Source organism: Providencia sp. wls1916, from assembly GCF_009706585.1.
GTDB lineage: Bacteria > Pseudomonadota > Gammaproteobacteria > Enterobacterales > Enterobacteriaceae > Providencia > Providencia lanzhouensis.
In genome coordinates this window covers 1-115,343 of the sequence record NZ_WLUL01000020.1, presented here as the reverse complement: position 1 = coordinate 115,343, position 115,343 = coordinate 1, and the positions used below count along the sequence as shown (strand labels likewise).

Genomic DNA, 115,343 nt, shown 5'->3' with positions numbered 1-115,343 from the left:
TGCTGAATTAACGTTAATGCTAATTAACAGCACCAATAAATGAGAAATGAAAAATAATGCACCTGTTTTCTTAAACATTTTTGAAAGTATTCCGTTATTTTTATTATTAATAGATTTATCACTCAATAAACGGCTCAATAAGCTAAAACGGTAAACATCATGGTGGCTTTAAATGTGCCTAATTGAATTTTCTGAATGTTTTGACAATTTCCACATGAAAGTGCCGTGACCACTGTAATTTGACTTCCTTGATTGCTGGTCGTAGACAAATCCCAAACTGAATCTCCACTGACCTTATTTTTTCCATCTGCTTTTAATCGAATCCCCACACCGCCTGAAGAGCCACTTTCCTTAAACAGGGCTTCCCCGTTCATGACTTGACTAGGACCAGTCACAATGACTTTGCTACCATTTAATGTTCCCAGTCCTGAGCAGTTAGCTAAGGTTAAAATAACATTACGATTCAGAGCGGTACTGGTACCTAAGTCATTATCAACAATGGTTTGAGGTTTCACTTTTCCATAAGCCACCACACTTTCGGAGAGGTTTACATCGCACGTTCTGCGATATAAATGCGCATCAAAGTTAATACTCACCGAATTTGAGGCAGCAAACATTTCCCCTGTAAAAACGAATAATGAAGCCATAAGAAAATATGAATACTTGTTCATATCACCTCCATTTATGGCATCACAACAGTGAATAAAATGGCCGCTTTCACAGCACCTGCAGTGACGGTGTTATTACCGACTTGGCGAATAAACCCTACCGTAAAAGGTTTTTCTCCATCATTATCCCCTACGGGTAGAAGCACAGAATCACCATTAACGACTGTTTTTCCTGCATTGTAATAACCAGAAAGCTCCTTCACCGCGCCATCTTTCAGCATAAAACCAACGCCTTTGGCGCCTTTTGGATCAGCTGTTAAAAACAAATTGGTATCGGCAGCTGTATTCCCTGTCACTTTTATTTCAGGGCGAGCATTGGTTTCATAGCCCGTACATTTATACGACAAGCTTAATAGCTGGATATCTACCGCATCATTCGCCGCAAATTCGCCCACAGAAGGACGTCGTTTGAATTCAATCAATGAAGGGCTAACCGCAATATCGCACTCTCCTGCATTGTCAATTTCTGCGGTCAACTCTAGGGTATTCGCTGCATTCACTTCAGGTATCGCCACAATGGAAAATATCCCAGCGAAAAGCGCCCATCGATACTGTCCCAGTTTAAGGTTGTGAATACTCACTTCGTCCCCCAAGATCATTGATGACAGCCCAGACTTTTTTGCCTTTTTTCACCGGGGTTGGGTAATCCATACTGCTAAAAGGCGCTATCATGGTGTTATTCATTTCAGGGTTTAACGTCACCGCTTTTTCCCCCACACTCAATGATGACAATGTGATGTAATACGGCGATGGATTAATCACTTTGATTCCGCTCGCTGTCTCTTCAAATGTCAGGCTACCTTGAGCTTGCTCTACCGTTAACGTTAGGTTTTTAGGGCGATAAAAAACTTTAATCACACTCTCTAATGCAATTTTCACTTCACCTTTCATTGCTGCATTCTGCTGCCCAGCATTCTTTTCACTTGCCGCAATGGCTCTAGCATGAAAATAAAAAACTGATTCCCTATCTTTCGGTAATACAGATGCTCCTGCGCCTTCCACTAAACGAACATCGCGCTGCTGGCTTGATGCCAGATAGAACATAGGAGGAAGCACATCTAAAGTTTGGTCTTGCGCCGCACCTTTGGCGGTTTTTGTCAGATAAACCTGAACCAAATATTCTTCCTTCTCTGTACTATTGCGCAGAGTGACAGGGACTGACTGATTTCCTTGGTTGAAAATAACTCGAGTGGCATTGATACCGACTCCAGCCGCAGATGTCGTTCCTATTTGAATAAAAAACAGAGTTGCAAAAATAGGGAGCGTACGGAGTAAAGTGAATAATTTCATGTTTTACCTTCTCGTGATGCGTTACAAAGTGAAATGGCAGAAACCTGCCATTTCACAACAAACTTACTCGTAGCTTACAGAGAAAGTAATCGGCGCTTCGATACGTTGTGAAGCGGGTTTGCTCACAGTTGAGTTCAATGCCACATTCATTGGGATCACAGCAGAACCGCCTTCAGCCAGAGACTTAATGCTGCTTAATTGAACGTTTGTATTTGGCTTTACTTCTTTACCGTCAGCAGTCACTGCCACACCAACAGTTCCTTTTTCAACATTGTTAAATAAAGAAGTATTCGCTGCTAAAGCAGTACCTTTCGCGTACATTTGTACGAACTTACCACTTTCACCATCAAACTCTTGGCTGCAGTTGGATAAGCTCATATCAAAATTATGAGTACTACCAGCTATAGTTCCAACCGTTTGAATATCTGAAGAGATAAACGTTCCTAAATCGATATTGGTATTTGTGACGCTTAAATCACATGTCGCAGCAGCAATATTTCCAGTTACTGTCACTTGTGCGTTCGTTGCTGACATTGCTGCACCTGAAAAGCCTAAGCCAGCAGCGATAGATAATACGATCAGATTTTTTTTATTAATTAACATAGTAAACCCTTATTAATAGGCAATATAAAATTGAAATAAATATATTTTTATCAAAACAAAACCGATATGACTTTATTAAAAAATAACAAGCCAAATAAAAATTTAATTTTTCTAAAAAATAAATTAAGGCGTGTTTTATAAAAACTAATTCATGCTTGTTATTTCCCAAGCATACTACTTGAATATTCTTACTCGGTATACGCACCTCAAGAGTCATATCAGTAACAATCTGTAAATTGCCATTTCATAATAAAACCCCAAAAGTACACCCATGATTAGTAAATTCAATTAAAAACCTTAACTTTAATCAACTTTTGATTACATTAAATTAACAAAAACAACCTAAATAAATCATACTTGTGATTTTCGCATTTAAATAAATGAAAATCATTCTCACTTAAATAATAAAATAAATATACCAAACATCACGTATACGTTAATTTGACTAAGTTATTTTTTTCTCATAACAGAAAAATAAAAAATAAAATAACCACCCATATTTCGAGTTAATATTGATTCTTTGTTTTTTACATTTTTTAATAAATAGGAAACTATGATGAAAGCATAATTATAGTGAAATTAATTTTTACAAATAACGAATTTTTTATTTTTCATAATAAAAATAAATTTAACTTTATTCATAAAAAATAGAAGTAAAAATAAAAAGTAATTTAGGATAAGAACAAAGCCCTAGTATTTAACTAGGACTTTATTTATCTAAAAAAGATATTTTATCTTTGAAGGAGGGAATTAACTCAAATCAAAAAGGCATCACCTGATAATGCACTAATAGCCAAATTGTCACATAGGCAAATATGGCAGCAATAATGTCATCAATCATAATGCCAAACCCGCCACTGACTCGGCGGTCAAAGATACGGATAGGCCAAGGTTTCCACATGTCGTAAACACGGAAAATCAAAAAGCCGGTGAGAACCCACTGGATACTCACCACAGGGATGGCCATTAACGTGATCCACATTCCAATAAACTCATCCCAAACAATACTGCCATGGTCATGGATCCTCATATCATCGGAAGTGCGTTGGCATATCCAACACCCAAACCAGAATCCAACGACGATAATAACCCAGAGGCTCCATACAGGGAGTTTGTCCATTAGCAACCAAAATGGAATGGCGGCTAATGAGCCCATTGTACCGGGAACAATTGGCGATAAACCACTTCCGAACCCCGTCGCTAGCAGGTGCCACGGATTACGCATATTCAATCGTTTTTTTGCTGCTGCTTTTTCTTGAGCGGTTGCCATGGACATTTTCCTAAACAAAATGATCGAAGCCCTTGAGGTCAACCTCAACAGCTTGGTTATCACAAAAATAACTGATCCCTTCAGATTGAGGCTTGATTTGGCCAATACAGGTAAAACCTGACCCCGTATGAGCAAGCGCTACTTCTAAGGCTCCCCGATTCATTTCAGGTACTGTAAAGCATAGCTCATAGTCTTCACCACCACTTAACGACCAAACTCTTGCTTGCTCCACAGAACAGTTCTGCTTCAACGCATCGGACTGTGGTAGCGCATCGAGATTGATCCTCGCCCCACAACCGCTCGCTTTTAATATATGGTTGAGATCAGAAACTAACCCATCTGAAATATCTATCGCAGATGAAGCCAAATTGCGTAAAGCCTGCCCCTGCAAAATACGCGGTTGTGGGCGTAAATGACGCTCAATCAACCACTCCTTATGCTCAGGGCTTTCAGGCTGTAACCTGTTTTGCAGTATCGCAAGTCCCGCAGCACTATCTCCCAAAGTACCCGTCACATAAATCCAATCACCATTACGTGCACCAGAGCGAGATAACGCTTTGCCAATTGGCACAAGACCATGAACGGTATAGGTTAAACTCATTGGTCCACGGGTCGTATCTCCCCCAATCAGCTGCATTCCATAGTAATTCAGTTGTTCAAACAACATATCGCTAAAAGATTGCAACCATTCATGGTTTACGCTCGGTAGGGTAATAGCTAAAGAGACCCAAGCTGGATCCGCTCCCATCGCAGCAAGATCACTTAAATTTGAAGCTAGGGATTTATAGGCAAGGTCAGCGGGAGAGATATCGGGTAGAAAATGAATACCGGAAACTAGGGTGTCCGTACTCACAGCAAGTTGCTGTTTCTCAGGGATAGTCATTAGCGCACAATCATCGCCAATACCGATGTTAACATCACGTCGGTTTACAGGTTGGCGATTAAAAAAACGTGCGATGAGGTCAAATTCGCCATATGACATGGTAGATTTTCCATTTTCGCTATGCCTAGCTCGTCAATAAACTGAAAAGCCAGACATAAGTACTAGGATAGACTGGAACCCAGCCTACCCATTATGACTTACGTATTACAGGAGGGAACCTGATTATGTTTATTTCTTACGACGTACCGCAGGTGCTGCTTTATCTAACACACCGTTGACAAATTTATGGCTATCTTCAGCACCAAAAACTTTAGCTAATTCAATACCTTCGTTGATAGCAACTTTGAAAGGTACATCTTCTCTATAGCTTAGTTCATACATTGCTACACGTAAAATCGCTTTCTCAACTTGACCTAACTCTTCTAACTGACGAGATAAGTAAGGTGACATTAATTGATCCAGCTTCGTAGCATTGTTTGCAATACCAGAAATCAGCTCACGGAAATAGGTTACGTCAACGTCAGACATGTCCTGTTCAGCAATAAACTCATATTCTACGTCGGCAATAGGATTACCGGATAATTGCCATGAATAGATGGCCTGTACAGCACACTCACGAGCGCGGCGACGAGCAGCAGGTTTCACAAGATTCCCCTTAAATAAAAAAAACTACACAGCATATCTCGAACTCACAGAGCCCGAGATATGGCGCGTATTATTTGCCTTTTACAGCTTTAATCACATTAATCATTTCGAGAGCGGTCAGTGCAGCTTCTGCACCTTTGTTACCTGCTTTAGTACCAGCACGCTCAATGGCTTGCTCGATATTTTCAGTGGTTAATACACCGAAAGTCACAGGAACTTCGCTATTTAATGCAACATGAGACAGACCTGAGCTGCACTCACCCGCAACAAATTCAAAGTGGGCAGTACCGCCACGAATAACAGTACCTAATGCGATAACTGCATCATATTTTTTGGTTTCAACCAATGCTTTCACGGTCAGTGGTAATTCATAAGCACCTGGCACCCAAACAACGGTGATGTTATCTTGAGCAACTTGGCCAATACGCTCTAACGCGTCAACAGCACCGTCCAGCAGGCTATCATTAATAAAGTTGTTAAAACGAGCGATAGCGATAGCAACACGCGCTTTTGGCGCAGCAACAACACCTTTGATTACGTTCATAATCTTCCTCAAATATTAATTACAACCCGCGGGGCGCGGATTTTATCACATTCTTTAGGTAACCGTACGAGTGAATTTCAGCAAACCGCTAAAAAAACACATTTACCATACAGGCCGTAACCTGACGCGAAGGTCATTTCCGACTTTCTCAACGTCAGTAAATTCAAATTGAAGCGCATCTGATAATGCGCTTAATTCAGGGAGACTCACTAACCCACGCGCAGTATCCCCAAGTAATTTAGGGGCGATATAGACGATCAGTTCGTCGACTAAACCGAGTTTTAATAACGAACCTGCAAGCTTAGCACCCGCCTCTACCCAAATACTGTTCACATTACGTTTCGCTAATTGCATCATCAAAATCACTAAGTCGATGCCATTATCATCAGCAGGAATAGCAAGCTGTTCGACATTTCCCTGCCATGTTTCTGTGGTATCCGGCGTTGGACGAATTAGCCAGCATTCACCGTCTAACTGCGTCACTTTGTGTTCAGGTTTCACGCGATTGTGTCTATCTAACACGATACGAATAGGTTGGCGCAGCTTTTCTTCTGGGTATTGAGCTTGAACATCCGCAGGTAATTCGTTCCAGCGCACCGTTAATGCAGGGTCATCAGCAAGCACGGTATTACTGGTACTTAAAATAGCGCTGGCTTGAGCACGTAGAACTTGAACATCTTTACGCGACGCAGGGCTAGTAATCCACTTGCTTTCCCCATTCGCTAATGCGGTTTTGCCATCTAATGATGCAGCAAGTTTTAATTGAATATAAGGAAATGCGGTACGCATACGTTTTAAAAAGCCACGGTTTATTGCTTCGGCTTCTTCCAACAAAATATTACTAGCAGTTTCTATTCCCGCTTGGGATAGCATAAATAAGCCGCGGCCAGCCACTTGAGGGTTAGGGTCTTGCATTGCAGCGACTACGCGGGAGATCCCCGCATTGATTAATGCTTCCGCACAAGGTGGGGTGCGACCGTGATGGCTACAAGGCTCAAGAGTCACGTAAGCTGTCGCGCCTTTCGCTTTATCACCCGCCATTCGAAGCGCATGGACTTCCGCATGCGGCTCTCCTGCTTTTTGATGATAACCTTCGCCGACAATTTCACCTTCGCGCACAATCACGCAACCCACATTGGGGTTCGGCGATGTAGTAAAACGCCCTTTTTTTGCCAATTCAAAGGCCCGGGCCATGTAGATACGGTCTTGTTCAAGCATCGGTATTAGTCCTGTAACTTGGCAATTTCTTCGCCAAATTCACGTACATCTTCAAAACTACGATAGACCGAGGCAAAGCGAATGTAAGCCACTTTATCGAGTTTTTTGAGTTCATCCATCACCAAATTACCAATTAACTTCGAGGGAACTTCGCGTTCGCCAGTCGCTCGTAGGTGGGATTTAATAGAAATTATGGCTTGATCGATAGCATCAGAACTGACAGGGCGTTTTTCTAGGGCTTTCAACATGCCTCTGTTGAGCTTTTCTTCATCGAAAGGCTCGCGAATGTCATCACTTTTAATTACCCGAGGCATAACAAGTTCCGCCACTTCAAATGTAGTGAAGCGTTCATGGCAAACCAAACACTGGCGGCGCCTGCGCACTTGTGAGCCTTCACCAACCAGACGCGAGTCAATCACTTTCGTATCTACAGCTGAGCAAAATGGGCAATGCATAGGAATTCCTGATTCTATTTTTGTAGGGTAGATAGTGTAACTCAGACCTGAAATGAAAAACACCCTGAGGATTATTTATCCGCAGGGTGTTTATGATACACGAGTGTCTGTATTCGTTATGGTAATAAAGACTCTTGATCTGCGCCTTCTTTCTCGACTTTCGCCTGAATTAAGTGCTCACGCTTCATACCCATCTTCAGTGCTAATGCAGAAGCCACATAGATAGATGAAATCGTACCAATCGTCACACCGATTAACATAACCAGTGAGAAGCCTTCTAACATCGCGCCACCAAACAGATACAGCATCAGAACCACTAATAATGTCGTTGCTGATGTCATGATGGTACGGCTCAATGTTTGGGTCAAAGAGACGTTCATGATTTCGTACGGTGTACCGCGACGGATCTTACGGAAGTTCTCACGAATACGGTCAGATACCACGATACTATCGTTAAGGGAGTAACCGATAACCGACATCAATGACGCCACGATAGTCATATCAATCTCAATGTGGAATAGAGACAGAATACCTAAAGTGATCACCACGTCATGAGCCAATGCCAATACGGCACCTGCCGCTAAACGCCATTCAAAACGGAAGCCAACGTAAATCAGGATACAGATAAGCGCTGTTAATAACGCTAATGCCCCTGTTTGTGCTAACTCAGCACCTACGCTTGGTCCCACGAATTCAATACGCTTAACCGTCGCTTGCTCATCAACGTTTTTATTGATGATAGTAATGATCTCTTTACCAACCTCTTGACCCGCTATGCCTTCAACCGGCGGTAAACGGATCATGATGTCTCGGCTACTACCAAAGTTCTGAATTAATGGATCTTTATGGTTCGAGTTAGACAGGCTATCACGAATTTTATCCAAATCAGCAGGCTGACTAAGGTTGATTTCAATGACGGTACCGCCCGTAAAATCGAGTCCCCAGTTAAAACCTTTAACACCGATAATCACACAAGAAGCGATCAGTAAAATGATAGAAATGCTAAAGGCAACGTTGTCCCAGCGCATAAAGTCATAGACTTTACGACCATAGTTCAATTGTTCAACAGTATAATCCTGTGCCACAACGTGCTCCTTAAATTGACAGCTTGTTAATACGTTTACCGCCGTATAGCAGGTTCACGATTGCACGTGTACCAACAATAGCTGTAAACATAGAGGTTGCGACACCAATCGCTGTCGTAATCGCAAAGCCTTTAATCGAACCAGTACCCACTGCATACAGAATTATTGCGGTGATTAAGGTCGTTAAGTTTGCATCGGTAATACTTGAGAAGGCGCCTTTATACCCTTCGTGGATCGCTTGTTGCACTGAGCGTCCGTTACGAAGTTCTTCTTTAATACGTTCGTTTATGAGAACGTTGGCATCGACGGCAACCGCAAGGGTTAGGACGATACCGGCAATACCTGGCATAGTCAGTGTCGCCCCTGGTAACAGAGACATCACACCCACGATTAAGACCAAGTTAGCCATCAGAGCACTACTCGCGATCAGACCAAATTTACGATAGTAAATAATCATAAACAGGATAGAGGCCAACAGACCCGCGATACACGCTTTCAGACCTTGCTCGATGTTTTGCATACCCAATGTTGGACCGATAGTACGTTCTTCAACAATTTGGATTGGCGCAATCAGAGCACCAGCACGCAACAGTAAAGATAATTGACGCGCTTCGTTCGCGTTATCAATTCCCGTAATACGGAATTTGCTACCGAAACGAGCTTGAATACGCGCGGCGTTAATCACTTTTTCATCTTTAACTAAAATCGCACGGCCTGCGGCATCTTTTTTACCACTGTCTTTGTATTCAACAAACAGGGTTGCCATCAGCTTGTCTTGGTTGTCACGAGTAAAGTCAGACATGATTGAGCCACCGGCACTATCAAGGCTAATACTGACTTGCGGATAACCATTTTCATCAGTTTCAGATGTAGAATCAGTAATATGGTCGCCCGTTAAGACAACACGCTTATACAGAACATAAGGCACGCCATTACGATCAGACTTAAGCTCTGAGTCACCCGGAATTCGTCCACTTTCTGCCGCTGCGCTATCTACACCAGTATTCACTAAGCGGAATTCTAAGGTTGCAGTTGCGCCTAAGATTTCTTTTGCGCGCGCAGTATCTTGGATACCCGGTAATTCAACAACAATGCGATCCGCACCTTGGCGTTGAACAAGTGGTTCAGCAACACCTAATTGGTTAACACGGTTACGAATGATCGTGATGTTTTGAGAGACGGCATAGTTACGCGCTTCACGTAAGCGCTCATCAGTCATAACAGCAATCATGGTGTTATCGCTGCCGTCAGAAAATACTAAATCTGGGTATTTACGCGCCAGTGTTTTCTCAGCAAGACTGCGATCGTCAGCGTTACGGAAGCGAACTTCAACGCTGTAATCACTGCCTTTACGAATAGAAGAGTACGCAATACCTGCTTGGCGCAAGTCATTACGCAAACCATCCATGTTTTGTTCCTGCAATTTACCTAATGCAGTGTCCATATCAACTTCCATCAGGAAGTGAACCCCACCACGTAAGTCCAGACCCAGCTTCATCAGTTCACCACCGAGAGCTTCAAGCCATTTTGGTGTAGCAGGTGCAAGGTTTAATGCAACAACATACTGGTCACCCAGTGCATTCATGATGACTTCACGAGCACGTAACTGAACGTCAGAGTTGTTGAAACGGGCTAAAATTGCCCCATTTTCGAGAGCAACAGATTTGCTCTGAATTTTGTCTGTTTCTAAAGCTTTTTGGACTTGGATCAGCGTTTGTTCATTGGCGGCGGTTCCCCGCACGCCAGTGATCTGAACAGCCGGATCCTCACCATATAGGTTTGGAAGTGCATACAGCAAACCGATGAGGATCGCAGTGATCAACATCAGATACTTCCATAAAGGATAACGGTTTAGCACGGCAGTTCCCTTCGGGAAAATTCAGAATTAGATTGCTTTCATTGTGCCTTTAGGTAGAACAGCAGCAACGAAATCACGTTTGATAGTTACTTCAGTGTTCTCACTCAGTTCAAGAACAACATAACCTGTTTCAGACACTTTAGTCACACGACCGATTAAACCACCAGTGGTTAAAACTTCGTCACCCTTAGCGATTGATTCCATCAGTTTACGGTGATCTTTAGCACGTTTTTGCTGTGGACGCAGGATCATGAAATAGAAAATCAGCGCGAAAACAACCAGCATAATAATCAGAGAGTACGGGCTACCTTGAGCGGGTGCGCCTGCTGATGCCGCTGCTTCAGAAATAAAAAAACTCATTCAACTTTCCTCATTGTTATTGAAAGCAATTTCAAACTTACACTTTAACTAGTTCAAGTTACATAAAATACATCAAACCATCATGTAACTAGAACCAAAAACTATAATTTGCACTAAATAATTCTTTTGGCTGATGCCAATAACCACAATCAGCTGCAAGAACGAAGGGTACAGCCCGATATGCTACACAGTTCGGGCTAACTTCGCACTTTAAATTCACTCTCTATTTAATGAAGGCTGGGCTTTGCCAATCTTCTGATAGAAATCCGCAGCAAACTGCTCAAAATTACCCGCTTCAATCGCTTGGCGAATACCCGCCATCAAGCGTTGATAGTAACGTAAATTATGGATGGTATTGAGTCGTGCACCCAAAATTTCATTACAACGGTCAAGATGATGCAAATACGCGCGGCTGTAATGACGACAAGTATAGCAGTCACACTCTGCATCGAGAGGTGATGTGTCTGACTTATACTTCGCATTACGGATTTTTACCACGCCACTGGTGACAAATAAATGCCCGTTACGTGCATTTCGTGTCGGCATCACACAGTCAAACATATCGATACCACGACGTACACCTTCCACTAAATCTTCCGGCTTACCAACGCCCATTAGGTAACGTGGTTTTTCTGCCGGAATTTGCGGGCATACATGCTCTAAAATACGGTGCATATCTTCTTTTGGTTCGCCGACTGCTAAGCCGCCTACAGCGTACCCATCAAAGCCAATTTCCACCAGCCCTTTCACTGAGATATCGCGTAAATCTTCGTAAACACTGCCTTGGATAATCCCGAACAACGCATTTTTATTGTTCAATTCATCAAAGCGCTGACGGCTACGCGCAGCCCAACGTAATGACATTTCCATTGATGTCTTTGCGTAATCCCAATCTGCTGGGTACGGCGTACATTCGTCGAAAATCATCACGATATCGGAACCGAGGTCATACTGAATTTCCATCGATTTTTCGGGGCTTAAGAAGACTTTTTCACCATTAATTGGATTACGGAAATGAACGCCTTCTTCTTTAATCTTACGCATTGCGCCAAGGCTAAAGACTTGGAAGCCGCCTGAGTCTGTTAAGATAGGGCCTTGCCATTGCATGAAATCGTGCAAGTCACCATGTAATTTCATGATTTCTTGACCTGGACGCAACCATAAATGGAAGGTATTACCCAGTAAAATTTGAGCTCCGGTTTCTTTCACTTCTTCAGGAGTCATTCCCTTAACCGTGCCGTAAGTTCCTACTGGCATGAACGCCGGAGTTTCTACCACGCCGCGTTCAAAAATCAGGCGACCACGACGCGCATTGCCGTCGGTTGTCTGTAATTCATATTTCACGTTTTATCTCCTAGCATCAGAAAAACAGTCTGGTGCTATTGGTTACTGAATCTAAGCAAGCAGCTACGCCGCCACTTATTCTTGTTCTGCCGAGCCGACTTGCTCAAAACGAGCATTGGCGTTTGGCGTAATAAACATGGCATCACCATAACTAAAGAAACGGTATTTTTGCTCAACAGCTTCTTTATAGGCTTGCATGGTGTTTTGATATCCCGCAAACGCAGAGACCAACATAATTAATGTGGATTCTGGTAAGTGGAAGTTAGTGATCAAGGCATCAATCACTTGATATTCATAACCCGGATAAATAAATATCTGAGTATCATCAAAGAATGGAGCAATTAAAGCGTTTTCGCTGGCTTTCGCGGCACTTTCGAGTGAACGAACTGACGTTGTTCCCACAGCAATCACACGATTTCCACGCGCTTTACACGCCAACACGGCATCGACCACCTCTTGCGGAACCTCTGCATATTCAGAGTGCATAATATGGTCTTCGATGGAATCAACACGCACCGGTTGGAACGTTCCCGCCCCGACATGCAGTGTTACAAATGCCATCTCAACGCCTTTTTGGCGTAATGCTTCTAATAAAGGCTCATCAAAGTGTAAACCCGCTGTTGGTGCAGCAACCGCTCCCGGACGCTGGCTATACACGGTTTGATACAACTCTTTATCAGACTCTTCATCTGGACGGTCGATATACGGAGGTAATGGCATGTGACCAATTTGGTTAAGGATGCTTAATACATCACGTGCATCATCAAAGCGCAGCTCAAACAGTGCGCCGTGACGAGCGACCATTGTCGCATTCACACTTTCATCTTCACCCAGTAGCAGCGCTGTGCCTTCTTTTGGTGCTTTAGAGGCTCTAACATGAGCCAAAACACGATGTTCATCGAGCATACGCTCAATCAAAACCTCAATTTTACCGCCACTCGCTTTACGACCAAACAATCTCGCAGGGATCACGCGAGTGTTGTTGAACACCAGCAAATCCCCTGGCTCCAATTTTTCAAGAATATCGGTAAACACACCATGCGTGAGCTGTCCCGTGGTACCATCAAGACCAAGTAAGCGACATGAGCTACGCTCAGCCTGAGGATAGTGGGCAATAAGTTCTTCTGGTAATTCAAAAGTAAAATCGGATACACGCATTGTATTGACATCAATCTAAAAAAATAAGGCGACTAGTCTAGTGCTGCACTGCCTTTGGCGCAAGAAATAAGCGCCATTTTGTATAAAAAAGAATCAATATTGTACAAATATTTTCTGAAACCGCACGGAATGTGTCGGCTGCCTTTTTTCTTTCAATTTTTCGTTTCTGACATTTTTCGTTTATAGTATCGATATGAACTATCTTGCTCATCTTCATCTTGCCCATCTTGCCAAAAGCTCCCTATTGGGAAACATGATGGCAGACTACGTACGCGGTAATCCTGCGGGAGCTTATTCTCCTGAAATTGTTGCAGGGATCCGTATGCACAGAGCCGTAGATAGAACCACCGATACCCATCCGCTCGTCAAACAAGCTCGTCAGCTATTTCGCGAAGAATACCGCAGAGTCGCACCTATCACCTTGGATTTAGTCTGGGATCATTTTCTTTCTCGGCATTGGGAGCGTCTCGTTCCCTCACATTCACTCTCTGATTTTGTGTATTTTGCCAGGCAAACCATTGAACCAGATTTGTGTCATACTCCTGAAAAATTTCAGGAGTTAAATGAGTATCTTTGGTCTCAACAATGGCTGACGCGATACGCAGAAAAAGCGTACATCGGTAAGTCACTGAATGGCATGGCAAGACGCCGTCCAAAACTCGCGGCTCTAAGTGGCTCATTCGATGATTTTCTACTTAATTATCTAGAGCTTGAACATATTTTCTTTCAGTTTTATCCACAAATGATTGAGACAGCAAAACAGCAACTTTTTGCCCAAGAGCTCACATTACATGCATCCGAATAAATTAAAACTTGCACTTTAATGGAATAAAACTATCTTATTGATATTAATCTGCCAAATTGATACCATTGATAGGTAAAAGCTATCATATCAATTGGTTTTAATGTCTTTATTCTCCAAAGATAAAACCTTATCCTTAGGTTATATTTATCCGCATGCCCCATTTCGATTGCGGAGATAGAAACCCTTAAAACTCATAGGAGTACATTATGGTTCTGGTTACACGTCAAGCCCCTGACTTTACTGCTGCAGCTGTTCTTGGTAATGGTGAAATCGTTGAAAACTTCAACCTGAAAAAACACCTGAACGGTCGCCCAGCTGTGATCTTCTTCTGGCCAATGGACTTCACTTTTGTATGTCCTTCAGAACTGATTGCATTCGATCATCGCTATGAAGAATTCAAAAAACGCGGCGTAGAAATCGTTGGTGTTTCTTTCGACTCAGAATTTGTTCATAACGCATGGCGTAAAACTCCTGTTGATAACGGCGGTATCGGTGAAGTTAAATACCCGATGGTTGCTGATATCAAACGCAACATCATGAAAGCTTACGGCATCGAGCACCCAGAAGCGGGCGTTGCTCTGCGTGGTTCTTTCTTAGTTGACAAAAACGGTGTTGTTCGTCACCAAGTGGTTAACGACCTGCCATTAGGCCGTAACATCGACGAAATGCTGCGTATGGTTGACGCGCTGCAATTCCACGAAGAGCACGGTGATGTTTGCCCAGCTCAGTGGGAAAAAGGTAAAGAAGGCATGAACGCATCTCCAAAAGGCGTTGCTGCTTACCTGACTAAGAACGCAACTGGTCTGTAATTTGACCTGTTAAGTTTTCAAGTGCCGGCTTAATGCCGGCATTTTTGCATCTATCCCTATCTAAAATTTTTTCCTACCGCGTTAACACTTTTTCACTTTTGTTATTCAATCCCTCAAACCATTCATGCTATATCTGGATGATACAAATATTTAACAAATTATTTATTTGTATTACATCTACGCGTTACTTCCTCATTTAATCGGGAGATACCAATGATAAAAAATGCATGGCGCCCTTCTTTACTACTGATTTCGTTACTAACTTCAAGTCAACTTTATGCTGCTTCAGAACCTGCCGTTGAAGCAACAAAAGGCATGGTTGTCTCCTCTCAACACCTTGCTTCACAAATTGGTGCTGACATTTTAAAAGCCGGAGGAAATGCGGTTGATGCGGCAGTTGCAGTGGGTTATGCCCAAGCAGTCGTTAACCCTTGCTGTGGCAATATTGGTGGTGGTGGTTTTATGACACTCCACCTTGCGGATGGTAAAGATATCTTTATTAACTTCCGAGAAACAGCCCCAAAAGCCGCCAGCGCTGATATGTATTTAGATAAAGACGGCAAACTTATCAAAGATGCCAGCCTATATGGCTACCTCGCATCGGGTGTACCGGGTACAGTGAAAGGCTTAGATTATGCCCTTGAAAAATATGGCACCATGAGCCGCCAACAAGTAATGGCGCCCGCGATTAAACCGGCTCGAGAAGGCTTTGTCCTAACCCGTGGTGATACCGATGTGCTCGACACAACGACCGAACGCTTCAAACAAGATCCCGAAGTAGCTCGGATCTTCTTAAAACCGGATGGAAGTGCTTACCAACCGGGAGACTTGCTGGTACAAACCGATTTGGCAAACACGCTGGAAAAAATCGCCAATAAAGGCCCTGTTGCATTCTATGAAGGCGATATTCCTAAAATTGTAGAAGCTGCATCGAAGAAAAATGGCGGGATCCTAACAGCTCAAGACTTTGCTGATTACTCCATTTCAGATACCACTCCCGTTAGCTGCACCTACCGTGGTTACAAATTTATCTCTGCACCACCACCAAGTTCGGGCGGCGTAACTATCTGTGAAACCCTCAATATTTTAGAAGGTTATGATCTCAAAGAGATGGGCTTCAACTCCGCTGAATACATTCATACGCTGACTGAAGCGATGCGCCACGCCTATATGGACCGCAATACATTCTTAGGCGACCCTGCATTTGTAGATAACCCGACAGGTAAGCTACTCAGCAAACAATACGCCGCTGATCTGCGCAAAGAGATTGTGCCAAATAAAGCGACACCATCCACTGAAGTTCAACCGGGAATAGGACCTCACGAAAAACCAGAAACGACCCACTATTCGGTCGTAGATGACAAAGGCAATGCCGTTTCAACCACTTATACAATCAATGGTCGATTTGGCTCTGTAGTGATTCCGCCAGGTACAGGTTTCTTCCTGAATGATGAAATGGATGATTTCACCACCAAAGTGGGTGAGAAAAATCTGTATGGCTTAGTACAAGGGGAAAGAAACTCTATCGCCCCCGGTAAGCGCCCACTATCATCAATGAGTCCGACAATTGTCACTAAAGATGGCAAAGTCTTCTTAGTACTCGGCTCTCCAGGAGGCTCAAGGATCATTTCAATTACCTTACAAACTGCACTAAACATTATTGACCACGGCATGCCACCACAAGAGGCGGTAAATGCCCCTCGCATTCACCATCAATGGCTGCCTGATGAGGTTTATTATGAGCAACGCGGCGTGTCTAAAGACAGTTTAGCGTTACTCGATAAGATGGGTTATAAAATGGTAGAGCAGACCCCATGGGGCGCTGCTGAGCTAATTATGATCGGTATTCCTGACGGTGCGGGTGTGAGTGCGAAATCTTCCGGCAACGACTCTGCCGTTTCTGGCAAAGTCCGTGAAGGCTTTATTTACGGATCTAACGATGTTCGCCGCCCTGCGGGCAGTGCGGTGGGTGTGAATTAGTTAGTCGATAACTAAAATGAAAAATGCCAGTGGATTTATCATCTACTGGCATTTTTTTAGGAATTTACAATATATTATGCGTGCTTATGATGCTGACTTGATGGTGTGATAAGTCTGTCACATAGCGCAGCAACCACTAACACAACCACCGATGGTAATAACCACGCTAAATCTTGCTGATATAATGGAATAGACGTCATCCAGTCTGGGATATAAGTCTTCAAGTTATCAGAGGCTTTCACTGCACCAATCAAACCGACCACAAAGCTTGTTAACATCGTTGGAGCAATCACGATGGTTGGGTTTCGCCACCACTTCAACGTAAAGCTCATTAAAATCAAAACGATACAAGGTGGATAAATCGAAACCAATACCGGCAATGAGAACGCAATCAGCTTACTCAGTCCTAGGTTTGAAATCACCATAGAAAACAAGCCTAAAATCAATACCAATTTACGGTAAGAGATTGGCACATAGCGGCTGAAGAACTCAGCACATGCGCAGGTTAGCCCTACAGCAGTTACCATACAGGCAACAAAAATCAATACCGCTAAGAAGAAGCTACCGTAGTTACCGAACGTGTATTGAACATATTCGTGAAGAATATCAGCGCCATCAGCTGGATTTGGAATCAATGATCCACTATTTTCGCCCAGTTTAAACAACGATAAATAGACCAGAGTTAATAACACACCAGCAATTAATCCTGCCCACATGGTATAGCGAGTTAATAATGATGAGTTTTCAATACCGCGGGAACGCGCCGCATTCACAATGACAATACCAAAAACCATGGCACCTAATGTGTCCATCGTTAAATAGCCATTAATAAAGCCATTGGAAAATGCCATATTTTGGTATTCAGGGGTTGCCAGGATCGGTTCTCCAGCAGGCCACATAACCGCAGCAACGCCTAAAATTGCCAGTGCCAACATTTTGACTGGCGCCAAAATGTGCCCAACACTATCTAGTAATTTACCTGGGTATAACGAAATACCGATTACCAGTACAAAATAGATGGCGCTATAAATCAGCAGTGATATTTCCGATTCACCGCCCAGCAATGGTGCAATACCCACTTTATAAGAAACGGTTGCCGTTCTTGGGGTCGCAAAAAGAGGCCCCACCGATAGATATGCAACGATAGCTAATAGCAGACCGGCAGTTTTACCAATTGGCGTGCTGAGCGCTTCAATACCGCCCCCCACTTTCGCCAATGCAACGACGGTAAGAACAGGAAGACCGACACCTGTGACTAAGAAACCAAGTGCCGCAGTCCAAACTTGTTCACCGGCTTGTAAACCGACCATTGGCGGGAAAATAATATTTCCAGCCCCAACAAACAGCGCAAAGGTCATAAAACCTAAGGCGAGGATATCTCTGGATGATAAACGATGAGCCATATTATGTTAATTTTTAGTAAATTATGAAATAAAAATAGGTCACTTCATCCGTAACCTATTGGAACATATATGACGAAATAGAGTTCTGATCAACATTACATTAACAATACAAAATGCATGTCTTGGTTAGCTTTGCAATACTAAACATCAAAAAACAGTAAAAATCGCCAATAACTGGCGACAAGTAAAACTTTTATAGGGAAAAAAGGCAAGAGCAAACCCGAAAACAAGAACAATGCACCAAACTAAATTTAAGAACCAGTGATTACTGTCAGTAAAATTGCAATATCCCGTATATATTCAGGCTAAAAAATCACCAATAAAACATTTTTTAACCATACCGAAGAAATGTTCACAGAATAAGATGAAGAAAATTGCAGGATAAAATTGAAAATATAGCGTAGGCGTTAGAAATAGCACCAATATAGGATGAAATACAAAACAAAAAACCTTGCTAATATGATGATTTTATTAGCAAGGTTTCGGTTTTCTGATTATTTCGCGCTTAATGTATTCACTTTCTTGTCTGACACAATAAACACTGGCGGTAATGTGAATGAAAACTCACTGCCCTTACCAACCTGACTGGTTACTGAGAGCTGGCTACTATGATGCTGAATCGCATGCTTAACAATCGCTAAGCCCAATCCTGTTCCGCCGCCACCTTGCCTTGAACGCGCTTTATCCACACGATAAAAACGCTCTGTTAAGCGAGGAAGGTGCTCGGCTGGAATTCCCGGACCATTGTCACTCACACTAAACTGGGCACCATTACTGGTTCGCTGCCATTTCACCTTAATTTTCGTACCATCTGGCGTATGGTTTATGGCGTTATACACTAAGTTAGCAACCGCGCTTCGTAGCTGTTCTTCATTTCCATGAACTCGAAGTTTTTCATCAATACTGAATTCAAACTCGTGCCGCCCTTGGCTTAAGCTAATCGCTTCTTGTTCAATCATCTTGAGAATGACCGGCATATTAATCTGTTCGTCTAGATTAATTTGAGGGGCAACCTCTATACGGGATAATTGCAGCAATTGCTTCACTAGGTTATCCATTCGATGAGTCTGTTCTTGCATCACCGACAACGCTTTTTTATTCATCGGTGAAGTGCCTTCTTGGTCATCCATAACTTCAAGATAGCCTTGGATAACGGTCAATGGCGTACGTAACTCATGGCTCACGTTAGCAAAAAAGTCTCTACGTGCTTTTTCTAGACGGCGTTTTTCAGTCACATCTCGAGCCACCATCAAAAGCTGATCACTCGCATATGGTAAGATCCGAAACTCAACAATTTCGCCACTATTAAGCTCAATCGTCAGTGCTTGGTCATAGTTTTTCACGGTGAAATAACGACTAAAATCAGGATAACGTAGCAAGTTAAAAATATGCTGTCCGTTATCCTCAGGCCAGCGAAAGCCTAGAAGCTGTTGAGCGTGGCGGTTACACCAGAAAATATTGCCTTCGGTGGTCATAATTACCACTGCATCAGGCAAGGATTCAGCTCCGCTGCGAAAGCGCTTAATCAACTGACCTAATTCACGGCGACGCTTACGGTTGCGCTGCTGCATCTGATAGATGCCATAAAATATCGGCTCCCATCCCCCCTTGCCATCCGGCGGCAGCATACTTCTATCCAACCAGAGCCAATCTGAAAGTTTTAGCAGGTTATATCCGTGCCAAATGAGTGCTGCGAGCAGTGAAATCACTAATAGCCACGGAAGATGCCCAATAAAAACAGACAGTATCAATGCGGGTAAAATAAATAAAAACAGCCCCCAAATCAGCTGTTTTAAGGATAAGCGTTCAAGCACCCATGTTTCTCCCTAATGGTTTCTCAATAGCGAACAGAGAAGCGGTAGCCAGTACCACGAACCGTTTGCACCATCTTATCATGCCCATCTAACTCTAACGCTTTTCTTAAACGACGAATATGCACATCCACCGTTCTGTCTTCCACATACACGTTTGCGCCCCAAACATAGTTGAGTAACTGTTCGCGGCTATATACTCGCTCTGGATGGGTCATAAAGAAGTGAAGTAACTTGTATTCGGTAGGCCCCATATCAATGGGAATTTCTTTGCTGGTAACGCGATGAGAAGTAGGATCAAGAACTAACCCGTTCATCTCAATAATGTCTTCTGTCGCCATTGGAGAGATACGTCGTAAAATGGCTTTAACTCGAGCTATCAATTCTTTTGGTGAAAATGGTTTGATTAAATAATCATCCGCCCCCACTTCTAATCCTTTCACGCGATCTTCTTCTTCGCCCCTTGCAGTTAGCATCATCACGGGGACATCACGCGTGGCGCTATCACGCTTCATATGTTTAATGACTTGGATACCGGAACCACCGGGGATCATCCAGTCCAACAACACTAAATCAGGAAGTGGATCAACCAATTGCGCTATTGCAGAATCATAATCATCAGCCTCTGTGGGCTGAAAACCATTCTGTTCCAATACAAAACAAACCATTTCTCGGATGGGCGCTTCATCTTCAACGACTAGAATGCGTCTTGCCATGATTGTTCCTGTAAATAAGAAGAGATTTTTAATGTGACCGCATTATGCGTCAGTTTTGTGACAGAATTATGAATATCTCAACCCACAATCAAGATCTATCATTAGATTAACAGTTTAATGTCATGTAAGTGAAATATTAACACCACATCTGGCTATCATTGCGAAGCGCTTCGCAACTCTCTTATTTTTACTGTTTAATTTGCCATACCTTTGCTTTCACTGAACCTATATACAGTATACTGTGACACAGCAAACCAAATGGTTTGAATATTAGTATAAAGCATCAGAATATTAATATAGTAAAAGCGTCATAATTACAGGAACCGCTAGCTCATGCGCATCATCCACACTTCAGACTGGCATTTAGGTCAGTATTTTTTCACTAAAAACCGATCTGCTGAACACCAACACTTTTTGCGTTGGTTAATAGAACAAGTCAAACAGTACCAAGTGGATGCCCTGATTGTGGCTGGTGATGTCTTTGATACTGGCGCTCCGCCAAGTTATGCGCGCGAACTCTACAACCAGTTTATTGTTGATTTGCAAAAAACAGGCTGCCAATTAGTTATTTTGAGCGGTAACCATGATTCTGTCTCTGTTTTGAATGAATCCAGCGCGTTATTACGTTATTTAAATACTCACGTCATCACATCAAACAGCGAGTCCCCAGTCATCACATTGAAAGATAAACAAGGGAACCCTAATGGGCTGGTGTGCGCGATCCCCTTTTTACGACCACGAGATATCCAAGTCAGCATTGCAGGGCAAAGCAGTGAAGAGAAACAACTTTCATTACAAAATGCCATTCATGAACACTACCAAAGCTGTTACCAAAAAGCCGTTGAGCAACGTACTGAACTGAACTTAGATATCCCGATTATTGCCACGGGGCATTTGACCGTTGTTGGTGCAGAGCTGACAGACTCCGTGCGTGAGATTTATATTGGCACATTGGATGCTTTTCCTTCCGGCGCATTCCCACCTGCGGATTATATTGCACTAGGGCACATCCATCGCCCTCAACTGATTGGTGGGCAAGCACATATTCGCTACAGTGGTTCTCCGATTGCACTTAGCTTTGATGAATCACAACAACAAAAAAGTGTCTGCTTAGTGGAATTTAATCAGCACCAATTTGCCAATGTTACTTTACTACCAATACCCGTTTTTCAGCCACTATTGAGTTTAAAAGGCTCTTTGAAAGAACTACAAAAACAATTAATGGCCTTACCTGTCAAAGAAAATGAGCTCCCTATTTGGTTAGATATTGAAGTCGCCACTCAAGATTATCTAGGAGATATCCAACAACGTATTGAAGCTCTTACTCAAGAACTCCCTGTTGAAGTTGTTCGCCTACGCCGAGCGCGGCAGGCGCAGACTGGTCAAAACCTCACTCCACAGAATGAAACATTAAATGAACTGACCGCCGAGGAAGTCTTTACTCGACGACTTACAGAAGAGTCATTGGAAGACAAAGCGTTAGAACAGCGTTTATTGCAGCTGTTCAAGCAATCCTACGCCAACTTGCGCAATGAACAGGGGGAATAACTGTGAAAATCTTAAGCTTACGCCTGAAAAACATTAACTCCCTAAAAGGTGAATGGAAGATTGATTTCACAGAAGAGCCTTTTGCCAGCAATGGGTTATTTGCCATCACAGGCGCAACTGGCGCGGGAAAAACCACGTTATTGGATGCCATCTGCCTTGCACTGTACCACCAAACTCCACGGTTAGGCGCGATATCAAAAAGCAAAAATGAGTTAATGACCCGCCACACGAGTGAATGTTTAGCTGAAGTGGAATTTGAAGTTAAAGGCGTCGCTTATCGCGCATTTTGGAGCCAACGCAGGGCAAACAATAAACCCAATGGTAACCTGCAAGACGCAAAAGCTGAGCTAGCAACCGTCGCTGATGGGCAAATCATTGCAGAAAAAATCAGTGAAGTGCGTGAAAAAATTGTGCAAATCACCGGGCTAGATTTTGGGCGTTTCACTAAATCCATTTTGCTCTCTCAAGGGGATTTTGCCGCCTTTTTAAATGCGACCGAAAAAGAGCGAGCCGATTTACTGGAAGAAATCACTGGCACCGAAATTTACAGCCAGATTTCGGTGTATATTTTTAACCAACATAAACAAGCTAAAACCGATCTCGATATTCTGCGGGCGCAAGCCGGTAGCATTAACTTACTCACTGAAGCTGAACATCAAGAACTCGTTGAAAAACAGCAACAATATTCAGCGCAAGAACAGCAACTGAATCAGAATAAAAACCGCCATCAACAAGCGCTAACATGGCACCAGCAACATCAACAATTGTTACAAAATACCCAGCGATTACAGATTGCACAGCAGCAAGCTCTACAACAATATCAAACCGCCGAACCCCGCTTACATAAGCTGGCACAAAGCGCCCCAGCAGAAGCCTTACGCCCCGATTGGTTGGCAGTACAAAGCTTGCAAACTCAACTCGATGAACAGACCCAAAAACAGCAGCGCACCACATTACTTTTAGAAACCGCTCAAAAGCAGCGCTTACCATTGGTCGCCCAATACACTCACGCTCAGTCGGAGCAAAATCAATATAAAGATTGGGTACAAAAAACCACGGCGATGATTGATAACGAAGTGCGACCACTCGACAATTTACTTACGCAGCTTAACCAGCAAAAAGTCCAATTGGACCTGCAATTAAATCAACTAAATGGAGAATATTTACAGAAAAAATCGAGTGTAGAAAATATTCAGCAGAAAATTCTTCATGCCAATAATGAGTTGAATAAAACCCAGTTATTTCTGCAAGAACACCAAAATGACGCCCAGATTGTCGCGCAACTCGGAAGCTGGCAACAGCAAGGGAAATTTATTTATGAACTCACAGAACGCCTAACCCAAAATCAGCAAAAGCAGAAAGCTATCCACCAAGAATGGCAAACCCTACAACAGGTTCAGCAGCAAAAAGCCAAAGAGTCTCAACAGGCTCAAAGCCATTTAGAAGAGCAGCATTCTCGCTTTAATCAGCTCGAAAAGCAGTTTCAGGAATATAAAGAAAAGCACAATATCGAGGAAATTAAAGCAGCAATTTCACAGCAGCAAGAACCTTTGCAGCATGCGAAAATACTACCTGTTTTACTGACTCAACATGAGGAAAAACAGCTACAGTTACAGTCACAAACGCAGTTGCAAAACCAACTTAGCGAATCTATCAACCAATTGTCGCAACAGATTACCATTACGCAAGATAGACTGACTCAGCTCCAGCCGCAACGGCAAATTTTGGAGCAAAAACTTCAGCTAGAACAAAAGATTGTCAGCTTAGAACATGAACGCCAACAGCTCATTAAAGGGACTCCATGCCCTCTTTGTGGCTCATTGGGCCACCCTGCTTTAGCATCATATCAAGCCGTTATACCCAATGAGACTCAGCAACAACTGGCTATGCTGGTCACTCAAATTGAAACTGAAAAACAAAAATTTACTGAGCTGCAAGCCTTATTGCAAGCAGACAAGCGCCACCAGCAAGATAACGAATTGGCTCAAAAACAGCTACAAGAGCAGTTCAACAACCTGAATCGTCAATGGCTGAAAGCATGTGAGCAAGCACTTACACCTGAACTAGCCAAAAACGCATCTGCAGTAGAACAATTTCTCATTGAATTACAAGAAAAGCTTACCGCTCAGCAAACCATCATCAATGAATTTGCACAATTAGAGCGTCAGTACCAAGATGCTAAAAACCAATATTATGAACAGCAAACCCAAGCTAAACAGCTGTTTTCTGAGTTATCTCTCCTTGATGAGAAACTTAAGCATCACTCCCAGCAATTAGAAGAAAACCAAGCTGAGCAGCAATCTCTGCAACAACGCTTAGAACAACAAGTACAGCAGCTTACGGCCTCACTGGCGCCATTTAATCTCATTCTTCCAAGCCAAGCACAATTTAATACTTGGCTACAAGAGATTGAGCAACGCGGGCAATATTATGAAGCACAAAAAAACACCTTTCTGCAAATCACCAAAAATATTGACGTTGATACGGCTACGCTTGCAGCTGAAACAGCTAATGCTCAGCAATTAACTCAGCAACTTTCTGCTCAACAGCAGCAATTAGAGCAATTAAATCAGCAAATTGAACAAAAAAATATGCAACGCCAGAATCTGTTAGATGGTCAAACAGTTGCTGTTTTTGTCCAAAAAATGCAAGAAAAACAAGCTCAATACACACATCAAGTTGATTCACTTTCAGAGAAAATTAGCGAAATAGATAAAAATATTGCTGTACTCAACGGAAGTGCCCAAGAACTTGATCACCAATTGAAGCAACTAAGCCAACGACAGTTAGCCGCTCACACTCAGTTTGTTGCTGCACTCAGTAGCAGCCCTTTCGATACTCAAGAGCAGTTCCTTAATGCCTTACTGCCGACTGAAGAGAAAATTGAGCTGGAGCAGCTTAAACAGCGAGTCACTCAACAGCGGCTGGAGGCGGAAACTCGCTACCAAGAAAGCCAGTCAGCCATAGCAAATCATGAGCAACAGCGTTTAGTGGAATTCACTGAGTTCTCTGTGGAAAAAATTCAGCAAGCTCTCGAACAACTAGAGAGCCAAATCAAGATATTGAACCAGCAACAAGGGCAAATCATTAACCAGCTTGAGCGTGATCAGCAGCAACGTCACCAGCAGCGTGAGTTATTGAATAAAATTGAACAGAGCCAATTAAGCTACGATGATTGGAGTTATCTCAATACCTTAATCGGCTCCGCCGAAGGGGATAAATTCCGTCGCTATGCTCAAGGGCTAACTCTAGACTGTTTAGTCTCGCTCGCTAACCAACAACTCGATAAATTACATGGTCGTTATTTGCTACAGCGTAGCCATTTAGCCAACCTCGAGTTGCAGGTTATTGATGGTTGGCAAGGGGATAGCATTCGCGATACGAAGACCCTTTCAGGGGGGGAAAGTTTCTTAGTCAGTCTCGCCCTAGCCCTTGCACTCTCTGACATGGTGAGCCATCGAACACAATTAGAGTCACTCTTTTTAGATGAAGGTTTCGGTACGCTAGACGCTGAAACTTTAGACATCGCCCTAGATGCATTAGAGAGCCTAAATGCATCAGGAAAAACCATTGGTGTGATTAGCCATGTAGAAGCGATGAAAGAACGAATTCCTGTACAAATTGCAGTGAAAAAAACTAACGGACTCGGCTTTAGTGAACTTCCAAGTCACTATCGTGTTAGTTAATACAATAGGCTAGAAAATAAAGATAACCAAATGAATTTATTTAATTTTTATAACAACATGCAAAAATTTGAACATTAAGGTTAAATTTTTTTTCTATGATTTGGTTGGGATACCTTTATAGTTGTTCACATCGAAACAATTTACTTCGAAACAAGTTACGGCTTCTGAGGTTGTTCAATAAATTGCCGTGCTCTAAACAAAAGCAAGGGGACACACATGTCTAACGCATTTATCGAAATGATTAAAAATCGTCGCACTATCTATAACTTAGGCGATTCATTACCAATCTCGGAAGAGAAAGTGGCTGGGCTTATCAAAGAAGCGGTTAAGCACTCCCCATCAGCATTTAACTCACAAACGTCACGTATTGTGGTGCTATTTGGTGCAGAACATAAAAAACTGTGGAATATCACCAAAGAAGCGTTACGCGCTATCGTACCAGAAGCAGCATTTGCGGGAACTGAGCAAAAAATTAATAGCTTTGCAGCAGGTGCCGGTACCGTTCTTTTCTTTGAAGATAAAAATGTCGTCACTGGCTTACAAGAACAATTCCCGCTCTATGCAGATAACTTCCCTATCTGGTCAGAACAAGCGAGCGGCATGGCACAGCTGGCAGTATGGACAACATTATCTCAGGAAAATGTGGGCGCATCATTACAGCACTACAACCCATTAATTGACAATCAAGTTCAACAAGAGTGGGATATCCCAGCAAATTGGATCTTACGCGCTCAAATGGTATTTGGTTCAATTGAGCAACCAGCTGGTGATAAAGACTTTATGGACGACGACGTTCGTTTCAAAGTATTCAAATAATTCATCACTGATCGTTATTATCTTTATTGCCTCTGCAAATATTTGCAGAGGCTTTATTTTATTTATTCACCCAAACCATTATATATTTATTTATATAATACATTTGAATTTCATTAAATTATTAACAATATAAAACCCTCAACTATCACAAATTATCCCAATAGAAAAACACCCTCGGAATATTAATCAAAATCAATCACACTTATTCAAAAATAATATTTCATTTTTATATATTGGTCGCAATTTTATAAAAAATAGCATTTTTAATCACTTACATGAAACTGAAAAACAACCTTAATTTGATTGACATCAATATGTTATATCCTCAGGGTAATAGTATTTACTTATAGACTAAACTTTTATTTTTGCATTATCGGCATTTGAACTACACTAAAAATAAGAGCACAGAAGCAGTATTGGATGGTGGTCAGTGTTATTAAGGGGGTGGACTATGAAACGTTTATCTTTATTAACTACTGTAGTGGCAATCTTCATTTCGAGTTGTTCTTTTGCAAATAATATCAACCCATCTTCAGGAGGTACAGTTTCATTTGGTGGTTATATCTATGAGCCTCAGTGTGAAGTCAATATCGTGAATCAAACCCATGCAAATGTGGATTGTTATCGTAATGGTAAAACAGTCACTGCATCAGGTTCATTGAAAAATGGTAAAAAAATCGAATCCGAGTATGTCAAAGTTGAATATGACAAACACAGTAAATTACCTATGTTAAACGTGACTTATGAATAAGTTAATTGAAGATCTAATAAGCATAATATTTCGGGGAGCTGCCATTTACTCTTAAGTTTAAACTCCCCGAACTTTATTTCTATATTAATCCGCTTTTGTTAGCACATAGCCCGTCAGCTATTTTTCTGTTCTTCTATGCACCTTTCCGCCATGATGCTTTCCCTAATCTTTTTTTTCATACGAATGTCATCGAACATACATTTCTATGAAAAAAAGCCTGACACAAGTGACAGGCTTTCGGTTATCAATATTTTATGACTGCTATTACTTAGCGGTTAAATCAACTTGGTAAATAGCAAAACCGATATCGTCAGTACCTACTTTTTTCATTGGATATTGAGCATGTTGCTGAATAAACTCGGCAGCTTTTTCACTTGGTGAAGTTTCAAAGCGTACATCGAGTTTTTTATCGGTTTTAATTGGCGTGAAGGACCAGTTATTATCCGCCTTCGAAACCACTTCGCCTTTTTCTTTAGACACTTTAGCGATATAAGCCGCTAAAATTGCACGGTTTTCATCTGGTGAAGCAAATGCAATATGCGCATCACCAGTACCTGCAAATTTACCGCCGTAACCACGATAGTTATTAGTCGCGATTAAGAATGCCGCTTTAGGATCGATTGGTTTGCCTTGGTAAGTCACATTTTTGATACGATTCGCATCTTTATTGACCACTTGGCAGTCAGTGTCATATTTAGCTGGCTGAGTTAGGTCAATCTGGTAATTCACACCGCTAATGGTGTCAAAGTTATAGGTTCTAAAACCATCCCAGTTGATCAGACTTTGCGGTTTAGTTGATTGAGCATCGATTTGGTTGAACATGCCCGCAGAGCACTCTAACCATTCAACCACATCCGCACCTGTTGCTTTTACTACCACTAAAGTATTTGGATAGAGATATAAGTCCGCCGCATTACGGAAAGTTAAATCCCCTTTCTCCACTTCAACAAACTCAGAAGGCGCATTTTTACGTCCACCGGCTTTGAATGGTGCCGCTGCCGCTAATACTGGTAAGTCTGCTAAGTCTGGGTCGCCTTGGATAAAGTTACGGGTGTAATCCATCTGAGCATCATTCACAATCTGAACCGTTGGATCGCTTTGAACTAATGCCAAGTAGCTGTACATGTTTTCAGAGGCTTTACCAATCAGTTTACCCACGAAATCACGGGTACCTTGATGCTGCTCTTGGATGATTTTCACAAGTGATTCATCGCGCTCAACCAATGCTTTCTTATTGGCTTTATCATAAACAGGGCGGGCATGGGCTTGAGCTTCAACCACTTTCCAATCGCCGCTGTCATTGTTAACCACCAAATCAACCACGCCTAAATGATCACCCCACTGTCCTGGCATAACTGCTGGAATGCCGTTGACTGTGCCTTTGGCAACATCGACACCTTTAATATCAGCAAATTCTTTACTTGGGAACACACCGTGAGAGTGACCAAACATGATAGCGTTAATGCCCGGCACTTCGCTGAGATAGTACACAGAGTTTTCTGCCATCGCTTTGTATGGCTCTTGTGAGAATCCTGAATGAGGAATTGCCACAATCAGGTCAGCGCCCTCTTTCTTCATTTGCGGCACAAACTTTTTAGCAGTTTCAGTGATGTCATTCACCTTCACTTTGCCTTCTAAGTTTGGTTTATCCCAAATCATGATTTGTGGCGGAACAAAGCCGATATAACCGACTTTAATGGTATGTGTTTTACCATCACGGTCTTTTACCGGCGTATCAACAATAATGTACGGTTTGAAGTAGTTTTCACCGGTTTTAGCATCAACGATATTGGCGTTGACGTAAGGGAATTTCGCGCCTGCAATAGCTTGTTTCAGGTAATCTAAACCAAAGTTGAATTCGTGGTTACCAAAGTTACCGACGGTGTAGCCCATGGTGTTCATTAAGCTATGAGCAGGGTGAGATTCTCCCTCTTTTAAGCCTTTGTTCGCCATATAGTCAGCCAGTGGGCTGCCTTGGATTAAATCCCCGTTATCCACGAGGATAGCGTTGGTGGCTTCATTTTTCGCGGCTTTGATTAATGTCGCAGTACGTACTAGGCCAAATTGTTCAGTAGATTTGTCTTTGTAGTAGTCGAAGTCAATGAGGTTGCTGTGTACATCGGATGTTTCCATGACACGCAAGTCAACCGTGGCAGCGTTGGCGTTAAATGCCACCAGCAGTGCCAAAGATGAAAGTTTTAGAGCCTTTTTCACGTTAAATCCCCTTTGTTGCCTTTTGAGAGAATGCCTCTCATAAAGTCCAGATTCATTTCATGGTTATTGGTCAAAAACCCAACCATACCCGAAATTGAGCCTGTCACTGTGTGTTGGATATCAAGTTTTAATGATAATGCCTGCAAACAGTAACCATTTTTTGTGACTAAATCACGGTTTTAGTCCATTTATGAATCCCGACTTTTATATAGCTCACAAAAATAGATTTATCCGATAAAAATCACCGCTATTATTTGAGTTATCGATAAAACCCGCTATTCCCCGAATAACTCACCGACACTCACTTTATCAGTAGTCAAACCCACCAGCTCATTTTCACTTTTGCCCTTCTTTTGCTTTTGCCTTTCTTTTTCCTTTTATTCTTTTATCTTTTTCGCCCTTCCCCTCACCCATTGCTCTAAATAATTCGCGTTGTAGCAAGGCGGCAAGAGAGGCTAATCCCTAGGAGCATACACAAGTATGTGACTAGGGTTAGCGAGCGTAGCCAACACAGCTACGGCGTGAAGTATGACGAGCAAGGCGGCAAGTGAAACTAGTCCCTAGGAGCATACACAAGTATGTGACTAGGGTTAGCGAGCGTAGCCAACGCAGCTACGGAGTGAAGTATGACGAGCATTAACCCTCAGAGCAGAGCCAGGCCGCCCCCGCACCCCACTCGAATCCCCATGCTCCGCCTTCCTGATTGGCGTATCAAACTCCCTACCAAACACCCATTGACGAATTTTTTCTGGCAAATTTTCATAGAGCTCATCGACGTTGCTCATTCCGCCCCCTAACACTATGACGTCTGGATCTAGCATGTTGACGGCTTGTGCTAACGCTTTTGCTAGACGATTTTGGTAATGTTCAAAGGCTTTTATCGCGTGTTTATTGCCGTTTCGCGCCAATTGAATAATTTCGGTGCCTGTTTTGGATTCTCCGGCCAGTTTTTTGTAATCCGCCATAAATCCCGTACCGGAGACAAATTGCTCTGTACAGCCACTCAGCCCGCAATAACATTTCTCGTCAGCCAGAAATAGTCGGTCTTGGTCATCTTGCCATGGCAAAGGGTTGTGTCCCCATTCGCCTGCGACGCCATTTCCACCAGAATGAACTTGCCCATTAATGGCGATCCCTGCGCCACAGCCCGTTCCGATGATAACCGCAAATACCACTTTAGCGCCTGCCCCTGCACCATCTACGGCTTCTGAAACAGCAAGGCAATTAGCATCATTGGCCATTTTCACTGGGCGACCTAAACATTGAGCAAGGTCTTTATCGAATGGTTGTCCGTTTAGCCACGTAGAATTGGCATTTTTCACTTTTCCCGTCACTGGAGAAAGTGTTCCAGGGATCCCTAAACCCACACTTCCAACTTGCCCCGTTGCCGCTTCCGCCTCATCAACTAAATGCTTAATTGCATCGAGAGTGCCTTGATAATCACCTCGTGGCGTTGGCATACGCTGACGAAATAGAATATTGCCACCATCATCCAGCGCGACCACTTCAATTTTTGTACCGCCTAAATCAATCCCTATTCTCATAATGGCACTCACTTATTATCTATTTTTCATTTAATTGCCTGCTTACATTATTAGACGACCTTTATAGAAAGTAAAACACCGCAAAATGGCGGGCATTTTTTTTCGCTTAATAACGGACAATTCGCTATCATGTCCGCCTTGCTAAACATGTTTTTAATGACAAAGGTAGGTTTTTCATGTGGTTCAAGAATATATTGGTCTATCGCCTGAATCGGGATTTGGCACTCTCCGCGGATGATCTGGAAAGACAACTTGCGCCGCTAGCTTATACCCCTTGTGGAAGCCAAGACATGATGAAAACGGGCTGGGTGCCACCAATGCGTGGCGCAGATGCACTCACCCATGCTGCAAATAACCAAATTCTTATTTGTGCCAAAAAAGAAGATAAGATGCTGCCATCCCCCGTGATCAAGCAAGCATTACAAGAGAAAATTGAAAAATTAGAAGCGGACCAAGGTCGCCAACTGAAAAAAACTGAAAAAGCCTCGCTAAAAGACGAAGTGGTTCATGACTTACTTCCGCGCGCATTCAGTAAATTCAGCAAAACCTACATTTGGATTGATACCGTTAATCAGCTAATTATTGTTGATGCCGCTAGTGCTAAGCGTGCCGAAGATAATTTAGCGTTATTACGTAAAAGCTTAGGCTCGCTTCCTGTTGTTCCCCTGACCTTTAAAGACCCAATTGAGTTAACCCTGACTGAATGGGTGCGTTCTGGTGCATTACCTCAAGGTTTTGCCGCTATGGATGAAGCGGAATTAAAAGCGATTTTAGAAGAAGGCGGGATCATCCGTTGCAAGAAACAAGACCTAATTTCTGACGAAATTGCCACCCATATTGAAGCTGGCAAATTAGTCACTAAATTATCGTTAGATTGGGAAGAGCGCGTTCAGTTTATGCTATCTGATGATGGCTCTCTGAAGAAACTGAAATTCAGTGAAAAACTAAAAGAACAAAATGACGATATTCCTAGAGAAGATTTTGCTCAGAAATTTGATGCTGACTATATTCTGATGACAGGCGAACTCAGCGCCTTAATCGCTCGCCTAATTGATGTTCTGGGCGGTGAAGCCGAACATTAATATTATTTAGCTTTTTATCCTGACTTCACGATGGCAACGGGCATTTACGCAAGTTGCCATTTTCTTTTTAGACCCCGCTTGCATAGCCACAATTAAGTCATTGACTGCCTCCTCGATCTCTGGTTGATTAAATTACATCCATGTAACAAATCAGTAGCAATTTTGATTATTCAATAATAACAACACAAGCAGCTTCCTCGTGAAGCTTTGGTCAATATTCGAGCGAAGGAATGGTTATGATAGAGTTCATCGAGCCAGAAGTGGATGAAAATTCCGTTGTCTCCTTGCAGAAGGTAACAGCTGAAAACTTTTCGGAAATCTGTTTGCTGAGCCATACACTCAGTGAAGCACAGCGTAGCATGGTGGCAGATAATGCCTATTCCATGGTTGAGGCGCAATTCTCTGACTGTGCTTGGTATCGAGGCATTTATGCGGATGATATCCCTGTAGGATTCATTATGCTGCATTCTGGGCTAGATGATGATGAGCTTGAATACGATGGCATTATGCTATGGCGATTTATGATAGCCGAGCCTTACCAAAAATTAGGATTTGGTCGTGAGGCGTTAATTCAAGTGATCCGTTACTTGAAAAAGAAAGGTTACCCACGGCTGTATAATAGTTGCGGTGAAGGAGAAGAGAGCCCATTTGAGTTTTATCAGAAACTTGGCTTTATTCCGACAGGTGGCTATATCGATGATGAGTGCGAGCTTGTGCTGGATATTGCGAGCTGGCAGGATGAGTAACCGAACTATCACCTATAACAATCAGTTGTAATTTCACGACTGATAGGTAGCTTTAATATTTTAGGGTATCACTGAAATACGCTAAATAGTTTGTGCTATCGCAAGACGGCAAATGCGTTAGACCCTAGGAGCATACACAAGTATGTGACTAGGGCTAACGAATGAAGCCAACACCGCGACAGTGCAAAATATGACTAATACCAATACGCTAAATAGTTTGTGCTGTCGCAAGGCGGTAAATGCGTTAGACCCTAGGAGCATACACAAGTATGTGACTAGGGCTAACGAATGAAGCCAACACCGCGACAGTGCAAAATATGACTAATACCAATACGCTAAATAGTTTGTGCTGTCGCAAGGCGGTAAATGCGTTAGACCCTAGGAGCATACACAAGTATGTGACTAGGGCTAACGAATGAAGCCAACACCGCGACAGTGCAAAATATGACTAATACCAATACGCTAAATAGTTTGTGCTGTCGCTAGGCGGCAAATGCATTAGACCCTAGGAGCATACACAAGTATGTGACTAGGGCTAACGAATGAAGCCAACACCGCGACAGTGCAAAATATGACTAATACCAATACGCTAAATAGTTTGTGCTGTCGCAAGGCGGTAAATGCGTTAGACCCTAGGAGCATACACAAGTATGTGACTAGGGCTAACGAATGAAGCCAACACCGCGACAGTGCAAAATATGACGCGTATTTGTTATTTTTGGATAAGATAACGAATAGTCGGCCCATCTTGCTGAATATCCAACACCTTATAACCATAATTTTTTGCATCTAAAGGGATATTATTGATAGATTGTGGGCAATCACTTACCACTTCTAATATCTCTCCAGGTTTTAACGATGGCATCGCTTCTAACGTCGCAACCGCAGGGTATGGGCAAGGTTCGCCCACCATATCTAATCGATAATCCGGTACTATTTCTTTATGGCTCATGCGGCCTCCATGGAAGTATTCGCCAGTTTTTGGGCACGTTTACGGAAGAAATATTTTTCCCATACCAGCATCAAAATAAATGCAATGGCTAATAAAGCGTATGTAACGAGCAAGCCGCCTTCCGGACCAAATGTCTCTAGCAAGTTCACTTTGTCAAAGTCTGTAGCCAACCATGGGCCTAAATCATCCCAGTAATACGCTAAGATAGTCGCACCGATAATGTTACCGAAACCAACCCACCAGTAATGAACTTGACCTTCAACGGCACGGTACATCCAGCCAGTTTCACAACCACCCGCTAAGACAATACCAAACCCGAATAGTAATCCACCAATCACAGCATTTGGACCAGCCCACATAATCTTAGGTGTCGCGCCCAATTGCACATAACTGAAAATACCAATCGCACTGACCGCCATACCAATGATAATCGCTTTCGCCATATGAGTACGACCAGTGATCCATAAATCACGAAACGCGGAGGTAAAACAGATTTGAGCACGTTCAATCAGCAAACCAAAACCAATCCCACATAAGATAGCAAAGCCCATGACTGGTGCATCTAGCAGTGTATAAAAGCCCCACGCAAGTGCGACAGCAAAAATAGCCATGCCTAATTTAAAGCGTTTTTTAGCTGTATTCGGATTTTGAGTTAATGGCGATGCTGTTGAGACTTTTTTCAATTTTACCGCAATACGGAACATTGGCAGCAGGGTGAATTTGGCACCAAAGTAAGAGCCGACGGCAGTCGCTACAGCAAAGAACCAAGCGTGTAACGAGAATTGTGGAATCCCCGTAAAGAATGCCGCTAAGTTACATCCCATGGCTAGACGAGCGCCGAATCCAGCAATGATCCCACCGAGGATGGCTTGAAAAATTCGAACCCGATGCTGCGGCATGCGAATTTTGACATTATTTGCCCAAAGTGCCGCGGCAAAACAGCCAGCAAACATACCGATAATCATCACGCCATCAATTCGATCAAGTGGCGAACCTTGAAAACCAATAACTTTGAAATAGCCCCATTCTTCTGGATGCGCACCAAATAGCTGCATGATATGCCCGCCCCAGCGAGTAAATTCACCGGTTACAGCCCAAAAAGTGCCTGTTAAACCAAAATAATAAGTCGATAAGATACCTGCCGCAATCACCGCAGGTAACGGTTTCCAAAAACCGATGAGATAGTGAGATTTAAACTCAGACCAAGTCATTTTTACTTCCAGAATGTTTCAAGCCAGTACCTGGCAAAGAATTTCGCTGTTGTATGATGTGTTGCTACATGATGTATTGCTACATGATGTATAGCTAAATGCCCCACAGCGAAGAGGTGCACATCATACTCTGATACTTTTTATCATTAAATAATAAATTATGAATACTCTCAGAAAGATTGATTTAACCACATGCTTAATCACACCGCATATCACCGATTCTTCACATAAATTCTGAGGGTACAGTTGATGCTTGAAAGATAAATAAACATGCATAAAAAAAACGCCATCTTAATGATGGCGCATGGAAGTATAGTCTTATCTTATTTATAGAGGAGTATAATATGAAATATTTTTATTACATCATTTTGCTGTGTGTCGTCTAAAGTCAGCCCATTTGACTTCAGTAATAACATCCGAACTTACATCTAACAACTGAACATCGTACACTCGAGTATGATTGATTATATTTATTTTTAATATAAAGCCTAATCAAACAGCGACTAGTACTTTATTTATTCCCTAGCATTAGTAAATTGAAAAATAAAAAACTCGAGATGAAAAGTTATTAAAAAGTATTTCTAAATGTTATTGGCTGCATTATAGCGCTCATGAAATGTTGCGCAAGTGTTTTTTTATTTTATTTAAGAAGCATTAGCAAGAAGTCAAAAAAACAATAAATAACAATACATTGAACCCAAAAAACACTAATAAACGTGTCAGCTTTGCATTTATAACAGTAATTACATATTTATATTTCATTGTTCAAGTACATTTAAAATAATTTTATTAATAACACTTATATTAATAAAATTATCCAGCTTATTTACTCGCTTTTTTTATCATTTCAATTAGAGTTAAATGTATTAATAATTTTTATTATTCTCTTTTTTTGTCTGAACTTCATCTAACGGGTTAGCCCTGTTGTTATTTTGAACGATGATATCGCCTTTATTCATGATTATTCTAACAATCAGTAAGTTCCATGGTAATTCACACAAAACACTCTAAAATCGATACTCTTAATTTGGGTATTCAGAGAAATTACTCTGTATGTGAATAATCCCGCACAATATGGATGGTTTATTTTCAATTAACCTTATCAAGCCTTTTTTAAACGTGGTTTTATGTGAGCAGAATTTAAAATTACTCTAACTTAAATAAAATTAGAAGAAATTCCGAATAAAATTAAACCATTTGTTTGCGAAACTATAAAGAGAGAGCATTTTTTTATCAGAAATGTTGCAAGAATATGCAAAAGATATGATGGATGAAAATTGATAGGCATAAAAAAATGCGTTTTATCTCAAAGCATCAACGTGAGAATGACATCCGCGATGCAAAGATAAAACGCATTACTACGTAAAACAACTTAGCTATTTAGCATTAGCCGCTGTTGCTTCCATACCGACTAAACCAATCTTGAGATACCCCGATTGACGCAATGCATTCATTACATCCATCATCGTTTCATAATCCACACTTTTGTCCGCTTGGAAGAAAATTGTGGTTTCTTTATTGGTGTTTGTGGCTTGATCAAGAGTTGAACCTAACTGCTCTTTACTAACCGCTTGCTCGCCGATAAACAGCTGACTATCTGATTTCACAGTTAAGAATACTGGCTTTTCTGGTCGAGGCTGAGGCTTCGCAGTGGAAGCAGGTAAGTCGACTTTAATATCAACGGTAGCCAGTGGCGCTGCAACCATAAAGATAATCAGCAGAACCAACATAACATCGATAAACGGTGTTACGTTGATTTCATGCATTTCACCGCTATCGTCTTGTTCGTCACCTAAACGCATTGCCATAATAATTACCTTGCTTTGCTGTTTGCCAGATCGAGGTCACGCCCCAGTAACAACGCTGCTTGTGCAGCAACATCACCCACTTGACCACGATAGTTGTTGATCATACGAGCAAAAATATTATAGATAACCACCGCAGGAATCGCGGCAATAAGACCGATTGCCGTTGCCAGCAGCGCTTCTGCAATCCCTGGAGCAACAACCGCTAAGTTTGTGGTTTGTGAGTGAGCAATACCTATGAAGCTATTCATGATCCCCCACACTGTGCCAAATAGACCGACAAATGGAGAAATCGCTCCAATTGTTGCTAAATAGCCATTTCCACGCCCCATATAACGGCTGATTGCAGCAACCGCTCTTTCTAAACGGAAACCTGTACGGTCTTTAATACCCGCAAGATCTTGACTGTTTGCCGAAAGCGCTCTTTCCGTTGTCGCTTCAGCTAATAACATGCGCGTAATGCTACCTGCTTTAAACCCTTCCGCGATAGATACCGCTTCATCAAGAGATTTTACTTCTGCAATTGCTTTTGCTTCATCTTTTAAACGACGACGTGCAATTAAAATCTCACTTCCTTTGGATAAGAATAGCGCCCATGTAATCACGGATGCGAGTAACAGACCAATCATCACCGTTTTTACAACAACATCTGCGTTTTGGTACATACCCCAAACCGATAAATCCTGATCAAAACCGCCACCGTGAGCTTCAGTCGCAATCTCAACATTTTCAGTCACTACCGTATTTGTCACGACAGATTCCGGTGTTGCTGCTGGAGTTGTCGTTGCTTGAGTTGCAGTCACTTCCGTTGTGGAAGGAGTATTTGCAGGAGCGGCTGTTGAACCTTGGTTAGCTACTGGTGTAGTAGGTGTGACAGCGGGTGTTGTTTCTGCGGATGCCGTGCCCATTAAGCCGATCGCCAATAGAATAGAAGCTGTTAATTTACGCATCAGTTGGCCTTTACTCTCTTATTTTGTGTTGTATAAAAAAATTTATATCGATGATTGTGCCATTCATCGACTAACCATTAAAAGCGAAATTTGATTCACGCATTCATCTCTTTTCGTCAAGATGTCAGATAATATCAAACACACCACGAATTGATAGTAATTATCATTAGTATTCGCAATTTTTTGTCGCTTATCAACATAACCCTTCGAGAGACGACTCGATTTGCTGCTTGATAATGAAGAAAATTCAGCTAACCACTTTTGTTCTTGCTCTGGTAGACCAAAATCATTTAACGTCAGGTGATAACTTGGCCAATCATTTGATTTTCTATTGGTAAATAAGGGATAACTCAATGGCAAACATAAGACCAGAAACCCAGCTCGTGCATCTTGGTAGAAACCCTAAATTCACTCAAAAAGGGGTAAACCCTGTCATTCAACGTACCTCTTCCGTGATTTTTGATTCGGTAGAAGATAAAAAGCATGCTGTACGCAATCGCGCAAATGGCGTATTAATGTATGGTCGCCGAGGTACACAGACCCATTTTGCTTTCCAAGAAGCGATGACCGAATTGGAATGTGGTGCTGGCTGTGTTCTTTACCCTTCAGGTGCAGCAGCGATCACCAATGCCATTATGTCATTTATCAGCGCGGGGGATCATATTCTGGTCACGGGGTCAGCCTATGACCCGACACAAAACTTCTGCGACAAAATCCTCACTAATTTGAATGTTGAAACGAATTATTTCGACCCATTAACTGGCGCAAAAATTGCCGATTTAATCCGTCCAAATACCAAAATTGTTTTTTTGGAATCGCCAGGTTCTATCACTATGGAAGTCCATGACCTTCCTGCTATTGTAAAAGCCATTCGTCAAAAATCCCCAGAAATCATTATCATGCTCGATAATACATGGGCTGCGGGTGTCTTACTTAAACCTCTTTTATTTGATGTAGATATCTCTATTCAATCCGCGACAAAGTACATTAATGGTCATTCAGATGGCATGTTAGGGGTCGCTGTTGCCAACCAGCGCTGCATCGAAACTTTGCGAGAAAATTCATATTTATTGGGGCAAACTGCCGATCCTGATACTGTTTACATGGCTGGTAGAGGTCTTCACACCTTACCAACCCGCCTCAAGCAGCATGAAGCGAACAGTTTAGCCGTCGCAAACTGGTTAGTAGAGCATCCCGCTGTGGCACATGTTTTTCATCCTGCACTTCCAGGCCACCCTGGGCATGAATTCTTTAAACGGGATTTTAGTGGCTGCAACGGGTTATTTTCATTTCAATTAAATTCGCGGTTATCCCCTAAACAGTTCAGCGATTTTCTCGACCACTTTAGCCATTTTAAAATGGGGTATTCATGGGGCGGGTTTGAATCACTGATTCTTGGTTATCAAACCGAAGATTTACTCAGTATGCGCCAATACAATTATCAACCGGATAGTGGGTCGTTTTTCCGTCTGCATGTCGGCTTAGAACACCCGCAAGATCTCATTGATGATTTACAACGTGCTTTCGCGCGCATTTAAACATCAACATTCTGTCCTTAATTATTAGGCAGTTAATCACTGCCTTTTAGATAATTACCCAAACAAATCAAACTAGGCTGAAATTTTTCCTGTAATATAGAGCCCAATGATTCGCTTTATGCAGATACAGGAACGATTATGGAAGTCATACGCGAAATCGTACTGGCACTTTGGCAACACGATTTTATGAAGCTCGCCAACCCAGAAGTTCTCTGGGTAATTTACACCGTACCCTTTGTGGTGATTGTATTAGAAAATGGCGTGCTCCCCGCCGCATTTTTACCAGGTGATACCCTTTTACTGCTTTCTGGTGCATTGATTGCCAAAGGTGTTTTGCACTTTGTCCCCACAATCTTGCTGCTAGCGACGGCTGCGAGTTTAGGCTGCTGGCTTGGATTTGTTCAAGGGCGTTGGTTAAGCGAAACGAAGATAGTTAAACGCTGGCTTTCTCAACTCCCTGAGGAATATCATAAAAAAGCCAATGATATGTTTAACCGACAAGGTTTGTATGCATTATTGATCGGACGCTTTCTGGCATTCGTGAGAACGCTACTGCCATTGTTAGCGGGATTATCCGATTTAAGCCACCGCCGTTTCCAATTATTCAACTGGCTTAGCGGGTTATTGTGGGTCGGTATTATTGTGACTTTGGGCTATGCCGTTAACCAAATTCCTTTCGTTAAAGAGCATGAACAAGTCGTGATCACCGCACTGATGATCATCCCTGTTGTGCTGTTGGTTAGTGGTTTGATTGGCTCCATTATCGTCTACTGGAAGCACCGTAAAGCTTTGAAAGGCAGCAAAGAAAGCTAAATTGCACGCCTAAATCATCTCACGCGACCAACACAAGTTTCAGTGTTTGGTCGCCGCTACAAAACCATATCTACCTCTCAATATGCGCTCACTTCGTACTAATAAATAACTCAATAAACGCGCTTAATTTCCCTGGAGCCACTATGCACAACACAGCAATACCTACGAATGAACACACGCTTAACGTTCATCTTGTAAACTCATTTACTCGAAATAACACAGGCGGAAATCCTGCCGGAGTCGTGCTCAATCCCCCGAAACTCAGTGATGCACAAAAAATTACGATTGCTCGCCAAGTGGGATTTTCCGAAACGGCGTTTGTCTATTCCGGAGAAAGTGCGGGTGAAGAAACGGATTTTAAAGTGGATTTTTTCACCCCTGAAAGTGAAGTCGACTTTTGTGGACATGCAACATTGGCTGTCTTTTTTACCCTATTTTCACTGAATCAATTAGCCGCTGGCACCTACTCCCAAAAAACCAAAGCAGGTATTTTAAATGTTACGGTCAGTGCTGATGGGGTCACTATGCAACAAACACTCCCCGCTACTCGCCAAGGGCCTGATGTGAATACCGTCGCTGCCGCATTAGGTATCCCAGCTGAGACAATCACAGAAACAGGCTTACCTATTGAAATTATCTCCACTGGATTACCTGATATTTTAGTCCCCGTGCAATCCAATCAATTGGATAATTTAAAACCTAATTATGATGCTATCGCGCAGCTGAGCCGTGAATTTGACTCGATTGGTTTTCATGTTTTTGAGTTAAACCAGTCACCTTCTTTTACTGCTCATTGCCGAAATTTTGCTCCGCTCTACGGAATTAATGAAGAGTCCGCAACCGGTAGCGCCAGTGGTGCTCTTGGCTGCTATCTTGTGAAACATGTCTTCCCCACAGAAACCCATTTTCTGTTAGAGCAAGGGCGAGCAATGGGGTGTTCCTCGCAAATTCAAGTGGAAATCTCTCATCAAGATCAGGCTATCAGTCGAGTTTATGTGGGTGGACAAGCCGCAACAATGGGTGTCCAAACCGTCCATTTTTAATCTCTTAACACACCTAAAACAAAAAAGTCGCGGCATATTCTGTCGCGACTTTGATATCAAGAATGGATTGCTAACTTACGCTGTTATTGCTTCGCCAATAAGAAACTAATGGCGGAAAACAGATACTGCCCAATTTCTGGCGTCATCCATGTTCCTTGAGAAATAACCGGATCTTCGCGATAAATCGTGCGGATTTTTTCCTGTAATAGCGGATCGCCCCCAGTAAATTGGTTAAACATGGTTAACCACATTCCCGCTAGCTTCTGCACATTCGGCGAATCTGGGGCATCCCCCGCTTTCAATGCATTATAAATTCCTGAAATAAATTCAGGCCACACTTTGCCGGATTCAAAATAATGCTGGCTGACAACAGTAAATTGCTCTGCGGTTAAATGGGGTTTAAAACGCGACAGTTGGTACTCACTGAAACCCCGAGCTACAAAATCAATCATCGCTTCGGTGATCCCTGTCGAAAACATTAGCTCGTTGTCGGTTAAGTGAATTTGATTTAAACGCGCAAAGAAATCAGGGTTTCCGCCCGTATCTCTTTCCAAGGCAGTCATCCACTCAACACCAACCGCTTGTACTTCAGCTGATTTCGGTGATTCACCTTTTTCCATTAACGATTTTACTGTGGCGACCCGCTGTTGCCACTCTTGATTTTTCAATGTGTTCGCCGTGTATAGTGGCAATTGCTCAAGCTCTTGAGGGGTAAAATATTTATCAAACATCGACATCATCTCCAATAATGAAAACCAATCAGCCTGAGTGGGGTTATCTCCCTGTTGCATTTGCTGCTGTAACCGCTCGAGGCGTGAACGCAGTTTTTCAATCTGCTTCATCTGCTCGGTTAACAGACTAATACGCTCTTGCAGCAAAAGAGAGATATCGCCACTGTGACCATTAAGTAACTCACCGATGTCTTTCAGTTTGACTCCCACCTGACGCAGCATCTGAATTTGCGTCAAACGTTCAATACATTGCATATTATAGAGTCGATAACCTGCATCGGTTCTGGCAGTCGGCAGTAATAAACCAATCTCTTCATAATGATGAAGGGTACGAATGGTTAATCCTGTTTTCTCTGCAATCTCACCCACTTGAAATAGCATCTTAGCCTCCTGTCCTGAAATGCAGGTTAGTGCCTCACGTTACGTGAGGGTCAATCACTATTGTGCACTATTTTTCATTTATATTAATTTATTCCACTTTTTCGCTACCCATAAAAAAACCCCAGAGGCGATAACACCACTGGGGTTAATAATCAGCGAATCAGTGATTATTTAATTAATGCGTGCATCTCTTGTACAGAAATCACTTTATCCGTTGGGTCTGCGCTCAGGGATAATGCCGTCGCAAAGCCACCGTTGAGGGTTGTATCATAGTGAACTTTGTAACGCAGTGCGCTACCGCGAATGAGTTTTGAATCTTCAATCGCTTGACGACCTGCCGTTGTATTCACGATGTAGTTGTACTCTCCATTCTTAATACGGTCTTGAATGTGTGGACGACCTTCGTGAACTTTGTTCACTAAACGTGGGTTAATACCCGCTTCACCCAAGACAATCGCCGTTCCGTGAGTCGCATCTAACTCAAAACCGTGTTTCAGCAGTTTCGCTGCTAAATCAACAACTTTCGTTTTATCGCCTTCACGAACAGACAGCAGTGCGCGACCGGATTTCTTCATGGTTGAGTTGCTGCCTAACATCGCCTTAGCAAATGCTTCAGCAAATGTGCGATCAACACCCATCACTTCACCCGTTGAGCGCATTTCTGGTCCGAGGATTGGGTCAACACCTTGGAACTTGTTGAATGGCAGAACCACTTCTTTGACTGAGTAGTAAGGTGGAATGACTTCTTCAGTCACGCCTTGCTGAGTCAGTGTTTGACCCGCCATAACACGCGCGGCAACTTTCGCTAGTGGTACGCCTGTTGCTTTAGAAACAAATGGCACCGTTCTTGCTGCACGCGGGTTCACTTCAATCAGGTAAACTTCGTTGTTCTTCACCGCAAACTGGACGTTCATCAGACCGCGAACGCGTAACTCGAATGCCAGACTGCGCACTTGTTCACGCATCACATCCTGAATTTCTTGGCTTAATGTATAAGCTGGCAGTGAACATGCTGAGTCACCAGAGTGAACACCCGCTTGCTCAATGTGCTCCATAATTCCGCCAATCAGCACCATTTCACCGTCGCAGATTGCATCCACGTCAACTTCAATCGCATCATCAAGGAAGCGGTCTAATAGGACTGGCGCATCGTTAGACACACTCACCGCGGTTTGGAAGTAGCGACGCAGGTCAACTTCGTCATAAACGATTTCCATCGCACGACCGCCCAGTACGTAAGATGGACGAACCACCAGTGGATAGCCGATACCCGCTGCTTTTTCAACAGCTTGTTCGATAGTTGCAACAGTGGCGTTTTGTGGCTGTTTCAGGTTTAAGCGATTAACCGCTTGTTGGAAACGCTCACGGTCTTCTGCACGGTCAATCGCATCAGGGCTAGTACCAATAACCGGTACACCCGCGGCTTCTAATGCACGCGCTAATTTCAGTGGAGTTTGACCACCATATTGAACAATCACCCCTTTCGGCTGTTCGATACGGACGATTTCTAATACATCTTCCAGTGTCACTGGCTCGAAATAGAGGCGGTCAGAAGTGTCGTAGTCTGTTGAAACCGTTTCTGGGTTACAGTTGACCATGATAGTTTCATAACCATCTTCACGCAGCGCTAATGAAGCGTGTACACAGCAGTAGTCGAATTCGATACCTTGTCCGATACGGTTTGGACCGCCACCTAATACCATGATTTTTGGCTTGTCGTTGTTCGGATTGGATTCGCATTCATCTTCATAAGTCGAGTACATATAAGCAGTGTCGGTCGCAAACTCTGCCGCACAGGTATCTACACGCTTATAAACTGGATGTAAATCATAACCTTGACGTAACTTACGTAATTCAGCTTCAGACACACCCACTAAACTTGCCAGACGCGCATCCGCAAAACCTTTACGCTTCAGTTGGCGTAAGAAATCTTTAGTCAGACCATTGATTCCTAACTCTGCCACTTCGTTTTCTAAACGCACCAGCTCTTCAATTTGCACTAAGAACCAGCGGTCGATATTGGTCAGATTGAAGATACCATCGATAGATAAGCCTGCGCGGAATGCATCAGCGATGTACCAAATACGGTCGGAGCCCGCATCTTTCAGCTCACGGCGAATGCGAGTTAACGATTCTGGGTCGTCCTGGCTCACTTTCGGGTCGAAGCCTGTTGCGCCCACTTCCAGACCACGCAGCGCTTTTTGCATAGATTCTTGGAATGTGCGGCCGATAGCCATCACCTCACCCACGGATTTCATTTGGGTGGTCAGACGGTCATTGCTTCCTGCGAATTTTTCGAAGTTAAAACGAGGGATTTTGGTCACAACGTAGTCGATAGACGGTTCAAATGACGCAGGAGTACGACCGCCTGTGATGTCATTCATCAGCTCATCGAGAGTGTAACCAACCGCTAATTTTGCAGCGATCTTAGCAATTGGGAAGCCTGTTGCTTTTGACGCTAGTGCGGATGAACGAGAAACACGCGGGTTCATCTCGATAACAATTAAGCGACCATCTTTCGGGTTAACGGCGAACTGAACGTTAGAACCGCCTGTTTCAACGCCGATTTCACGCAGTACTGCCATCGAGGCATCACGCATGATTTGGTATTCTTTATCTGTCAGTGTTTGCGCAGGTGCGACGGTGATGGAGTCACCAGTGTGAATTCCCATTGCGTCGAAGTTTTCAATGGAGCAGACGATAATGCAGTTATCTTTCTTATCGCGAACTACTTCCATTTCATACTCTTTCCAACCAATTAACGATTCATCGATTAATAATTCGTTAGTTGGAGATAAATCTAAACCACGAGTACAGATTTCTTCAAATTCTTCGCGGTTATACGCGATACCACCACCGGACCCCCCCATGGTGAAAGATGGGCGAATGATACACGGGAAACCAACGTCATCAGCGACGGCATTAGCTTCTTCCATTGTGTGTGCGATACCTGAACGCGCTGTGCCTAAACCGATTTTTTTCATCGCTTTATCAAAGCGCTGGCGGTCTTCTGCTTTATCAATCGCGTCCGCAGTCGCACCAATCATGGTCACGCCAAATTCAGCCAATACACCTTGGCGTTCAAGCTCAAGGGCACAGTTCAGCGCGGTTTGTCCACCCATGGTTGGTAATACTGCATCTGGGCGCTCTTTTTCAATGATTTTGCGTACCACTTCCCAGTGAATTGGCTCGATGTAAGTTGCATCCGCCATTTCTGGGTCTGTCATGATAGTCGCTGGGTTCGAGTTCACTAGAATAACGCGGTAGCCTTCTTCTCTAAGAGCTTTACACGCTTGCGCACCTGAATAGTCAAACTCACACGCTTGGCCGATAACAATCGGGCCCGCACCGAGGATCAGAATGCTTTTAATATCTGTACGTTTTGCCATTTTCTTTCTCCCGATTATTTTGCGTTTGAACGTGGTGTGTTTTGACGGTATTCGTTGATTAAATCAATGAAGTGGTCAAAAAGACCTGCGGCATCATGAGGACCAGAACTGGCTTCTGGGTGACCTTGGAAACTAAATGCAGGTTTATCTGTGCGATGGATACCTTGCAAAGTGCCATCAAACAGCGATTTGTGCGTCACACGCAATGTGTCGGGTAGTGTGGATTCATCAACCGCAAAACCGTGGTTTTGAGCCGTGATCATCACCACATCTTTATCTAAATCTTTAACTGGGTGGTTAGCACCGTGGTGACCAAACTTCATCTTCACGGTATTGGCACCACTTGCTAATGCTAGCAATTGGTGACCCAAGCAAATGCCAAATACGGGGATTTCAGTTTTTAAGAATTCTTGGATAGCGTTGATAGCGTAGTCACAAGGGGCTGGGTCGCCAGGGCCGTTTGATAAGAAAATCCCATCTGGGTTCATCGCTAACACCGTTTCTGCTGGTGTTGTTGCCGGAACGACGGTTAAGCGGCACCCACGGTCAACTAACATACGCAGAATATTGCGCTTTGCACCAAAATCGTAAGCAACAACGTGTAATGGCAGCTCATCTTCTTTGCTTGCTGCTGGTTGCCCTTCTTCTAAGTTCCAAGAGCGTTGAGTCCAGCTGTAAATCTCTTTGGTGCAAACTTCTTTTGCTAAATCTAAGCCATTTAAACCTGAGAAGCTGCGTGCTTTTTCTAAAGCCAACGCCGCATCTGGGTTATCCCCTGCGATGATACAACCGTTTTGTGCGCCTTTTTCTCTTAACAGGCGGGTTAATTTGCGCGTGTCGATATCCGCGATAGCCACCACATTGTGGCGTTTCAGATATTCAGACAAGCCTTCCTGACCACGAAAGTTACTGTAAATTAATGGTAAGTCGCGAATGATAAGGCCTTGAGCGTGTACGTTAGGAGATTCTTCGTCATCAGCATTAGTGCCGACATTACCAATATGGGGATAAGTGAGAGTAACAATTTGGCGGGAATAGGAAGGGTCAGTAATTATTTCTTGATATCCGGTCATTGAAGTATTGAAAACGACTTCTCCAATAGCGGCCCCTTCAGCACCAATGGCGCGCCCGTGGAATTGGGTTCCGTCTTCCAGAACCAATATAGCTGACTTAATCAAAACATCCTCCGGAGAATAATCAATCATATTTTTTGCATATTAATTCAGATTTTGCGATCTAAATCAATGCCAAAATGAGTTTTTAAGCAAATTTTTGGCAAATTGCGCGCATTCTAATGATGGGATAGAGTCTTGTCTAGAAAAAAATGCATTTTTTTCACTTTTAGCTTACTTTTTTTGCATTCTTACCTATTTTTTCTATAGAAGGCTAATGAAATAACTATTCATGGGTAAAAACGCAAACGGTTAATAGCGAAGAAAAGTGCAAAATGGATAATAGCGCAGACAAGGAAGGATCTAAAGTGCAATTTTTGAGTAAAAAAGAGAAAAAATGACACAAAGATAATAGAAAACAACGGATTTAATTAAATCAAATAAATAGATTACGATAAATCAGAGACTTCAACCGAAGCCATCTGATTTTAAATGGAAATTTATTTTATAAAAAACTACAAATCATCAAGATTAAGGACATCTTTCATATTGTACAACCCATCTTTCTTGGCATTAACCCAAGATGATGCTCTTATCGCGCCTTTAGCAAAGGTCATACGACTGGAAGCCTTGTGGCTTATCTCTACACGCTCGCCAATATCAGCAAACATTGCAGTGTGCTCACCAACAATATCGCCAGCACGTACAGTAGCAAAACCAATCGTGCCCGGCTCACGCTCTCCGGTATAGCCTTCACGTGCATACACCGCACACTCTTTCAGATCTTTTCCTAATGCATCCGCGATAGATTCCCCCATCGCCAGCGCAGTGCCTGAAGGGGCATCAACTTTATGACGATGATGGGCTTCAATAATTTCAATATCAGTGTAATCTCCCATCACTTTCGCCGCTTTTTCCAGTAATTTCAGCACCAGATTCACACCAACGCTAAAGTTGGCAGCGAAGACAATTGGGATAGATTTTGCGGCTTCAGCAATAGCCAATTTTCCTTGTTCATCAAATCCTGTGGTCCCAATGACCATGCCTTTTTGGTGAGATTGACAGAACGCTAAATATTGTAAGGTACCTTCAGGACGGGTGAAATCAATCAGTACATCAAAATCATTAACGACAGAATCTAAGTGACCAACGACTTTCACACCAATTTGCCCAATTCCCGCCAATTCACCCGCATCAGTGCCTATAAGTGAAGAGCCTTCACGCTCAATGGCTGCGCCAAGTTGAATTCCGTCTTGTTCTTGTGCTGCTTGAATTAATTGGCGCCCCATGCGCCCACCCGCACCGACAATCGCAACGCGTACAGTTGAATCTGCCATTTTTGATCCTTTCGTAAATATTGAGGCGAAAACCAAAATAAAATCTTGGTTATACCTTAAAGAAACTTGAATCGGGACGCCAGCACTAATCTGGAGATATTAATAAAACCGTAGAGAGGGGGATGATTATCAGAAAAAATTGTATTGATATGGAATGGGATGCTAAAAAAATAGAAAATAGCAGCGACCAAATCAGCCGCTACTATAATAAAATCAATGTATTAGTTAATTTCTTTAACGTCCACACGCAGCTCTTTTGGTACTTCAAAAACGATATTTTCTTCTCGCCCTTGCAGCTCAACTACGGAGTCTGCACCCAGCTCTTTCAGTCTATCAATCACTTGACGGACTAAAATATCTGGTGCGGATGCCCCCGCTGTTAATCCGATAATTTTCTTATCTTTTAACCACTCAGTTTGAATATCTTCAGCACCATCAATCAGAAATGCGGCCTTCCCCATTCGAGACGCTAATTCAGCTAAACGGTTTGAGTTGGACGAGTTTTTCGAACCAACAACTAGCACGATATCGGCTTTTTCCGCGAGCTCACGCGCCGCTTCTTGGCGGTTCGTGGTCGCATAGCAAATATCGTCTTTACGCGGTCCAACGATATTAGGGAATCGACGGGTGAGCGCATCAATCACATCGGAGGTATCATCCACTGAAAGCGTCGTTTGCGTCATAAAGCTCAGGTTGTTTTCATCTTTTACCTGTAGCTTCCAAACGTCTTCAGGGCTTTCAACAAGATACATTCCCCCTTCAGGGTTATTGTATTGCCCCATTGTCCCTTCCACTTCAGGGTGTCCTGCGTGACCGATTAAAATCGCTTCTTTGCCTTTACGACTTGCACGAGCCACTTCCATATGCACTTTAGTCACTAATGGGCAGGTCGCATCAAATAACATGGTTAAATCGCGGGAACGGGCTTCTTGGCGAATGGCTTGTGAAACGCCATGAGCTGAGAAAATTAGAATAGAGCCATCCGGAACTTCAGAGATTTCTTCAATGAAGATAGCGCCACGCTGGCGTAAATCGTCAACCACATAGCGGTTATGCACCACTTCATGGCGAACGTAAATCGGTGCGCCATAAATTTCTAAGGCGCGTTCAACAATACTGATTGCACGGTCAACACCCGCACAAAATCCACGAGGATTAGCCATTAATATTTGCATGGTGACTCTCCAATTGTGGGTCTATTTCTAGCACTTCAATTTCAAAGGTAATTTGTTGCTCAGCAAGAGGATGATTAAAATCAACAGTAATTGATTCCCCTTCGATTGCCTTCACGACACCCGGTATTTCGCTTCCATTCATGCCCGTAAACAGCATGATGGTACCAATTTCAGGGATCCCCGTTTCCATAAAATCACGCAATGAAAAGTATTGCACTAAGTCTGGATTATGTTTCCCGAATACCGTATCCCCAGCTAAGGAAAATGTTTTCTTTTCACCTTCAGATAGCCCAATCAGTTGCGCTTCTATTTCTGGCGACAGTGAATCATTTCCAAGAGCAAACAACGCAGGCTTTCCTTGTGCGTGAGAAGAATCTGCCGTGGAGCCATCTTCTAATTTCAGAGTGAAATGCAGTAAAACAGAACTCTGCGCCTGTATTTGAGTAGACATAATCTAAACCTGTTTTTTATCATAAAGTTCAGCCCGACTATCGTCGGGCTGAGATGATTAATATGCAATATTGGGTTTTATCAACCTATCGCACTATCTGTTCTATTTAGCATCTTGCTGTTTGGGTTTATCCGGCAAAAAGCCTTCAAAAATCACCAATGCCGCACCAATACAAATGGCCATATCCGCCAAGTTAAAGGTCGGCCAGTGCCAGTTGCCAACATAAAAATCAATGTAGTCAACCACAAAGCCATGCACTAAACGGTCAAATAAATTACCGATCGCACCACCAATAATTAACGCATAAGCAATATTGCTCAGGCGTTTTTTCACACTTTGGCGATACATCATCACCATTAACGTAATGGAGATGGCAATAGCTATTCCAGCAAAGAACCAGCGCTGCCAGCCGCCTTTATCCGCCAGGAAACTAAATGCCGCACCAAAGTTTTGAGCGTACATAAGGTTAAAGTACGGAATTAAAGGGTGTGGATCGTACAGAGTCAGCTCTTTTAAGACCAATTGCTTAATTGCTAAATCTGCAACGATAATCACAACCGTCAGCCACAGCCAACGCAAACCAGTAGAACAAATAGGTGTCTTCATTAAGCAAACTTACGTAATTCACCGTTTCCGGCTACGTTAGTCACACAGCGACCACAGATTTCAGGTTGTTCTGCCGCTGCACCAATATCACTTGCATAATGCCAGCAACGAGGACATTTTTCCCCAGCCGCTTTACTGAAGGCAATTTTCAGGCCTTTCAGTTCACTGTCTTGTGCATCCGCAGGCGCCGTTGCAATATCAGCCACATTCGCTTGAGATGTTAACAGCGCAAAACGCAGTTCATCGCCTAAGCTATTTAACTTAGCAGCTAATGTGCTATCCGCATATAACGTTACCGAAGCTTCTAACGAACCACCAATGTGCTTGTCTGTACGCGCTTGTTCCAGAACTTTGTTCACTTCGCCACGTACGGCTAACAGTTCAGACCAGAAACCATCATTCATCGCTTCAGATTCGTCTAAACCAAATAAGCCGTTATACCACTCTTCAGTGAGAACGAATTGAGCGCGTTTGCCCGGTAATTCGTTCCAGATTTCATCAGATGTGAAGGACAGAACCGGTGCAATCCAACGAACCAACGCTTCCACAATATGGAACAGTGCAGTTTGGCAGCTACGACGCGCAACGCTATCACTTTTCGCGGTGTACTGGCGGTCTTTGATAATATCCAGATAGAACGAGCCCATCTCGATAGAGCAGAAATGCATTAAGCGTTGGATAACACCTAAGAAATCATACTCATCGTACGCTTTCGTAATCTCTTTCTGTGCTTCTAATGCACGACCAACCGCCCAGCGATCTAACACCACCATATCTTCTGGTTTCACCATATCGGTTTCTGGGTTGAAACCATTTAAGTTTGCCAGTAAGAAGCGCGCGGTATTACGGATACGGCGATAAGAGTCTGCTGCACGTTTTAAAATTTCATCAGATACAGCGATTTCGCCCGTATAGTCAGTTGATGCCACCCACAGACGCAGGATATCAGCGCCCAGCTTGTTCATCACATCTTGCGGACTCACTGTATTACCTAAAGATTTAGACATCTTACGACCTTGACCATCAACGGTAAAACCGTGGGTCAGAACTTGGCGGTAAGGTGCTTTGCCTTTCATCGCAGTAGACAGCATCAGAGAAGACATGAACCAACCACGATGTTGGTCAGAACCTTCCAGATACATATCTGCGGAGTTACCATGGAATTCAGGACGAGCATCAACCACAGCAAAGTGGGTGGATCCTGAATCGAACCAAACGTCTAAAGTGTCTGGTACTTTACGATAAGTTTCAGCATCAGCGCCCAGCAATTCAGCAGGGTCTAAATCCCACCATGCTTGGATACCATCAACTTCAACGCGCTTAGCGACTTCTTCCATCAGCTCTAAAGTACGTGGATGTAGTTCTTCAGTCTCTTTGTGCACGAATAACGACATTGGGGTACCCCAAGTACGTTGACGTGAGATACACCAGTCAGGGCGGTTTTCAACCATTGACTCGATACGTGCACGCCCCCAACCTGGGATCCACTGAACAATGTCGATCTCTTTCAGAGATTGTTCACGCAGACCGTTTTTATCCATGCCGATAAACCATTGTGGTGTCGCACGGAAAATAACTGGGGTTTTATGGCGCCAGCAACATGGATAGCTGTGAGAGATAGCTTTCTTGTACATCAATAAGCCTTTCTCGTTCAGAATTTCCAGCACCACATCATTAGCTTTGAAAATAAATAAACCATCTAAACCTGGGTAAGTATTTGGCAAGAAGCAGCCATCTGGACCCACTGGGTTCGCTGTTTCTAAACCATATTTTTGTCCAACAACATAGTCTTCAGGACCATGACCTGGCGCTGTATGTACCGCACCTGTACCCGCATCTAGCGTAACGTGGTCACCTAAAATTGCAGGCACATCAAAGCCCATAAATGGATGAGCAAAACGAAGTAACTCTAATGCACTACCTTCGCACTCGCCTAATACTGTCCATGACTCAACACCGACAGTCTTCATGACTTCTTCAACTAAGTCAGTTGCTAGAATGACTAAATCACCATTCGCATCCACCAGAGAGTATTTGAACTCTGGGTTCAGAGAGATTGCACGGTTAGCTGGTAACGTCCAAGGCGTTGTCGTCCAGATCACTAAAGATGGCGTTTTATCGCTAGAAACACCAAATTTTTCGCAAACGGCTTTGCTATCTACCGCAGGGAAGCGAACGTAGATAGATGGGGATGTTTTGTCGTAATACTCGACTTCCGCTTCAGCCAATGAGGAACCACATGCTGTACACCAGTGAACGGGTTTTGCCCCTTTCACTAAATGACCATTTGCAACGGTTTTCGCCAGAGCACGGATGATGTTCGCTTCGGTTTTAAAATCCATGGTCAGGTAAGGTTTGTCCCACTCACCCAACACACCTAAGCGGATAAAATCAGCTTTTTGCCCTTCAATTTGCTCTTTGGCATATTCACGGCATTTTGCACGAAATTCAGCGGCGGAAACTTTTTCCCCTGGTTTACCTACGATTTGTTCAACTTTGTGTTCAATAGGTAAGCCATGGCAATCCCAACCAGGGATGTATGGGGAATCAAAGCCCGCCAGCCCTTTGGATTTAATAATAATATCTTTGAGAATTTTGTTTACTGAGTGACCAATATGAATACTGCCGTTAGCATACGGAGGACCATCGTGCAGAATAAAGGTTTTCTTGCCCGATTTTGCTTTACGGATTGCCTGATACAAACCTTCTTTGTACCAGCGCTCTAACATCTGTGGTTCGCGTTTAGCGAGATCGCCACGCATTGGGAACCCTGTTTCTGGTAGATTCAGGGTATTTTTATAGTCACTCATCGATTCTCAGTTCCAATTTTCCGCTAAATTATCTGATTCCAATTGCTGCGAGATATTCTCTGGCTGCAACTACATCATTAGCAATTTGCTCCTTCAGCGCGTCCAACGAAGCAAACCGCTGTTCGTCACGTAATTTTTTACGTAACACAACATCAATATGACGCCCATATAAATCCATATGTGCATCAATCAGATGGACTTCTAACTGGGTACCTTTTCCAGATACCGTTGGACGTGTGCCAATGTTTGCCACGCCCGGTACAGGCTTATCGCCCAGACCATGAACTTCTACAGCATACACGCCAGTCACCGGTGTGACTAAACGTTTTAACGGTAGGTTTGCTGTCGGAAAACCTATCGTACGACCTAGCTGATTACCGTGAACCACACGCCCACTAATGCGATATGTGTGACCTAATAAATTTTCAGCTAATGCCAGATCGTTGTTTTGTATCGCTTTACGGATCGCAGTGCTGCTGACGCGCACACCTGAATCACAAAAGCTTTCGGTGTCTGCGACTTCAAAACCAAACTTTTGACCGGCTTGCTGTAAAAAAGAAAAATCCCCCATCCGATTTTTTCCGAATCGGAAATCATCACCAATGGCGAGATATTTCACACCGAGTTTGTCGACTAATAAGTCAGACACAAAAGCGTCTGGCGTTAATGAGGCAAAATGCTGGTTAAATTCCACACATAATAGATAATCGACCCCGCTATCAGCAAGGTACTTCACTTTATCTCTTAGGCGTGTCAAACGCGCAGGAGCCTTATCACCCGTAAAAAATTCAAGGGGTTGTGGTTCAAATATCATCACAACAGTTGGTAAACCTAACTGTTTACCCTTGAGCTTCAAATTTTGAAGTAATACTTGGTGCCCACGATGAACACCATCAAAATTACCAATAGTCAGTACGCAACCATGATGGTACGACCGGATATTTTGTATACCGCGAATTAGCTCCATAACTGGCTCAATACCGAGGAAATTGCAGGATTATACCTTGTACGACGCATAAGGTTAACCTAAGTTCGTAAAAGCTTTCATTAAACCCTATTTTTTTGATCACTACACTATTTAATCAGATGATTTTACACTGCTAAGCATCTTTCTGCACGACACCGCGCTGCTGAATCTGATCATTGTCCATAGGCAAATCAAAAAAGTTTGGATAACCAATAGATTATCAATACAACAAATTGACGCGGAGATCTCTAAAAATATTTAATTTTTATAGTTTTCTTATCATCCATTTTGTATAACAAACTCAAGTGTACAAAAAACACTCTAGTTATCATTCAATTTCATCTTAATGAACGTTTGATATCACTAAAAAAATTTTTTCTGAAAAATGATTTAAAATATCTTCTATCAATTATGCTTTTTTTCACGCGCAGATCTGTATTCTTCTGATATTTGCTGGTAGAATCTTGCACCATTCACAACGCATTGACATCGAAGTACACGATGTTTATTTGCACAAATCCATTGACAAATGAAGGGCGAAAGGGCATATTCCTTGACCTTTAAATTGTCCTCAATAGAATACATTTGGGAGTTGGACCTTGGCTAATATCAAATCAGCTAAGAAACGTGCCGTTCAATCAGAGAAACGTCGCCAGCACAACGCTAGCCGTCGCTCTATGGTACGTACTTTTATTAAGAAAGTTTACCTTGCTATCGCTGCAGGCGATAAAGAAGCAGCTCAGAAAGCATTCAATGACATGCAACCTCTTGTTGATCGCCACGCTAGCAAAGGCCTGATCCACAAAAACAAAGCAGCACGTCATAAAGCTAACTTAGTTGCTCAAATCAAAGCAATGTAATTTCGCTTCTTGATTATAAAAAACCGGCTTAGGCCGGTTTTTTTGTCTGCTAATTTCTTGCCTCACACTTTCGTGTTCTAAACTTTCTGTTCTAAATTATCGAACGGCGCAGAAAATAACTCAGAAAAATCTTTGTTACAGACACGTTGTACTGCTGGGTGCTGGATCATTCTTTCCGCAAAAATCACGTAATACTCTTCTTTAACACTATCTAAGCGGCCAATTTCCTGCACTTCATTATCAGCAAAAATATCTTTCGCATACAAAGATGGCGCCACGAAAATGGCATTGTGATACATTCCGAATGCTTTCATTAATGCAGCATCATCAAATTCACCAAGTACTTCAACTTGTAGGTTTTTATTGCGGATCCATGTTAATAAATGGCGACCAAGCATCGAACGACGCCCTGGAATTAATAACCTGCGCTCTTCTAGACATTCAGGGAATGGTTTCTTCGGTACTGGCTGACGGCAGAAAAAACTGACGCTGCATTCGCCTAATTTAACAGAGAACAGCCCCTCTTGTTGTGAAGAGTCCACAGGGCAATCCGATAAAATCATATCCAGCTTGTGCTGGCTTAATTGCTCCAGTAACAGCTCATGAGTTGATTCAAAGCAACGTAAATGAATTTGCTCATGTTCTACAACTGCTGTTTCTAGTACACGGCTGACTAAACGTTTCGATAATGCGTCAGCCACGCCCACATCAAACAGTAGGTTAGATTCTCGGCTGTAGTTGACGATATCCAGCATTTCTTGGCTGAGCATAAACATTTTGTCAGCATAACGAAAAATCAGTTGTCCCAGCTCTGAAGGCACTAGCCCCCGACCTTGGCGTTTAAATAATTTTCCACCTAACCGTTCTTCGAGTGCTTTAATTTGCCCAGTAATTGTCTGTGGAGTCAGGTAAAGAGCCTCGGCAGCACCGACAACAGAGCCTTCTTTGCAAACATGCCAGAAATAGTAAAGGTGGTTAAAATTAAGATGTGAAACCCGCATATCGATTCCTTTTGTATCGCCAATAATGACCGCAGTGCATAATGACCATACGCTTTACCCGTACCCCGTAATCGGGAGTTATAAGTTAAAATACCCGCAGTATGCAACTCATACCGCGGGCATATCATAGAAGATTAACTCGAAAATTCTTACTAATAATTACGTCTATTATGTTTATTTTGCATCACTGTGCGAAACTTTTGGTTTCGGTAACACTACCCTTAACATAAAGTACCCTAACAATGCAGCTGTTGTTGAACCGATTAAAATGCCCAGTCTCGAGTAGGTACTATACACTTCATCAAGCCCTTCAAAAGCGAGCCCGGTGATAAAAATAGACATAGTAAAACCGATTCCACAAAGCACAGAAACAGCAAACACTTGCTTCAAGTTAATCGATGCTGGCAATTTAGCCAACCCTACTTTTACCGAAATCCAACTAAATAAGAAAATACCGACTGGTTTGCCCAGTATCAAACCCGCTGCGACACCAAGTGGTAATGGGCTCATTAAACCATCAAAGGTGACGCCATTGAGCTGTACGCCTGAATTTGCAAATGCAAAGATAGGCAATATGAGATAAACAACCCAAGGGTGCAGCACATGCTCTAATTCTTCCGACGGTTTTGTATTATTAGTCCCTCTTAATGGAATTAAGAAACCAACAATCACTCCCGCCAGAGTGGCATGAACACCTGATTTCAGAATACAAACCCACAAGATTAGGCCTATCACCAAATAAGCTGCCGTATTTTCAACTCGTCGCCAGTTCATTAGACACAGTATTGCCACACACAGTGCAGCTAAACTCAATGCGACGACAGAAACTGAGCTGGTATAGAAAAAGGCAATGATCACAATGACACCAAGGTCATCAATGATAGCTAATGCCAATAAAAATACTTTGAGCTCTGTAGGAACACGCTTACCCAATAACGCCATCACACCCAACGCGAATGCAATATCTGTTGCTGCAGGGATAGCCCAACCTTGACGAGTAATATCGTCAGCACCATTGAACGCTAAGTAAACTAACGCTGGTGCAATCATTCCACCCACAGCCGCAATTGCCGGAAATATCGCTTTATCACGTCCCGCCAGGGATCCTTCCAATAACTCGCGCTTTACCTCTAAACCAACAACCAGGAAAAACACAGCCATTAAGAAATCATTAATCCATAGAATCAGAGGTTTATCTAATTCAAATGTTGAGATTTTAATGGCTACCGGAATATCTAAAAATTGCTGATAAGCTCCTTGTAATGGCGTATTAGCCATTATTAAAGCGACAATGGCAGCAATAATTAGGAGTAGCCCTCCTGCTGCTTCTAACTTTAAAAATTTACGAATAATTGCTGTCATATGAATAACCCCAAAAAATACTTTTGAATGTTAATATTATGATAATCATTAATTCGTAAAAAATCGTTTATTTATCCATTAATGATCGTAATTTCCGAGTATTTAACAATCGAGATCACGACGAATGATAATAAATCGTTAATTTAACTATAGGCAACTATTCTAAAAACCAACAATAAATTTACTGAGTAAAGCGCTTTAAATATTCAACTTTTTTAGAGACTAATGAAAAATGACCATTATCGATAGTCCAAAAAATCGTTTATTTTTTTATTTTCGAAGCCCTTCGCAAAAATAAAAGTACCTGCCCTCTCTTCCTTGCGTGCCTCTTCATAAAAAAGACGCTTTATGTGATACTCGAGCCACTCTTAAGCAATCACTATCTCTCTATATTATGTCCCTATACGTACTGCTTTCTGTGCTGTTTGCTGCGTTTTGCCATGCCAGTTGGAATGCTCTGGTTAAATTTGGTAATGACCGCTTCTTTGGTTTGATAATGATTGCCGTTTTTTCTGGAATTTTAACTATTCCAGCTCTCTTTTGGTTTGGGCTGCCATCTCCCGATGCCGTCCCGTGGCTAGCTTTGTCAGTATTATTTCACATCGGTTATATCTATTTTCTCAGCCAAGCTTATAACCATGGTGACCTCAGCCAAATTTACCCTATTTCTCGCGGCTCAGCCCCTTTAATCACCGCGTTATTAAGTATTGTTTTATTCAATGAATCCTTACCATTTATGAGTTTTGTAGGGATTATTTTCATCATTTCAGGCGTGGTAGCCATCGCGTTTGCAGGTCGAAAATTTACGTTGAATATCAAAGGTAAAGCGCTTAGCTTTGCATTGTGCACTGCCTTTTTTACGGCTTGTTATACCCTCTCGGATGGATATGGCGCTAGAGCCAGCCAAGATCCCGTTGTTTATACCCTATGGCTGTTTTTATTAAATGGTGCGGTACTCGCCATCCCCGGAGTGATGAAATACAAAAGTTCATTACTACACGGGTTTAGGCAATATTGGCGCTCAGGGTTGCTTGGCGGGTTAATGCAGCTAATTAGCTACGGCATCGCAATCTGGGCAATGAGCCAAGCCCCCATCGTACTCGTTGCTGCTATTCGTGAAACTAGTGTCCTTTTTGCTATGTTTCTTTCCATTGTATTTCTTAAAGAGAAATTTAATGGAATGCGAGTCCTCGCCTGTATTGTCATCTTACTTGGGGTGTTACTGGCGAAACTATCCAGTTAAGATAGCGGTGCTTAGAAGATAAGTTTTACATCCTATATTTGATGCCCATAATATTTGATACAAATAATTTTTAGCCCTATTTTTCATTGAGTCATGAGGTAAAAATGACATTACTCCGATCTCTCGTTGCCATATCGATGATGGCAGCACCTATCGCGGCACTTGCCACCACTCCAGCGGATTTAATCATTGTTGATGGTACTGTTTTGACAATGGATGCCAATAATCAAGTTATTGAGAATGGGACTGTTGTTATTGATAAAAATAAAATTATCGCTGTTGGCGGCCCTGAGCTTGCCACACAATATACCGCCAAAAAACGGCTAAATGTTGATGGCGATATAGTCATGCCAGGGTTAATCAATACCCATACTCACGCATCAATGACTGTATTTCGTTCCCTTGCCGACGATGTCCCCGACCGTTTGCACCGCTATATCTTCCCATTAGAGAGCAAGATGGTTTCCCGTGAAATGGTGCGAGTAGGCGCTAACTTAGCCAACGTCGAAATGGTCAAAGGTGGCGTTACAACTTACGTGGATATGTACTATTTTGAAGATGAAGTTGCGAAAACTGTCGATAAAATTGGTATGCGAGCGATCCTTGGGGAATCTGTGATCAAATTCCCTGTTGCCGATGCTAAAAATGCTGATGAAGGTATCGCTTATGCGGTGAATTTTATCAACCAATACAAAGACCACCCGCGCATTACGCCAGCTTTTGCTCCTCACGCACCTTATACCAATACCACTGAGCATCTACAGAAAATTGCTAAACTTTCTCAAGAACTTAATGTTCCCGTGATGATCCACTTAGCGGAAACCGATCGAGAACAAGAAGAAGTTGCCAAGCGTACTGGCGGAAAAAGCCCGGTTCAATATATGGCTGATATCGGTGCATTGAATAACAAAGTCATTGCGGCTCATGCCATTATGGTTGATGAAAACGATATCAACCTACTCAAACAGTATGATGTTGGAGTGGCTCATAATGTCAGTGCGAATACCAAATCAGCCAAAGGTGTTGCACCAGTGACCGCGATGTTAGCAAAAGGAGTTCGTGTAGGCTTAGGAACCGATGGTCCGATGTCCAGCAATACCTTAACAACCATGAATGAACTAAATTTAGTAGGTAAAATTCATAAGCTCGAAAATAAAGATAGAGCTGCAATGCCGCCCATTACCGTGGTTGAATTAGCGACCAAAGGCTCCGCAAAAGCCATTCACATGGAAGATAAATTAGGCTCTCTAGAAGCGGGGAAATTGGCAGATATTATCGTTGTCGATACAAAATCACCGAATATGGTTCCGATGTATAGCCCTTATGCCGCACTGGTTTATGGCGCGAATGCTTCCAATGTACGCCATACCATTGTGGATGGAAACCTATTAATGGAAGACCGCAAAGTACTCACAGTTGATGAAAATGCGATTGTGAAAGAGGCTCTACAATTTGCCGATCAAGTTCGTAAAACCGTGGTTGCCAGCGGTGAAACTGTGAAATAAAAAAATGGCTGATTCAGTTTTTCACTGGATCAGCCATGATTCTTAACTTAGCGATTAACCCTTATTTATTGGTTAAATCATCAAAGAATTTTTTCACGCCATCTAAGAAGCGTTTTGAACGTGGGCTATTTTTCTCGCCACCCGTACCGCCTAACGACTCACCAAACTCTCTGAGTAACTCTTTTTGTTTCTCATTCAGTTTGACTGGGGTTTCGACAACAATGTGACACATTAAATCACCTTGCATACCACCACGTACTGACTTCACGCCCTTACCTTTCATACGGAACGTTTTGCCCGTTTGGGTTTCCGCAGGAATTTTCAGTTTAACGCGACCATCAAGGGTTGGGACTTCAATTTCGCCGCCCAGCGCTGCTGCTGCAAAGTTGATTGGCACTTCACAATGTAAGTTATTACCATCACGCTCAAAAATATCGTGAGGTAAAACATGCATTTGAACGAATAAATCCCCTGCTGGTGCACCATTCGCACCGGCTTCACCTTCACCGGATAAACGAACACGGTCACCCGTATCAACCCCTGCAGGGATCTTAACGGATAAGGTTTTGTATTTTTCAACGCGACCTTGGCCATGACATTTGTTGCATGGGTCTTTGATAACTTTCCCGCGACCGTGACAGGTTGGGCAAGGTTGTTGTACTGAGAAGAAACCTTGGCGCATGTGTACTTGGCCCATACCGTGACAGGTTTGGCATGTATCTGCGCTAGTGCCTGGTTTTGCACCGCTACCGTGGCACACGTCACAGCTTTCGAGCGTTGGAATACGGATCTCTTTGGTCACTCCACGGACTGCTTCTTCAAGAGTCAGTTCCATGTTGTATTGCAGATCAGAACCACGGCTTGGGCGCTGTTGACGACGACCGCCACCAAAAATGTCACCGAAGATGTCACCAAAAATATCACTGTTGAAATCGCCGCCACCAAAGCCGCCGAATCCACCTCCGCCACCCATACCGCCTTGTTCAAACGCGGCATGGCCATATTGATCGTAAGCGGCACGTTTTTGCTCATCGGACAGGACTTCGTAAGCTTCTTTTATCTCTTTGAATTTCTCTTCAGATTCATCTTTGTTTTCCTGATTGCGGTCAGGATGGTATTTCATTGCTAAGCGCTTATACGCTCGCTTAATGTCTTTTTCTGAAGCATTTTTTTCGAGGCCTAAAACCTCATAAAAATCTCTTTTCGCCATTTATTTTTCCCTTAACATGCAGACACGGGCGCAGAGTTCCCTCAACGCCCGTGTCCGGTATCAGTCACTATTTAACATTATTGCGATAGTCACTGCGCCCGCTAAGGGCCTTATTTTTTGTCTTTGTCGTTAACTTCTTCGAATTCAGCGTCAACAACATCGTCATCTTTCTTCGCTTCTGCACCTGCACCCGCAGCGCCCGCTTGAGCTTGTTGCTGTGCAATTTCCAGAAGTTTCGCAGATGCCGTTACCAGCGCTTGGATTTTCGCTTCGATTTCAGCTTTATCTTCACCTTTAGAAGCGACTTCTAATTCTGAAGTTGCTTTTTCGATGTTCGCTTTATCTTCAGCTGGTAATTTGTCGCCTGCTTCTTCGATTTGTTTACGAGTACCGTGAATCAGTTGGTCTGCTTGGTTGCGAACCTGCACTAACTCTTCAAATTTACGGTCTGCTTCAGCGTTAGCTTCCGCGTCACGTACCATTTTTTCGATTTCCTCGTCATTCAGACCAGAAGATGCCTTAATGGTGATGTTTTGCTCGCGACCGCTGTTTTTGTCTTTCGCAGAAACATGCAGGATACCGTCCGCATCGATGTCAAAAGTCACTTCGATTTGCGGCATACCGCGTGGCGCTGCTTGAATACCATCTAAGTTAAACTGACCCAGTGATTTGTTATCACTCGCACGTTTACGCTCACCTTGCAGTACGTGAATGGTCACGGCTGCTTGGTTATCTTCTGCAGTAGAGAACACTTGGCTGTGTTTAGTTGGGATTGTGGTGTTCTTCGAAATTAACGAAGTCATCACGCCACCCATGGTTTCGATACCTAAAGACAGTGGAGTTACGTCAAGTAACAGAACGTCTTTAACATCACCCGCTAATACACCACCTTGTACTGCTGCACCCATTGCAACGGCTTCGTCTGGGTTAACGTCTTTACGTGGTTCTTTACCAAAGAAATCAGCAACAACTTTCTGAACCATTGGCATACGAGTCTGACCACCAACTAAGATAACGTCGTTGATGTCACCTACACTTAAACCAGCGTCTTGCAGAGCAACTTTAACTGGCTCCATAGAACGTTTAACTAAATCTTCTACCAGTGACTCCAGTTTTGCACGAGTCACTTTGATGTTCATGTGTTTTGGACCTGTCGCATCTGCTGTGATGTATGGCAGGTTAACGTCAGTTTGTTGAGCAGAAGACAGCTCAATTTTTGCTTTTTCAGCAGACTCTTTCAGACGTTGCATTGCCAGTGGATCGTTACGCAGATCAACACCTTGTTCTTTCTTAAACTCGTCAACTAAATAGTTGATTAAACGAGTATCGAAGTCTTCACCACCTAAGTGAGTGTCACCGTTAGTTGCCAGAACTTCATAGGTTTTTTCGCCATCAACTTCATCGATTTCGATGATTGATAAGTCGAATGTACCACCACCTAAGTCGTAAACCGCGATAGTACGGTTGCCAACTTCTCTATCTAAACCGTAAGCCAGCGCTGCTGCTGTTGGTTCGTTGATGATACGTTTTACTTCTAAACCAGCGATACGACCCGCATCTTTGGTTGCTTGACGCTGAGCATCGTTAAAGTAAGCTGGAACAGTGATAACCGCTTCAGTTACTGGTTCACCCAGATAGTCTTCCGCTGTTTTCTTCATTTTTTTCAGCACTTCAGCAGAAACTTGTGGCGGTGCCATTTTTTGGCCTTTCACATCTAACCACGCATCACCGTTATCAGCCGCTACAATTTTGTATGGCATGATAGACACGTCGCGCTGAACTTCTTCGTCTTGGAAACGACGACCGATCAAACGTTTGATCGCAAATAATGTATTTTCTGGGTTAGTGACAGCCTGACGTTTTGCTGGCTGACCAACTAAAATTTCACCATCTTGTGTATATGCAATGATGGAAGGAGTAGTTCTATCACCCTCGCTGTTCTCAAGAACACGCGCAGTAGTGCCATCCATAATTGCAACGCATGAGTTAGTTACACCTAAATCGATACCAATAATTTTACCCATTTAAAACGCCTCCAAAGGAATTCTTTTCATTTAATTTCGATATCAATCTATATAAGGCTCAATATTTCATTTTCAAGGGAGTTTTTACTTCAACCTTGATTTTTTTTGCAACCTTAATTCTTTTTGCAATTCGCAATAATTTAGATTGATAACTGTTGATGTCTTAAAGATGGGGTCACAAATTCATTCATCAAGGGGCAAAACTAAAAAAGTTTTACATTTAATGCAAAAAAACCCGTCTCTTGATCATTGTTTCGACAATTAAAACTGCGTATTATGCGCCTCCCCGTCCTATGGGGCTACAAAAGTTTATTGTATCTATTTGATTTTTAAATACTTTACCAGAGGTTATATGCAATCTAGTTCGCTTGCCAATCCAGGCCCACTCGGTTTATTGGGCTTTGGTATGACAACAATCCTGCTGAATATTCATAATGCAGGCTTTTTCCCTCTCTCATCTGTGATTTTAAGTATGGGGATTTTCTATGGTGGTATCGCGCAAGTGATTGCTGGGCTTATTGAATATAAGAAAGGTAATACGTTCGGTGCGACTGCATTTACCTCTTACGGCTTCTTTTGGCTTGCGTTAGTTGGTCTGCTGTTTTTACCGACCATGGGATTAGCTGAAGCAACTGACCCTACATTTTTAGGGATGTTCCTTCTCTTATGGGGGATCTTTACTTTCTTTATGTTCTTAGGCACCTTCAAAGCAAATTTTGTGCTGCAATTTATCTTTGGCAGCCTAACCGTACTGTTTGCAATGTTAGCGGTGGGTAATTTGACCAACGATTCCACTCTGCTTCAATATGCGGGCTATGAAGGAATTATCTGTGGAGCGAGCGCATTCTATCTGGCTGTCGCTGAGATCTTAAATGAGCAGTATGGCAAAACCATCCTGCCAATTGGCCAACGCAGCTGAGTCGATAGCCTGTTAAGCTAAATAGACAGAAAGAAAACTGTAACAAGAATTATCAGGCAGACATCACGTTCTGCCTGATTTTTTAGAAGGGATTACTCGGCTGTGCGAATAGCCGACTTTGGTCGGAAAGCTTTAACGATGCTTTCGTCTGTTTCAATGTATGGGCCATCAAGTAGTTGAATGCAGTATGGCACACTCGCAAAAATGCCTGATACCAGCACATTTCCTTCTTTATCTTTCAGCCCTTCTAGGGTTTCAGCAATCGCCTTTGGCTGCCCCGGTAAGTTTAAAATCAGTGACTGATTGCGGATCACGCCAACTTGGCGAGATAAAATCGCCGTCGGCACGAACTTCAGGCTAATTTGGCGCATCTGCTCACCAAAGCCAGGCATTTCGCGATCGGCAACTGCAAGCGTTGCATCTGGGGTGACATCTCGACGAGCAGGACCTGTGCCGCCTGTGGTCAGGACTAAATGACAGGAAAATTCATCCACCAGCTCACACAACGTTTGCTCTATCATGACTTGCTCATCAGGGATCAAACGAGTTTCTAAACGAAAAGGCGTGGTGATGGTTTTCGTTAGCCACTCCTCCAGTGCTGGGATCCCTTTATCTTCGTAGATACCGCCTGAAGCACGATCAGAAACCGACACCAGACCTATGCGCAACTCATTCATACAAACCTCAAAAATTAATCATTTAAATTCGTTCATTTGGCGAGAAAATACTAACTTAATTCATACCAAGCCAATAATGATAAACATGGTGCATCATACCATGAGGTCGAATGCCTGACAGCGTCGTGTTTGTGTCGAAATGTGGAATTGAGAGTTTAATCAATGAAAACGCAGCATAAAAAAACCCAGCCAACTGACTGGGTTTTCTAAGAAAAAGGAAATTACAGCAGAGCTGCGATCATTTTTTCCAGTTTTTCTTGGTCTACAGCAAACTTACGGATACCGTCAGACAGTTTATCAACCGCCATTGGATCTTGATTATGCTGCCAGTAGAACTCAGCTTCAGTCAGTTTAGCGCCTGGCTCTTGAGTTTTACCTTCATCTTTCAGTTTACACACTAATTCGCCTTGTGATTCAGACAGCTCTTTCAGCAGCGCTGGAGAGATAGTCAGGCGGTCACAACCTGCCAGCTCAATGATTTCACCTACGTTACGGAAGCTTGCGCCCATCACGACGGTTTTATAACCATGTGCTTTATAGAAGTTGTAGATTTCAGTCACAGAAACCACGCCTGGATCTTCATGTGCAGCAAACTCTTTTTTATCGGTGTTTGCTTTGTACCAGTCAAGGATACGACCTACGAATGGAGAGATCAGGTAAACACCAGCTTCCGCACAAGCACGCGCTTGAGCAAAAGAGAATAATAAAGTTAAGTTACAGTTGATGCCTTCTTTTTCCAGTTTTTCCGCCGCGCGGATACCCTGCCAAGTAGAGGCTAATTTGATCAAAATGCGATCATTGCTGATACCCGCTTCGTTATACATTTTCATCAGACGGCGAGCTTTAGTAATACACGCTTCTTCATCATAAGAAAGACGCGCATCAACTTCTGTTGAAATACGACCTGGGACTAATTTCAGAATTTCTAAACCGATATTAACAGCCAGTTTGTCACATGCATCGACAACTTGTTGTTCACGGTTATTGCTTTGCTTACGCGCCCACTCTACCGCTTCATCAATTAATTTACGGTACTCAGGAATTTGTGCAGCATTTAAAATCAGCGATGGGTTTGTCGTCGCATCTTGTGGTTTGTACAGCTTCATCGCTTCGATGTCGCCAGTATCGGCAACAACAGTTGTCAGACTACGTAAGGAGGTTAGTTTGTCGGTCATTTCTTTAATCTCGTTGTTATACCCGTCATACTTCAAGTTGTAGGGGTGTTGGCTACATTCACTCACCCTTGCCATCTACCCGCAACTTAAACTACTTTGTGTATTATTAAGGAATTGAGGCTAGCGCCGCACCGTCCCATGATAATATCACGCATCTACGTTGCTGCAAGCGAGGAAATATCCTTGAAAGCAACTATTTGATCAGCAATCGTTTTCGCGGTATCCCTAGGAACTGAATGCATTTAGCTAGGTAGAGTAATCTCATCAGTAAACCAGATAACCACCATAAGCGCGACTTATTACAGCGATTCGCCATTTCATCTGATTTTTTGTTAAAGTAATGGATAAATTTACTATCACAAGGGTTAAGTTATGCTGATTACTATTTCACCTGCCAAGACATTAGACTACGAAAGCCCGCTCGCTATCGACACGTTTACTCAACCCGAGCTCCTCGCTGAGTCTGAAAAACTAATTAAAACATGCCGAAAACTCACGCCAGCGGATATCGCCAGCTTAATGAAAATTAGTGATAAACTTGCAGGGCTGAATGCGGCGCGTTTCGGTGAATGGCAGCCAAACTTTACCCCTGATAATGCACGCCAAGCCATCCTCGCCTTCAAAGGGGACGTGTATACCGGCATGCAAGCCGAAACGTTTTCTCCCGCTGATTTTGAATTTGCTCAGCAACATTTACGTATGTTGTCCGGCCTATATGGTGTGCTGCGTCCATTAGACTTAATGCAGCCTTATCGCTTGGAAATGGGAATTCGCCTTAAAAACAGCCGTGGTAAAGACTTATATGAATTCTGGGGAGATATCATCACTCAGCATTTAAATAAAGCACTGGCAGCGCAAGGAGATAATATCCTTGTTAATTTAGCTTCTGATGAATATTTTAAGTCTGTGAATACCAAAAAATTAGATGCTGAAATTATTAAACCCGTTTTCTTAGATGAGAAAAATGGCAAATATAAAGTCATCAGTTTTTATGCAAAAAAAGCTCGCGGATTAATGAGCCGTTTTATCATTCAAAATAAACTGACTAAATCCGAACAGCTATCTGACTTTAATCTAGAAGGCTACCAATTTGATCAAGCGCAGTCGAAAGGTAATGAATTAGTCTTTACACGACCTGAGCAAGCCTAATCATAGACTCACTACGTTGGCTTATGGGGAATGCATCACACCCTATAAGCCTCATACTCAACATACGATATCTTATTTCAAATCCCCGTCACAATCTGGCGATAAAACAATCACCTCTTAAGCTGTATAGCATTCTTTCACCAGTGAGCTCGACAGAGTTATGCCAAAATTCGAGTAAATCTTTGCCATTTATTTTGGAGGTGAGCCATGCCATATTCTGCTGCGTCACATCGTTACACAGATATGGAATATCGTCAGTGCGGTCGGAGTGGATTAAAGCTCCCCCTTGTCTCTTTAGGACTCTGGCATAATTTTGGTGACAACAAGCCAATTGAGAACTGCCGAGCCATGTTAAGACATGCGTTTGATCATGGGATCACCCATTTTGATCTCGCCAACAATTACGGGCCACCTCCTGGCTCCGCAGAACAACAATTTGGTCGCATTCTACAACAAGATTTTCGTCCTTATCGCGATGAAATGGTGATCTCCTCCAAAGCAGGTTACACCATGTGGGAAGGTCCTTATGGTGATTGGGGCAGTAAAAAATATTTAGTTGCCAGTCTTAACCAAAGTTTAAAAAGAATTGGCGTCGATTATGTGGATATTTTCTATCACCATAGACCCGATCCTCAAACTCCATTAGAAGAGACCATGGCAGCCCTTGATTTGATCGTTCGACAAGGTAAAGCGCTTTATGTGGGAATTTCGAATTACCCAGCAGAAACAGCGCAAGAAGCTATCCGTATTCTCAATCAACTGGGCACCCCCTGCCTTATTCATCAACCTAAATACTCCATGCTAGAACGTACCCCAGAAGAAGGTCTCCTCGATTTGCTCGAAGAGGAAGGTGTCGGCTCGATTGCCTACTCACCACTGGCCGGAGGTATTTTAACGGATCGCTATCTCAATGGTATTCCCGCTGATTCTCGCGCAGCAGGTAATCCATCACTGCCGCCAGAGAGGCTTACATCCGCCATTTTAGCAAAAGTGAAAAAACTCAATGAGTTAGCCTTAAGTCGAGGACAAAAATTGAGCCAAATGTCTTTAGCGTGGTTACTGCGCCACGACCGCATTACTTCCGTGCTTATCGGCGCAAGCCGTATCAGCCAAATCGATGACGCTCTCGGCATGATGGAAAATCGTGATTTTAGCCAAAATGAGTTAAAAGCCATTGAGCTGATCCTCGAAGACTCAATCTAAGCCCTTCCTATCGCTATCTCTTAAAATATATTTAAGGGATAGCTTTCTATTTATTATCTTTAATTTAAATACAAACGAACGAATAACATTCTGGTTTATTATTTTATATTCATACAAAACAAATTTGAGTCATTAATTAATCGATAACATTCTTTAATTATTTAAGTGAGTCATTTAAGCTTTATTTGCAGTTTAATTAATTCACTTTATAACGAGGAATTTATATGCGTAAAATCTCTACTGTCTTAATCACCTTATTATTCCCTTTATCCGCACTTTCCATGACTATATCGACCAACGCCCAACAAACGGATACCGAATATCTGTGGAGCAACGGAGGAAATGGCGGTAACGGTGGGCATGGGGGCAATGGTGGTAACGGTGGAAGCGGTGGTAGTGGCGGGCATGGAGGCAATGGTGGTAACAGTGGTAATGGAAATTAAATAAACCCGATTATTTAATTATTTCCCCCTTCACATACGAAGGGGGATGGAGGATACAATGGTTAATCAATCTCTATTTCAATTTTTCTCTATTTTATTTCTCACTGCAATACCAACATTAAGTCATTCCAATTATATTCAATCAAATAAAAACACTTTATTCCATTTAAATAAAACCATTTTTATCGATAATATTTCTCAGTCTAATTCCTGCATTCCTTTTTATTACCGAAATTATTATTTCCATTTTTCCGAAAATGGCATAAATGGAACTCATGGACAAAATGGCAGTGGAGGAAACGGCGGTAATGGCGGAATCGGTGGTAATGGCGGCAGCGGAGGTAATGGTCAACATGGTGGAAATGGTGGCAACGGTGGCAGTCATGGTCATGGCAACCACGGAGGTCACGCGACGCCCGGCAGTAATGGAAATGGTGGCAACGGCGGAAATGGTGGCGTGAATGGTGGAGACGGCGGACACGGCGGTAACGGAGATGGTCTAGGTAACGGGGGGAACGGTGGAAATGGTTCCGTCAACGGCAATGGCGGCAATGGCGGACACGGAGGAAGCAATGGCGGTCATGGCGGTAATGGAGGGGATGGCTCTGGTAGTGGCGATGGCGGCAATGGAGGAAATGCAGGTATTGGAGGACAAGCGGGCAAAGGTGGTAAAGGAGGACCCGATGGCGGTCAAAATGGCACGGACGGCTCTAATTATTAGCTTTTCCTCAAAAAAACGGAAGCCAATACAGCTTCCGTTATTAAGATCCCCGTCAATCGCAGGTTTCAATTATTGTTTCGGTGCTAACTTCATTAAGAATTCGCGTAATTGAGCAAAATTTGACGGTAAGAAGTGAGAAAGCAGAGGTAAATCTGCACGTTCCGCCAGCTCTTTTGGCAGCGAAATTTGTTTATTTAAGATAGCTTCCACGCTCTCCTTAAATTTCGCAGGATGAGCAGTTCCTAAGAACAGGCCATATTCACCATCTTGCAGCTGATCACGCAGGACTCGATAAGCAACCGCTGCATGAGGCTCCGATAAATACCCTTTCTTATCTAACTCACGTACGGTTTCTTGAGTCACTTCATCACTCACTGCACCGTAACCTAACTCTTTCAATGACCAACCTTTGCGACGGAATAACTCTTCAATACGCGGCCAGTTATTTGGCTGGCTGACATCCATTGCGTTAGATAAAGTCGCAACGGTTTGATGTGGCGCCCATTTACCATCAACTAAATAACGCGGAACCGTGTCATTAACGTTAGTGGCAGCGATAAAACGTTTCACTGGTAATCCCATAGATTTCGCCAGCAAGCCTGCCGTTAAATCCCCAAAGTTACCACTTGGCACAGAGATCACTAGTTGATCGCGTTTTTCTGCTGGGATCTGAGCAACCGCTTCAAAATAATAACAAATCTGCGCTAACAGACGGCTAATATTGATGGAGTTCGCAGAGTTCAAATACAGGGCTTTTTTCAGTTCTTCATCATCAAAAGCGTGTTTGACCATCGCCTGACACGCATCAAAATCATCTTTGATAGCCACAGTATGGATGTTTTTACCCAGCGTACAGAATAGTTTTTCTTGCAGTGGGCTGATTTTGCCTTCTGGGTATAAGATAACCACTTGAACATTATCCAAACCATAGAATGCATGGGCAACAGCAGCGCCGGTATCACCAGATGTCGCGGTTAAGATAGTGACTGGCGCACCACCAGCTACTTGACCTAACGCTTGCGCCATGAAGCGACCGCCAAAGTCTTTAAATGCCAGTGTTGGTCCGTGATACAGCTCTAACGTAGCCACATCATCTTCAACTTTGGAAACAGGTGCAGGAAATGCAAAAGCCGTTTTAACACGCTCAGCGAGCTGCTCAGCTGGAATTTCATCTCCAATAAACGCGTTTAAGATACGGCTACTACGAGTGACAAAATCCAACTTCAGTAATTCATCAATTTCACTGGCGCTAAACTCAGGTAAGTCTTGAGGGAAAAATAGCCCTTGTTGCTTACCTAACCCTTGTTTCACGGCTTGCGCGAAGCTGACTTGTTCGTTGTTATCTTTTAAATTATACAGTTTCATCGTTTACCCTATTGTCCTTGCACCCGCCATATCTAAACGACAGATATGCACAAAGCCCTCATCATTTTGAATGTAATGTTGTTGTAGGTACTGCACCATCTCTTCTGCGATTTTTTTATCATCACAAATGGTAAAAATTGTTGGTCCTGATCCCGAAATACCACATGCCAGAGCACCAATTTGCTTCGCATGTTCTCGTGCCTTCGCAAAACCTGGCAGCAACTGAGTACGGTATGGCTCTGCGACGACGTCTTTGATCATCGTGACCGCTAGCTCAGGCTGATGAGTATGACATGCATGGATAAAGCCTGATAAATAGCGCCCATGATTTACAATATCATGGCGAGAATAGCTATCGGGTAAAATGGCTCGCGCTTCTGCGGTAGAGACTTTAATACCCGGATAGGCCATCACCCAATACCAGTTTTCAAACGCAGGGACGGGCTGAGAAATAATGCCATTTTGCTCGATGATCAGCTGTAAGCCCCCCAAGTAGCATGGCGCGACGTTGTCATAGTGAATACTGCCTGAAATACGCCCTTCTAGCTCGCCCATCATGCCAAGCAGTGCGGTTTGGTCAAATGGCTTATCTGCAAACTCATTGAGTGCCATCAGTGCAGCGACGACGGAGCAAGCACTTGAACCTAAACCCGAACCAATTGGCATATTCTTTTCAAGGGTCATTGCCACGTTCAGTTTTTTACCAAGACGCTCGCAAAACAGTTCCCAGCATTGGTAAACAATGTTGTGTTCCATTTTTTTCGGTAGCTTAGAAACAAATCGACCTTGGTTTTCTAATGAAAATGTCTCTGCCGCTTCAATGCTGACACAGTCACCGAGCAGTGAGCCATCAATCGGAGAGACTGCTGCGCCTAGCACATCAAATCCAACGCTCACATTACCAATTGAAGCGGGTGCATAAACTTTGATCACTTCTTAAACTCCCAATTTCCATGATAGGGTACGCAGCATATCCGCAAATACACCCGCTGCAGTTACATCATTACCAGCACCGTAACCTCTGAGAACTAAAGGAATTGGTTGATAGTAGCGTGTGTAGAATGCCAGTGCGTTTTCGCCATTTTTTACTTTAAACAGTGGGTCATTTCCATCAACGGCAACCATTTTCACCTGACAGCGACCTTCTTCGATAAGACCCACATAGCGTAACACTTTTTCCTCTGCTTCTGCCGCTTTTATCCGCGCAGCAAACTGGGCGTCAAGTTGTGGTAAACGCGCCATAAACTCGGCAACACTGCCTGAACTGTCGAAATCAGCAGGAAGTACAGATTCAATATTGATGTCGCTAAGTTCTAATTCATAACCCGCTTCACGGGCTAAAATCAGTAATTTACGCGCCACATCCATACCGGATAAATCGTCGCGTGGATCTGGCTCGGTGAAGCCTTTTTCCTTCGCTAACGTTGTCGCTTCTGATAAGGACATTCCTTCATCCAATTTACCGAAAATAAATGACAAGGATCCTGACAAGATTCCACTGAAATGAACTAATTCATCCCCTGCGTTCAGTAAGTTTTGTAGGTTTTCGATAACCGGTAAACCCGCCCCTACGTTGGTATCATAAAGGAATTTACGTTTTGAGCTCTCGGCGGCAGCACGAAGTTGATGATAATAATCCATCGACAATGTGTTGGCTTTTTTGTTCGGCGTGACGACGTTAAAGCCATCTTTTAAGAAGCTAGCATATTGCTCTGCGATCTCTTGGTTAGACGTACAGTCGATGATCACCGGGTTTAAAAAATGGTACTCACGCTCTAAACGGATCAGACGGCTGAGGCTAAACGCTTCTTTGGCTTCAGCTAATTCAGCTTTCCAATTATCTAAGTCAATTCCTTGCATATTGATCAGCATCGCTCTTGAGTTCGCTATCCCACAGACACGTAGATCAATATGTTTTTGTTTCAGCCACTGTTGTTGACGGTGGATCTGTTCGATCAACGCATTACCGACGCCGCCCACTCCGACAATAAAGGCTTCAATCACTTGCTCAGCATTGAACAGCATTTGGTGACATAAACGCACCGCTGAAGTGGCAGACTCATTGGCGATCACCGCAGAGATTGAACGCTCGGACGAGCCTTGCGCGATAGCAACGATGTTGATATTGCCGCGGGTTAATGCTGAGAAGAAACGTGCGGAGATGCCTTTTAATGTACGCATACCATCCCCAACAACGGAGATGATGGACAGTTGCTCCATCACATCTAACGGGTCTAATACCCCGTCTTTAAGCTCTAAATAAAACTCTTCTTCTAATGCGCCACGAGCGCGCTGTAGCTCATTTTGCGGCACGCAGAAGCTGATACTGTATTCCGACGATGATTGCGTGATCAGCACCACGGAGATCCCTTTACGGGACATGACCGAGAAAATACGTGCTGCCATACCAACCATGCCTTTCATACCCGGACCTGAGACGTTGATCATCGCCATATTATTCAGGTTAGTGATCCCTTTCACTGGTGTACTAACATCCGTTTGACCATCACCAATCAGCGTACCCGGTGCACTTGGATTAGTGGTGTTTTTGATCAGGCAAGGGATTTGGAATTGTGCAATTGGGGCGATAGTACGAGGGTGTAAGACTTTCGCGCCAAAATAAGAAAGCTCCATCGCTTCTTGGTATGACATCCCTTTGAGTAAACGGGCATCAGGCACTAAACGTGGGTCACAAGTATAAACCCCATCAACATCTGTCCAAATTTCACAGCAATCTGCACGTAAACATGCCGCTAATACCGCAGCCGAATAGTCGGAACCATTACGTCCTAACACCACCAGTTCACCCTTCTCATTTCCAGCCGTAAAGCCTGCCATCAACACGAAATGATCTTTAGGGATGTTCAACTCTGCAATACGTTTAGTGGATTCATTGATATCAACGGTGGATTCAAGATAGTGACCTTTTGCTAGCAAGCTTTTCACCGGATCAATCACGGTGACTTTGTGACCGCGAGCTTTTAATACAGATTCCATGATGGCGATAGAGAGCTTCTCACCACGGCAGATAATAGAGGCGTTGATGCTATCAGGACATTGTCCTAGAAGAGTAATACCATGCAGTACTTGTTTGATTTGCGCGAATTCGTGTTCAGTCAGCTTTTTCAGCTTGTCATATTCAAACCCGGGCTGCTTTTCTTTCAATCCTTTTAAGAGATTAGCAAAAATCATTTCTGCATCACTCACATGCGTGATGACATCCTGACCTGCTGCCGTTTTTTCAATCATCGCCACCAAATGGTTAGTGATTTTCGCGGGTGCAGATAGCACCAACGCGACTTGTCCATCTGCCAATTTGCTTTCCGCGATATCAGCAACATTAAGTACCCGTTCGTCATTTGCGACTGAAGTACCGCCAAATTTAAGCACACGCATGGTATTTCTCTCCTGAATTAGCGCCAAAAAAAAGCCCACATCTTTTTAGGATGCGGGCTTTTTCATTTTTATTTTTTGGATGCGTCAGCCCGCCCCGTTTCCTGTGGTCACGGTGGTGGTGGTAATAATCGTAGTCAGGCTGATGTTACGCATAAAATTTGTTTGTCTCGTAGGGAACATTTCGGTTTCTCCCTATACGGTTAAAGTAATCACACAATAATGTCAAATTTATTTGTATTTATGACCTCAAAAGAAGCGGTAATTCAGCGCGGAGATCCACTGTATTCATCAAAAACATCTTCATAAAAAGAGAGCTAGCCTAGATATTCCAGTTGTAAAATTCATTAATTCTAAAATTAATAGATTTTAATTTTATTTAAAAAATTAGCGCCTCACATGTACAAAAAACAATCAAACACCAAATTTGATGACGGTATTTTAACCGTATTTCTCAACAGTAAATTTGAAATAAATTGCCACTGATGTCCTATCTTTCTCTCTTCGATTAATCTTGATCAAGATTTGCACCAACCTTAAAGAAACCTACTTAGTTTCAGATCAAAATTGCACATAAGAAACCAAATAGTCATTTAGTTAATTATAAGCATGCAAACATTAATTCAGATAGTTCTGAGGAGTCTTGTTATTTTTTTGTAAAACAAAATAGATTCACGCAAAGCAAGTAAGTGTAATCACCTAGTTTTTCTTATAAAAAACCAAAAATACTTTTTTTACGCGATTTTGATGTGCTAAACGAAATTTTACTCTCTGACAATTTTAAGGTGTTCTAAAGACACAAAAATCACTTACGTGACTTAGCTTAAGTTAAATCAAAATATCTTCATCCCTATTCATATCGACCTTTCTGTACGGTATCACGATGAAAAACGTGCATTATCTCTCTTTTTTTCTCTTATTTTTATCGTCTATTCGATATCTCTATAACAAATAATTTTGGTATAATTATCTGCCTAACAATCATTGTTAACGTGCTACAATTGATTTTGATATGTATCAACAAAAGTTAGTTTTTTAGGTGGTAAATGCAGTATTAGCTGTTATATTGCTGTTAACAGCCCAATATTGGGAAAGTGCTTAAGTTTTGGTGAGTTTTATGACCTTCAGCCTAATGGATAGGCAACGCTAAGTCACTGAAAAATGTAAAGACAAATTTATACTCATAGACGTGTTTTTCCAGATAATCATACCAACAACCACCTAACTGGAAACGGCCTATGGGTTCAGTATTTTTATTTTAATACTTTAGGTAGCAAATATGCAGACCCCACACATTTTGATCGTTGAAGACGAGATTGTCACACGTAATACGCTGAAAAGTATCTTTGAAGCGGAAGGTTATGTTGTTCATGAAGCCACCGATGGTGAAGAAATGAACAATGTTCTTTCTGAACATGACATCAACTTAGTGATCATGGATATTAACTTACCAGGCAAAAACGGCTTACTGCTGGCTCGTGAACTACGTGAGCAAGAAAGTATCGCATTAATGTTCTTAACTGGCCGTGATAACGAAGTTGATAAGATTCTTGGTCTTGAAATCGGCGCTGATGACTATATCACCAAACCATTCAACCCACGCGAATTGACTATCCGTGCACGTAACTTACTGTCCCGTACTATGAATTTAGCGGGTGGTACAGAAGAACGCCGTCTGGTTGAGAGCTATAAGTTCAATGGCTGGGAATTAGACATTAATAGCCGTTCTTTAGTGAGCCCTGCTGGTGAGCACTACAAATTACCACGTAGTGAATTCCGTGCAATGCTTCACTTCTGTGAAAACCCAGGCAAAATCCAAACTCGTGCAGACTTACTGAAGAAAATGACTGGCCGTGAGTTAAAACCTCATGACAGAACAGTCGATGTGACTATCCGTCGCATTCGTAAACACTTCGAGTCTACGCCAGATACCCCAGAAATCATTGCCACCATCCACGGTGAAGGCTATCGTTTCTGTGGTGATTTAGACGAGTGATTTCATTCTGATTAATAAAAAGCCGGCGCAAGCCGGTTTTTTTTATTTAGATATAAAATATCAAAGACATTATTTCAGAGTTAAAAAATTAGAATTACTAGCCGATATATATCTATCTATAACTAAATGATTAATAGGTAGAATTCAATGAACGATTTTAGCCAATATAAAAACACATTAAGCCAACTAAAATCTTATGTGTATGCCCTATGTGAAGTTAAAGGTAATACCCGAATTCCTTTTTATATCGGGAAAGGTACTGGTTCTCGCTGCTTAACGCACATTAAAGATGCATTAGCGAGTGATAGTGCATCAAGAAAAGAAGACAAAAAACTTAAACGAATCTATGAATTACATAAAAAAAACTTACTGGGTATTGATATTCTTTGTCATGGTTTAGATTCAGACACTGCTTTGATGATAGAAACAACGTGTATAGATTTGCACGGACTAGAGGGCTTAACTAATAAGATTAACGGTCAAAGCACTAGTAACGATATTGATATTCTCAAACAAGGGCGGCTAACATTAGAAGAAACAGCCTCACTTTATTCACCTGAGGTTATGCATGTATCAGATATTAAGCACCAAGGTATAGGGTTTATTTTAAATAAACTTTATAGATTTAATATGAGTGAACTTGAATTATTCGAAGCAACTCGTGGAGTATGGCATAACCCTCCTCGTAAAAACGAAGATATAAAATATGCTTATGCTACCTATAACAACATAATTAAAGAAGTCTATGAAATTCACTCTTGGGTAGAAGCAGGTACTCAGCAATACTTTACTCGAAATATCAATAAAGGAAGTGGGCGTTGGGAATTTATTGGTAGAAAAGCCAATGATAAAATCCGTTCGCTTTATGTGGGTAAAAAAATAATACGCGATAGAAATTACGCTCAACCATTTTTCAAGGTTGGGTTTAATAATCCAGATTCAGAAATCTAGTGAATTATATTTTCTGAGAATCATTCAAAAATCGCCACTCATTTTAAACATAATCAGTGGCGATTTTTATATTAAAGCACTATCACCACGGCATAATTGGCACGGCGCTTAACGCATTTTTAGGCGAGCCGTCGATCATCTTATCAGAATAGGTCAAATAGACGAGCGCGTTACGTTTTGGATCGTAAAAACGAACCACTTGGAGCTTTTTAAACACCAGTGACGTTCTCTTTTGGAAAACTACCTGCCCTTTTTTCGGGTTACGTTTCACTCGGTCATTTAGCTCAATAGGACCCACTTGTTGGCAAGAAATGGCAGCATCCGAGGTATCTTCCGCTAATCCAAGCCCACCTTTAATCCCGCCCGTTTTTGAACGGCTTAGGTAGCAAGTCACATTGTCCACATCCGGATCATCAAAGGCTTCAACCACTATCTTATGGTCAGGTCCTAGCACCTTGAATACAGTATCAACTGAGCCGATTTCCTCTGCGACTGCCATAAAAGATAGTGCAGACAACATTGATCCCAAAATGAGGTTTTTCAGTGTATTACCTTTCGCAATACCTTTTTTAAATTTGGAAGAACCCATACAGTATTCCCTTTTCAGCTTAACATCTGAATTTTAAATAACCTAAACGGCAATAATTCTGTTTATTAACTAATTCTTAAATACAACTCATTTACTATAAACGAAAAAGGTAAGTTGTTATAGAATAGCCACTCATTGATTACTCATATCTGTTCTGTGAGTCGTATTGCCTGGGGATATCCATGGATCAAACAAATATTATTCGCGACCTTCTTCGTTGGATAGATGATAACCTTGATAAACCATTGTCATTAGATAATGTTGCCGCGAGAGCGGGTTATTCAAAGTGGCATTTACAGAGAATGTTCAAGGATGTGACCGACCAAGCAATTGGTGCTTATATTCGCGCTAGACGCCTATCTCGTGCCGCGGTTGCACTGCGCTTAACGAGCCGTCCCATTCTTGATATTGCATTACAGTATCGATTTGATTCACAACAAACTTTCACTCGCGCTTTTAAAAAACAGTTCAATTTGACGCCTGCATTTTATCGCCGCACTGAAGAATGGTGCGCAACCGGTATTTGTCCACCGATCGTGTTAGATGAACACTCTCCATTGGATTATGAATTTGTCACGATGGTCGAGCAGCCATTGGTTGGTTTGGAGCAAAGTTGTTCCTATGTGCTTGAAGAGTGGTCAACTGCCTGCTCGCAAATGCGTCAGTCTTTCTGGCGCTATTATTTAGAGCACACCACCAAAGTGGCTTCTGAAGTCTTTGGCTTACATCATGCGATTCATAGTGCCGAGAAAGATGATGAGCAAACTGTGTTTTACACCACCGCAGTGAAACCCGAAGATGCGAGCTTTAGTAACACCGAATATAGCCATGTTACGATCCCCGCAGGCGAATATGTGAAATTTAATTATCGCGGTGAGACGACGAGAGAAAGAATGCAGGAGTTCCTTTACCATGTTTATGGGGTCTACTTGCCAAAACTGAATCTCACTCGCCGACCAGGCTATGATGTAGAACACTACAAAATCAAGGATGTGACGCACAATGAGATAACGGATACGGATCCAAGAACTCACATTGAAGCATTCAGCTATTATGTTCCCATCAAAAAGCCTGAAGCTAATTAAGCCGTCATAACTAAGCACCCAAAATAAAGGCGCTTCATACACTGAAACGCCTTTTTCTTTTTCGCTGATTTATTTCTTAACCTTGCTGTTCATCAAGAGCAGGCTGAGAAAGATGTGTCACCTCCCCCGCGGTTTCCACAATCCAGCCATTGGCTAACCATGGGCTATTTTGGTAATCAACGCGAGATAACGAGCAGTTACGCAGACGTAAACGTCGTGGAGAGTTTGCAGGTACACCTAAGATACGACTTAATAATGTACTGAGCGCCAAGCCATGACTAACCAATAATGGACGGCTTCCTTCTGGTAGTTCAAGGCAATTATTTAACGCCGCAAACATACGCGTGAAAAGTTCATCCATCGATTCCCCTTCAGGAATACGACCACCTTCGACACCATTTATCAGGCTTTGACGCCACTGTTCTTCTTGCTCAGACAACGAGCCAATTTCTCGTTGCTCCAAGACACCCATATTTAATTCACGCAGACGCGGTTCTGTGATAATTTCACACCCGCACACTTGTGCAATAATTTGTGCAGTTTCAAGTGTGCGTCCCATATCACTAGTGATAATATGGGTAATACCTTCGGATTTAACCCGTTGAGCAACCTGCATGGCCTGTTGACGACCAAGTGAGGTCAGCGGGCTATCAGATTGTCCCTGTATGCGACGTGCAACGTTCCATTCAGTTTCGCCATGGCGAACAAGATAAACCTGTAACATAGATGTGTTCCGTTATTACTGTACAAAGTATGTGTTCAAAGGAAAATAATTAATGTACCAAGTTATAGCTGCAACGACGAATCCTGCCAAAATTAAAGCGATTCATCTTGCTTTCGATGCCGTTTTTGGGCCTGGCAGTTATCAAATTGAAGATATTAATGTCGATAGCAGTGTTCCACAGCAACCTATCGGTAATAATGAAACCCGTACAGGAGCAAGACAACGTGTGATGGCATCACGCCAAGTACGCCCAGAAGCTGACTTTTGGGTAGGTATTGAGGCGGGTGTTGAAGATGACATGACATTTGCATGGATTGTGATTGAGCACCATCAAATCCGTGGAGAATCACGCTCTGCCAGTATTATGATCCCAGAAAAAGTGCTTGCGGGGATCCGTGAAGGTCGTGAGCTGGGTGATGAAATGGCTGACCTTACTGGTATTGATAATATCAAACAACAAGGCGGTGCGATTGGCTTCTTCACCAATGGCGTATTGACGCGCACCAGCGTTTATCAACAAGCACTCATACTGGCTTTAGTTCCTATTAAACACGAAATTTATAAAGAGCTAAATCACATAGAAGACTAATTATACTCAAAACGATTTAAAATGCATGTGGGGCTCTTAGCAATAAGAGCCCCACATTTATTTTTAGAGAATAATCATTGGCTGCTATAAAAGATAATCAAAAACTACAGTAGCTTAGATTCCAGCCACTCTTTTACCGGAATAGGGGCTGATTTCAAACTGTTTGAACCACGAGTAATGGTGGCAATGCCTACACCGAGCTCATTTTTTAATTCACGCTGGCTCATTTCACCGCGCATTAATTCTTGAACAATCCTAACGCGAGTCCCTAAAGCCGTCCGTTCATCCGGTGTGAGTAATAGCTGAAGAATCGAATCCTGTATATTTTGCTCAAAGGCCATTTGTAGCAGTTCCACAAAACGTTGCCAATCCGCATTTTCATCGGCGGTTAACGCCGGGTCTGGTTTATATTCTACAGTCATCATTCTACCCTTCCATACTATTAAACTAGTACAAATAATAGCACAGAACACTATTTCGTATAGTTAAAAATACAGCGCTCATCTTGTTGGAGGTAAACCAAACCGACCAACAAGATGAAACGCCATACAAATTAATACTTCATATTCCATTCGTTCACGGATAACACATTGCCTTTTTCACCTAAGAAATGTTTATAAAACAAATCATAAGAGAGAACATTTTTTACATAACTACGGGTTTCTGCAAACGGAATACTTTCCACAAAAGCCACCGCATCGATACGCCCTGCGCTGTTACCTAACCAGCGAGTCACTCGTGATGGGCCGGCATTATACGCCGCACTGGCTAAAATACGGTTATTACCAAATTGCTGATAAACATCGTCAAGATACGCGGTACCTAACTCAATGTTCATCACAGGGTTAGTCAGTTGCCCTGCATTCACATAACCAGTGATGCCTTGCTTTTGCGCCGTATGTTTTGCTGTCGCTGGCATTAACTGCATTAAGCCTGTCGCGCCAACTGGAGATTGTGCTTGCGGGTTCCATGCACTTTCTTGACGAGCAATGGCCATCGCATAGCTTTTTTGGATCATTTTACTGCGAGTGTAATTATCAAACTGTTTTTCCCATGCCAGCGGGAAACGCTCTTCAAGATGATTCCACAGTTTTGCGGTTATCGTGGCTTGAACGCTCAGATCTGCCCATTTATTATCGAAGGCATAACGGGCGAGCTGCTCTTGTTGATTAGGTGACATGGAAGAGACCAAATTGATCCACTCGGAGCGAGCCAGATTATCCATCTCCCAATACATTAACTCACGGATGCGCTGAATCTGCGGCATGCTGTGAATACTGGAATCAGGTTTCACGGCTTTATTCACCATGACTGGGTAATCCATTTTTAACTGCTGAGCGGCAACCATTGGGTAGAATCCACGCTTCGACGTTAACTCTCGCAGTATACTTTCACCTTCAGCCGTTTTACCTTGATCAATCAAGGTGATAGCCTGCCAATATTGCCACTCTTCCTTATTTTTTACGTCGTTCGGTAGTTGTCGCAACCATGACGCTAATCCCGTTTTATCCCCTTCTCCCAGCGCTAAACGTACACGGCGCTCTTTTAAGGCGGCAGAATTAGTTTCACGGATCACTTCATCACGCCACATTGCCTGCTCAGGAGTGACATCAACTCCCATATATTGCCACGCAATGCTGTCTTTCATTTGCTGGTTTTCTGCCATATTCATTTTCTGGGCAGAGCTGATCCCTGCTAATGCAGTACGGGCTGCATCAGGGGATTGACGCGCATAGCGGCTAAATCCAGCTAATGTGGCTTGACGCGTAAAATCCGTCGGCGTCAATGTTTTCGCAAACGAGACAACCGAAGCGGGGTCATTTTGTAGTTTAACCAACGCATCAGAGATAGTTTTGTAGCTGCTTGGTAAGCGTTTCGCGAGGTAAGTTGCCGTTGAGGTGTTACCGTCTTTAATCGCAAGGTGAATACGCGCCAAAATCATATCCGTTGAAAGGTATCCGGCTTTTTCCCATTCAGTAAACAGTTTGTCACATGCAGCTGGCATGGAATTACCATTGAGCCACATTTTTTCAGCGCCCTGCCACGCGACCTGTTTATTTCCTGTCGCCCAATTCGCAAAATAGAAATTACATTGCGCTTCCGCAGGTTGTGGCGGCTCAGGGCTAAATGCCAATAACGATGTCCACTCTTGGCGACGCGCCAGCTCATTCACAAACCGACTTTTGAGGGTTTTCGCCACAGGCAACGTTGGGTATGCATCGATAAATTCTTGCGCTTGTTTTGGCGAGATAATATCTAAATCTTGCGACAGCTCGCGGTATTCCAAATACGGATACAGCGGGTAATCACGTAAGGTTGGTAATAAACGCTCGACTTCATCCATCTTATTGGCATCCCAAGCGACTTTAATTGCTTGATAACGTTCACGTTGTGCCTGTAAAGAATCTGCCCAGACTGTTGTGGATACCAACAGCATGGTGACCGGAACTGCCGCTAACCAACCTTTCATGTTTATTCGCTCCATCGCTTAAATCTTGTTAGAGATTGCTCTCAAACATACTCAAAGCATTCATTAGATATATCAATAATGTTAATGCTACCTAAAGTTTTCAGCCAGCGACAGAGGAGATTTCTTGAAATGGTTGGGTTTACAATCTTTTACTTATTCGATTCGTTAACCCTGACAACACGGATAACCTAGATCAGCCTAGGGGCAATCGGGTATAGGCCTCTGCCGACTTTCCCTAAAATAAGATAATTATAATTAGATTTTCTGCCCTACTATTGCAAAGGTCATATTCAAGAAGCAGGTTTGACAGAAACTCAGATAGTGAATATTTAAAATTTGTTGAGTTTGGCATGTTAGAAAGTTCCAAGTCGAAATGTCTCAATTAAAGTAGGGAGATAGAGTTATTTATTATCTTTTCATTTTTATTGAACAAAATTAAATTTTGTAATGATAATCATTTCCATTTAAGGGTGTTATATGTAATATTTTTTTATGCTTTTTTGACAAACTAAAAGTGGATTTGTATATGAATTTTAGTTGTAAGCCTAATGTATTAATGTTCAGTATTGTGCTAATTCCTTTCTTTACAAATGCATACTCGATGCATAAAGGAGATTCGTTTGGATTTATCCCTTCTATTGCGGTACAGGATGCCGCTACATCTGCATTAATGGAAAATATTACTGGTAAAAACATCTACGCAGCTTATGCAACTGGCTTAATAAAAAATAATAAAAACAAAAAAGTATCTCAACACTTATGTAATGGAAAGGATGAAGTTGTAAATACTGCCTTAATTGGAGGGTGTTCGTTAGTTGAATCCGATTCATTTACTTTATTAGAGACTAAGCATTTCATAAATAAAAACGGTGAGATGGTAGAAATTGATGTTCATGATCCTAATACAATTATAACTCCCACAATGAGAGTAACAGTCAAATATATCACTGAACCAAATCCTCTAATTCGGCAAAACAGTTGTAATGACTATCGCATCAATGACACACCAACCTCTTGTTTTGTTTTCAAAATAGCACCTTTTATTTTTGATAATTTACAACAAAGAGAACTAGTCATTAATGCCATGGAAAACCCTTGTGCATTTTTAACCTCTGTTGAAGATGCAAAAAAATTTACCAACTTAAAATATCCATACATTTCATACTTAGGCAGAACAGGAGGTGAGGCACGTTACATTCTAGATTGTGATACAAAAAATCCAGAAACTTACTCGTCGATTGTAGATGAAAAGATGCAATCAATATTACTTATTCGCAATAAAAAATAAGGATTTTTTTTATGGCTCAACCATATATCCGTATTAATCAGTTTGAGGCTAATTACTCTGATGTAGGCGTTAAATCTGCAACAGGGCATGTTAATTTTACTTTTATCGATGGTAATGGTGTTAATAAAGGAACTTTTGGTGCAAATCTAAAAAATAAAGATCGCCCATCTGGTGTATCTAATGAAGAAAGTGATAATCGACGTAAAATCGATGCAAAATCACCGCATCATTTCAGTTACGCAAAGTTGTCATCTAATGATTTTACGAACGCGTTAAAATATGCCCAAAAAGCACATCATGAATCTAGTATTGGTAATATGAAATATGCGCTGGCTTGTGGCAATTGTGTTGACTTTGGAATGCAAGTATTTAATCAAACTACTTTAGGGCGTAGTCAATTGCCTAATTATTTACAACCAAATACTGCAGTGAGTATTTATGCAAACCTAAGTAATGCTCTTTGCTCTGGCGATAATTATCAAATTAAAGAAGCACGCAAAGTGGTATTAACCCCTAATAGATGGAGACCTGAACAATTACCTAATTGGGCTCAACCGTGTATAGATGCTGTTGTGCCAACTACAATTTCAGGGGGGAAATGGCTTGACACTAAATCAACGGATGCATGGGATGTTGCCAAGCATTTTACTATGGAACAGGGAACTTGCGAACTAGAAGTTCAGGAATTTGTGGTTAAGAACCTCACTGTTGCTTCACCGATTGTTATTAATCTAGACGGCTGTGGCATAAAAACGACCTCAATTTTTGATCAATCCGTTCAGTTTGATTTATTAGGAATTGGCCATAACGTTACCTCCGCGTGGATTATGCCAACTTCTGGTTTTTTAGTTTACAACAAACAAGGTATTGACAACGTAACTAGCGTTAATGATCTGTTTGGTGGCTCTGAGCGCATGGAAGGTTTCTTTAAACTTGTTGATTTGGACAAAGACAAAAAAGGATATATCGACAAAAATGATGAAATTTACGCTTCATTGCGCATATGGGTAAATCATCAAATGGACGGCATATCTCATGCAGGTGAAATATATACGTTACAAGAATTAGGTGTTGAGCGAATTAATACAGATTTCGACATTGTTGATTTTATTGATGAAAATAGTAACCTTATTGGCGAACGTTCTACAGCTATTATAAATGGTATCGAATGTGAAATGTCTGAGGTTTACTTCACTTATCTTTAATACCATTACTTCATATATTGGGGTCTAGCCGTTTGCAGTTCAGATCCCATCAATTATCATCCCAACCCTACTCAACACCTATTTCGAGCCTTTTGTTATATGTAATAATCGACATCAATAATGAATTAATATTGATTGCATGATGAGGTGATAGCCCCCTGAATTGTCATCACTTGCATGGGAAGTTATTGACATAAAGGCAGGAACAATTACAGTTAGACGCAATTACTTTTGAGTGGCTCGTTTTACACACTTTCGCTTTTGGAATCTCACTATTCGCCTTGAATTTATGAGTTCTTACAAAGTGAATAACCGAGCGATGCGATTAAAAATTATGTTATAAAACAAAAGGTAAATAAATTGGCTCAATACGTTTACAGTATGTATCGAGTGGGAAAAGTAGTTCCCCCGAAACGTCATATTTTAAAAAACATCTCTCTGAGCTTCTTCCCTGGGGCGAAAATTGGTGTTTTAGGTCTCAACGGCGCGGGTAAATCAACATTACTGCGCATCATGGCTGGCATTGATACTGAGATTGAAGGGGAAGCACGCCCTCAACCAGGTATTAAAATTGGTTACCTGCCACAAGAACCGAAACTGAATCTGGAACATACCGTTCGTGAAGCCGTTGAAGAAGCGGTCAGTGAAGTTAAAAATGCTTTAACTCGCTTAGACGAAGTGTATGCACAATATGCCGATCCAGACGCTGACTTTGACAAGCTTGCGAAAATCCAAGGCGAGCTGGAAGCGATTATTGCCGCACAAGACGGTCATAATTTAGACAACCAACTGGAACGTGCTGCTGACGCACTGCGCCTGCCAGCTTGGGATGCGGTTATCGGCAACTTGTCTGGGGGTGAACGCCGCCGTGTGGCTATCTGCCGCCTGCTGCTGGAAAAACCAGACATGCTGCTGCTCGACGAACCAACCAACCACTTGGATGCTGAATCCGTTGCTTGGTTAGAGCGCTTCCTGCACGACTACGAAGGCACCGTTGTGGCGATCACCCATGACCGTTACTTCCTCGATAACGTTGCAGGTTGGATCCTTGAACTTGACCGTGGTGAAGGTATTCCATGGGAAGGTAACTACTCTTCTTGGTTGGAACAAAAAGATGAGCGTCTGGCGCAAGAAGCGTCAACAGAAGCGGCTCGTCGTAAATCCATTGAGAAAGAACTTGAGTGGATCCGTCAAAACCCGAAAGGTCGCCAATCCAAAGGTAAAGCGCGTCTGGCTCGCTTTGAAGAGCTTAACAGCGTGGAATACCAAAAACGTAATGAAACCAGCGAACTGTTTATCCCACCTGGACCGCGTTTAGGTGACAAAGTTATCGAAGTGGAAAACCTGAGCAAGTCTTATGGTGATCGCGTTCTGATCGACAACCTGAATTTCTCGATCCCGAAAGGAGCGATTGTCGGGATCATCGGTCCAAACGGTGCAGGTAAATCTACCCTGTTCCGTATGATTTCCGGTCAAGAGCAGCCAGATTCTGGTTCAATTACCTTGGGTGATACCGTGAAAATTGCTTCTGTGGATCAGTTCCGTGATGCAATGGATGACAGCAAAACTGTATGGGAAGAGATTTCCAACGGTCAAGACATCATGCGTATCGGCAACTTTGAGATCCCAAGCCGTGCTTACGTCGGCCGCTTTAACTTTAAAGGCGTTGACCAAGGTAAACGCGTGGGCGAGCTGTCTGGTGGTGAGCGTGGTCGTTTGCATCTGGCAAAACTGCTGCAAGTTGGCGGTAACGTATTGCTGCTCGATGAACCAACCAACGACCTCGACGTTGAAACCTTACGTGCGCTGGAAAACGCCCTGTTAGAATTCCCGGGCTGTGCAATGGTTATTTCCCATGACCGTTGGTTCCTTGACCGTATCGCAACGCACATCATCGACTACCAAGATGAAGGCAATATCACCTTCTTCGAAGGTAACTTCTCTGAGTACGAAGATTACAAGAAACGTACTTTAGGTGCGGATGCACTGCAGCCACACCGCATCAAGTACAAAAAGATGACTAAATAATTCGTCTATTACGATCAAAAATGGCACCCTTGGGTGCCATTTTTTTATGCGGAAAGTGAATCATCCAGCATCAATAATTGCTGAACCAAAGAAACGCACTCTAAGAAGCGTGAATCGTAGTCTGACGACTCCACATGCACAAATTCAATATTATTTTTCTTCAGCATTTCAATCAGTAATGTTTGAAATTCCATTCTGTCTTTATCACTGCCTAAGCTGCGTAGACCATCTGCTACCCACGGAGTATTATTTTCCAGCAAGATAACAAGGTCAAAACGGTATTCATCGATCAGCGCCTGCACAAATGGGTGTTCTTTCCCTTCATAGCGCAAACAGAATGCTTGCGTGGTGACAAAATCCGTATCAATAAACGCCACTTTATTCGCATATTTAATTGCAAAATCAATATATTGAGCGTGACCCAACGCAATTTTATCGTAATCAGAATATTGCAGCGCCATCTCGTCACCGCCAAGGTGGCTAAACACATAATCGCGCCCATATTCCCACGCACTGGTAGTATTAAAGATATTGGCTAATTTATTGACGAGGGTGGATTTACCGCTTGATTCACCGCCTAGCACCGCCACTTTACGCACAAAGAATGGCTTCACTTCGGTTGGAATATATTCCCAATAGCGGAATGGCGCTTGGCGAATTTGGTTGCCGCTAATGTTCATAAATGTGCGTTCAGGATCGATAAGAATAGTTTCGATCCCAAGGTATTTTTTATAGCGATGCACATCGTGAGGCTCGCCGGAATAGATAAAGCTCGGGTTTATGTTGTGCTTTTTCATAAAGCCTTTCATCCCGTCGCTCCATACTTCCCAACCGTGAGGGTATGGCTCTATCCCTTGCTCATCAAAAGAGTGAATATGAATATTTTTCTGATACTTAAAGGTTTGTAATAACCAACGCAGGCGGTCACTGACAGTAGGCTGTTGTGACATGGAGCTATTCACAAACAGTTCTTTATCACGAGGCTCATCATGACAGAGGATCACGTGCAACTCATCCACTTGGCTACAAGCCCGTTGAATCAAATAGATATGCCCTGTATGGAGCGGATAAAACTTACCGAAAACAACACCAATCGTTTTTTGTTGAAGCGGATACTCTAAGCCTAAAAAGCGATGAAGTGCCGCGATTTTGTGCGCGCTGGGGCTTTTAATTTTGTCGTTAATTAACTGGCTGAGATAGCCTTTGGTCATCTCGGTCGCATCCGCTACTTGCTGCAATGTGTAACCCGCACCTTTGATGGCACTCTTTAGATAGTCAAATTCAGCCATATTATTTATCCTTTCGTTTTGAGCGCCTTACAACCATTTCTACTCATAATTATCTAAATGATCCGTGTTGTCGCTGTCGCTAGGCGCTAAGTGGCGCTAATCCCTAGGAGCATACACAAAGTATGTGACTAGGGTTAGCAAGCGCAAGCAACAGCGCGGAGCATGACGATAATTTAGAATTCATCGAGAATACTAAGCGCATCCGCCAACTTCTTCACCCCATAAACCTTCATATCGGCAGGTAACTTTTTCGGCATATTGGCGTGAGGCACAATGGCCCGCTTGAAGCCATGTTTTGCGGCTTCGGAAATACGTTCTTGTCCACTTGGGACTGGGCGAATTTCCCCAGCCAGCCCCACTTCACCAAATACCACAAGGTCGCGAGGTAATGGGCGATCACGAAAACTTGAAACTAACGATAATAGCAGCGCGAGGTCAGCACTGGTTTCCGTCACTTTTACCCCGCCCACGACGTTCACAAACACGTCTTGGTCGGACATTTGTAATCCACCGTGGCGATGCAATACCGCCAGCAAAATCGCTAAACGGTTCTGTTCCAGCCCCACCGCAACACGGCGCGGATTCGACATCATAGAATGATCGACAAGGGCTTGGATCTCCACCAGCAATGGTCGCGTACCTTCCCACACGACCATCACAGAACTGCCCGAGGTAATTTCATCTCCACGACTTAAGAAGATGGCGGACGGGTTACTGACTTCTTTTAAGCCTTGTTCCGTCATGGCAAATACGCCCAGCTCGTTGACGGCACCAAAGCGGTTTTTGTGGCTGCGTAAAGTGCGAAAACGGTTGTCGGCATCACCATCGAGCATAATGGAGCAGTCGATACAGTGTTCAAGCACTTTGGGTCCTGCCAGCGAGCCATCTTTAGTGACGTGACCCACCATAATAATCGCCACGCCGCGAGTTTTTGCGAAGCGAGTTAGATATGCCGCGGTTTCACGCACTTGCGCCACACTGCCCGGCGAGGATTGAATATCCGCCATGTGCATCACTTGGATGGAGTCGATGACCATCAGCTTGGGTTGTTCTTGCTCTGCGGTCAGGCAGATTTGTTCAATACTGGTTTCCGACAGCATATTGAGTGAATCAGTCGGTAGTCCTAATCGGTGGGCACGCATGGCAACTTGCTGTAAGGATTCTTCCCCCGTGACATACAGGGTTTTCATCTCCCGCGATAGTAAGCACATGGTTTGCAGCAGTAAGGTACTTTTCCCCGCTCCGGGGTTCCCCCCGATAAGGATGGCACTGCCTGGCACAACCCCACCACCTAGCACGCGGTCAAATTCTTTAAATCCAGTGGTAAAGCGTGGCAGTTCTTCGAGGCTAATCTCAGAGAGTTTTTGGACTTTACTGACGCCCGCCGCATTACCGGCATAGCCCGTCAGCCTATCCGTACGTGCCGCAGTCGTCGATGCCAAACGCACTTCCGTAATGGTATTCCATGCATTACAGGCACTACACTGCCCCTGCCAGCGCGGATAATCCGCCCCACACTCATTACACACAAATGCCCTTTTCGCACCTTTCGCCACAGCCACTCCTTAATCACCCAAAAAAATGTTTAACGCTTTATCTTTAAATCTTTAAATCTTTAACTGACACAAGTTCTAATCTTCAAAATTATTCGCGTGACAACTAGGCGGCAAACGCAGACAGCCCTAGGAGCATACACAAGTATGTGACTAGGGTGGCTAAGAGCAGCCAACAACGTTGTCACGCTAAGAATGAAGAAGATTTTAGCGTTCTTCGTGCTTGAGGCCTCCGCTAAGGACACATAACACTCCCATCAGATCCGCATGCTTAATCCCCACTTTCGCCCTTGCAAACACTTTTGGTTTTGCATGATACGCTATCCCCAGTCCTGCTTTTCTGAGCATTTTCAAGTCGTTTGCTCCGTCACCGATGGCGACGGTTTGCTCCATTGGGATATTCAGTTTTTCTGCCAGTTTAACGAGGGTTTGCGCTTTGTATTTTGCATCGACAATCGCCCCTTTAACTTTACCTGTCAGTTTGCCATTTTTGACTTCGAGGTGATTGGCAACTGCCGCGACCAGTTTTAATCGCTGGCGTAGGTTATCGGCAAAGAACGTAAATCCGCCGGAAGCAATAGCAATATGCCAGTCCATCGCTTGTAACTTACGAACTAAGCTGGTTAACCCCGGCATTAACGGTAAGGTTTCGAGCACTTGGTCGAGAATAGCCGCGTCGGCACCTTCGAGCAGTGCCACACGAGCACGTAGACTTTCTGTGAAATCGAGCTCCCCTTGCATGGCGCGTTCGGTCACTTCAGAGACTTGATCGCCGACTCCTGCCAGACGGGCGATTTCATCGATACACTCGATTTGGATCGCGGTGGAATCCATATCCATGAGTAAGATCCCTGGGGATCGTAAACGTGGGATTTTACCGAGTGGCACCACATCCAATTGGCTTTCATCTGCCAATTTTTTGATGCGAGGGGTAATGCTGCCCGCGATGCGCACAACTTGGTAATCATCAATGCGCCAAGAGGAGACAATCACAATCGCTATCCCTAAACGCTGCTGGAAATCACTGATACGTGCTTTATCTAAGCCGCGACCATATAACAACCACCCAGTGTCCCCCGCACGATAATCCAATGGCATCACTTCTTCACCACTTAGCGATAAGGGTAAACCCGGCCATTTTTGAATTTCATCAGGCAGATAACAGTAGGTCAAACTCGTTGGCATGAAAATTAGCTCCTGTTGTGGATACAACTTTTTTTATAATGTATACCCTGCATAAAATTACTATACTTAAATTTTCCAGCAAGTTAACGCTTCATAACTTTGCTAATTGCGATAAAACAGACAAAGAGCACGATTATTCCTATGAAACTCCCATTTAGGCTGCACAAAACCGTTATTATCATTGTTTGCGTTGCGCTGATAACCTTCCTAATGCACGGGGTTTCATATTTAGGTTATAACCAAAGCCAGAGCAGACTAGAGCAATTTAAGCAATTAACTCAAGTATTAGCTGAGCAAGTGGCATTCAGCTTATCCGATTATGTGGTTCCCGGCAGCAAAGATTTTAATTTAGAACGAATTAATGCCAATTTAAATCATCTAGCTAAAGATCACTATATTTTGGATGTCGGTTTATACACGGCGGCAGGCGTGTTAGTCACCCAAGTGGGCGAACCCGCCACGGTCAAAGAGCGACTTTCCCTCGAAGGAAACACTGGACTACAGAATTTTCAGTATCAATTAGTGGTTCCCGTTCAAGGCGCCAAAGAACCTAAAGGCTATTTACGCCTGACCATCGATACTGAGTCGCTCACTACTGATCTTCAGCAAGCCGATAACACCGTTAATATCATGCGTGTATTTATTTTATTATCTTTGTGTATTGGCTTTATTTTGGCGAACACCCTAATGCGCCTGAAGAAAAAGAAAGGTCAGCAACAATTGATTATCGAACCTGACGAAAACGCGGAAGAGAGTGAAGATAAGCCCGAGGAACAGAGCATAGGGACAAATGGGGCTAAAAATACACGTAGCCCCTTAAAATCACCACGCGCCAAACGCCGTAAAGAGCCAAGTCCACATCGACCAAGACGGGTGGCGCGCAAGTTTACAGAAAAACAATAACCATTAATTCCGCCTAGATTGACGTCGTATCAAACACGATCGGCGCAATTAGCTCCACTTTTCCGTTGGCTAGCAAAGTCTCAGGTGGCATCGGAAACGGTGCTGCGCGTTCGATAGTCGCTAGCGCTTCTTTATCGAGGAGCTTGGTACCTGACGAATTAATCAAGCTAGCACTTACTAACTGGCCTTGATTATCCACAATAATTTTGACTTGAGAAACGCCCGTTGAACGAAAACGCAATGCAGCGCGTGGGTATCGCTTTGCTTTCGCTAATCGTTGATGAACTTCACTTTCCCAGCCATGATGACCACTGACGGGTGCAACGGCACTGCTCGCAAAATTCGCACTGCTATTCGAAGCGCTGCCAGAAGTTGGCACCGACGTCACTTCGGATTCTTGAGTCGAAGCGGGAGCTTCTTCCACCACTTTTTTCTCTTGAACTGGCTTTTTCTTTGGCGGGCGTTTTTTCTCGGTGATGCGCGTCAATGTCCCATTATCAACCAGTGGTGTTTGGGGTAACTTCTCTGCTTTTTCAACAACTTCAGGCTCAATTTCTTCTCGTGTTGCCATCTGCTGTTTAGGCGCATTATTAACTTCAGGCTCCTGCTGCTGTTCCAGTTGATAAAGCCCTAATTGTAAAGAAATTGCGGGGGGTAAAACCCCAGTTTTGGGTAGGTTTGATGTAAACCACCCAATAAAAAGCATTGCCAGTATTCCATGGAAAACAAGACTTCCACATAAACCGCCCAGAGGACGAAAAATTGGGCTTCCCAGCTGCCCCACACTGCTGTTCATATTTTGCCTCACATCTTTATTTTTCGCTGATTATAGGCATAATACAAATCAAAATGATATTCATTATTATTAATAAAATAACAATAGTAACTACAAGGTATTGATTTAATTTATAAAGTCAATTTGAGCTAATTATTAAACTATTTTCACTTTTGACACCAGAAAATGACTATCGATAAATCCCTTGCCCGCAAAATCAGCGGCGCATATCAATCAACCTACGGTCAGCTTGTGCGATTTTTCCGCAGTCGACTAGGTAATAGTAACGATGCGGATGATTTATCACAGGATGTGTTTACACTATGGCTAAACCGTAAAGCGCAGGATCCTGTGAAGGAGAACCGTGCTTATCTGTTTAAAATCGCTAGCAATGTGTTAATTGACCATTGGCGACGGAATCATCAACAGAGCCAGTCCCATACCTCGATTGATGAAGTGGTGCATGAACAAAGTTTTGAGCAAACCACCGCCGACCCTAGCGAAATTTTAGAGCACCAACAGCGAATTGCGCGACTTGGCGAGGCGATTGATCTTTTGCCTCCACGGCGTAAAGAAGCCTTTTTGCTGTATCGCTTTGATGGGTTATCTCAAAGTGAAATTGCAGAGCGTATGGAAATTTCGATCAGTATGGTGGAAAAACATATTGCAGCGGCATTAGTGCATTGTAAAAAATATCTAGACGATAAGAGCAATCATCCGTAATGGCAAACAACCAAACCCAGCAGCCAGAAAATACCTCGTCAGTCGAGCAACAACGCATCGACGAAGACGCGGCGCTGTGGTTTACCCGTGTTCATAGTCAACAGCTCAGTGACCAACAATCTCAAGAATTTAAAATTTGGTTACGTGCTTCAAAAGCCCATGAGGATGCCTATGAAGCAATTGCGGGGATTTGGCAAGATATTGAAAAAGTTCCGCGCCCTGCGCCTGTTAAATCGACAGCGTCAAAATTTGGTTTTTCATCGTTTTGGAAGCCTCTCGGTCATCTAGTTGCCGCCTGTTTTATTGCTGCCGTCCTGTTTTTACCTTACAGCCAGCTTCCCTCCATGTTGCTCAATAACATGACGCTGGTTTCCACTGACTCCACCAAAGAAGTGACATTGTCAGATGGCTCTCAGCTGTTTCTCAATCGCGATACCCGCATTCGAGTCGCTTATGAAACGCCAATCCGCCAGCTCTACTTAGACCAAGGTTCCGCTTATTTTAAAGTGAAATCCAACCCTTATCGCCCGTTCGTTATCAATGTCGATCAACGGCGAATTCAGGTCGTCGGAACGGAATTTGAAGTGAATAAAAAAGGCGAGCAGGTGGCGGTCAGTGTCAGCCAAGGCATTGTGAGTTTTCAAAGCCTCAACAGCCAAAAACCTGTATTACTGCTTGCCGGACAAGGGGCGTTAAGCCCGAGCATCAATGGAAAAATCGCGCTCAATTCAGTCTCCCCGCAAGAGGTGGCAAGATGGCGTTTCGGTGAGCTCAGCTTTGTGGATAAGCCCCTCGGTGAAGTTTTGTCTGAATTAAAAACCTATTCCGACTTTCAGGTTGAACTCTCTCCGAGCAATTTAGCCAACCGGAAAATATCCGGACGCATTAACCTTCAGCAGCCAGATGCCTTTTTTCAGGCACTTCCCTCACTCCTTCCTGTGCAAGTCGTGTATCAGGATAAAAATAACCTACTGATTATCCAAAACAAAAAAAATAAATAAAAAATATTTTCATTTGCAGGTGAGGATAATTCTCATTTCACCCTCTTCTTAAGTAGCTTCATTTTATTGATGACTTTTTAGCACATTTTTCGTGCAGCTTAAGAATAAGGGATATCCATGGCAATTCAATTCACACTCGGTCGATTCAAGCCGATTGCGCTGTCACTGGCGGTCACCAGTGCTTTAGTCAGCCAATCTGCTATCGCCCAAGAAATTACTTTCTCGTTACCCGAACAAGGTCTTGCGAGCGCTATTGATCAAATCAGTCGCCAAGGTCAAGTTTCACTGCTGTATGACAAAAGCCAGCTCAACGGGCTACGCGCACCCGCCCTTTCTGGCAGCTATACCCCACAAACCGCATTACAAAAAATTCTTATTGGTAGCGGGTTAGAGCTGATTAACGAAAACGGCATGCTGGTTATTCGTCCTCAAAATTTAAACCAAGGCACGTTAGTTTTACCTGAAACTCAAGTGTCGGGCGTGGTACAAAATCATCCTGCCATGGACGTCATGTCTGCACCGCAATACGTCACCTCAGAAGAAATCAGCCAAAAAAATACTGGTGACGGCAATATTACCGATTTAATGAAAACCAACCCTGCCGTGCAGTTTGCGAATAACGATAGCAACTCCATGAACCAAGGGGAAATTAAGCCTTCGCGTATTTCTATTCATGGTTCCAGTAGCTACCAAAATGCCTATCGCCTTGATGGCGTGAGCTTCAACAATGACTTTGACCCTGCCGACAGTGGCTTAGGTGAAACCGCCACACGACTGAGTAGCAGCGACCAAGGGATTTACATCGACAGTCGCTTGATTGATAGCATGGCCGTTTATGATAACAACATCCCTGTGGAATTCGGTGGCTTTACGGGAGGAACCGTTGAGGTAAACAGTCGTCGTTGGCAAGGGGAAAATAGCGCTCACGCTTACTACCGCTTAACCCGTTCTGGCTGGAATAATCTGTTCAACGATCCGAGCCAGCCCATTGATACCGCCAAAAATGACACTGCCAACCCTGCTCGTTTCCAAGATCGTTACGATAAAAATGATTTTGGTGGCTGGTTTGAATTGGGTGTGACAGAAAACTCAGGTGTGGTGTTCTCCGCATCTCGCCGTAGTTCGACGATTCCGATGACGGTGACGGGTGGAACGGGAGTGACACTCAATGGTAGCGGTGAACTAGAAGAAATTTATTCCGCAGAAGGCACCAGAAAACAGCGTCGTGATTCCGATAACTTTTTCCTGAAATATACGATGGATTTGACTCCACGGGACTCTGTTGACCTTTCTGTAAACTATGCAAAATACGATAGCTATCTATTCGCTAGCTCAGTATTAAACTCAGGCTATGACAGCACTCATGATGGTCTTGGGTTTACTGGTGTATTCAAACATGAATTTGATATCGGAAAATTAGAGTTAACCGCCAGCACACAAGATCTCAAAGATGATCGTAAAAATGATCAGAAAGATTATGTGGAGCTGCTGGATTATAGCGATTGGAAAAACCCACAATCCTTACGCAGTGGTGGTCAAGGTGACTTAACCACAGAGCAAAGAATGCATTCTGCAAAAGCAGTAATGCGTTTAAACTCAATGGTAGATGGACTCGGAATAACCCACCAGCCAACACTGGGCTCCGAAATTGCGTATACCAAAGGTACCTATAAGCGTGATAAAGACTATTATCGTTACCGTTTTGTGGGCAATGCGGATGATCTCCAATGGGTTGGCGCGGCACAAAATATCACGCGATTCCAAGCTGGCACTCACTCGGCTGATTACACCAATTACGCTATCTTCCTCGATGATAATCTGCAATATGGCAAATTAACCTTACGTCCCGGCGTTCGCCTTGATCGCGATGACTTTGTTAATCGTACTAACGTTGCCCCTCGTCTTTCAGGCACCTATGACCTATTTGGCGATAAGCAAACCCTACTAATTGCAGGGGCAAACCGTTATTACGGTCGCTCAATGCTGACTTATGCCCTTTATGGTGCGCAGAATGCGGGAATGCAGAACTGCACCTTTATGTGCGATGTTGATCCTAATAAAAATGATTGGGATGACGCCCGTGACTACGAAGGGATCGATTCTCTTAAAACCCCTTATAACGATGAGCTAACCCTCGCGCTACAACAAGAAATTTTATCGACCACTTGGCGCTTACAGTATGTTCATCGTGAAGGCTATGACGAAGTGCGTACCCGCACCAAATACGACAGTCGCGATGCCAATAAACGTAGCATTCGTATGTACGACAACGGTGGGCGCAGTTCTCACGATACCGTGACATTATCCGTCAACAATAGCCAACCGTGGGAATGGGCAGAGGCATCACATGTCATGACCGCCTCGTTCACATGGCAGCAAAGCGAAAGTAATACACCAAAAGACTCTGGCTATAACTCATTCGATCCAGGTAACAAAGTTAACCTCAACAAAGTGTGGTACGACGGCAAAGTGATTGATTCATCAAAACTGCCATCCACCAGCTTTAACTCGCCGATTAAGCTTAACCTAGAGATGACCAGTGTTTGGGATGAGTATGACGTCACATGGTACAACCGACTTCAATGGTGGGGTTCTCGTGACCAAGCGGTTCGTTATGACAACGCTTACTACACCGATCCTGAATATGGTCAGTTACGCAAATACACCAAGCAAAACTTTGCGAGCAAATACACATGGGATACCCGCCTAGGCTGGAAACCTGACTTTGCTTACGGCTTTGGGTTCTCGGTTGAAGTAAATAACGTACTGAATAATAAAAATATTGCAGACCGCTTTATGTTCAATGACCGCACGATCAAATCTTATGATCCGGGTCGTCAGTTCTGGCTGCAAGTGAATTACGATCTCTAAGTGATAGCCGTGAGTAATGTCAAACACATAACCTAAGAAATCGAGTCATGAAGACCATTAAACAATTTCTCTATTTAGTTAAACCTTTTTGGGGGCAGCGTGCTGCCCTTTTGTGCTGGGTGCTGCTGTTTGCCTCGTTAGGGCTTACCCTTTCTTCCGTCTGGTTCAATGTCAAAATGAACATGTGGAACGGGGATTTCTATAACGCCCTGCAAAAGCTAGACGGACAAGCACTGTATGGGCTGCTGCAATACTTTGTGATTTTAGTCAGTGGGCTGATTTTTGTGGTGGTGATGGGCACCTACCTCAAGCAGATGCTAATTATCCGTTGGCGTAAAGGCATGACCGAGCAAGTACTTGGTCGCTGGCTTTCGGGCAACAGTAAGCACTATATGCTGAGGCTCGCCTCCCAAGAGCCAGATAACCCAGACCAACGTATCGCAGAAGATATCCGCTTACTGATTGAATCCACACTGAATCTGTTAGTCACCTTCCTGCACTCAATGCTGACATTGATCTCCTTTGCCGCGATTTTGTGGACCCTTTCAGGAAGCCTTTCATTTAATTTCGCCGACAGCGATTGGACCATTCCGGGCTATATGTTCTGGGCCTGTATTATTTACACCATCATCGGCATCGCGCTAACCCAGCTCATTGGTTTCCCACTGCGCCGCCTGCATATGGATAAACAGCGCCGTGAAGCAGATTACCGTAGCTCGTTAATCAATTGCCGCCAACATGGGGACGCTATCGCAGGGCAACGGGGTGAGCCACAAGACCGCAAAGAGCTGATGGCCCGCTTTAGTGAAATTATCCGTAACTGGAATCAGTTAATTCGCTGTGAACGTAATTTATCGTTTTATACCGTTGGCTATCAGCAAGTGACCGCTCTCGCCCCTGTGTTACTCGCATTACCTAAGTTTTTAGCGGGTGAGATTATGCTGGGTGGATTAATGCAGCTACGCCAAGCTTTCACCAGTGTTGCAACTTCATTGGGCTGGTTTATTTTTGCCTATAAAGAGATTGCCGCATGGCAAGCCACCGTCGCGCGTCTGTATAACTTCGTGGTGTTATTGGAAAACGATAAAACCCCAGAGGCCACTATCAACGAAGATAGCGTACCATTAACGGCAAACTTGAGCCTGTTTACGGCAGATCATCGCCCACTACTGAGCACCGTCTCTCTTAGCATCAACAGCGGTGAGCTGATGTTGATCTCCGGCCGTTCGGGTATTGGTAAATCCACGTTACTGCGCACATTAAGCGGTCATTGGCCATTTTTTGACGGCAAAATTACGCGTACGGATAACTTAATGTGGATCCCGCAGCGCCTTTATTTACCAATAAGTCGTTTAGATAATTTATTGGCTTACCCACAAGATGCCAGCCAATTTGCAGCGTCGGATCTGAAATATGCGCTAACCCTTGTTGGGCTGGAAAAACTTCATTCACAACTGACTTTGGAAACCGATTGGAACAACCGACTTTCTGGCGGGGAACAGCAGCGCATTATGTTTGCGCGACTGCTTCTGAATCGACCTAAGTTAATGCTATTGGATGAAATGACCTCCGCTCTTGATGAGCCAAGTGCACTCGCTTTACTGAACATGCTGAAAGCCCAGCTTCCCGCCAGCAGCATCATTTTGGTTAGCCACCAAGGCTTTATTGACCAATTAGCTGACAAGCATCTGCGTTTATCTGAAACAACGCGAAATACCCCATTTATGACAGGAGCCCCAGAATATGCTTCGTAAAATTACCTTGGTCGCCGTCATTACCGCACTTTTAGGCGGCTGTGTTAACGGCACACCTAGACAATCTGGCGAGCAAACATTGCTGCCAGTACGCCAAGATCTGCAACATTATCAACTCGATAATGGGCTGCAAGTTTATCTGCTTCAGCGCAATCAACCCGGGGTCGAGCTGCGTTTACTGGTCAATGCAGGTTCATTGCAAGAAACCGAGCAGCAACTCGGTTTAGCTCACTTCACTGAGCATATGGCGTTTAAAGGCACCCAACATTTTCCGGGTACCACTGGCTTTAAGCAATTAGAACAACAAGGGCTGAAACTCGGTAGCCACGTCAATGCGATCACCAGCATCAACAGCACCCTATATAAATTATCCTTGCCAAATGCCACGCCAGCGCAAGTCAGCACAGGATTACAAGTGATGGCGGATTGGGCGGCGAATATGACCTTCGATGCAGAAGCATTTGAAAAAGAGCGCCCCGTCATTATTGAAGAGTGGCGTTTACGCCAAGGCATGGGCTATCGCATTAATGACAGCCTCGAGAAATTACGTTACCACGGTAGCCGCTACGCAGAGCGCAATCCTATTGGCTCTCTTGATGTGGTTCGCCAAGCCCCTATTGAACAAGCCAAAGCCTACTACAAAACGTGGTATCAGCCTCAGCGCATGAGCTTATTGGTTATTGGGGACTTCAGCGCATCAACAGTACGTGATGAAGTAAAAACGTTGTTTGCGTTACCAAAGCCGGAAAAAATTTCCCAAGACTCTCCAGAATGGAAGCGCTTTACCGATTCCAACAATATGCTTGTTCAAGGGGTCTTTGATAAAGAACAAGGTGCGCGCTACGTTCAGTTTTCACTGCAAAAAAATGTCTCCGCGCCGCTGAATACTCGCCAAGGTCAAACTGACGATCTGATGGATAATTTATGGTTAACCATCTTGAATCAGCGTTTTTCCGTGATGGTCGATAATGGTATTTTGCCGTCGATTAGTATTAATGAACAAGGAGCAATGCTAGATAACCAACGCCTTCAGCAGCTCATGATTATCCATCCAAAAGGTAATGATTATGCGGGTGCAACCGAAATTTTGTTTACTGAGCTACAACGCCTAGCGACCGAGCCTGTGACGCAGCAAGAGCTGGATAGCGCTAAACAAGGCATGCTGAAGAAACTCAGTCAACAAGCCGGTTCCGAGCAGCGTTACAGTAATGAATACTTAGCAGGGCAACTGACCACCGCACTCGAATATGAGATGCCGATGTGGAACAAACGCCAGCAGTTGGATAATAGCTACCAATTAACCAAAAATATCCAGCCTCAAGATTTACAACGCCATGTGGCTAACCTTTTACAGGTGGCATCCCCACGCTTAGCGCTGATTGGCCCTGATACCGATGAAAAGGCGGTGAACAAACAAACCTTCAGTGAACAGTGGCAACGTATTCGCCAAACACAGCCGGGATCGTTCACACTACGCTCGCAAGCCATTAGCCTGAAATTACCTGTCGTAGCAAAAGGCACAATTACCGAGCAGACGTCACTACCTATCGAAAAAACGGAACAGTGGACACTCAGTAATGGCATTAAAGTGATTGTTAAAACGGATAAAAATCTTAAAGATGATATTCAGTTTAACTTACAGCTACCGGGTGGACGTTCCCTTGAAACCCTGCAAACCGCAGGCTTAACCGACTGGGCAATGAAGCTGCCAGAAAGCAGCGGTTATGGCAATTACAGCGCCCGCGACTTAGCATTGTTGGCGAAACAAAATCAGGTCAGCGTTCGTCCTTATAGCGAATTACTCAACCACGGCTATCGCGGTAAAACCCCGATTGATAATCTCGAAACGGCGTTACAGTTACTGAATTTAAAACTGACCGCACCACAGTTTAGTGGAGAGAAACTCGAGCAGCAAAAGCAGGCTTTCGCACTGAACTTATCGAAAATGCCTGTAGAGCGCACCTTCCTTGACCATATTAATCAGCAAAGTTACCAACATGGTGAGCTGCTGGTGATCTCCCCTGAAGGCGCTTGGAAAACCTTTACCGCTCAGCAGCTTCAACAAGCCAACCGTCAATTACTCTCCTCCACATCAGATATGACATTGGTGATCACTGGTGCGATGAATGCCCGCGAACTGAAACCATTATTGGAGCAGTGGATTGCGACGCTACCTACCCATGATGGCAAACTGGCATGGCGCAACCAAGGGATCATGCCGAAGATGACGAGCTTTAATCAGCAGTATCCGATCAGTAGCAGCGATAAGAGCATGATCAGCATTCAATTTGCTGCACCTGCCCAGTGGTCTCAGCAAGATCAGCTGGCTCTGCAACTGATTGATACCATTGTTAGCCAGCGCCTGCGTAGCGAATTGCGTGAAAAAGCCAGCGGTATTTATGCCCTTAGCTTCTCGCAAATGTTAGCGAAGAAACCACAACCCTATTATACCGGACGCTTAAATTTCACCACCGCGCCTGAACGAGCTTCAGAGATGGTGACGTTGGCACACAATACCGTTGCGCAGCTGCGCCAAACGGGCGTAACGGAAAAAGAGTTAACGGAAGCCAAAAATATTTGGCTCACTGAAAATGCGCAAGTCACGGATAGCTCTAGCTATTGGACTGAAGCCCTCGCGCAAGTTGCGGCGGATGATGGGCAATATCAGCGCCTCACGCAAGAACGTGCGGTGATTGAATCCTTAACACTCCCACAGATAAATCAATTAGCTAGTAAATACTTAGGTCAAAATCAGAAAGTATTTATGATGACGCCATAAGATCGGCAGCAAAAAATCAACCGCTTAATTTATCAAGCGGTTGATTTTTGTAGCCACATTAGCCACCCCCTTATTTAAATGCATGTCTTACATTATAAATGAAGTTTAACACCCGATTATTTAAGTCATTAAATAATGAATAAAAACGCTCTTTAAATGATGGTTTCTTGGATTTTGCCATTTCAACCTCTGCTCGTAATTCATCTGTTGAAATATTCAGATAGTGTTCAATATCGTTAGCAATTTTGTTGGCCTTGACTCTCTTACACTGAAGAATATCGATAATTAAGTCAATTTTAGAGGAAAAAACATCTACCTCCGTGCTACTTCTTTTTTTATTAATAATTTCAAACACAGCACCCACAATATTTTTAGATATGGATTTCATTACTAACATTGATTTAACTCTATTAATACCAGTCTCTATAACTTCATTTTTCTCTTTAATGTACTTATCATATACGATTTTTTCTTCGTCGCGTTTGGCATTATATTCAGATTGTAATAATTCAATACCCGAATTCATTTTCTCTTTGATAAATTCAATAATGCGCCCATCTTTTACATCATGGCTCAGCTCCGTTAAAAACTTTCTATTCTCGCTGGTAAATTCATTTTCGGAAAGAATACCTTTGATTAAATGGATTTTTTCAATACTTTCAACTCCCTTAAAAACCTCAAAATCCGAATGTTTCTTTATATTTTTAATGAACTGTTCATACTCAGGCTCATTTATTTTAAGTTTACAGAGGTATTTATAAGAATAATCAATAATATAATCTTTGATTTTCTTGATTATTTCTCTAGGGAATCCTTGTTTCTCAAGTAAATAGACTACTGCACAAGTTTCAACTCGACAGGATGCGTTATATATAGAAATGAAGCGCTGCTCTTTAAAAACTCTATGAACTATTTTCTGTTTATCAACATCATGGTTTAATGCGTTAATAATAATCTTGAAAAGATTATCTAATTCTACTCTTACCTTATCTTTTTCATCAATAGTTTTTTTCGATATAATATAGCTCATCAACATTTTTATATAGCTCAAATCGTTTTTGGATAAGCTCTCTCCGTTTTTTAAATTATCGATAAACTTATCATAATCACTATAGTACGTTTTTTTTCCTCTAAGCTCTCTTTATTTTCATTTATTTCTTTTAGCTTATTTAAATCAAGCTTATTTTTTACCTCTGCTGATAATTGAGTAAGCGTTCTCTCAATTTTTTCCAACACAGGGTGTGATTTTACTTTTTTCTCGCCAGAAGGAGAGGCTTCAGTAAGTTTATCTGGTGAATTTTCGCTTTTCGGTTCTGATTTTAAATTCGCCTTTACACATTCATTTTCCATGATACTCACAACCTTTAAGGCTTTATGAAAATACTTTTCAGCTTTTCTTTTCGCTTCCTTACACCCATTCTTCTTAGCAATGTCCCATGCCTCACTTATTTCTTTTCCACCATCCGAACTATTATTGTTAACTTTTTTTATTTCATTGATGATAATATATTTTCTCCCTCTGAAAATTGTTGGGTTTTTGACTATTTCCCTTACCATATCGCTTAATGAATAATTCATTAATATAGAATCTTGCAGTTTAGTTTGAAAAATTCTCATATATATTCCTTTTTGTATAAACTAGTTTAGCTTTAAAAAAGAGCTTATCCTTGGTCTTAATTAAGAAACAAGCTCTATTGAGCATGGTAAAATTACTTTATTAAAATTATTTGCTTAAATTATTCCTAACTATAGCAGCATCGTGAAAATCTAATCCATTAATTATATCCTCATGGCTCTCTTGTAAATTAAAATATTCATCAGTTATTACCTTGATTTTATTTTCAAAAACGAAAGGGTTATTTTTATTACTGTTTTCCTCATCAACTTTCTCAATCGAAGGAATAATATTAATATTTTTACCGAGAATATATTTTTTGTTTTCAGCTAAATTCATTTCAGTACTAGGATGTTCTTTATTATAATAAATATCAATTCCAAATTTACGATTAAGCATCTCGCTAATTTTATCACGTACAGGTTTATTAGCTTCTATCGTTTTAGATATAATCGCTTCATTAACTCCCTTACAATCTAGGAAAGATTTTTTCTTGTAAATTTCCGTAATTTTATGCTCTATTTTTCTTAGTGATTTTTCTAAAATATCATTATTCGCTGACTTAAATTCAATGGCTTCAATAACTGAATGATAGCTTCTAATTATTTTTTTACGGAAAACCATTTCACTGATTGAATCAAGATTATTTTTAATAGATAAAATAAAGCATCCAATCTTTGCATTCAATGCATTTTTGAACCCAGGATTTTGCTGAATATCATAATTTATCAACTTTTCCAGGGAAATATTGTTGTTGTTTTTAACTGAACTATGTTCAATAAGAGACATACTCACTTCCTTAATTTAAATGACATAAAATAGAAATAATAATATTTTTTTAAATTCCTCAACGATATCAAATATCGCCACTTATATATTCCCCATATAAAAATTAATATTTCTTATATTAATCCAAGGAGATAAATCATTTACTTCGTTGACATACATTGCTTTTAATGTGATTAATATTCTTCTAAAAAACGATAATAAAAGGAAAAATTTGTGAACAACGTAATAATACGTAGAGCCACCTTGGACGATGTCCACGCTATCACACAAATGCACGCGGATTACTCCGCTTATGCCAACACTTTGCAATTGCCTTATCCCACTGAAAAAACCTGGGAAGCACGACTGGGAGCCAACGATCCGCTGGTGACTCAATTTGTCGCCACACTCGATAACGCAGTGGTTGGGTTACTTGTCGTGCATCAACCAGCTCAAATACGCCGCCGACATGTGGCGAGTTTCGGTATTACCGTGAGTCAGGCTTATCAAGGCAAAGGAATTGGTTCGAAATTAATGCAAGTTATGGTGGATTATTGTGACAATTGGCTGAATGTTCACCGCATTGAATTAGAAGTCTTTGCCTCTAATGGTAGCGGCTTGGGTCTATATGAGAAATTTGGCTTCAAGCAAGAAGGGATTTTACGCGATTATGCTTTTCGTGATGGTGAGTATGTGGATGCTATTGTGATGAGTCGAATTAAATCAAAAATTTAAGCAGATTTATAAATCAAAAATGCCACGTTTAAAGTGGCATTTTTGTATTCAGATTAGAGCGCTAATCAACGATTATTTGTCGCCTAACAGAACTGAATCCAGTGCAATTTCAATCATTTCATTGAACGTGGTTTGACGTTCTTCTGAGGTTGTTTGTTCGCCAGTTTTGATGTGATCAGAAACGGTACAAATAGTCAGTGCGCGGGCACCAAACTCAGCAGCCACACCGTAGATACCAGCAGCTTCCATTTCCACACCAAGGATGCCGTATTTTTCCATCACTTTAAACATGTCTGGATCTGGAGAATAGAACAGATCCGCAGAGAACAGGTTACCAACACGAACGTTTACGTTACGCGCTTTTGCCGCTTCAACAGCGTTATGCACTAAGTCATAATCTGCAATTGCCGCAAAATCATGGTCTTTGAAACGCTGACGGTTCACTTTAGAGTCTGTGCATGCGCCCATACCGATAACCACGTCACGCAGTTTCACGTCATCCATGACTGCGCCACATGAACCAACACGGATCAGCGTTTTAACGCCAAAATCAGTGATCAACTCTTTTGCATAGATGGAGCATGAAGGAATACCCATTCCATGACCCATAACGGAAATTTTACGACCTTTATAAGTCCCTGTGAAACCTAGCATACCGCGTACGTTATTCACTTGGCGAACATCTTGAAGGAAAGTTTCTGCAATGTACTTCGCGCGCAGTGGGTCACCCGGCATCAGTACGACGTCTGCGAAATCACCCATTTCTGCATTAATATGTGGAGTAGCCATTCGTATTCCCTTTTAATCATTAAAATTGTGCACAATAAATAAGGCAGTTTCCTGCCTTATTTTCAAATCACCCTGTCGCAAGCTTAAAACATCGGCTTACCGTATTCCATCGGTGATAAATCAAAATAATTCGCGACTGTCTGGCCAATATCCGCGAACGTTTCACGGTGACCTAAAGAACCAGGTTTAACTTTTGGTCCGTAAACCAGCACTGGGATGTGTTCACGAGTGTGGTCTGTGCCTGGCCAAGTTGGGTCGCAGCCATGGTCAGCGGTTAAGATCAGAATGTCGTCTTCTTTAACCAGTTTCAGCATTTCAGGTAAGCGGCTATCGAATAACTCTAATGCTGCGGCATAACCAGCAACATCACGACGGTGACCGTATGCAGAGTCAAAATCTACAAAGTTAGTGAAAACGATGGTGTCATCACCCGCGATTTTCATCTCTTCTAAGGTTGCGTCAAACAGAGCATTAATACCTGTTGCTTTGATTTTTTTGGTGATACCAACGTGTGCGTAGATATCGGCAATTTTACCGATAGATACCACTTCACCTTGTTTTTCTTCCACTAATTTTTGCAGAACGGTTGGCGCTGGTGGCTCTACCGCTAAGTCATGACGGTTCCCCGTACGCTCAAAGTGACCCGCTTTGTCGCCAACAAATGGACGCGCAATGACACGACCGATGTTGTAACCACCTTTGGTTAACTCTTCACGGGCAATTTCACACAGCTCATACAATTTGTCTAAGCCGTAAGTCTCTTCATGGCACGCGATTTGGAATACAGAGTCCGCAGAGGTATAGAAAATTGGCTTGCCAGTTTTCATGTGCTCTTCACCCAATTGGTCCAGAATGACCGTACCCGATGAATGGCAGTTACCTAAGTAACCCGGTAAGTTGGCTTTTTCTACCAGTGTATCCAGCAATTCTTGTGGGAAACTGTTTTCGTGTTTTTCGAAATAGCCCCAATCGAATAGAACAGGAACGCCCGCAATTTCCCAGTGACCAGACGGCGTGTCTTTACCTGAAGATAACTCGCTTGCATAACCATATGCACCGATAATTTCTGCATTTGGATCCAGACCCGCAGGGAATTTTCCGCTTGATTCTTCCCCTGCTTTTCCTAAACCTAATTTTGTTAAGTTCGGCAGGTGTAATGGACCTTTACGACCTTTGTCTGCTTCCCCGCGAGCACAAGCTTCTGCGATATGACCCAGAGTGTTCGAACCTTCGTCGCCGAATTTGTGGGCATCACCTGCAGCGCCGATCCCGAAGGAATCCAGTACCATGATAAATGTGCGTTTCATATTTATTCTCCTGCGATACAGCTTATCTGTTCATCGCGTCATCTAACCCGCACCCTTCTGTGAAAGATGCGGATATCGGTTTATTCACTAATTTGACGATAGACCATTGGTGTCGCTTCTGGGGCTTTATCCCCAATAATCATAGCAGCGCGAACTTCTTTCGCCGCCTCTTCCCATGATTTTTCGCTATTGGCATGAATGATCGCAAGTGGAGTTTGGGTATCAACTTTGCTACCTAATGCTGCGATATCACTTAAACCAACGCTGTAATCGATAGAATCTGAAGCTTTACGACGACCACCCCCTAACGTTACCACAGACATACCCAGTGCTCGTGTGTCCATTTGTGTGATAATGCCCGCTTGAGGCGCGTAAACGGCTTTACTGAGGACAGCTGTTGGCAGATATTTGCTGTAATTCTCAACAAAATCTTTTGGCCCTTTTTGTGCTGCGACCATACGTCCAAACACTTCAGCCGCTTTACCGTTATCCAGCACCGCTTGTAATTTCTGACGCGCATCGTCACGATCCGATGCCAATTTACCTGAAACAAGCATCTCCACACACAGCGCCATGGTGACTTCGAACAAACGTGGGTTACGGTATTCGCCCGTCAAGAATTGCACGGCTTCGCGGACTTCAACGGCATTACCGGCGCTAGATGCCAGTACCTCGTTCATGTCAGTTAATAATGCGGTGGTATTGCAGCCTGCTCCATTGGCGACTTGCACGATAGATTCAGCCAGTTGCTCTGATTTTTCGTAGGTTGGCATAAATGCACCAGAACCCACTTTAACGTCCATCACTAACGCATCTAACCCTTCAGCTAATTTTTTACCTAAGATAGACGCAGTGATAAGTGGAATAGAATCCACAGTCGCCGTGATATCGCGAGTCGCATAGAAACGCTTGTCAGCGGGTGCTAGTGAGTTGGTTTGACCAATAATCGCTACGCCCACATTTTTGATAATGTCGCGGAAACGCTCATCGTCAGGGAAGATATCAAACCCAGGGATAGCTTCGAGCTTATCAAGGGTTCCACCGGTGTGACCTAAGCCGCGACCGGAAATCATCGGAACATAACCACCACATGCAGCAACCATAGGTCCCAACATGAGTGAAGTCACGTCACCCACGCCACCGGTGGAGTGTTTATCCACGAGTGGGCCATTAAGATTCAGTGATTTCCAATTTAATACGGTACCTGAGTCACGCATCGCTAGCGTTAGCGCAACACGTTCTGGGGTTGTCATATCATTGAAATAGATGGTCATTGCTAGGGCTGCAATCTGACCTTCAGAAACCGTGTTATCACGCACACCATTGATGAAGAAGCGGATCTCTTCTTCGCTTAATGGTTTGCCGTCACGTTTTTTACGAATAATTTCTTGAGCGAGAAACACAATAGGCTCCTTAATTCACATCGAATTCTTCGGCTAAATAGTCACGGCTGTTGCCCAAGTGAGATTGGGCAACAGTCTGATGTCACTAATAATTGCGATTATTAATAGCTGCTGGAAGATTTTTTAACGTCAAATCCCAGCGTATTTAATAAATTCGCTAATAAGCTAGATGCGCCGAAACGGAAATGGCGAGCATCAGCCCAGTTATCGCCTAAGATTTTGCTTGCTAAGGCTAAATATTGTGCTGCTTCTTCAGCGGTACGAACGCCGCCAGCAGGTTTGAAACCAACACTTTTCGCAACGCCCATATCATGAATGACTTGCATCATGATTTCTGCGCTTTCTAAAGTGGCATTCACAGGCACTTTACCTGTAGATGTCTTAATAAAATCAGCACCTGCATTAATTGAAATTTCAGACGCTTTACGGATTAAAGCGGCATCTTTTAGTTCGCCAGTTTCAATGATCACTTTAAGTAATACATTTGCAGCCGCACAAGCATCCTTACATGCTTTCACTAAATCGAAACCGATTTTTTCATTACCAGCCATCAGTGCACGGTATGGGAATACAACGTCAACTTCATCCGCACCATAAGCAATGGCAGCTTTAGTTTCTGCTAAAGCAATCTCTATATCATCATTACCATGTGGGAAGTTGGTGACGGTTGCAATGCGGATATCTGGCGTTCCTTGCTCACGTAAAGTTTTACGTGCGATAGGGATAAAACGAGGATAAATACAGATAGCAGCGGTGTGACCTGCTGGGCTTTTTGCCTGGTGACATAAGGCGATCACTTTTGCGTCAGTGTCGTCGTCATTTAACGTGGTTAAATCCATCAGGGTCAGTGCGCGTTGCGCTGCTGCTTTTAAATCAGTCATATAACTCTCCAACGATGTTAATTCTTTCAGAACGATACGTTCTTTGTTGGCGAGCGGGCTTGTTCCATAAAGATGCTAGTTAGGTTTTCCAAACTCAGCAGCTGAGATCCATCTCACCGCACGATGCCCTAGAGCCAGTTGACTCTATGAACTATCAGTTCCGTGGCAACTTACTGTTACCTATTTGACCACGTAACTGGGGTATTTTATGCGCTACAAATCACATTTATCGACTGAACGTTACATTATTAAATATATATTCGTGAACGATATCACAATTTCATAGGTAATTGCTCACTCTTTGTCAGCCATTATACAGGCTGCAGCCTTCTCGTCTTAAATTGATTACGTTAAGAATAGTTGAAAAAGTAAGAGTTACGATAAAAACCAGAAAAAGAATATCGCAGAAGAAAATGACAGCGGAAAGACCAATCGCCTTTCCGCTACACAAACAGGGGGATTACATTGCGGTCATTGCAGCTAATGTTAAGAAGAAGCCAGCAATCGTTGCACTCATTAAGTTAGAGAGTGTACCCGCCATAACAGCTTTCATACCTAAACGTGCCACATCACTACGGCGATTTGGTGCCATTCCACCTAAGCCGCCCAGCAAAATTGCCACAGAAGATAAGTTCGCAAAACCACACAGCGCGAAGGAAATAATCGCTTTAGTGTGATCAGACAGAACTTGTTTGCCCGCCGCAATCACATCCGCATCTGCTTTCATATATTCGCCGAAGTTCATGAAAGCAACGAATTCGTTTACAACCACTTTTTGCCCGATGAAAGAACCGGCAATTGTCGCTTCGCTCCACGGCACACCAATCAGGTATGCGATTGGGGCAAATACCCAACCTAGTAATAATTCGAGGGATAATTGCGGATAGTCAAACCAGCCACCCACGCCACTTAAAATACCGTTAATTAATGCAATTAATGCGATGAACGCCAGTAACATTGCCCCCACGTTCAGAGCCAGTTGCATACCGGATGCTGCACCAGATGCGGCTGCATCGATGATGTTCGCTGGGCGATCTTCTTCTGCCACTAAATCTTTAGCATCCACATCATCTTTAGCAACTTCAGTTTCAGGAACCATTAACTTAGCAAACAGTAATCCACCCGGTGCCGCCATGAAGGATGCCGCAATCAGATATTCCATTGGAACACCCATTTGCGCATAACCCGCTAATACTGAACCCGCTACAGACGCTAAACCACCACACATGATGGCAAACAGCTCAGAGTTAGTCATGGTAGAAATATAGGGACGAACAACCAGAGGCGCTTCAGTTTGACCGACGAAAATATTCGCGGTTGCAGACAGTGATTCGGTTCTTGACGTTCCCAGTACCTTTTGCAGACCACCACCTAGAATTTTGATGACCAGTTGCATGATGCCGAGATAATACAGGACTGCAATCAGAGATGAGAAGAAGACGATGATCGGCAATACACGGAAAGCAAAGATAAAGCCGCCGCCGCCAAATAATTCAAACATTTTGTCGGAAACTAGACCACCAAAGATGAAGCTCATCCCATCTTGACCGTAACCGATAACTTTAGAAACACCGTCGGACATGCCTTGTAAAACGCTACGTCCCGCTGGGGAGTATAGAACGAATGCGCCGATAGCGACTTGGATTAAAAAAGCACCGCCGACTGTACGAAGTCTAATTGCGCGACGATTGCTGGAGAAGAGAACGGCTATCGCAATAAGCACCGCCATCCCAACAATACTCAAAATGAGTTGCATGGAAGTATCCCTGTTCACTTAATTCTAGGTTAATGTATAAAGAAACTCGCAAGATTCCACGAATCTTAGTTCGATGATTATAACCAGTCATCATTAATAACCCCCAACATTCATCACAAATCCAAAGTGCAATAAGTAACATAAATTCAAATATTGTGACGAAAATCACAATAGAAGATCAGTTTAGTCTGGAAAAGCACTAAAGCGATAGTCGAAGAGGTAAAAAGCTGAATGGATTTACTCGGATAACTACATAAAATACTTAAGAAATAATTATTAATTGACTAATTATAGTCTAAATTAGATTAAATAACGTCCGGCTATTGTTGTAAAGTTGTTGTGCTATTTCATCCGGAGATTCGTGGCGCAGCTCACACAAAGATTGAAATACCCATTGAATACGCTCAGGCCGATTAGGCTCACCTTGAAAACCGGATACAGGCATATCCGGTGCATCGGTTTCAAACACAAGACAACTTAGCGGGAGTTGAGCCATAACTTGGCGGGTTTTATTCGCGCGCTCATAAGTGATTGTCCCGCCAACACCAATGTAATACCCCAGTTTCACAAAACTTTCGGCTTGAGAAAGGCTGCCAGCAAAACCATGCACTACACCACGTGCGGGGACTTCATAGCGACGTAACATCGCAACCAACTGGTCATGGGTTTTTCGTGAATGCAGAATAACGGGTAAGTCAAACTGCTTAGCTAGCTTCAACTGGCGTTGAAGTAATATTTGCTGCCTTTCAAATTGAGGATCTTCCATATAGAGATCAAGCCCAATCTCTCCTACCGCCACGCACTTCTGGCTTTTACGCATCAGAAAATCCGTCAGTTTTTCAAAATGTGATTCTTGAAACTGACTTAAATATAGAGGATGAAATCCCATTGCTGCATGGAGTTGAGAATACTCATGCGCTAAATTCCATATGCGTTGAAAGTTATCCTGACTAACCGCAGGAATAATAATATCCGTAATTCCACCTTGCTTCGCGGTTTCTAGACTTTCTGTAAGTGCCTCACTGAACGGGGGAAAATCAAAATGACAGTGGGTGTCAATAAATCGAATATTATCACTCATGAGCAGGATTGCCTTGCAGGGCGCTAGCACTTGATGCCTCAACTGTTTTTCCTGCTAATAAAGACTCTCGCTGATCTTCCATATGCATCAACTCTAATGAATTCGAGTTCTTAGAAAATCGACCGAAATCAGCATCATTACTCGCAAACTGTTGAGCTAATGCCGCAATAAAGTAACGCCCACAGCGTCGTCCGACATGGTAATCTTGGTTTAAGGCACTAATTTTACTGCCTAAAGCACTGCTTTTCAGTGGCGTTGGTGGGTATATTTCAAAAATCTGCACGCCATCGGGTGGATTTTCGATAAATTCCTGGGTTTTTCGATAACTCTTCAAGTGAACTTTTAACATGGCCGCCATGCGTTGCAGCGCCGAATTATCACCTTCCAGCCAGCGTGTCATTCGTTTTACCCATTCAGGCGTAAAGTACATTTGAGAAGGTACAGTGCGGATCACAACTATCGTATCAGCCCCACGACGATAAGCTTCCTCGACAGGGATCGCTGCGCTTATTCCTCCATCGTGGTATCGCACGCCGCTAAACTCTACGCCAGTTCGATAAAATCCTGGAATGGCGCTAGAGGCACGAATGATATCCAACCAAGAATCCGCATCAGGCTGTAAAAATGCTGCTGAAAAATCATCGCTACGACTGGCTCCCATATAGAATTCACGACCAGAATCTAATAATTCAAGCCCTGCATCCATATTAAGTGGAAACTCTTTAGCCGTCGTTTCAATCAACCAATCAAGGTCAATTAAGTTTCCTCCACGAATAAATCTCAGCGGGTTAAAAAAATTAAGATTTGTGGTATAGCGAGTAATAACTCGGCGGGCATATCCTGCTTGACCACAAATATAAGCGGATAAATTTTGGGCGCCCGCAGACGTCCCTATCATCAAATCAAAAGGGTTAAAGTTTTCTATCAGAAATTCATCCAATACACCGGCCGTAAAAATACCACGCTGACCGCCACCTTCGCAGATAAGGGCAGTTTTTCTTCCGTTAATTTCATCAGAAAACGCGAGTGGCTCAATCGTGCCTAAAGTGACTGGAACATGCTTTCCCATAGTAACCCTTTCTCTATATTGACGTGTATTTAATCAATCCCATTATAAATATGATTAAATTAAATGATTCTCATTAAACCGCTTTTCTCAGGGAGAGCAAATAGTAAAATGAGCTTTCGGCTGAAAGCCCATTTAAAAGAAATTACTTGTTCGTCAGAACTAAACCATTCTGTACTGATTTTACCCCTTTCGCGGTCGATGCAATCTGTACAACTTGATTTATCTGCTCGCTAGATTTGAGAAAACCAGAGAGGTAAACCACACCCTGAACAGTTTTCACCGACACACTATTACTTGGGAGCCCACTGGTACCTAAGAGTTTGCTTTTAATATCCGCAGTAATGGACGAATCATCAATATAGGTATCGGTGCTTTTCACACCACTAGAGATGGCATTACCTGTATCTTTTCCCGCCATTTCAACAGTTTTAGCTGCGCTGTCCCAAGTTTCTGAAGCTTGTTTTTTCAAGGCGCTATCAGATGATGAGCTACAAGCAAAAAGTGCCCAGCTCAATCCAATGACACCTAAAGAACGTAAAACGGCGATCTTTTTCATTGGAACCTTCCTCTTGGTATGATTAATAAACTAACAATGTCATAGCCTAAGTAAAAAACAGGTAAAAATAAAGTCAAATAACTCATCTTACAGAGTATGACTCAAGGTAATTTTCAGTTTTGAGATAATTAATCTTAATTAGATGATTTGAATAAGAAATTAAAAATAATTGTCTAATATCTATCGATGAGAAAAATAGAAAAAGGGTGCCTGTATCACCTAACCCGCAATCAGAGAGAAATGTGGGGGATCGCTCCCCCACCAGACTACTCAACGCATAACAGAGTAGCTTGAACCATTGTGTTTCCACTCACTACGTTAACCGAACAAAGTCGGTCCCGCAGCAGCAGTGAAAGGCACAATACCGTGGCGCACACGGTCATTAGCCCGATAAGAGCAAACTTGGTCATTCCTCTTGACTCCTGTACAAAAAGGAGACAGAATCCAATTGTTGGGTTGGAGACTGCCTCGAGTTGCTGTTAATGGAACTCGGGGCTTTCGTCTTTTTGGTCTCACAACTTATTGTTCACTTAAAGCGATTCTTTATTTAAACCAATAGTTTGCTTGAACCAAAATGATCCAAGCACCCACCGCCATCATAGCAGCATGCTCATCGCGAAAAAATACTGATTCAATTAACTAACAAACTGATACTAAATAAATTTTTCATGATTATCGTCATTAATGGTCATTCATTAATGATATCGATAGGAAATGTGATTTTTGATAGGTTATCTTAATTGAAAAAAGGTGCCTGTATCACCTAACCCACAATCAGAGAGAAATGTGGGGGATCGCTCCCCCACCAGACT

97 protein-coding genes, 1 pseudogene and 1 other annotated feature (1 of these 99 running past the window's edge) are annotated in these 115,343 nt (G+C 42.9%); of the genes and pseudogenes, 34 read left to right on the top strand and 64 right to left on the bottom strand.

Going from position 1 to position 115,343, the window contains the following annotated elements:
- From GKR61_RS13720 to queA, 16 genes are all read right to left on the bottom strand, one after another.
- Positions 1-78 carry the beginning of a fimbrial biogenesis chaperone gene (locus GKR61_RS13720; protein WP_108479251.1) on the bottom strand. It extends 675 nt beyond the left edge of the window, so only the first 78 of its 753 coding nucleotides appear in the window; it begins with the start codon at positions 76-78; the stop codon falls past the left edge of the window.
- 56 nt (positions 79-134) lie between these two features.
- The gene (locus GKR61_RS13715) at positions 135-671 is read right to left on the bottom strand and encodes a fimbrial protein (RefSeq protein ID WP_230082534.1); all 537 of its coding nucleotides are present in this window, start codon (positions 669-671) and stop codon (positions 135-137) included.
- An 11-nt stretch (positions 672-682) separates the two neighbouring features.
- Positions 683-1,249, bottom strand: a complete 567-nt coding sequence (locus tag GKR61_RS13710) for a fimbrial protein (protein WP_230085008.1) — start codon at positions 1,247-1,249, stop codon at positions 683-685.
- Entirely contained in the window at positions 1,230-1,958 is a 729-nt protein-coding gene (locus GKR61_RS13705; protein WP_154600155.1) for a fimbrial biogenesis chaperone, read from the bottom strand. Before GKR61_RS13705 ends, GKR61_RS13710 begins: the two co-directional genes overlap by 20 nt.
- Positions 1,959-2,021: 63 nt before the next feature.
- Positions 2,022-2,492: a fimbrial protein gene (locus tag GKR61_RS13700; RefSeq protein ID WP_230082533.1), complete on the bottom strand. Its 471-nt coding sequence runs from the start codon at positions 2,490-2,492 to the stop codon at positions 2,022-2,024.
- Positions 2,493-3,321: 829 nt separating this feature from the next.
- On the bottom strand, positions 3,322-3,831 hold the full coding sequence (gene pgpA / locus GKR61_RS13695; RefSeq protein ID WP_108479247.1) for a phosphatidylglycerophosphatase A: 510 nt from the start codon (positions 3,829-3,831) through the stop codon (positions 3,322-3,324).
- A 10-nt stretch (positions 3,832-3,841) separates the two neighbouring features.
- Positions 3,842-4,813, bottom strand: coding sequence for a thiamine-phosphate kinase (gene thiL, locus GKR61_RS13690; protein WP_036953844.1), 972 nt, complete (start codon positions 4,811-4,813; stop codon positions 3,842-3,844).
- 129 nt (positions 4,814-4,942) lie between these two features.
- The gene (gene nusB / locus GKR61_RS13685; RefSeq protein ID WP_036953841.1) at positions 4,943-5,359 is read right to left on the bottom strand and encodes a transcription antitermination factor NusB; all 417 of its coding nucleotides are present in this window, start codon (positions 5,357-5,359) and stop codon (positions 4,943-4,945) included.
- Between the two features lie 70 nt (positions 5,360-5,429).
- Positions 5,430-5,903 (bottom strand): 6,7-dimethyl-8-ribityllumazine synthase, encoded by a 474-nt coding sequence (gene ribH, locus GKR61_RS13680; RefSeq protein ID WP_036953837.1) that lies wholly within the window; start codon positions 5,901-5,903, stop codon positions 5,430-5,432.
- A gap of 102 nt (positions 5,904-6,005) precedes the next feature.
- A complete protein-coding gene (gene ribD / locus GKR61_RS13675; protein ID WP_154600153.1) occupies positions 6,006-7,121 on the bottom strand; it encodes a bifunctional diaminohydroxyphosphoribosylaminopyrimidine deaminase/5-amino-6-(5-phosphoribosylamino)uracil reductase RibD in 1,116 nt (371 codons plus the stop codon).
- A gap of 5 nt (positions 7,122-7,126) precedes the next feature.
- Positions 7,127-7,576 (bottom strand): transcriptional regulator NrdR, encoded by a 450-nt coding sequence (gene nrdR / locus GKR61_RS13670; protein WP_006662792.1) that lies wholly within the window; start codon positions 7,574-7,576, stop codon positions 7,127-7,129.
- Positions 7,577-7,692: 116 nt separating this feature from the next.
- A complete protein-coding gene (gene secF / locus GKR61_RS13665; protein ID WP_036953831.1) occupies positions 7,693-8,661 on the bottom strand; it encodes a protein translocase subunit SecF in 969 nt (322 codons plus the stop codon).
- A 10-nt stretch (positions 8,662-8,671) separates the two neighbouring features.
- Positions 8,672-10,519, bottom strand: a complete 1,848-nt coding sequence (gene secD, locus GKR61_RS13660; RefSeq protein ID WP_336426635.1) for a protein translocase subunit SecD — start codon at positions 10,517-10,519, stop codon at positions 8,672-8,674.
- Between the two features lie 27 nt (positions 10,520-10,546).
- Complete coding sequence (gene yajC / locus GKR61_RS13655; protein ID WP_006657183.1) at positions 10,547-10,879, bottom strand: preprotein translocase subunit YajC; 333 nt, start codon at positions 10,877-10,879, stop codon at positions 10,547-10,549.
- Positions 10,880-11,095: 216 nt separating this feature from the next.
- Entirely contained in the window at positions 11,096-12,223 is a 1,128-nt protein-coding gene (tgt, locus tag GKR61_RS13650) for a tRNA guanosine(34) transglycosylase Tgt (protein ID WP_036953825.1), read from the bottom strand.
- 75 nt (positions 12,224-12,298) lie between these two features.
- Positions 12,299-13,381 (bottom strand): tRNA preQ1(34) S-adenosylmethionine ribosyltransferase-isomerase QueA, encoded by a 1,083-nt coding sequence (queA, locus tag GKR61_RS13645; protein ID WP_154600152.1) that lies wholly within the window; start codon positions 13,379-13,381, stop codon positions 12,299-12,301.
- Positions 13,382-13,574: 193 nt separating this feature from the next.
- On the opposite strand from queA, the gene GKR61_RS13640 reads away from it, so the two are divergent.
- From GKR61_RS13640 to ggt, 3 genes are all read left to right on the top strand, one after another.
- Positions 13,575-14,186, top strand: a complete 612-nt coding sequence (locus tag GKR61_RS13640) for an acyl carrier protein phosphodiesterase (RefSeq protein ID WP_154600151.1) — start codon at positions 13,575-13,577, stop codon at positions 14,184-14,186.
- A gap of 206 nt (positions 14,187-14,392) precedes the next feature.
- Positions 14,393-14,995: a peroxiredoxin C gene (locus GKR61_RS13635; RefSeq protein WP_154639846.1), complete on the top strand. Its 603-nt coding sequence runs from the start codon at positions 14,393-14,395 to the stop codon at positions 14,993-14,995.
- 213 nt (positions 14,996-15,208) lie between these two features.
- A complete protein-coding gene (gene ggt, locus GKR61_RS13630; RefSeq protein ID WP_154639845.1) occupies positions 15,209-16,975 on the top strand; it encodes a gamma-glutamyltransferase in 1,767 nt (588 codons plus the stop codon).
- Positions 16,976-17,049: 74 nt separating this feature from the next.
- On the opposite strand, the gene brnQ is transcribed toward ggt, so the two are convergent.
- The 3 genes from brnQ to phoB form a co-directional block, all read right to left on the bottom strand.
- A complete protein-coding gene (brnQ, locus tag GKR61_RS13625) occupies positions 17,050-18,378 on the bottom strand; it encodes a branched-chain amino acid transport system II carrier protein (protein WP_036953807.1) in 1,329 nt (442 codons plus the stop codon).
- 494 nt (positions 18,379-18,872) lie between these two features.
- The gene (gene phoR / locus GKR61_RS13620) at positions 18,873-20,192 is read right to left on the bottom strand and encodes a phosphate regulon sensor histidine kinase PhoR (RefSeq protein ID WP_036953805.1); all 1,320 of its coding nucleotides are present in this window, start codon (positions 20,190-20,192) and stop codon (positions 18,873-18,875) included.
- A 23-nt stretch (positions 20,193-20,215) separates the two neighbouring features.
- On the bottom strand, positions 20,216-20,905 hold the full coding sequence (gene phoB, locus GKR61_RS13615; protein ID WP_036953802.1) for a phosphate regulon transcriptional regulator PhoB: 690 nt from the start codon (positions 20,903-20,905) through the stop codon (positions 20,216-20,218).
- Positions 20,906-21,238: 333 nt separating this feature from the next.
- Here phoB and sbcD point away from each other — a divergent pair, with 333 nt between their 5' ends.
- From sbcD to GKR61_RS13595, 4 genes are all read left to right on the top strand, one after another.
- On the top strand, positions 21,239-22,453 hold the full coding sequence (gene sbcD, locus GKR61_RS13610; protein WP_154600149.1) for an exonuclease subunit SbcD: 1,215 nt from the start codon (positions 21,239-21,241) through the stop codon (positions 22,451-22,453).
- A 2-nt stretch (positions 22,454-22,455) separates the two neighbouring features.
- The gene (locus tag GKR61_RS13605; protein ID WP_336426631.1) at positions 22,456-26,139 is read left to right on the top strand and encodes an SbcC/MukB-like Walker B domain-containing protein; all 3,684 of its coding nucleotides are present in this window, start codon (positions 22,456-22,458) and stop codon (positions 26,137-26,139) included.
- Positions 26,140-26,355: 216 nt separating this feature from the next.
- The gene (locus GKR61_RS13600) at positions 26,356-26,955 is read left to right on the top strand and encodes a nitroreductase family protein (RefSeq protein ID WP_036953792.1); all 600 of its coding nucleotides are present in this window, start codon (positions 26,356-26,358) and stop codon (positions 26,953-26,955) included.
- Positions 26,956-27,406: 451 nt separating this feature from the next.
- Positions 27,407-27,706 carry a hypothetical protein gene (locus GKR61_RS13595; RefSeq protein WP_036953789.1) on the top strand — a complete coding sequence of 100 codons (300 nt, stop codon included), beginning with the start codon at positions 27,407-27,409 and terminating at the stop codon, positions 27,704-27,706.
- 264 nt (positions 27,707-27,970) lie between these two features.
- Here the strand turns inward: GKR61_RS13595 and GKR61_RS13590 are convergent, their stop codons facing one another.
- Positions 27,971-29,920: a bifunctional 2',3'-cyclic-nucleotide 2'-phosphodiesterase/3'-nucleotidase gene (locus tag GKR61_RS13590; protein ID WP_181478013.1), complete on the bottom strand. Its 1,950-nt coding sequence runs from the start codon at positions 29,918-29,920 to the stop codon at positions 27,971-27,973.
- 636 nt (positions 29,921-30,556) lie between these two features.
- Positions 30,557-31,464 (bottom strand): annotated as a pseudogene (mak, locus tag GKR61_RS13585) (fructokinase).
- 176 nt (positions 31,465-31,640) lie between these two features.
- Here mak and rdgC point away from each other — a divergent pair.
- Positions 31,641-32,546 (top strand): recombination-associated protein RdgC, encoded by a 906-nt coding sequence (gene rdgC, locus GKR61_RS13580; protein ID WP_036953781.1) that lies wholly within the window; start codon positions 31,641-31,643, stop codon positions 32,544-32,546.
- A 236-nt stretch (positions 32,547-32,782) separates the two neighbouring features.
- Positions 32,783-33,292, top strand: a complete 510-nt coding sequence (locus GKR61_RS13575) for a GNAT family N-acetyltransferase (RefSeq protein ID WP_108479236.1) — start codon at positions 32,783-32,785, stop codon at positions 33,290-33,292.
- Positions 33,293-34,004: 712 nt separating this feature from the next.
- Here the strand turns inward: GKR61_RS13575 and yedF are convergent.
- The 4 genes from yedF to exbB all read right to left on the bottom strand — a co-directional run bounded on the left by yedF (position 34,005) and on the right by exbB (position 38,210).
- The gene (gene yedF, locus GKR61_RS13570; RefSeq protein ID WP_006657165.1) at positions 34,005-34,244 is read right to left on the bottom strand and encodes a sulfurtransferase-like selenium metabolism protein YedF; all 240 of its coding nucleotides are present in this window, start codon (positions 34,242-34,244) and stop codon (positions 34,005-34,007) included.
- Positions 34,241-35,455 carry a selenium metabolism membrane protein YedE/FdhT gene (gene yedE, locus GKR61_RS13565; RefSeq protein WP_036950333.1) on the bottom strand — a complete coding sequence of 405 codons (1,215 nt, stop codon included), beginning with the start codon at positions 35,453-35,455 and terminating at the stop codon, positions 34,241-34,243. Before yedE ends, yedF begins: the two co-directional genes overlap by 4 nt.
- Before the next feature lie 1,376 nt (positions 35,456-36,831).
- On the bottom strand, positions 36,832-37,263 hold the full coding sequence (exbD, locus tag GKR61_RS13560) for a TonB system transport protein ExbD (protein WP_036950331.1): 432 nt from the start codon (positions 37,261-37,263) through the stop codon (positions 36,832-36,834).
- 5 nt (positions 37,264-37,268) lie between these two features.
- On the bottom strand, positions 37,269-38,210 hold the full coding sequence (exbB, locus tag GKR61_RS13555) for a tonB-system energizer ExbB (protein ID WP_036950329.1): 942 nt from the start codon (positions 38,208-38,210) through the stop codon (positions 37,269-37,271).
- A 353-nt stretch (positions 38,211-38,563) separates the two neighbouring features.
- Here exbB and metC point away from each other — a divergent pair, with 353 nt between their 5' ends.
- The 3 genes from metC (at position 38,564) to GKR61_RS13540 (ending at position 41,604) form a co-directional block, all read left to right on the top strand.
- Positions 38,564-39,748 carry a cystathionine beta-lyase gene (gene metC / locus GKR61_RS13550; RefSeq protein WP_036950327.1) on the top strand — a complete coding sequence of 395 codons (1,185 nt, stop codon included), beginning with the start codon at positions 38,564-38,566 and terminating at the stop codon, positions 39,746-39,748.
- Between the two features lie 138 nt (positions 39,749-39,886).
- Positions 39,887-40,561 (top strand): DedA family protein, encoded by a 675-nt coding sequence (locus tag GKR61_RS13545; RefSeq protein ID WP_154639844.1) that lies wholly within the window; start codon positions 39,887-39,889, stop codon positions 40,559-40,561.
- 143 nt (positions 40,562-40,704) lie between these two features.
- Positions 40,705-41,604 (top strand): PhzF family phenazine biosynthesis protein, encoded by a 900-nt coding sequence (locus GKR61_RS13540; RefSeq protein ID WP_036950323.1) that lies wholly within the window; start codon positions 40,705-40,707, stop codon positions 41,602-41,604.
- A gap of 83 nt (positions 41,605-41,687) precedes the next feature.
- On the opposite strand, the gene GKR61_RS13535 is transcribed toward GKR61_RS13540, so the two are convergent.
- The 9 genes from GKR61_RS13535 to ribF all read right to left on the bottom strand — a co-directional run bounded on the left by GKR61_RS13535 (position 41,688) and on the right by ribF (position 54,563).
- Positions 41,688-42,716, bottom strand: coding sequence for a MerR family transcriptional regulator (locus GKR61_RS13535; RefSeq protein ID WP_154600148.1), 1,029 nt, complete (start codon positions 42,714-42,716; stop codon positions 41,688-41,690).
- Positions 42,717-42,883: 167 nt separating this feature from the next.
- Complete coding sequence (gene carB, locus GKR61_RS13530; protein WP_154639843.1) at positions 42,884-46,105, bottom strand: carbamoyl-phosphate synthase large subunit; 3,222 nt, start codon at positions 46,103-46,105, stop codon at positions 42,884-42,886.
- Between the two features lie 14 nt (positions 46,106-46,119).
- Positions 46,120-47,283 (bottom strand): glutamine-hydrolyzing carbamoyl-phosphate synthase small subunit, encoded by a 1,164-nt coding sequence (gene carA, locus GKR61_RS13525; protein ID WP_108479264.1) that lies wholly within the window; start codon positions 47,281-47,283, stop codon positions 46,120-46,122.
- Between the two features lie 449 nt (positions 47,284-47,732).
- Positions 47,733-48,554 (bottom strand): 4-hydroxy-tetrahydrodipicolinate reductase, encoded by an 822-nt coding sequence (gene dapB / locus GKR61_RS13520; RefSeq protein WP_036950314.1) that lies wholly within the window; start codon positions 48,552-48,554, stop codon positions 47,733-47,735.
- 221 nt (positions 48,555-48,775) lie between these two features.
- Complete coding sequence (gene ispH, locus GKR61_RS13515; RefSeq protein ID WP_132496157.1) at positions 48,776-49,729, bottom strand: 4-hydroxy-3-methylbut-2-enyl diphosphate reductase; 954 nt, start codon at positions 49,727-49,729, stop codon at positions 48,776-48,778.
- On the bottom strand, positions 49,710-50,180 hold the full coding sequence (gene fkpB, locus GKR61_RS13510) for an FKBP-type peptidyl-prolyl cis-trans isomerase (RefSeq protein WP_154600146.1): 471 nt from the start codon (positions 50,178-50,180) through the stop codon (positions 49,710-49,712). Before fkpB ends, ispH begins: the two co-directional genes overlap by 20 nt.
- 102 nt (positions 50,181-50,282) lie before the next feature.
- Positions 50,283-50,786, bottom strand: coding sequence for a signal peptidase II (lspA, locus tag GKR61_RS13505; protein ID WP_036950306.1), 504 nt, complete (start codon positions 50,784-50,786; stop codon positions 50,283-50,285).
- Positions 50,786-53,596 carry an isoleucine--tRNA ligase gene (ileS, locus tag GKR61_RS13500; protein WP_108479229.1) on the bottom strand — a complete coding sequence of 937 codons (2,811 nt, stop codon included), beginning with the start codon at positions 53,594-53,596 and terminating at the stop codon, positions 50,786-50,788. Before ileS ends, lspA begins: the two co-directional genes overlap by 1 nt.
- A 28-nt stretch (positions 53,597-53,624) precedes the next feature.
- Positions 53,625-54,563, bottom strand: coding sequence for a bifunctional riboflavin kinase/FAD synthetase (gene ribF / locus GKR61_RS13495; protein WP_036950302.1), 939 nt, complete (start codon positions 54,561-54,563; stop codon positions 53,625-53,627).
- A 599-nt stretch (positions 54,564-55,162) separates the two neighbouring features.
- Here ribF and rpsT point away from each other — a divergent pair.
- Complete coding sequence (gene rpsT / locus GKR61_RS13490; RefSeq protein ID WP_036950300.1) at positions 55,163-55,423, top strand: 30S ribosomal protein S20; 261 nt, start codon at positions 55,163-55,165, stop codon at positions 55,421-55,423.
- A gap of 77 nt (positions 55,424-55,500) precedes the next feature.
- Here the strand turns inward: rpsT and nhaR are convergent, their stop codons facing one another.
- Both nhaR and nhaA read right to left on the bottom strand, forming a co-directional pair.
- The gene (gene nhaR, locus GKR61_RS13485; protein WP_036950297.1) at positions 55,501-56,424 is read right to left on the bottom strand and encodes a transcriptional activator NhaR; all 924 of its coding nucleotides are present in this window, start codon (positions 56,422-56,424) and stop codon (positions 55,501-55,503) included.
- Positions 56,425-56,598: 174 nt separating this feature from the next.
- Positions 56,599-57,786: a Na+/H+ antiporter NhaA gene (gene nhaA / locus GKR61_RS13480; RefSeq protein WP_036950295.1), complete on the bottom strand. Its 1,188-nt coding sequence runs from the start codon at positions 57,784-57,786 to the stop codon at positions 56,599-56,601.
- 394 nt (positions 57,787-58,180) lie between these two features.
- Between nhaA and GKR61_RS13475 the strand changes: the two genes are divergently transcribed.
- Complete coding sequence (locus GKR61_RS13475; protein WP_036950292.1) at positions 58,181-59,029, top strand: EamA family transporter; 849 nt, start codon at positions 58,181-58,183, stop codon at positions 59,027-59,029.
- A gap of 137 nt (positions 59,030-59,166) precedes the next feature.
- Positions 59,167-60,534 carry an amidohydrolase gene (locus GKR61_RS13470; protein WP_442959315.1) on the top strand — a complete coding sequence of 456 codons (1,368 nt, stop codon included), beginning with the start codon at positions 59,167-59,169 and terminating at the stop codon, positions 60,532-60,534.
- A 61-nt stretch (positions 60,535-60,595) separates the two neighbouring features.
- Here GKR61_RS13470 and dnaJ read toward each other — a convergent pair whose 3' ends face one another.
- Together dnaJ and dnaK are read right to left on the bottom strand one after the other, a co-directional pair.
- A complete protein-coding gene (gene dnaJ / locus GKR61_RS13465; RefSeq protein ID WP_036950288.1) occupies positions 60,596-61,744 on the bottom strand; it encodes a molecular chaperone DnaJ in 1,149 nt (382 codons plus the stop codon).
- A 110-nt stretch (positions 61,745-61,854) separates the two neighbouring features.
- Positions 61,855-63,768, bottom strand: coding sequence for a molecular chaperone DnaK (gene dnaK, locus GKR61_RS13460; protein ID WP_154639841.1), 1,914 nt, complete (start codon positions 63,766-63,768; stop codon positions 61,855-61,857).
- A gap of 352 nt (positions 63,769-64,120) precedes the next feature.
- Here dnaK and satP point away from each other — a divergent pair, with 352 nt between their 5' ends.
- A complete protein-coding gene (gene satP, locus GKR61_RS13455) occupies positions 64,121-64,687 on the top strand; it encodes an acetate uptake transporter (protein ID WP_036950283.1) in 567 nt (188 codons plus the stop codon).
- A gap of 92 nt (positions 64,688-64,779) precedes the next feature.
- Here the strand turns inward: satP and mog are convergent, their stop codons facing one another.
- On the bottom strand, positions 64,780-65,364 hold the full coding sequence (mog, locus tag GKR61_RS13450) for a molybdopterin adenylyltransferase (protein ID WP_036950281.1): 585 nt from the start codon (positions 65,362-65,364) through the stop codon (positions 64,780-64,782).
- Between the two features lie 221 nt (positions 65,365-65,585).
- Complete coding sequence (gene tal, locus GKR61_RS13445) at positions 65,586-66,539, bottom strand: transaldolase (RefSeq protein WP_036950279.1); 954 nt, start codon at positions 66,537-66,539, stop codon at positions 65,586-65,588.
- A 372-nt stretch (positions 66,540-66,911) separates the two neighbouring features.
- Here tal and yaaA point away from each other — a divergent pair, with 372 nt between their 5' ends.
- The 4 genes from yaaA to GKR61_RS13425 all read left to right on the top strand — a co-directional run bounded on the left by yaaA (position 66,912) and on the right by GKR61_RS13425 (position 70,055).
- On the top strand, positions 66,912-67,688 hold the full coding sequence (gene yaaA, locus GKR61_RS13440; RefSeq protein ID WP_036950277.1) for a peroxide stress protein YaaA: 777 nt from the start codon (positions 66,912-66,914) through the stop codon (positions 67,686-67,688).
- Positions 67,689-67,895: 207 nt separating this feature from the next.
- Positions 67,896-68,891, top strand: a complete 996-nt coding sequence (locus GKR61_RS13435; protein ID WP_036950275.1) for an aldo/keto reductase — start codon at positions 67,896-67,898, stop codon at positions 68,889-68,891.
- Positions 68,892-69,115: 224 nt separating this feature from the next.
- Positions 69,116-69,334 carry a hypothetical protein gene (locus GKR61_RS13430; RefSeq protein ID WP_154639840.1) on the top strand — a complete coding sequence of 73 codons (219 nt, stop codon included), beginning with the start codon at positions 69,116-69,118 and terminating at the stop codon, positions 69,332-69,334.
- Positions 69,335-69,392: 58 nt separating this feature from the next.
- Entirely contained in the window at positions 69,393-70,055 is a 663-nt protein-coding gene (locus tag GKR61_RS13425; protein WP_230083165.1) for a hypothetical protein, read from the top strand.
- A gap of 69 nt (positions 70,056-70,124) precedes the next feature.
- On the opposite strand, the gene thrC is transcribed toward GKR61_RS13425, so the two are convergent.
- The 4 genes from thrC to thrL all read right to left on the bottom strand — a co-directional run bounded on the left by thrC (position 70,125) and on the right by thrL (position 74,969).
- Positions 70,125-71,420 (bottom strand): threonine synthase, encoded by a 1,296-nt coding sequence (gene thrC / locus GKR61_RS13420; RefSeq protein ID WP_036950269.1) that lies wholly within the window; start codon positions 71,418-71,420, stop codon positions 70,125-70,127.
- 3 nt (positions 71,421-71,423) lie between these two features.
- Entirely contained in the window at positions 71,424-72,353 is a 930-nt protein-coding gene (gene thrB, locus GKR61_RS13415; RefSeq protein WP_230085004.1) for a homoserine kinase, read from the bottom strand.
- Positions 72,354-72,356: 3 nt separating this feature from the next.
- The gene (gene thrA, locus GKR61_RS13410; RefSeq protein ID WP_036950265.1) at positions 72,357-74,816 is read right to left on the bottom strand and encodes a bifunctional aspartate kinase/homoserine dehydrogenase I; all 2,460 of its coding nucleotides are present in this window, start codon (positions 74,814-74,816) and stop codon (positions 72,357-72,359) included.
- 24 nt (positions 74,817-74,840) lie between these two features.
- Positions 74,841-74,962 (bottom strand) — a sequence feature (Thr leader region).
- Positions 74,901-74,969: a thr operon leader peptide gene (thrL, locus tag GKR61_RS13405; RefSeq protein WP_108479263.1), complete on the bottom strand. Its 69-nt coding sequence runs from the start codon at positions 74,967-74,969 to the stop codon at positions 74,901-74,903. It overlaps the preceding feature by 62 nt.
- Before the next feature lie 1,123 nt (positions 74,970-76,092).
- Here thrL and arcA point away from each other — a divergent pair.
- Both arcA and GKR61_RS13395 read left to right on the top strand, forming a co-directional pair.
- The gene (arcA, locus tag GKR61_RS13400) at positions 76,093-76,809 is read left to right on the top strand and encodes a two-component system response regulator ArcA (protein ID WP_004905684.1); all 717 of its coding nucleotides are present in this window, start codon (positions 76,093-76,095) and stop codon (positions 76,807-76,809) included.
- Between the two features lie 147 nt (positions 76,810-76,956).
- On the top strand, positions 76,957-77,760 hold the full coding sequence (locus GKR61_RS13395) for an LEM-3-like GIY-YIG domain-containing protein (protein ID WP_154600143.1): 804 nt from the start codon (positions 76,957-76,959) through the stop codon (positions 77,758-77,760).
- Between the two features lie 82 nt (positions 77,761-77,842).
- On the opposite strand, the gene creA is transcribed toward GKR61_RS13395, so the two are convergent.
- Positions 77,843-78,349 carry a protein CreA gene (creA, locus tag GKR61_RS13390; protein ID WP_148444759.1) on the bottom strand — a complete coding sequence of 169 codons (507 nt, stop codon included), beginning with the start codon at positions 78,347-78,349 and terminating at the stop codon, positions 77,843-77,845.
- 182 nt (positions 78,350-78,531) lie between these two features.
- Here creA and robA point away from each other — a divergent pair, with 182 nt between their 5' ends.
- Positions 78,532-79,434: an MDR efflux pump AcrAB transcriptional activator RobA gene (robA, locus tag GKR61_RS13385; protein ID WP_108479222.1), complete on the top strand. Its 903-nt coding sequence runs from the start codon at positions 78,532-78,534 to the stop codon at positions 79,432-79,434.
- Positions 79,435-79,510: 76 nt separating this feature from the next.
- Here the strand turns inward: robA and gpmB are convergent, their stop codons facing one another.
- Entirely contained in the window at positions 79,511-80,158 is a 648-nt protein-coding gene (gene gpmB, locus GKR61_RS13380; RefSeq protein WP_036950261.1) for a 2,3-diphosphoglycerate-dependent phosphoglycerate mutase GpmB, read from the bottom strand.
- A 52-nt stretch (positions 80,159-80,210) separates the two neighbouring features.
- On the opposite strand from gpmB, the gene yjjX reads away from it, so the two are divergent.
- Entirely contained in the window at positions 80,211-80,747 is a 537-nt protein-coding gene (gene yjjX, locus GKR61_RS13375) for an inosine/xanthosine triphosphatase (protein WP_006657125.1), read from the top strand.
- A 104-nt stretch (positions 80,748-80,851) separates the two neighbouring features.
- On the opposite strand, the gene trpR is transcribed toward yjjX, so the two are convergent.
- Positions 80,852-81,169, bottom strand: a complete 318-nt coding sequence (gene trpR / locus GKR61_RS13370; RefSeq protein ID WP_036950344.1) for a trp operon repressor — start codon at positions 81,167-81,169, stop codon at positions 80,852-80,854.
- A 131-nt stretch (positions 81,170-81,300) separates the two neighbouring features.
- Positions 81,301-83,217, bottom strand: coding sequence for a murein transglycosylase (gene sltY, locus GKR61_RS13365; RefSeq protein ID WP_195848388.1), 1,917 nt, complete (start codon positions 83,215-83,217; stop codon positions 81,301-81,303).
- 601 nt (positions 83,218-83,818) lie between these two features.
- On the opposite strand from sltY, the gene GKR61_RS13360 reads away from it, so the two are divergent.
- The 3 genes from GKR61_RS13360 to ettA all read left to right on the top strand — a co-directional run bounded on the left by GKR61_RS13360 (position 83,819) and on the right by ettA (position 87,738).
- Entirely contained in the window at positions 83,819-84,505 is a 687-nt protein-coding gene (locus GKR61_RS13360) for a hypothetical protein (protein ID WP_230082531.1), read from the top strand.
- Positions 84,506-84,516: 11 nt separating this feature from the next.
- Entirely contained in the window at positions 84,517-85,710 is a 1,194-nt protein-coding gene (locus GKR61_RS17755) for a hypothetical protein (RefSeq protein WP_230083164.1), read from the top strand.
- Between the two features lie 360 nt (positions 85,711-86,070).
- On the top strand, positions 86,071-87,738 hold the full coding sequence (gene ettA, locus GKR61_RS13350) for an energy-dependent translational throttle protein EttA (RefSeq protein WP_108479217.1): 1,668 nt from the start codon (positions 86,071-86,073) through the stop codon (positions 87,736-87,738).
- Between the two features lie 44 nt (positions 87,739-87,782).
- On the opposite strand, the gene nadR is transcribed toward ettA, so the two are convergent.
- The 3 genes from nadR to serB all read right to left on the bottom strand — a co-directional run bounded on the left by nadR (position 87,783) and on the right by serB (position 91,765).
- A complete protein-coding gene (gene nadR, locus GKR61_RS13345) occupies positions 87,783-89,027 on the bottom strand; it encodes a multifunctional transcriptional regulator/nicotinamide-nucleotide adenylyltransferase/ribosylnicotinamide kinase NadR (RefSeq protein ID WP_036950251.1) in 1,245 nt (414 codons plus the stop codon).
- Positions 89,028-89,200: 173 nt separating this feature from the next.
- The gene (radA, locus tag GKR61_RS13340; RefSeq protein WP_036950249.1) at positions 89,201-90,583 is read right to left on the bottom strand and encodes a DNA repair protein RadA; all 1,383 of its coding nucleotides are present in this window, start codon (positions 90,581-90,583) and stop codon (positions 89,201-89,203) included.
- 204 nt (positions 90,584-90,787) lie between these two features.
- Positions 90,788-91,765: a phosphoserine phosphatase gene (gene serB, locus GKR61_RS13335; protein ID WP_036950248.1), complete on the bottom strand. Its 978-nt coding sequence runs from the start codon at positions 91,763-91,765 to the stop codon at positions 90,788-90,790.
- 141 nt (positions 91,766-91,906) lie between these two features.
- Between serB and GKR61_RS13330 the strand changes: the two genes are divergently transcribed.
- On the top strand, positions 91,907-92,668 hold the full coding sequence (locus GKR61_RS13330; protein ID WP_036950246.1) for an AhpA/YtjB family protein: 762 nt from the start codon (positions 91,907-91,909) through the stop codon (positions 92,666-92,668).
- 13 nt (positions 92,669-92,681) lie between these two features.
- Here the strand turns inward: GKR61_RS13330 and GKR61_RS13325 are convergent, their stop codons facing one another.
- A complete protein-coding gene (locus GKR61_RS13325) occupies positions 92,682-93,464 on the bottom strand; it encodes an energy transducer TonB (protein ID WP_154639839.1) in 783 nt (260 codons plus the stop codon).
- A 165-nt stretch (positions 93,465-93,629) separates the two neighbouring features.
- On the opposite strand from GKR61_RS13325, the gene GKR61_RS13320 reads away from it, so the two are divergent.
- From GKR61_RS13320 to GKR61_RS13300, 5 genes are all read left to right on the top strand, one after another.
- Entirely contained in the window at positions 93,630-94,166 is a 537-nt protein-coding gene (locus GKR61_RS13320) for an RNA polymerase sigma factor (RefSeq protein ID WP_036950242.1), read from the top strand.
- Entirely contained in the window at positions 94,166-95,167 is a 1,002-nt protein-coding gene (locus GKR61_RS13315; RefSeq protein ID WP_051422595.1) for a FecR family protein, read from the top strand. Before GKR61_RS13320 ends, GKR61_RS13315 begins: the two co-directional genes overlap by 1 nt.
- A gap of 117 nt (positions 95,168-95,284) precedes the next feature.
- Positions 95,285-98,038 carry a secretin and TonB N-terminal domain-containing protein gene (locus GKR61_RS13310; protein ID WP_154600140.1) on the top strand — a complete coding sequence of 918 codons (2,754 nt, stop codon included), beginning with the start codon at positions 95,285-95,287 and terminating at the stop codon, positions 98,036-98,038.
- Between the two features lie 47 nt (positions 98,039-98,085).
- Positions 98,086-99,792 carry an ABC transporter ATP-binding protein/permease gene (locus GKR61_RS13305; RefSeq protein WP_036950238.1) on the top strand — a complete coding sequence of 569 codons (1,707 nt, stop codon included), beginning with the start codon at positions 98,086-98,088 and terminating at the stop codon, positions 99,790-99,792.
- Complete coding sequence (locus tag GKR61_RS13300; protein WP_154600139.1) at positions 99,782-102,571, top strand: M16 family metallopeptidase; 2,790 nt, start codon at positions 99,782-99,784, stop codon at positions 102,569-102,571. Before GKR61_RS13305 ends, GKR61_RS13300 begins: the two co-directional genes overlap by 11 nt.
- A gap of 70 nt (positions 102,572-102,641) precedes the next feature.
- Here the strand turns inward: GKR61_RS13300 and GKR61_RS13295 are convergent, their stop codons facing one another.
- The 3 genes from GKR61_RS13295 to GKR61_RS13285 all read right to left on the bottom strand — a co-directional run bounded on the left by GKR61_RS13295 (position 102,642) and on the right by GKR61_RS13285 (position 104,975).
- Positions 102,642-103,601 carry a hypothetical protein gene (locus GKR61_RS13295; protein WP_154600138.1) on the bottom strand — a complete coding sequence of 320 codons (960 nt, stop codon included), beginning with the start codon at positions 103,599-103,601 and terminating at the stop codon, positions 102,642-102,644.
- A 50-nt stretch (positions 103,602-103,651) separates the two neighbouring features.
- The gene (locus tag GKR61_RS13290) at positions 103,652-104,188 is read right to left on the bottom strand and encodes a hypothetical protein (protein ID WP_154600137.1); all 537 of its coding nucleotides are present in this window, start codon (positions 104,186-104,188) and stop codon (positions 103,652-103,654) included.
- 106 nt (positions 104,189-104,294) lie between these two features.
- Positions 104,295-104,975 (bottom strand): hypothetical protein, encoded by a 681-nt coding sequence (locus tag GKR61_RS13285; protein ID WP_154600136.1) that lies wholly within the window; start codon positions 104,973-104,975, stop codon positions 104,295-104,297.
- Positions 104,976-105,188: 213 nt separating this feature from the next.
- Between GKR61_RS13285 and GKR61_RS13280 the strand changes: the two genes are divergently transcribed.
- Complete coding sequence (locus GKR61_RS13280) at positions 105,189-105,689, top strand: GNAT family N-acetyltransferase (protein ID WP_036950229.1); 501 nt, start codon at positions 105,189-105,191, stop codon at positions 105,687-105,689.
- Between the two features lie 72 nt (positions 105,690-105,761).
- Here the strand turns inward: GKR61_RS13280 and deoD are convergent, their stop codons facing one another.
- The 9 genes from deoD to GKR61_RS13235 all read right to left on the bottom strand — a co-directional run bounded on the left by deoD (position 105,762) and on the right by GKR61_RS13235 (position 114,941).
- Positions 105,762-106,478, bottom strand: coding sequence for a purine-nucleoside phosphorylase (gene deoD, locus GKR61_RS13275; RefSeq protein ID WP_006657106.1), 717 nt, complete (start codon positions 106,476-106,478; stop codon positions 105,762-105,764).
- Between the two features lie 83 nt (positions 106,479-106,561).
- Positions 106,562-107,785, bottom strand: coding sequence for a phosphopentomutase (deoB, locus tag GKR61_RS13270; protein ID WP_036950225.1), 1,224 nt, complete (start codon positions 107,783-107,785; stop codon positions 106,562-106,564).
- A gap of 80 nt (positions 107,786-107,865) precedes the next feature.
- Positions 107,866-109,188, bottom strand: a complete 1,323-nt coding sequence (gene deoA, locus GKR61_RS13265) for a thymidine phosphorylase (RefSeq protein ID WP_036950222.1) — start codon at positions 109,186-109,188, stop codon at positions 107,866-107,868.
- A 101-nt stretch (positions 109,189-109,289) separates the two neighbouring features.
- The gene (gene deoC / locus GKR61_RS13260; protein WP_108479208.1) at positions 109,290-110,069 is read right to left on the bottom strand and encodes a deoxyribose-phosphate aldolase; all 780 of its coding nucleotides are present in this window, start codon (positions 110,067-110,069) and stop codon (positions 109,290-109,292) included.
- Between the two features lie 460 nt (positions 110,070-110,529).
- A complete protein-coding gene (locus GKR61_RS13255) occupies positions 110,530-111,825 on the bottom strand; it encodes a NupC/NupG family nucleoside CNT transporter (RefSeq protein WP_036950218.1) in 1,296 nt (431 codons plus the stop codon).
- Positions 111,826-112,120: 295 nt separating this feature from the next.
- The gene (locus GKR61_RS13250) at positions 112,121-112,906 is read right to left on the bottom strand and encodes a TatD family hydrolase (protein ID WP_108479207.1); all 786 of its coding nucleotides are present in this window, start codon (positions 112,904-112,906) and stop codon (positions 112,121-112,123) included.
- Positions 112,899-113,975, bottom strand: coding sequence for a patatin-like phospholipase family protein (locus GKR61_RS13245; RefSeq protein ID WP_154600135.1), 1,077 nt, complete (start codon positions 113,973-113,975; stop codon positions 112,899-112,901). The genes GKR61_RS13250 and GKR61_RS13245 overlap by 8 nt, the downstream gene beginning before the upstream one ends.
- Before the next feature lie 142 nt (positions 113,976-114,117).
- Positions 114,118-114,531, bottom strand: a complete 414-nt coding sequence (locus GKR61_RS13240) for a BON domain-containing protein (RefSeq protein ID WP_036950212.1) — start codon at positions 114,529-114,531, stop codon at positions 114,118-114,120.
- Between the two features lie 266 nt (positions 114,532-114,797).
- Entirely contained in the window at positions 114,798-114,941 is a 144-nt protein-coding gene (locus GKR61_RS13235) for a Hok/Gef family protein (RefSeq protein ID WP_108479205.1), read from the bottom strand.
- Positions 114,942-115,343 lie beyond the last annotated feature (402 nt).

Excerpts from the sequence above, each read along its gene's own strand:
- dapB (WP_036950314.1), bottom strand. The coding sequence starts at position 48,554 with ATGGCAGATTCAACTGTACGCGTTGCGATTGTCGGTGCGGGTGGGCGC.
- nadR (WP_036950251.1), bottom strand. The coding sequence starts at position 89,027 with ATGGCTGAATTTGACTATCTAAAGAGTGCCATCAAAGGTGCGGGTTAC.
- GKR61_RS13325 (WP_154639839.1), bottom strand. The coding sequence starts at position 93,464 with ATGAACAGCAGTGTGGGGCAGCTGGGAAGCCCAATTTTTCGTCCTCTG.
- exbB (WP_036950329.1), bottom strand. The coding sequence starts at position 38,210 with ATGCGTAAATTAACAGCTTCTATTCTATTGGCGATCGGCTTAATGGGC.
- GKR61_RS13245 (WP_154600135.1), bottom strand. The coding sequence starts at position 113,975 with ATGGGAAAGCATGTTCCAGTCACTTTAGGCACGATTGAGCCACTCGCG.
- thrC (WP_036950269.1), bottom strand. The coding sequence starts at position 71,420 with ATGAAACTGTATAATTTAAAAGATAACAACGAACAAGTCAGCTTCGCG.
- mog (WP_036950281.1), bottom strand. The coding sequence starts at position 65,364 with ATGAATGAGTTGCGCATAGGTCTGGTGTCGGTTTCTGATCGTGCTTCA.
- GKR61_RS13255 (WP_036950218.1), bottom strand. The coding sequence starts at position 111,825 with ATGCAACTCATTTTGAGTATTGTTGGGATGGCGGTGCTTATTGCGATA.
- brnQ (WP_036953807.1), bottom strand. The coding sequence starts at position 18,378 with ATGGCTCATCGTTTATCATCCAGAGATATCCTCGCCTTAGGTTTTATG.
- trpR (WP_036950344.1), bottom strand. The coding sequence starts at position 81,169 with ATGACTGTAGAATATAAACCAGACCCGGCGTTAACCGCCGATGAAAAT.
- queA (WP_154600152.1), bottom strand. The coding sequence starts at position 13,381 with ATGCGTGTATCCGATTTTACTTTTGAATTACCAGAAGAACTTATTGCC.
- fkpB (WP_154600146.1), bottom strand. The coding sequence starts at position 50,180 with ATGTCTACTCAAATACAGGCGCAGAGTTCTGTTTTACTGCATTTCACT.
- ribD (WP_154600153.1), bottom strand. The coding sequence starts at position 7,121 with ATGCTTGAACAAGACCGTATCTACATGGCCCGGGCCTTTGAATTGGCA.
- GKR61_RS13425 (WP_230083165.1), top strand. The coding sequence starts at position 69,393 with ATGGTTAATCAATCTCTATTTCAATTTTTCTCTATTTTATTTCTCACT.
- gpmB (WP_036950261.1), bottom strand. The coding sequence starts at position 80,158 with ATGTTACAGGTTTATCTTGTTCGCCATGGCGAAACTGAATGGAACGTT.
- GKR61_RS13545 (WP_154639844.1), top strand. The coding sequence starts at position 39,887 with ATGGAAGTCATACGCGAAATCGTACTGGCACTTTGGCAACACGATTTT.
- lspA (WP_036950306.1), bottom strand. The coding sequence starts at position 50,786 with ATGAAGACACCTATTTGTTCTACTGGTTTGCGTTGGCTGTGGCTGACG.
- sltY (WP_195848388.1), bottom strand. The coding sequence starts at position 83,217 with ATGAAAGGTTGGTTAGCGGCAGTTCCGGTCACCATGCTGTTGGTATCC.
- GKR61_RS13320 (WP_036950242.1), top strand. The coding sequence starts at position 93,630 with ATGACTATCGATAAATCCCTTGCCCGCAAAATCAGCGGCGCATATCAA.
- carB (WP_154639843.1), bottom strand. The coding sequence starts at position 46,105 with ATGGCAAAACGTACAGATATTAAAAGCATTCTGATCCTCGGTGCGGGC.
- GKR61_RS13315 (WP_051422595.1), top strand. The coding sequence starts at position 94,166 with ATGGCAAACAACCAAACCCAGCAGCCAGAAAATACCTCGTCAGTCGAG.
- ggt (WP_154639845.1), top strand. The coding sequence starts at position 15,209 with ATGATAAAAAATGCATGGCGCCCTTCTTTACTACTGATTTCGTTACTA.
- yedF (WP_006657165.1), bottom strand. The coding sequence starts at position 34,244 with ATGAGCCATAAAGAAATAGTACCGGATTATCGATTAGATATGGTGGGC.
- metC (WP_036950327.1), top strand. The coding sequence starts at position 38,564 with ATGGCAAACATAAGACCAGAAACCCAGCTCGTGCATCTTGGTAGAAAC.
- ileS (WP_108479229.1), bottom strand. The coding sequence starts at position 53,596 with ATGAGTGACTATAAAAATACCCTGAATCTACCAGAAACAGGGTTCCCA.
- ribF (WP_036950302.1), bottom strand. The coding sequence starts at position 54,563 with ATGGAGCTAATTCGCGGTATACAAAATATCCGGTCGTACCATCATGGT.
- GKR61_RS13290 (WP_154600137.1), bottom strand. The coding sequence starts at position 104,188 with ATGAGAATTTTTCAAACTAAACTGCAAGATTCTATATTAATGAATTAT.
- ispH (WP_132496157.1), bottom strand. The coding sequence starts at position 49,729 with ATGCAAATATTAATGGCTAATCCTCGTGGATTTTGTGCGGGTGTTGAC.
- dnaJ (WP_036950288.1), bottom strand. The coding sequence starts at position 61,744 with ATGGCGAAAAGAGATTTTTATGAGGTTTTAGGCCTCGAAAAAAATGCT.
- deoC (WP_108479208.1), bottom strand. The coding sequence starts at position 110,069 with ATGACTGATTTAAAAGCAGCAGCGCAACGCGCACTGACCCTGATGGAT.
- GKR61_RS13360 (WP_230082531.1), top strand. The coding sequence starts at position 83,819 with ATGCATAAAGGAGATTCGTTTGGATTTATCCCTTCTATTGCGGTACAG.
- ribH (WP_036953837.1), bottom strand. The coding sequence starts at position 5,903 with ATGAACGTAATCAAAGGTGTTGTTGCTGCGCCAAAAGCGCGTGTTGCT.
- thiL (WP_036953844.1), bottom strand. The coding sequence starts at position 4,813 with ATGTCATATGGCGAATTTGACCTCATCGCACGTTTTTTTAATCGCCAA.
- dnaK (WP_154639841.1), bottom strand. The coding sequence starts at position 63,768 with ATGGGTAAAATTATTGGTATCGATTTAGGTGTAACTAACTCATGCGTT.
- GKR61_RS13575 (WP_108479236.1), top strand. The coding sequence starts at position 32,783 with ATGATAGAGTTCATCGAGCCAGAAGTGGATGAAAATTCCGTTGTCTCC.
- rdgC (WP_036953781.1), top strand. The coding sequence starts at position 31,641 with ATGTGGTTCAAGAATATATTGGTCTATCGCCTGAATCGGGATTTGGCA.
- GKR61_RS13600 (WP_036953792.1), top strand. The coding sequence starts at position 26,356 with ATGTCTAACGCATTTATCGAAATGATTAAAAATCGTCGCACTATCTAT.
- GKR61_RS13330 (WP_036950246.1), top strand. The coding sequence starts at position 91,907 with ATGAAACTCCCATTTAGGCTGCACAAAACCGTTATTATCATTGTTTGC.
- GKR61_RS13240 (WP_036950212.1), bottom strand. The coding sequence starts at position 114,531 with ATGAAAAAGATCGCCGTTTTACGTTCTTTAGGTGTCATTGGATTGAGC.
- GKR61_RS13310 (WP_154600140.1), top strand. The coding sequence starts at position 95,285 with ATGGCAATTCAATTCACACTCGGTCGATTCAAGCCGATTGCGCTGTCA.
- GKR61_RS13540 (WP_036950323.1), top strand. The coding sequence starts at position 40,705 with ATGCACAACACAGCAATACCTACGAATGAACACACGCTTAACGTTCAT.
- nhaA (WP_036950295.1), bottom strand. The coding sequence starts at position 57,786 with ATGACAGCAATTATTCGTAAATTTTTAAAGTTAGAAGCAGCAGGAGGG.
- GKR61_RS13470 (WP_442959315.1), top strand. The coding sequence starts at position 59,167 with ATGATGGCAGCACCTATCGCGGCACTTGCCACCACTCCAGCGGATTTA.
- GKR61_RS13300 (WP_154600139.1), top strand. The coding sequence starts at position 99,782 with ATGCTTCGTAAAATTACCTTGGTCGCCGTCATTACCGCACTTTTAGGC.
- GKR61_RS13535 (WP_154600148.1), bottom strand. The coding sequence starts at position 42,716 with ATGCTATTTCAAGTGGGTGAGATTGCAGAGAAAACAGGATTAACCATT.
- GKR61_RS13395 (WP_154600143.1), top strand. The coding sequence starts at position 76,957 with ATGAACGATTTTAGCCAATATAAAAACACATTAAGCCAACTAAAATCT.
- GKR61_RS13435 (WP_036950275.1), top strand. The coding sequence starts at position 67,896 with ATGCCATATTCTGCTGCGTCACATCGTTACACAGATATGGAATATCGT.
- robA (WP_108479222.1), top strand. The coding sequence starts at position 78,532 with ATGGATCAAACAAATATTATTCGCGACCTTCTTCGTTGGATAGATGAT.
- exbD (WP_036950331.1), bottom strand. The coding sequence starts at position 37,263 with ATGGCAATGCGTTTAGGTGACGAACAAGACGATAGCGGTGAAATGCAT.
- nrdR (WP_006662792.1), bottom strand. The coding sequence starts at position 7,576 with ATGCATTGCCCATTTTGCTCAGCTGTAGATACGAAAGTGATTGACTCG.
- GKR61_RS13715 (WP_230082534.1), bottom strand. The coding sequence starts at position 671 with ATGAACAAGTATTCATATTTTCTTATGGCTTCATTATTCGTTTTTACA.
- GKR61_RS13285 (WP_154600136.1), bottom strand. The coding sequence starts at position 104,975 with ATGTCTCTTATTGAACATAGTTCAGTTAAAAACAACAACAATATTTCC.
- GKR61_RS17755 (WP_230083164.1), top strand. The coding sequence starts at position 84,517 with ATGGCTCAACCATATATCCGTATTAATCAGTTTGAGGCTAATTACTCT.
- GKR61_RS13595 (WP_036953789.1), top strand. The coding sequence starts at position 27,407 with ATGAAACGTTTATCTTTATTAACTACTGTAGTGGCAATCTTCATTTCG.
- GKR61_RS13635 (WP_154639846.1), top strand. The coding sequence starts at position 14,393 with ATGGTTCTGGTTACACGTCAAGCCCCTGACTTTACTGCTGCAGCTGTT.
- GKR61_RS13235 (WP_108479205.1), bottom strand. The coding sequence starts at position 114,941 with ATGACCAAGTTTGCTCTTATCGGGCTAATGACCGTGTGCGCCACGGTA.
- yajC (WP_006657183.1), bottom strand. The coding sequence starts at position 10,879 with ATGAGTTTTTTTATTTCTGAAGCAGCGGCATCAGCAGGCGCACCCGCT.
- yjjX (WP_006657125.1), top strand. The coding sequence starts at position 80,211 with ATGTACCAAGTTATAGCTGCAACGACGAATCCTGCCAAAATTAAAGCG.
- deoD (WP_006657106.1), bottom strand. The coding sequence starts at position 106,478 with ATGGCTACTCCACATATTAATGCAGAAATGGGTGATTTCGCAGACGTC.
- serB (WP_036950248.1), bottom strand. The coding sequence starts at position 91,765 with ATGCCAACGAGTTTGACCTACTGTTATCTGCCTGATGAAATTCAAAAA.
- creA (WP_148444759.1), bottom strand. The coding sequence starts at position 78,349 with ATGGGTTCTTCCAAATTTAAAAAAGGTATTGCGAAAGGTAATACACTG.
- GKR61_RS13475 (WP_036950292.1), top strand. The coding sequence starts at position 58,181 with ATGTCCCTATACGTACTGCTTTCTGTGCTGTTTGCTGCGTTTTGCCAT.
- pgpA (WP_108479247.1), bottom strand. The coding sequence starts at position 3,831 with ATGGCAACCGCTCAAGAAAAAGCAGCAGCAAAAAAACGATTGAATATG.
- nhaR (WP_036950297.1), bottom strand. The coding sequence starts at position 56,424 with ATGCGGGTTTCACATCTTAATTTTAACCACCTTTACTATTTCTGGCAT.
- thrA (WP_036950265.1), bottom strand. The coding sequence starts at position 74,816 with ATGCGTGTGCTTAAATTTGGCGGTACTTCAGTCGCAAATGACGAACGG.
- deoB (WP_036950225.1), bottom strand. The coding sequence starts at position 107,785 with ATGAAACGCACATTTATCATGGTACTGGATTCCTTCGGGATCGGCGCT.
- GKR61_RS13305 (WP_036950238.1), top strand. The coding sequence starts at position 98,086 with ATGAAGACCATTAAACAATTTCTCTATTTAGTTAAACCTTTTTGGGGG.
- yaaA (WP_036950277.1), top strand. The coding sequence starts at position 66,912 with ATGCTGATTACTATTTCACCTGCCAAGACATTAGACTACGAAAGCCCG.
- GKR61_RS13640 (WP_154600151.1), top strand. The coding sequence starts at position 13,575 with ATGAACTATCTTGCTCATCTTCATCTTGCCCATCTTGCCAAAAGCTCC.
- satP (WP_036950283.1), top strand. The coding sequence starts at position 64,121 with ATGCAATCTAGTTCGCTTGCCAATCCAGGCCCACTCGGTTTATTGGGC.
- GKR61_RS13700 (WP_230082533.1), bottom strand. The coding sequence starts at position 2,492 with ATGTCAGCAACGAACGCACAAGTGACAGTAACTGGAAATATTGCTGCT.
- tal (WP_036950279.1), bottom strand. The coding sequence starts at position 66,539 with ATGACCGACAAACTAACCTCCTTACGTAGTCTGACAACTGTTGTTGCC.
- phoB (WP_036953802.1), bottom strand. The coding sequence starts at position 20,905 with ATGGCAAGACGCATTCTAGTCGTTGAAGATGAAGCGCCCATCCGAGAA.
- arcA (WP_004905684.1), top strand. The coding sequence starts at position 76,093 with ATGCAGACCCCACACATTTTGATCGTTGAAGACGAGATTGTCACACGT.
- GKR61_RS13295 (WP_154600138.1), bottom strand. The coding sequence starts at position 103,601 with ATGAGCTATATTATATCGAAAAAAACTATTGATGAAAAAGATAAGGTA.
- yedE (WP_036950333.1), bottom strand. The coding sequence starts at position 35,455 with ATGACTTGGTCTGAGTTTAAATCTCACTATCTCATCGGTTTTTGGAAA.
- GKR61_RS13250 (WP_108479207.1), bottom strand. The coding sequence starts at position 112,906 with ATGAGTGATAATATTCGATTTATTGACACCCACTGTCATTTTGATTTT.
- sbcD (WP_154600149.1), top strand. The coding sequence starts at position 21,239 with ATGCGCATCATCCACACTTCAGACTGGCATTTAGGTCAGTATTTTTTC.
- GKR61_RS13705 (WP_154600155.1), bottom strand. The coding sequence starts at position 1,958 with ATGAAATTATTCACTTTACTCCGTACGCTCCCTATTTTTGCAACTCTG.
- GKR61_RS13430 (WP_154639840.1), top strand. The coding sequence starts at position 69,116 with ATGCGTAAAATCTCTACTGTCTTAATCACCTTATTATTCCCTTTATCC.